The sequence below is a fragment of the Streptomyces sedi genome, assembly GCF_006335015.1.
Classification (GTDB): domain Bacteria; phylum Actinomycetota; class Actinomycetes; order Streptomycetales; family Streptomycetaceae; genus Streptomyces; species Streptomyces sedi.
On the sequence record NZ_VDGT01000019.1, the window covers coordinates 1 to 115,343 of the forward strand.

Genomic DNA, 115,343 nt, shown 5'->3' on the forward strand with positions numbered 1-115,343 from the left:
GCTCCGGGCTCCGGGCTCCGGGCTCCGGGCTCCGGGCTCCGGGCTCCGGGCTCCGGGCTCCGGGCTCCGGGCTCCGGGCTCCGGGCTCCGGGCTCCGGGCTCCGGGCTCCGGGCTCCGGGCTCCGGGGAGCCTCGCTAGCACATCTCAAAGCCGGCTACAACCCTTCGAAACGTTCCACAGGCGCGCGGGGCCAGGGCCCCGGTGGACGGCGATCCACCGATCGCAGGGTACTCGCCGATCGGGAGCCACCTCGACCGGTCGACGGATCCCGCTCAGGGAAGGCGCGCGATGCTCTGGCCGATGCCGACGACCTTCCCGCGTCGAAGCGGCCATGGTGGGGGAGGATGGCCACCACGCCGGAACGGGGCGTTGTCGGGAAACTCAGGGGCTTCCGGGGAAGGGGACTCATGCTTGACCCGCACTGGGTTTTCGTCGGCGCGGCGCTGGGGTTGATCGGTAGTCTGCGGTACGCGTTCGCGACGGCGCGAGGGGCCGCCCGCCCCAATCTCGTGACATGGTCCCTGTGGGCCGCCGCGCCGCTGATCGGGTTCTTCGCCCAGCTCAGTTCGGGGGTGGGACCGCAATCCGCCCTCACCCTCGCCGCCGGGTTGGGGCCACTCATCGTCGTTCTGTCGGCGCTCCTGACCGCGCACAGCCGGGTGCGTGTGGGGCTCTTCGACCTCGGGTGTGCGGCTGTGGCGCTGATCGCCCTTGTCATCTGGTTCGGTCTGGGACAAGCGTCCCTGGCGGTGGTCGCCGCCGCCTCGGCCGACGCGGTGGCTGCTCTGCCGACGATCAGGAAGGCGTGGAGCGACCCCGAGTCCGAGAATCTGCTCTTCTATGTCCTGGTGTGCCTCGGTGCCGTCATCACGCTGCTGACGATCGACAGCTGGGAGCCGGAGTCCTGGGTCTTCGCGGTCTACATCGTGGCGCTCACCACCCTCCTCACCGCCATCATCAGCGGCCGACGCGGGTTGTCGCGGCGCGCGTAGCGGGGAAGGGCCAGTGACGCCCGGCGTGATCCGCGCCCCACCCCCGGTCGCCCGCCGTGCCGTCCACCCGCCCGGGACCTGATGACATGCTCGCGGCGTGGCCGGTGTGTGGTCCCCCAGCGGTCCCCGGGAGACCATCGTCGATTCGCACGAGTGGGCGAACAGACGTGGCGGTGGAGACTCAGACGTTCCCAGAGACACGTCATCTTTGAGGTCGGGGGAGGGCTCTTGCGAGGGCTGGCGACTCGTGTGCCTCGGCACCCGGTTGGCCACGAGGCCCCTGTCGGTACGTCAGTTGGCCGTTCACGGGCTCTGTTCCTGCGGGAGTTGTTCCAACCAGTCCCAGAGGGAGCGTTCGCGCTCGGGGTTGTACGACTCCTTGGAAGACGGCACGGCTTTGGTCCGGTGAATGTAGGCGCCTGTCGCGGCGGGGGTGGTGCCGAGGACAGCGTCGGCGAGTTTCCTGCCCGCGGGGACGGTGGTGTCCACCAGGGGAGTGGCAGCCAGTGCCGGGACGACCCACCGCATCAGGAAGGGGAACGCACCGCCGGCTTCCCGCGCGAGTCCTGTTCCGACGACCAGGCTGGGGTTGTACGCGACGATGTCCACACCTTCGGGCAGCTGGCGGGACCACTCGTGGACCAGGTAGATGCCGCCGAGCTTGCTGGTGACGTACGCACGGCGGCCGGCCCGGACGTTTCCGGAGCGGTCGTACGCGCCAGGTCGGGAGATGTCCGGGACGGCCCACCGGGGCGAGGGCATGGTCCCTCCGGTGTGCCGGAGGTCGCCGAAGTGCGCGTCGCTGACCGTGACGACGATGCGGGCCGGTGGGCGCAGGTGGGGGTGGAGTTGTCGCAGGAGCTGGTGGGTGGACATGACGTTCACGGCGAACGTCCGCTCGTAGCCGTCGACCGTCGTCTCCAGCGCATTGGCCAGGTGCACCCCCGCGTTGAGGACCAGGCCCCACAGCGGCGGCAGGGCGCCGGAGTCCAGGAGGTCTTCGAGCCGCGCGCCGGCGGCGGCGACATCGGCCCTGCTCGCCAGATCGATGTCGACGTGTGAGACGTGCGGCGAGATCGCGCGCAGTAGCGGCAGTGTCTCGCCGGCGGAGGAGGCCCGTCCGAGAACGACCAGGTGGGTGTCGGGGCGGCGCCTGAGGATGTCCCGCGCGGCCTCGAAGCCGATCCCTCGGGTGGCGCCGGTCATGATCAGGGATCGTTCCGCTGTGGTCATGGGGGAGTCTCCTGAGCTGAGGGCGGTGGCGCCGACCTGCGCCGACGTCCGCGTTCCGCGTTCCACGTTCTGCGACACCACCGACCCTGACGCGGTCTCCGACCGTCAGGGAGACCGCCTTGAGGCTGGTATCCACAGGGCCACTGTCCGACCGGGAACTCGCCCCACGGGGAGGGACAATGAACCCATGCGAGGAGACGAGCGGTCAGACCTGGGCGAGTACCTACGTCACCACCGCTCCCGGACGGCGCCCCCGGACCGGCCCGGAGCCTCCCCGCTGTCCCGCCGCCGCGTCCCGGGTCTGCGACGTCAGGAACTCGCCGACATGGCGGGCCTCTCGGTCGAGTACTACACCCGCCTCGAACAGGGCCGCGCCGTCCACCCGTCGCGGGAGATCCTCACCGCACTGGCCCGGGCGTTCCGGCTCTCCAGCCCCGAACGCGACCACCTCTTCCGCCTCGCCGGCGAGCGCACCCCGCCCTCTCGGGCACCCACCACCAAGATCCGCTCCGGGCTCCGGCAGCTGCTCGACGGACTGAACAACGTCATGCCCGTCACCGTCCACGACGGCCGCCTCGACATACTCGCCTTCAACACCGCCGCCGCAGACCTGTTCGGCCCCCTCTTCGGCGACGGACGCTTCGGCCGCAACATCGCCCACCAGGCATTCACCGCAACGGGACTCGACAAAGTGCTCGGCACCAAGGGAGCCGAACAACTGGCCCGGGTAGCCACCGCCGAACTCCGCAAAGCACTCAGCCACTACCCCGAAGACCCCTACCTCCGCTCCCTGTTCCGCGAACTCACGACAAAGTGCCCCGAGTTCGACCGCCACTGGCAGAAGGGCGAGATCGGCACCTGGAGTTCCGTGATGAAGCACGTGAACCACCCGACCAAGGGCCCGCTCATCTACGACAGCGAAATGCTCCACGACCCCGAGAACGACCACTGGGTCCTGCTCTTCACTCCCCACCAGCCCTGAGAGGTGTTCCCCCGCCGCAGTGCGGTACCCACATGCGGAACGGTCACTCCCTGTCCCGATGCGCCGCCTCACGGCGCGGGCGATCAGTGAGCTCTTTCAGCGTGGCCGCTGATCGGGTGACGGGTTCGATGCCCGCAACGCACGAGGCTCCTGCGCCGTTGGGGGAGGTGTTCGAAGTCTCAACCCACAGGCACGGGAGCCGCGTTGGTTCGGTATTCTGCCGCACTCGACCTTCCCCACGCCCTGGTCGAGTGGGTCACGATACTCATCGTCACCCGCGAGGGTGACCGCCGCTGCAAGCTCCCACCGCACCAGCGTGCCCTGGTCGGCCTTGTGTACCTGCGCCGGCACGACACCCTCGCCCAGCTTGCTGACGGGTTCGGCATCCACGTCGGCACCGCCCACGCCTACACGTCAGCCGTCGTCGCCCTGCTCGTCGACCGCGCACCTGGCCTGCTGCGCGCCCTGCGCGAGGCAAACCCGGACTACGTCCTGCTCGACGGCACCCTCGCGGAGTGCGGCCGGGTTGGCGACAGCCGGGCCGACTTCTCCCACAAGCACCGCCGACATGGGGTGAACGTACAGGTGGTGACTAACCCCGTCGGGAAGCCGCTGTGGATCTCGCCGACGCTGCCCGGCCGCGCGCACGATCTCACCGCGGCCCGCACGCACCGGATCTTCCGGATCCGCGAATGCCAGGGCGTTCCAGTCTTCGCCGACCGCGCCTACATGGGAGCCGGACAACGGTGACGACACCCCTCAGGCGCCCACCAGGCCGTGACCTGACACCGACCCAGCACACCGTCAACCGCGCGCCGTCCACAACGCGTCGCCCACGATCCACGGCCTGTCGCTCACACCCCCACGAACGGCTCAATCCTCACACCGGGCACGGCCACCAGCACCACATCAAAAGATCGTGTTACGAGCTCTTGGCTGCCCGGATTGTTCCTTGATGAAGGGCGGATCGCCGCGGTTGCGTGGCTGTCGGGCGTGGCTTGCTGTGGAGGGGTCCCAGTAACTGGTAGTTGTGAACTTTGACGTTCCGTACGCGTGCGATCTAGGGTGATCTGAGGTCTAGTCCTGGGGGTGGGGCATGGTGCGTGCGTCCGACTGGAGTCCAGTGGACATGGAACGGGACCCCACGCCCGGCGATCCGGATGAGGTTCGGGAACTGGCCGATGATCTTCAGGAGTTCGCTGACGATGTCGGCGAGGCGCTTGGCAAGATCCGTGGCTTGGCCTCGGAGCGTGCGGTGATGGACTGGGCGGGGCTGTCAGCGGAAGCCTTTCGTGCCGAGTTCGATGGTGTGCCGGGCAACCTGACCAAGTTGGAGGAGAGCTACTCCCTCTGCGCGCAGGCGCTCCAAGCTTATTGGCCGAAGCTCCAGACCGCGCAGGGCATGGCGGACCGGGCATTGGACCGGGCGATCTCCGCGCAGTCCGATCTCACCTCCGCACAGTCGGCGTTAGGCGACGCCGAGGACTGGGTCGGCCGCGCCGGAGACGAGGCCGAACGGCTGCAACGTGAGGGCGAACGGGAGAACGTCGAGCCGCCGAGCGAGGACGATGTTCGCGCTGCGGCCCGTGACCACCAGGCTGCGCAAGCGGCAGCCGGGGCAGCCAGGTCCCAGGCGAGTGACGCGGAGGAGCGCCTCACTGCTGCGCGCCAACTTGCCCGGGAAGCCGAGGAGATGCGCGAGGAGGCGGCACATGAGTGCGCCCGCGACATCGACGAGGCCTCCGACGCCGGTATCCAGAACCGGCGTTGGTGGGAGAAGGCCATCAAGTGGGCGACCGACAACTGGGACACCCTGGTCGAGATCTGCAAGGTCATCGTCGCCGTTCTCGGCGTCGTCGTTATGATCATCGGCGGCCCGCTGGCCTGGGTGGTCCTGGCCGCCGCTCTCGTCGTTCTCGCCGACACCCTCATCAAGTTCGCACGTGGAGAAGCCGGACTCCTCGACGTGGCGTTTGCGGCATTCGACTGTATCCCGGGGCTGAAAGGGTTGACGACTCTTGGCGGGCTCGCGCGGGGCCTTCGTGGAGTTGCGTCAGCGGGGCGCACTGGCCTGCGTGGGCTCGCACAGGGGGCACGCGGTCTCGGCCGGAACGTGCGGGAACGAGCGGTGGATTGGGGGCGCCGCAACTTTTCCCCCGACCCGGTGGACTTCGCCACCGGCGAGGTGGGGTGGCCGTCGACTGACCTTGACCTGCCCGGCGTCCTCCCCCTGGTCCTGCGGCGTCATCACCTTTCCTCCTATCGGGACGGCCGACTCTTCGGGCGCACCTGGGCCTCCACGCTCGACCAGCGACTCATCCTGGAGGAACACGGCGTCCGGTTCCTCGCCGAGGACGGGAAAGAGCTGCACTACCCCGTTCCGCTCGCCGACGTGGATAGCCCGGTACTGCCTGTTGAAGGTTCTCGATGGCCGCTGAGTTGGGATGGACAGCCAGGCTCTGAGTTTCGAGTCCATCAGCAGGACAGTGGTCTGACGTTCCGGTTCGCGCCGGTTACCGGGCACAGCCCTTCCGAGTGCCTCCTACTGGCGATCGAGGATCGCAATGGCAATGTAATCACACTGAGTTACGACGAACATGGTGTGCCCACGGAGGTGCGGCATTCCGGCGGTTATCGTGTCGGTGTCGCGGTCTTGGAGGGCCGCGTCACCTCGTTGCGACTCCTGAGCCATCCCGGCCAGCCCCTGTTGCGAGCGTACGAGTACGACGAGTCGAGAAACCTCGCGAAGGTCTATAATTCGTCAGGTCTGCCCCTTGAATACTCGTATGACGAGGCCCAGCGGCTCACACGTTGGGAGGACCGGAATGGCGTGTGGTACCGCTACGAGTATGACGAAGCCGGGCGATGTGTCTTCGGTACGGGCACCTATGGCGTGCTTGAGTATCGGTACCGCTATGAACCCGAGGAGCACCGCACCACGGCGATCGACTCTCTGGGCAACGCCAAGGTTTACCAGTTCAACGACTGCTTTCAACTTGTTGCCGAAACGGACGCCTTGGGCCGCAAGACGCTGCGCACCTGGGACCGCTATGACCGCGCCATGACGGTCACCGACCCCCTGGGACACATGACCCGCTTCGAGTACGACGAGAGCGGACACCTCGCGGCCTTGACGCGCCCCAATGGAGGGACCGTGCGGGTTGAGTACAACGAACTTGGCCTGGTCACCAGTCTCACTGAGGCGGATGGCTCGCTCTGGCGGCAGTCCTTCGACGCACTGGGTAACCGGACCGCGGTCCTCGATCCGGCAGGACATCGCACCCGCTATACCCACGACGAACACGGCGGTCTGTCCTCGTTCACCGAGGCCACGGGAGAGACCACGCGCTTCGAGTGTGACGCCGCGGGGTTGCCACTCTCCGCCACGGACCCGCTGGGTGAGAGGACCAGCTACCGCCGGGATGCCTTCGGCCGGGTCATTGAACAGGTCAGCCCACTGGGTGCCCGCCAGCGTGTGGAGTACGCCCCCGATGGCAGACCGCTGCGAAAAGTTGACCCCCTGGGGGGTGTGCAGACCTGGGAGTGGGATGCCGAGGGTAACCTTCTGCGTCACGTCGATGAGCATGGTGGTGTCACCCGCTTCGAGTACGGTCCGTTCGACCTGCTGACTGCCCGCAGCGAACCGGACGGCGCCCGCTACGAGTTCCTGCGTGACGCGGAGACCCGCGTCACCCGGGTGATCGCCCCTCTGGGGCACACCTGGGAGTACGTCTACGACGCGGCGGGTCACCTGGTTGAGGAAACGGACTACGACGGTCGCACCAGCACCTACACCGTCGACCCCCTGGGCCGGGTCCTCTCCCGTACCAATGCCACCGCCCAAACCGTCACCTATCGTCGTGACTCGCTGGGCAACATCATTGAGAAGCGTGCCGGTGATCAGGTCACCACCTACGACTACGACCTTCTGGGACGTCTGACGGCCGCCGAGGAGCCCGCGTGTCATCTCGGGATCCAACGCGATCAGTTGGGGAGGATCCTGTCCGAGACCGTCGACGGCCTTACGCTCATCCACACCTATGACGGGACGGGGCGCCCACTCTCCCGGACCACTCCTGGCGGAGTCGTCAGCATCTGGGCCTACGACGACGCGGGACGCGCCGCGACCCTGACCACCGCCGGTCGCACGCTCAGCCTTCGGCGGGACGCCGAGGGACGGCTGACCGAACGGAGCCTGGGTAGCGACATCGTGCTCGGGCAGGGGTGGGACGGCATGGGGCGGCTGACGAACCAGTCACTCACCCTTGTCGGGCAGCAGGTTCGAGACCGCGGGTACGCCTATCGGTCCGATCACCACCTCAGGCGCATCACCGACAACTCGGTGGGAACCGTGGACGAACTGACGCTGGACCAGATTGGCCGCGTCACCGCTGTCGCCCGGCCCTGGGGCGCTGAGTCGTATGCCTATGATCTCGCAGGGAACCAGCTTGCCGCCCATCTCACGGGGAGCGGAGGCAGCTTCCCGGGTGCTGCGGAGCATGACGGCGAGCGTACCTTCACCGGCAGCCGGGTCACGCGCGCCGGCCGCTTCCGCTACACGTACGACCAGGCCGGGCGCACGGTAACGCGTCAGAAGACGATGTTGTCCAGAAAGCCCGAGACCTGGCGATACGAATGGGATGCCGAAGACCGTCTGGTGCTCGCCATCACTCCCGACGGCGAGCGCTGGCACTACCGTTACGACCCCCTGGGGCGCCGAGTGGCCAAGGAGCGGCTGGCCGAGGACGGACGGGTTGTCGAACGGACCCGGTTCACATGGGACGATTTCACACTCGTCGAGGAGACCGGCACCGGTCGGCCTGGCGGCGAGTCGGTCGCACGCACCTGGGAGTACGAGGGGCCGCGCCCCGTCGTCCAGGTGGACAGCGCCGGGGGACCGCGATCAGACGACATCGATCGCCGTTTTTTCGCGATCATCACCGACTTGGTGGGAACGCCCACTGAACTGGTCGATGAGGCCGGGGCTATCGCCTGGCGATCGCACACCACGCTGTGGGGCCTTGTCACCCACGAATTGCCCGGTGGCACCGAGACGCCACTGCGCTTCCCAGGGCAATACCACGATAGGGAGACGGGTTGGCACCACAACGTCTTCCGGCACTACGACCCGGCTACCGCACGGTTCACCACCCCTGACCCGTTGGGGCTCGCGGCGGCGCCGAATCACTATGGTTACGTCCACAACCCGTGCACGCTGGCCGACCCGCTGGGACTGACCGGGGAGGAGATCCTTCCGCCCGGCTACACTTCCTCCCCTGCGCTGGAAGGCGACCCCTACCATCCCGACATGGTCGCGGAACGCAGCCAGCAGAACCGGGATGTGTACGGGCCGTCCGTGACCGAGCGTGCACGGGAATTGGGCTACGACCGGCGCATCCCACCCAATCGGGCACCGTTCGACTCCCATCGCCAGCCGGTCTTCTCCAACGGTAGGAACTACATCACCCCTGATGTGGACGGTCACAATGTCGCTGATGGCTGGAAGATGTTCGACAGGCGCGGCAGGCGCACCGGCACCTACGATTCGGCGCTGAACTATGTCAAGAAGTGACGTATTCGCTATCACCCTCGACCCGGGACAGCTGTCTCCGGACGCGATAGGGCAGGTCGAGGCGCTGGGCGTTATCCGTATCGGAGACTTTCAGGAAGAATTCCACGCGAGTCTCAGCTTCTGGAGCGCTGATGACTACCGTCGCAGTTGGCGAGTTGCGTTCTCCGCTCTTGCCGATGATCCGGCCGCGACATCGTGTCTGGTGACATCCATCACCGACCCGGCGACCAGCAATTTCATCTTCTGCTGGCCGCTATACCGCTCGGACGAGACCGTGTTCGTCCAGAATTCCCTCATCTTTCTGGAAGAACTTACCTGCCCCTTCGACCCGGCGGTGCCGTGGCGCTCGGTCCTGCCGCGAGAGACGGTCGGTGAGGAGGGTCAGCCGATCTCTGAATGGACGACCAACATGACGGCGCTGCGAGACTTCTTCTCCGACTGAAGGAGCGACCTCCGGCCGTGATATCGCAGCGTAGGGCCCGCTAGAGGCTGTCCCGTAAATGCTGGTCAGAGGTGCGATGATCTTGCCGTGGCTGGTGTGATCACGGCGTCGGAGCCCTCTTGGATAGGTCCGTTCACCGGGCTGAGCCCTCGGCAGTTCAACAAGCTCATCACCGCGCTGCGGCGTGAGGGATCCGGTCCGCGAGGGCCGTCCATGGTCGCTGCTGTTGGCAGACCGGGTGTTGCTGGTGGCCGCGTACTGGCGCAACAGCCTCATTCTGCGTCAACTTGCCTCGCTGTTCGGAGCACAACGTCTCCCACCGCAAGGTCCGGGCCCGCGTCGAGCACGCCTTCGCCCGCACGAAGAACTGGAAGATCCTCCGCGACTGCCGATTCAAGGGCGACGGCGTCCACGGCGAAGCGGCATCGACGCGTCTTGAACGTCCTCATGGGACACGCTGTGCGGTGTGGGGTGGTGAAGGAGAACCCATTGCCCAGGGGCACGGCACCAGCCTCAAGGCCGCCACCACGGTCGACAAGCGGTACCTGCTCAACCCAAGGCAGACCGCCGACCTCCTGGCCTGGGTACAGCGCCGGCCGCGGGGCGGCGAACGTCTCCACGCCTACTTCGCCACCCTCTACTACGCCGGTCTCCGACCGGAAGAGGCCGTCGCGCTACGCGTCGCGGATATCCGCTCTCCCGATGACGAAGACGACGCCCGGTTGGGTGAGTTGGTCGTCCACACTGCCACACCGGAAATAGGCAGGCACGGGACGAACTCTGGCAAGGTCCACGACGAGCGACGCCTCAAGGGGCGCGCTGAGGGGGAGGTTCGGGTTGTTCCCTGCCTCCCGGCGCTGGTGAAGATTCTGCGTGGCCACATGGACCGCGAGGGGCTCCGAGACGAGGCGCCTGTGTTCCGGGGGAAGAGGGGCGACCGACTGGCGGGCTCGGTGATCCGGCACGCGAGGAGACTCTCACCCCGGCCGAGTACACCTCACCGCTCGGGCGCAGGGTCTACGACTTGCGGCACACCTGTCTGACCACGTGGCTGAACAACGGCGCCCCACCCGCCGACGTGGCCGAGTGGGCCGGGAACAGCGCCCCCGTCCTCCTCAGTACCTACGCCCGCTGTCTGCATGGACAGAAGAGGGACCTGCAACGATGGATCGAGGCCGCCCAGGACCTCACCGGAAGGGCCGTCGTCCCGGCCCCGCCGACGGAAAACTTGGACACGCGTTTGACGCGCGGGGTCTGGTGGGCGCGGCTCGGCTCGTTGGAGAGCCGTGGGCTCGGGCCCCGCCCGCCCCGAACGAGCTCCGCGCCACCGTGTGAGGCGCTTCTGCGCCCAACCCGGTGGTACGAGAGGGCCGTTGACAATGCGTCAACATGCGCTATGCCGTGAGGACACCGCGGTGGTAACGGAGAGCCCACACGACGACGCCGACGAGGCCGGCGGTGAGGACGGCGGTCCCCGTGACCGAGCCGGTGGCGGCGAAGACGCCGCCGAAGCCCGCCACGCCCAGAGCCGCGCCCACGGCGAGGCTGGTCTCCTGGAGCGCCGCGGCGCGTGCCACGTCCCTGGGGGGAAGGCTACCGAGCAGGTACGCGTCTCCGGACGCCATGGAGACCCCCACTCCCAGGCCGATCAGGAAGCTGGCCGGCCACAGGCCGACAAAGGCGGCCACCACCAGTCCGACCGCACAGGTGACCAGGCTGACCTGGAGGACGTGGACGGGAGAGAACCGGGACTGCACCTTGTGGAACGCGTAGCTGCCGAGCGAGACCCACAACGCCAACACCGAGACGGGCAGTACGGAGAGAATCGAATCCGCCGTCGTGCTGAAGAGGAAGACCGACCCGGTGTAGCACGCGGAACCGACGACGAGTGCGAGCGAACAGGCGCCCAGTCGCGAGAAGGGGAGCATCCGCACGTCGATGAGCGGGTCCCTGGAGCGGAGCTGGCGCATGCAGAAGGCCGCCAGGACAACACAGCCGAGGGTGGTCGCCAGCACCCGCCCGAGTGCGGCGCCGTGGCTCTGCAGGCCCGCCACGAAAAGCCCGAAGCCGACGAACGCGAGAGCCGAGGAGGCGACATCGATCTTGGCCGATGCCGCCTGTCCCAGATGCATGTCGCGCAACTTCAGCGTCGCGAGGGCACAGCACACCAGAGCGACCGCCGCCGGAGACCAGAACAGCAGCGCGTGCGCGTCGATGTCCACGAGCACCCGGCCGAGCAACGGCCCCACACCGGCTCCCACGCTGTATGTGGTGATCCACAGGGTGTAACCCAGCGTGCGCTCGGCGGTGTTGGGTAGCCCACCGATGACGGAGGCGACGCTGGAGACGATCAGCGCGTAGCCGAAGCCCTGCACGAAGCGGGTCGCCGTCCATGCCGCCGGTGAGTCGAGCAGCGCGGGACCCGCGCTCGCTATAGCGAACACGAGAAGGCCGATCGACAACGTCACGCCGGGCCCCATCCGCGCGCCCAGGCGCGACCCGAGAACGACGCACGAGGCCAGCGCGATCGTGTAGCCGTCGATGAACCACAGTCGCCACGAATCAGTCAGGACCGGCAGGTCGTAGGCGATGGAGTTGAACAGCGTGGAATCCACACCGCCGAGAAACATCGGCACCAGGAGCAGCGGAAAGAGAACTTTTCTGGAGACGGATCGAGTCCGGGCGCCGCGCGGCACCGCGCCTTCCGCTTCTGCTTGCGCCCCCAGGTTGAACCTGCCAAGATGGTTCCATGTCCACGATGCGAGTTCCCGAGTTCCGCCTCGGCGCGGTGCTGGCGACCAGCTTCACGGCGACCCTCACAGAGCGGCAGGGCGAGCCGGTGGAGCGCATCCCCACGCCATCCCGCCTGGTGGACTGGCTGGCAGTCAACGGACTCGTGGTCGACTCCTGCTCCCCGTCCCAACTCGACCGTGCCCGAGAGCTCAGGGAAGCCATCCACGCGGCGGCCACAGCCGTCGCGCGACAGGAACCGCTTCCCTCTCCGGCTGTCCACGTCATCAACGACCGCAGCGTTCACGGTCACGCCTCACCCGTCCTGACCTTCGAGGGAAACTGGGAGTGGCGGCTCGCCTCCCGTTCCGTCGAGGACGCCCTCAGCGTGATCGCGGCCGACGCGGTCAGCATCATCTCGGGAGAGCGTCCCGGAAAGATCTCCCTGTGCGCCTCACCGACGTGCCGCGCCGCGTTCTTCGACGTGAGTCGAGGCCGCACGCGGAGATGGTGCGAGATGAACACGTGTGGGAACCGCAAGAAGAAGCAGCGCTTCCTCGCCAGCAAGCACCAAAGGTCCGCCTTCACCAGCTGACCCGCCCCTGCGGCGCGCCTTCCTCCTCGTAGAAAACCCCGCCTTCGGCCCCGTTCACATCCGGAGGGGCCCACTGCGCACGATCGCACACGACGCGCGAAGTGGCTTATTGAGCGCAAGTGGCACGGCGTGACCATGCGACTGACTGCGGCCTTCCGAGTCCCGGCCATCTGTACTTCGAGGCCGTGGTGGGCGGCGGCGCGAGCGTCAGCGGCTCGGGCCGCCGCCCGTTGGCGTTGACGCGGGGCCGGGCTCGGGGTGGCGGAGGAAGGCCGGTCGTCTGCGGCTGGTGCGTATCGGGGGCACGGGCGCGGGTTCGAGGGTCGGATCGGTGAGTGTGGTGGTGAAGGTGGCGAGCAGCGGGGTCGGCGTGGCCTGGGTGAGGGGGCCCACCAGGCTGGCTGGCCGCGGCCCGCGCCGATCTGCCACGCCGTCGAGGGGCGGGTGAACGCGTCGGCGTTCGGTCGGTGGGGCGATGAGGTGTGGATGAGGACGGCTTGGACACCGGGAACGACGAAAGGCCCGCTGAGCCGGGAGGAAACCTCCCCGCTCAGCGGGCCTTCGACACCGTCGGGACGGCGGGATTTGAACCCACGACCCCTTGCCCCCCCAGTACATCGCGGTTGGGCGTCTCGTCAGGTCAACGGTGTTCGGGTGCACGATTACACGTGCTGTCGAGCCGGGGTGGTTCGGCAGCGTGCATGACGTGCGGTCCCAGAGCGGTCCCAAGGTCGGTCGCCACGTGTGGCAGGTGAAGCGCTCGTGATCGCAAGTGGCCAACTTGCTAAAAGGATTAGACACGACGGCTGGAGCCGATGGAATGGGGCCAGAACTCGTCCGGTGGGGGCAGGATGACTGCCCAGTACATCCAGGAGACCGGACCGGGGTACTCGTGCGGCTGATCAAGGAGATCTCATGAACTTCCGGGAGACGGTCGCCGGATTCCGCGACGCGGCGGAACTCGACGGCCTCGACAACGCTTGGCGCTGGTCGCCAGCGCCCGGTATTGACTTCGCCGGCGCGCTCTCCGACGACGGACGCAGACTCATCCAGACCAGCAGCCGCGACTCCTACCGGGATGACCTCGCGGTAGCGACCCTGCGGTTCGCCCGCGAACGGGAGGAAGAGCTCTTCGCCAGGAACCCGCACCTGGGGTCGGCCGCGGGGTTCGCCGCACCGGACGGGGCACATTTTGACGCGGTGGCCGGCGCCGCACCGGCCGTGCACCGCTTCTACCATGTGGAGTTGCCCGAGCTGACACCGCTGGTCCGGGTCGTCTTCCCGGCCTACGTGTGCGAGTTCTCCGGTGACGAGACCCTGGAAGAGTCGATCACGCGCTACCGCATGCTCCAGGTCACGCGATGGGAGCGCGGCCCGGTCCCCTTCCTGAAGATGCGGTTCGCGAACACCAGGACACTGGGGCGCAGCACGAACGAGGGACGGGGCCTCACCGACCTTGCCGTCCTCGAACGCGAACTACAGCTGATGGACGACGCCCCGGGCAGCTTCGTCGAGTTCGAGAACCGGCACGCCCACGTGTGGCGCGTGGAATGGCACGGAGCCTGGTACATCGCGGAATGGGACACCCAGGAGGGCACACCACGCCAAATCTCCCTCGACGCCCTTCTCGCCTTCGCTCCTTCCTGCCTGACCGAATGAATCACGGCAACGGGGCAGTGGTCCACGTTCCCGTTCCCTCAGTCAGTAGGGCCGGTGGTCGGTGCCGAGGCCGGCGGTGACGGTCAGGAGGGAGGACGGGCCCGTCATGTCGACGGCGTGCCACGTTCCGGCCGGGTTGACGGTGGCCTGGCCCGGTGCGAGCACGACGCGCTCGGGCGTCCCGCCCGGGTCGCGGATGACCGTGACCGATCCGCTGAGGCAGACGATCAGTTCGTCGCCGGCGAAGTCCTCGACGGGGCGTGCCCTCGATCCCAGTCCTCATAGGTGGACGGGGGTGGTGCGCAGGTCGATGGCGTGGGGTGTGTGGTCGACGAGTCCCATGCCGGTGATCGTCGCCGCGCGGGGGTCGGCCGGTCTTGAAGGAAAGGGAACGGAAGCCCTCGCGCGCGGGGCCTGGTCCGCCGGGAAGCGGCCGACGGATGAGGCCGTTCCGGTCGCTACTCGGCCCGCAGGACGAAGAACAGGAAGGACAGGAAGCGTGGCATGGCCGCGATGGTCTCGGGAAACCGTTCGCGGGCGGCGGGATCAGGGTCCGGCTCGCTGATGACCGTGATCCGGAAACCGGCCCCGAGGAACGCCTCGGTCGTCGCGTGCAGCGGCCTGTGCCAGCGACTCACCAGGGCGGACTGGCTGCCGATGGTCCACTCCGAGGTCCACCTCGTGGTGTCGAAGTAGTCGCAGTCGGCCTCGCGGCCGGCCTCGCGGTGGATGAGGGCGACGGCGAAGGGATGGTCGACGGAAGCGATCAGCCGGCCGCCGGGCTTGAGCACGCGTCGCAGCTCGGCCAGGGCTGGCCCCCAGTCCTCCGGGTAGTGCAGCACCAGGGACGCGACGACATCGTCGAACGTGTCATCCGGGTAGGGAAGCGGGCCGCCCAGGTCCGTCACCCGCAGGTCCGCGTCGTCGCCGAGCCGCCGCCGGGCCAGCTCCAGCATCCCGGCGCTGGAGTCGAAGCCGCTCACCACGGCGCCACGGTCGCGCAGTTCGGCGGAGAGGAGCCCCGATCCGCAGCCGGCGTCGAGGACGCGCCGGCCGGCCACGTTTCCGGCGAGAGCCAGCATCGCGGGACGCTCGTAGTAGGCGTTGACCAGGTTGGTCTCGTTCACGGCCGCGTACGCCCTGGCGAAGCCGTCGTAGTCGTTGACCTTCGGCGGATCGACACCTTCCGCGGATGGCGAGGCCAGCCTGACGGACATCACGTGTTCTTGCTGCTGACTGGAGGTCATGGTGCGGGGGACGTGTGCCGAGGCGTTCCGGTTCCGCGCCCCCGGGGGCCCGTTGATACACGACTGAGCGGTGGCCGTGCGGCGTTCGATACGCGGGTGAGGCCCGGCGGCGGATCGCCGCGTTCAGGATCGGAGGCCGGACGGGGCGGCCGGACGCCGTTCCCTCCGTTACGGATCCGTCGGCGCGCTTGCTCGGCGGGGTTGAAGGGAGCCGGGTGCAGATGCGCGAGTGGATAAGTTCCAAGGCGGTCGCCGTTCTGACGGCGGTGGTCGCCGCGGGCGCGACGGTGGTGACCGCCCTGCCGGCGCAGGGCGTCGTGGGCGGTGACGAGTCGACCGAGGCCTACTCGTTCATGGGGTCGTTCCAATTGGACTATCCCGCGCCGCCGCGCGACGACCAGCACGGCTGCGGGGTGTCGGTCCTCGCGCCGCAGTGGGTTCTGACCGCCAGCCACTGTGCCGGCCGGAACCCGACCGGGGCGAAGGTGGGTGTCCCCCAGGGCTGGAAGGTCCGGGTCGGGTCACTGGACACCGACTCCGGCGGCGAGGTCGCCGAGGTCGACCACTACTACCGGCTGGCGACCAACCACGACGAGGGCGGGTTCTGGGGCCGCGACGTGGCGCTGCTGCACCTGCGGAACCCGGTCGAGGCCGAACCCGTGCCGATCGCCTCGTCCACGCCCGCGGACAACTCGCCGGTCCGCATCATGGGCTGGGGCATGACCTGCGACGACAGTACCGATCCCGCGTGTTACCCCACGCGGCTGCGGGAGGCCGACACCGTCGTGCAGCCGAGCTCGACGTGTCTTTCGCACGACGAGGGTGAGTTGTGCGTCGGCAGCGAGGACGGCGCTGTCGCCGCGTCGAACATGGACTCCGGGGGGCCCGCGCTGGTCCGCGAGAGCGGCCAGTGGGCGGTGGCCGGTGTGGTCAGCGGCCCCGACGCGAGCGGCAAGACGCTGTACACCGATGTCACCCGGCACGCCGACTGGATCAACGGCATCATCACCGGCACCGACGTGCCCGCCGACGACCACATACCGAACGTGGAGGGCGCGGCGGACCTCGGCACCTGCGCGGGCTCGGTGGTCAGCACCCCGGCCTCCCGGCCGGAGGACCCGGCCCTGTTGCTGACCAACGGTCACTGCGTGGAGGGAGAGCGGCCCGCGCCCGGAGCGGCGCTGGTGGACCAGCCGGCCGACCGCGAGGTGCCGATCGCCGACCGTCAGGGCTACCCGCGGACCACCGCCCGGGCCGAGCGGTTGGTGTACGCGACGATGACCGGCACCGACATCGCGCTCTACCGCCTGGACAAGACCTACGCGCAGTTGGAGGCCGAGGGCGCGAAAGTCTTCCGACTCGCCTCTGATCCCGTACGCGCGGGTGACCCGCTGACCCTGGCGTACACCAGCGCCCGACTCTCCTGCGAGGCCGATGCCGTGGTGCCCCACCTGCGGGAAGGCGGCTACCAGCAGGACAACTCGATACGTTACGCGACCAGCGGTGACTGCGCGCCCTGGCCCGGCACCTCCGGTTCGCCGCTGCTGGCCCCCGACGGCGACACGGTCGTGGGCATCCACAACACGCACAACAGGGACGGCGAGGAGTGCACCGACAACAACCCCTGCGAAGTGGCCTCTGACGGAACCGTCACCTCCGTGCGGGGCCGCGGCTACGGCCAGCAGGTCCACCTGATCGCGGACTGCCTCACCGAGGGGTCGGTGCTGGACCTGTCCCGCGAGGGTTGCGTCCTCACCGGTGCCCCGTCCGGTGCCGGCCAGGAAACGGGACAGTAGCCCCTGCCCCGGTGAGCCTGACCCGTTCGACAATTCGGCGGTGAAGGCCCCGCCGTCGCATCATGGACCTTCCACACCTACGTCCGATGGGGAGAGATGTCGGTTCCAGCGGCCGGGGGAAACGCCCCGGCGCCCGTGACGGTCCTGCTCGTCGAGGACGACGAGGTGATCCGGAAGTCGGTCACGATGGCGCTGGAACGCTACGGCTACCGGGTCGCCTCCGCCGGTGACGGGCTGAGCGGGCTCGAAGCGTTCGAGGAGGGCGGGCACGACCTGCTGTTGCTGGACGTCATGCTGCCGGAGCTGGACGGCATCGGGCTGTGCCGCCGGATCCGGGAGAGCAGCACGGCCCCCATCCTGATGATGTCGGCCCGCGGGGACAACCTGGACGTCGTGTCAGGACTGGAGGCCGGCGCCGACGACTACGTCGTCAAGCCGGTCGACACCGCGGTGCTGGTGGCCAGGATCCGCTCGCTGCTGCGCCGCGCGAGGTTCACGCCGACCGCCGCGCCCGTGGACCCGCCCGCCGCCGCGACGGCGGGCGGATCCACGGCCCGGCTCGTCTTCGGGGACCTGGTCATCGACACGGCGGGCCTGGAGGTGTTCCTCGCCGGCGAGCAGCTCTCGCTGGCCCCCACCGAACTGCGGCTGCTGCTGGAGTTCGCCGCGCACCCCGGCATCGTCCTGGACCGGCAGACCCTGCTGCACAACGTCTGGGACCACGACTGGGACGGCGACAGCCGCGTGGTCGACCTGTGCGTGCAGCGGCTGCGAAAGAAGATCGACGCCGAGCGCATCGAGACGGTTCGGGGCTTCGGCTACAAACTGAGGCGCTGACATGCGGACCCCGAGGCCCCTGCCCGACGCGGGAACCGGGCGGACCCTGTTCCACTGGCGCTCGCTGCGCTGGAAGATCGCCCTGCTGGTGGCCACGGCGTGCTGCGGCATCGCGCTGACGGTCGGGCTGCTGGTGCACGACACCACGTACGAACGGTCGATGAACGACGGCGTGGCCCGTGCGTACACCGCTCTCGACACCGCCCTCTCCACGGAGACCGGCGGCGGGGCCGAGACCGGGGCCGACGACCTGGTGCATATCCCCGAGGCGATGCCGGCGGACCTGGTCCGGATGGTGCGCGAGCACGGGAGCGGCGCCCTGTACGACGAGAACAACGAGTACGCACCGCGGATGTGGGCCGGCAGACGGATGCCGGACGGGCAACTGGCGGCGCTCTCGGTCGACATGACCCCCGACCAGCTCAGCCGCCGCGCCCTCGACCGGCACATGTGGACGTACTCCCTGGCCGCGCTGGCCGTCATCGTGCCCCTGTCCGCCCTCGCCGCCGAACTCCCCAACCGGCGCCTGCGGCGGGTGGCGCGCACCGCACGGCGTATCGCCTCCGGCGACCTGGCCGCCAGGACCGCGGTGGGCGGCCGGCCGGGCGACGAGATCACCGAGATCTCGGCCACCGTCGACTCCATGGCCGACAGCCTGCAGGACCGGCTGCGCAACGAGCAGCGCTTCACCGCCGACGTCGCCCACGAACTGCGCACCCCGCTGATGGGGCTGGTCACCTCCGCCGAACTGCTCCCGGAGAGCGAGGCGACCGACCTCGTCAGGAACCGGGTCCGGGTGCTGCGCGGCCTCGTCGAGGACCTGTTGGAGATCGCCCGCCTCGACGCCGGCGTGGAACGAGCCGACCTGCGGCTCGTCGCCCTCCCCGACGTGGTCCGGGAGTCGCTGGCCCGCACCGGCCTCGACGCACGGCTCACGGTCGGCGCCGCGCCCGCCGTGGTGGAGACGGACCCCCGCCGACTCGACCGGATCCTCGCCAACCTGGTCGTCAACGCCCACCGCCACGGCGCCGGGCCGGTCGAGGTCGGGGTCGAGGGCGCGACCGTCGTCGTCCGCGACCACGGCGCCGGCTATCCCGACAGCCTCCTCGCCGAAGGTCCGCAGCGTTTTCGCACCGGGGCGGCCGAGCGCGGCCGCGGACACGGCCTCGGACTGACCCTCGCCTCGGGCCAGGCCCAGGTCATCGGCGCCTCGCTGCTCTTCTCGAACGCCGCCGCCGACGACGGGGGCGGCGGAGCCGTCGCCACGCTCCGGCTGCCCCGGGCGGGCGACTGACGCACCTCACCGCCACCCGGCGGACGACCGGTTGACCGCCCGCACGGGGGCGTCCCCGCGCGGTGCGGTGGTCCTTGCACCGGAAGGCGCGAAAGGCCCGCTGAACTGGGAGAATTCCTTCCTCTCAACGAGCCTCGCACCGTGCCGGGACGGCGGGATTCGAAACCACGGCCCCTTGACATCCGAGTCGAGTACTCCGCCTTGAGCGGCACGACACAGTTCGCCGCCATCGCCCGCCTTCGTCCCACCGGCGACGGACCGCAGCACTCAAGACTCTCGCCCGCCGGGTCCAGGCTCTGACCGCAGAACACGAGGCCCTCACCCCCGCCCTGGACACTGCCGCCACCGGGCATAACCCTGGCCTGCGCGCCGCGTTCGGTGTCGGCCCCGACCCGCGACCCAGCTCCTGGTCACCGCCGGCGGCAACGCTGACCGTCTACGCACGGAGGCGTCTCCGCGGCGCTCTGCGGCGTCGCACCTGTCCCCGCACCCAGCGGCAGGACCAACCGTCACCGTTTCTCCCGGGGCGACGACCGTGGACCGGACTCCGACCTTTACCGCATCTCTCTCGTCCGTATGTCCAGCGACGCCCGCATCCGCGGGTATGCCGCCCGGCAGATCGCCGCCGGACGCACGAAGAAGGAGATCATCCGCCTGCTCAAGCGGGCGATCGCCCGGGAGATCCACGGATCGAAGTGGCGGCCCGGCTGGCGTTGCACTGCGCTTAGCCGGGCGGCGCCCGCCGTCGTTGCAGGGTTCGGGTACCGGGCCGGGCGCGGACTGCGACAGGGCAGTGGGGTGGTGCCGCACGTGGCGGCCTGGGCGGTGGTCTTCGACCGGCGCACTCACGCCGTGTTCCCCTGGTTGAGTCGTGCTTGGCCATCGGGTCGGTCGAGGTCAGGGAGTGGGGCGGGCTGAGGAACTGTTCGTCCATGCCACGTCGAACTGCTGGAGGGCTATCGAGTTGGCGACTGTGCGTCGTCGGCTTTGACGCTCCGTCCCGGCCATTTCTATGATGATCTTAGTTCTTTGTCTGGAGGTAGGTCATGGTACGTGCGTCCGACTGGAGCCCGGTGGACATGGACCGGGACCCCACCCCTGGTGATCCGGACGAGGTACGGGAACTGGCCGATGATCTGCAGGAGTTCGCTGACGACGTCGGCGAGGCGCTCGGCAAGATCCGTGGCCTGGCCTCTGAGCGTGCGGTGTTGGACTGGGCGGGGCTGTCGGCGGACGCCTTCCGCGCCGAGTTCGATGGCGTGCCGGACAACCTGACGAAGCTGGAGGAGAGTTATTCCCTCTGCGCGCGGGCCCTCCAGACCTACTGGCCGAAGCTCCAGACCGCGCAGGGCATGGCGGACCGGGCGTTGGATCGGGCGATCTCCGCGCAGGCGGATCTCGCCTCGGCGCAGTCGGCGTTGGGGGACGCCACCGACTGGGTGGGACGGGCCGGCGACGAGGCCGAACGGCTCCAGCGCGAGGGGGAGCGGGAGAACGTCGAGCCGCCGGACGAGGACGACGTCCGTGCCGCGGCCCGCGACCGACAGGCCGCCGAGGCCGCGGCGGGCGCCGCCCGGTCCCGGGTCGACGACGCCGAGGAACGTCTCTCCGCTGCCCGCCAACTCGCCCAGGACGCACAGGAGATGCGCGAGGAGGCGGCACGGGAGTGCGCCCGCGACATCGACGAGGCGTCCGACGCCGGTATCCAGAACAAGAAGTGGTGGGAGAAGGCCATCGAGTGGGTGACGGACGCCTGGGAGACGCTCGTCGCCGTCTGCAAGGTGGTCGTCGCCGTCCTCGGTATCGTCGTCCTGATCATCGGTGGACCGCTGGCCTGGGTGGTGCTGGCCGCCGCCGTGGTCGTCCTCGCGGACACGTTGATCAAGTTCGCACAGGGGAAAGCGGGGCTGCTCGATGTCGCGTTCGCCGCGCTCGACTGCATTCCCGGGATGAAGGGTCTGACGACGCTGGGCGGTCTGGCGCGTGGTCTGCGGGGCGGGCTGTCGGCCGCGCGCAACGGTCTGCGAACCATCGGCAACGGCATCCGTCGGCTGGGCCCGACGCTGCGGCAAGGCGCCTCCGACCTCTACGCCTCCGCTGTCGACTTCGTGAAGCGGCTCAAGTGCCGCGACCCGGTCGACCCCTGCACCGGGGACATGATCCTCCAGGAGACCGACCTGAACCTGCCGGCCGTGTTGCCGCTGGTTCTCGACCGGACCCACGTCTCCTCCTACCGGCACGGCGGCTGGTTCGGACACGCGTGGGCCTCCACGCTGGACCAGCGGCTGGAGATCGACGACCAGGGTGTGTGCTACGCCGCGCCCGACGGCGCGATCCTGGTGTACCCGGTGCCCGGCCCCGACGAGGATGTTCCGCCGTTGGCCGGTGCCCGGCGCACACTGCGCTGGGACGGTCGGGCCGGAGGCGCGTTCCAGCTGAGCGATCCGGTCGAGGGCCACACGCTGCACTTCGCGCCGGTCCCCGGGATGTGGCAGCGGGCCGAGGTCACCACCCTCCCTCTGACCGCCATCACCAGCCGCAACGGCCAACGCATCGACATCGACCGCGCGCCCGACGGGACCCCGCTGGCGCTGCGCCACTCCGCCGGCTACCACATCGAGGTGGAGACCCGGGACACCCGCATAGCCGCGCTCAGACTCCAGGCGACGGGCGAGGAGTTGGTGCGCTACGGGTACGACGAGGCCGGTCGGCTTACGGAGGTACGCGACCCGGCGGGCGATCCGGTGCGCTTCCACTACGACCGTGACGGCCGCGTCACCGGGTGGGTGGACCGACTGGGCACCGCCTACGACTACGAGTTCGACGCCGAGGGCCGGGTGGTGCGGGTCGCCGGCTCCGAGGGCCTGCTCGCCGGCACCTTCTCCTACGACCGCGCCCAACGGGTCACCGAGGTGACCGACTCCCAGGGCCAGACCATCCGCTACCAGTTCAACGAGTTCTCCCAACTCGTCAGCGAGACCGACCCGCTGGGCCACGAGACGGTCAGCGAGCAGGACCCCGTGCACGGGATCATCGCCCGCACCGACCCCTTGGGCCGCACCACGCGCTTCACCTACGACGAACGCGGCAACCTCACCAGCACCACGCTTCCGGACGGTGCCACCAGCACGCTCACCTTCAACGACCTGGGCCTGCCGACCGCGTTGACGGAGCCGGGCGGCCTCCGGTGGGAACAGACCTACGACGCGGCCGGCAACCGCCTGTCCTCCACCGACCCGGTGGGCGCTACCACCCGCTACGAGTATGACGAGAACGGCGGCCTGAGCGCCGTCACCGATGCCCTGGGAGCGGTCACCCGGATCGAGACGGACGCCGCCGGCCTACCCCGGACGGTGACCGACCCGTTGGGCGCCACGACCAGCTACCGGCGCGACGCCCTGGGCCGGGTCACCTCCGTCACCGACCCGGCCGGTACGACCCACCACACGTGGACCATCGACGGAAAGCCCACGTCACGCACCCGTCCGGACGGGACCACGGAGCACTGGAGCTGGGACAGCCAGGGCAACCTGGTCGCCCACACCGACCCCGCCGGCCAGGTCACCCACTTCGAGGTCGGCCACTTCGGCCTGGTCCGCGCCCAGATCGAACCGGACGGCAGCCGGCTGGAGTTCACCCACGACACCGAACTGCGCCTGGTCGGTGTGACCAACCAACTCGGCCTGACCTGGACCTACACCTACGACGCGGCGGGTCGACTGGTCCGGGAGCAGGACTTCGACGGCCGCGTCCTGCGCTATGCCCATGACCCGGCGGGCCAGTTGGTCGCACGCACCAACGGCGCCGGTCAGACCCTCCGCTTCGAGCACGACATCCGTGGCCAGGTCACCGCCGTGCACGCCGAGGAGCACACCACCACCTACGCCCGCGACGAGGCCGGCCACCTCGTCCAGGCCGTCGCGCCCGGAGTCGAACTCCTCCTGGACCGTGACCCGTTGGGACAGGTCCTCTCGGAGACATGCAACGGGCGCACCCTGACCAACACCTACGACGTCCTCGGCCGTCGCACCGAGCGCCGCACACCGCACGGCGCGGTCAGTCACTGGACCCACGACGACGCCTCCCGCCCCACCGCACTGCGCACGGCCGACGGCGGCAGCCTCACCTTCACTCACGATGCCAGCGGCCGGGAGACGGCCCGGCAGGTCGGCCGGGGAACCACGCTCACCCAGAACTGGGACAGCGCCCAACGCCTCACCGGCCAGACTCTCTCCGTCGGCGGCGAAACGATCCACCAACGCACCTTCCGCTACGCCCCCACCGGCGCCCTCGCCTCACTCACCGACCCGGACGGCACCCGCGACGTGACCACCGACGCCGTCGGGCGCGTCACCGCCATCCGGGCACGTGGCTGGTCCGAGGGCTACGCCTACGACGCCGCGGGCAACCTGACCAACGCCGCGCTCCCCGAGACCGGGGGAGCGAGCACGGTGTCCGGCGACGACGGGGGCCGTTCCTACCAGGGCACCCGCCTGCGACGCGCCGGCCGGACCTTCTACGCACACGACGCACAGGGACGCGTCGTCCGCCAAACCCGCAAACTGCTCTCCGGCGGCACCCGAGCCTGGACCTACAGCTGGGACGCGGCCGACCGGCTCACCGACCTCACCACCCCCGACGGACACCACTGGCACTACCTCTACGACCCGCTGGGCCGGCGCATCGCCAAACAGCACCTCGGCGACGACGGAAGCGTCATCCGCCAGGTCGACTTCGTCTGGGACGGCAACCGACTCGCCGAACAGGTCGACTCGGCCGATCAGACGTGCCACACCTGGGACTGGAGCCCCGGCAGTCACCGCGTCGTCGCCCAGCGCGAACGCGCCCTGGGCCCCGACTCACCCCAGGAGGAATACGACCGGCGCTTCTACGCCATCGTCAGCGATCTGGCCGGCACCCCCACCGAACTGGTGGACGAGGACGGGCAACTCGCCTGGCGCGACCGCCGCACCCTCTGGGGAAGGTCCGCTTCCAGGGACCCCGACGGTGCCCACTGCCCACTCCGGTTCCCCGGCCAGTACCTGGACGACGAGTCCGGTCTGCACTACAACCTCTTCCGCTACTACGACCCGGACAACGCCCGCTACCTCACTCCCGACCCCCTCGGCTTGGCCGCGGCACCCAACGCCTACGCCTACGTCCCCGACCCCTGGCGCTGGATCGACCCCCTCGGCCTGGTCTGCGCCGACGCCAACACCGTCCACGGCCACATCGCGGACGTCCGCATCGTCAGCCCCAACGGCACCACGCGGCTGGAATACGGCCTGTGGAGCGGACGCACCACCCCGGCCGAGACAGCGGCGACCAAGCCCGGCTTCGACCGCATGGCGGTCACCCACACCGAGCACCGGATCTCGCGCATGTCCGGAGCCTCCACCGGGCCACGCATCAACATCCCCAACGACCCCTACTTCAACGAGATCCCGGTCCAGCGAGGCGAGAGCGTCTACATCGACGCCGTGCTACCACCCTGTAGCCGATGCAGGGGAGCGATGAACCGGATGGTCAACGAGCTCGGAGTGAACGTCACCTACTCTTGGGACGGACCTGAGGGAGCGGGCCAGTGGGCACGACAAGCATAGGAAGCCGCACATGAGCATCACCGCGCGCATCGTCGGAGCGGACGAGGACGAGTACGACGACGTCCTGGAGGCGGCCTTCGCGGAAGGCACCGATCCTGGCCTCGCTGTCGCCTTCCAACGGGTCTGGTCCGCGCCAGACCCCTGGGAGGGCGTGCTGCGCGACGAGAACGACCTCTTCGACAACACCTACTGCATCGTCGTCGGAGGAGCCACCGTGTACGGCGGGCTGCTCTCCGTCGAGTTCACCGCGCCCACCGCGCGCTTCCGCTTCGCCCCCGCCAAGAGCGAGACGCTGCGGCTGGAGGACTCGACGCTTGACGTCACCTTCGAGGTGAGCCCCGAGGAGCTCGCCGAGTTCACCACCATGCTCCGCCGCGTCGTCACCTGGGGCGTCCCCAGCCAGATCCCGCGACTCACGGGGCTGTAGACACCCACGTACCACGGCACGCGCACGGAGACCTCTTCCACCATCCTGTAGGTGGGGATCACCTCGATGCCGGCGGCGATCTCCTCAGGGCTGCGGACCCTCCAGCGTTGCCGGGGCCGACCTCGACGGTACTCCGGTCCGCCTCCTGTGGGCCGAGGTAGCACTGACCGTGACCGCCGAGGACCTCGCAGCGGCCACTGCCCTCGAACGGCGGCTGCATGAGGAGACGCTGAACGAACAGCGGCGCCGACGGCGCCAGCAAGAAGCCGAAGAACTCCACCAAGCCCTGGCCGCCACCCGTACCCTGACACTGGCCTACTGGCGCACACACCACCCCGAGGCCGCCGACAGCGACACCATCAACGCCATCAACCAACTGGCCCAGCAGACCACCAACCACGCGCCCGACAATGCCTGGGTCGGGACCGCCCGCCTGCTCCGGACCTTCGCTGAAGGGCTCAACGCGGGACAGCGCGCCAACCTGGTGGAGAGCCCGGCACAGATCGTGACCCGCTACGACCAGCCCGGCCTTGGGTGGCAGACGGTCACGGTATGGCGACCATCAAGAACACCCTCGCCGTCATGGCCAGGGTCTTCGAGCAGGCCGTTCGGGTCGGACTGATCGACGCCAACCCGGCCCGGGTGACCGGCTGGCAGCGCGAGTTCCACCAGGCTGAGGAGGAACTCGACGATCCTCGCGCGCCGGCGTTGGATGACTGGGACGCCCTGGACGAATTGGCGAACGCCTTGGTCGCCCGCTCCGCCGACCGCTACGAGGGTTGGGGTGACGTCGTGCGCTTCGCCGCCTGCACGGCCACGCGCATCGGCGAGGTCTCCGGGCTGCGGGCTCCGAGGCCAGGAGATCGACCGTTCACGGTGGATCTGGACGGTCTGCCGGCAGACGACCCCCGGACCAGGCGGTCCGCTCGACAAGGGAACCAAGGGGAAACGGCGGCGCCCGGTACTCATCATTCCCGCGATCCGGCCGATGGTCGCGCGGCGTCTGGACGTGCTGGAGGGCAAGCCGATGGCTCCGCCTGTTCACCGGGCCGAGGGGCGGGCGCATCACAACGGCCATCCTGCGGGACGCCACGCACTGGGACGAGGTGGTCGTCGCGCTCGGGTACGAGCACCTGCGTCGCCACGACCTACGGCACACCGGGCTGACGTGGATGGCCGACGCCGGCGTTGCGGTGCACGTTGCGCGGCAGATCGCCGGGCACCGGTCGCTGGCCACCACGCAGCGCTACCCGCGCCCGAGCAACGACTCGATTCTCCAGGTAGGAGAGGCGCTCAACAGTCACCTGATGGGGAATCGTCCGGGCGCGCTCCCCCCTGGTCCCCAAGACGGGGACGGGTGGCCATCTCCGAGTGGTGCGGTAGTCCTTGACCGGGAACGACGAAAGGCCCGCTGAGTCGGGAGGAAACCTCCCCGCTCAGCGGACCTTCGACACCGTCGGGACGGCGGGATTTGAACCCACGACCCCTTGACCCCCAGTCAAGTGCGCTACCAAACTGCGCCACGTCCCGGTGCCCGCCTGATCTGGGGCTTTGCCCTCGATCAGCGCGCGGTAGAACCATACCGCATGGGCGGGGGTGCTCGCTCAACCCGTGGAGGGGGCCGGCGGGAGGCGCGCTCAGCGCGGTGCCGTCACGGGAAAACCCGGGGCTCCGGCCCCCGCCAGCGGCGCGTGGTGGCGCCCTCCCGACACGGCACCCGGGCCCGCCCCGTCCGCCCGGCCGGGGCGGGCCCCGGCGCGGGGGCGGACCGAACCCCGGACAGGTCGTTGACGTGCGGGGAAGCGGGCCGTAGCTTTCCGCCGTCGATCATTGGCCGGCCCGAGGCGGGCGCGGTCGGGAAGGGAGGTCGGCCGTGGCGCTGACCGATCTGTCGTTGGAGGAACTGCGGCGTTACGACTCGGGGCTCCAATCGCCCCCGGACTTCGCCGAGTTCTGGTCCGGGACGTTGGACGCCGCGAGAGCGGCGGGGGAGGGGGTGGAGGCGGAGTACCGGCCGGTGGCCGACTCGCCGCTGGCCTCGGTCGACGTCTTCGACGTCCGCTTTCCCGGCTGGGCCGGCGAGCCCGTCGCCGCCTGGCTGCTGCTGCCGAGGAACGCCCCGGGCCCGCTGCCGGCCGTCGTCACCTACCAGGGGTACAGCGGTGGGCGCGGGTCGCACCTGGACCGCCTGCTGTGGAGCGCCGCCGGCTACGCCCACCTGGTGGTCGACAGCCGGGGCCAGGGCCACGAGACCCCCGACGCGGACACGTCGTCCGCCCCGCAGTGGGTGCGCGGCTTCATGACGCGCGGCATAGCCGACCGCGAGGACTACTACTACCGCCGGCTGATGACCGACTGCGTGCGCGCCGTGGAGGCGCTGCGCGCGCACCCGGCCGTCGACCCGGAGCGGGTGGTCGTCTCGGGCGGCAGCCAGGGCGGCGGGCTGACCCTGGCCGTGGCCGGGCTGCTGGGGGAGGGGGTGGCGGGCGCGCTGGTGGACGTGCCGTTCCTGTGCCACTACCGGCGCGGGGCCGACACCGCGAGCGCGGGGCCCTACCCCGAGCTGGTGACCTATCTGGGCGCGCACCAACGGGGCGAGCCCGCGCGGGTGTTCGACGTGCTGGCGTACTTCGACGGCCAGCACTTCGCCGCGCGCGCGACGGCGCCCGCCCTGTTCAGCGTGGCGCTGATGGACCCGGTCTGCCCGCCGTCGACGGTCTACGCGGCGTACAACCGTTACCGGGGCGAGAAGGACATCACGGTCTGGGAGTTCTCCGACCACGCGGGCGGTGGTTCGGACCAGCAGGCGCGGCAGCTGGCGTGGTTGGCCGGGCGCGGGCTGGCGCCGACCGGCTGAACGGCAACGGAACCGGGGCTCCCGCGCCGGGGCGGCGGCGGAAACACCGGTGTGGCGGCGGAAACGCCGGGGCGGCGGCGGAAACGGCGGCGGAACGGTTCCCCGTTCCGCCGCGGGTCCCCCGGGAAGCGGCCGGGCACCTCTGGACAGGGCCACCCGATCACCTGTTTTAATTGCGAGTGTTTCGCAATAACAACTGATGTGACGCTCGGCAGGGGTGTGGGTGATGACGGTCCGCAGGCGGGTCCGTGACGGTGCCGTGGCGGGGACGGTGGCCGCGCTGGCCGCCGTCGCCGGCTGCTCGGCCCCCGGCGACGACGGCGGCGGGGACACCGCCGACGGCGGCCGGGACAGCGTGGTGGTGGGCATCGCCAACGAGCCCGAGACGCTGAGCCCGCTGCTCGGCTACGGCAAGGACGGAAACTCCAAGATCTTCGACGGGCTGCTCCGCCGCGACGAGGCCCTGGAGCTCCAGCCGGCCCTCGCCGCCGAGCTGCCCGAGGTCGGCGAGGACGGGCTGACCTACCGCTTCCCGCTCAGGGACGACGTCACCTTCAGCGACGGCGAGCCGTTCACCTCGGCCGACGTCGTCTTCACCTACGAGACGGTCCTCGACGAGGGCACCAACAACGCGGCCAGGGGCGAGCTGGACGCCATCGAGAGCGTCGAGGCCGAGGGCGACCACGAGGTGGTCTTCACCCTCAAGTACCCGTACGCCGCGTTCGCCGAGCGCACCGTGCTGCCCATCGCCGCCCGGCACATCGCCGGCGAGCAGGACGTCAACACCGGCCCCTACAACACCGAGCCCGTGGGCACCGGCCCCTACACGCTCACCGACTGGTCGCCGGGTGAGCGCATCTCGCTGACCGCCAACCCCGACTACTGGGGCGGGGCGCCCGAGGTCGAACGGGTCACCATGGCCGTCATCCCCGACGACGACGTGCGCGCGACCCGGCTGCGCTCCGGCGACCTGGACGCCGCCGTCCTCCCGCCCAACCTCGCCGAGGGCTTCGCCGACGAGGACGGGATGACCACCGTCACCGCCGAGAGCGCCGACTTCCGCGCCGTGACCCTGCCGACGGACAACCCGGTCACCGGCGACACCGCCATCCGGCGCGCCCTGGACCTCGCCGTCGACCGGGAGTTGATGGTCGACAGCATCCTGCTGGGCGCCGGCCACCCCGCGTACAGCGCGATTCCCACGGCCAGCCCCTGGTTCGCCGAGGGCACCGAGCGCGACCACGACCCGGAGGAGGCCGGCCGCCTGCTGGACGAGGCCGGCTGGACCCTCGACGGCGAGGTGCGCGAACGGGAAGGGCAGCGCGCCGCGTTCACCCTCTGGTACCCGGCGGGCGACCGGCTGCGGCAGGAGCACGCCCTGGCCTACGCCTCGGACGCCAAGGAGATCGGCGTCGACATCACCGTGGAGTCCGGCTCCTGGGAGGTCATCGACGGCCGCCTCGCCGAGGACGCGGTCCTCGCCGGCGGCGGCGAGCCCACCGACCCCGACTTCGAGCTGTACAACCTGCTCTACTCCGAGCTGGCGGGGAACGGCTACAACAACATGGCCCACTACCGCAACGACGCCGTCGACGAGGCGCTGGACGCCGGCCGGCGCGGCGCCGAGCGGGCGGAGCGCGAGGCCGCCTACGAGACGGTGCAGCACGAGCTGCGGGAGGACCCCGGCTACACCTTCCTCACGCACGTCGACCACGTCTATGTGATGGCCGACGCCTGGGACGGGGTCACCACCCAGGTCGAGCCGCACGACCACGGCCTCGGGCACGGCCCCTGGTGGAACGTGGAGGACTGGCGCGTGCGTCCGTGACCGTGCCCTGGCCCGCGGTGGCGCGGCTGGTGGGGCGGCGGGCGCTGGCCGCCGTCCCGGTGCTGGCCGTGGTGACGCTCGGGATGTTCGCCGTCGCGGCGGCCTCGCCGTTCGACCCGGTGCGGCGCTATGTCGGGGAGAGCTCGGGCGTCTCCCAGGAGACGCTGGACGCGCTGCGCGAGAACCTCTCGCCCGACGGGACCTTCGTCGAGCAGTGGTGGAGCTGGCTCACCTCGGCGCTCGGCGGTGACCTCGGGCAGTCCCTGGCGCTGCGGCAGCCGGTCTCCCAGGTGATCGCCGAACGGATCGGCTGGTCGCTGCTGCTGTGCGCGGTGGCGTTCGTCGGCTCCGTGCTGCTGGGCACCGCGCTCGGCGTGCTCGCCGCCCGGCGGGAGGGCGGCTGGCTGGACCGGGTCGTCACCTCCCTCGGCTACACCCTCCAGGCGGCCCCGCCGTTCTGGCTGGCGCTGCTGGCGATCTGGCTCTTCGCGCTCCAACTCGACGTGCTGCCCGCGGGAGGGCTCACCGAGGCGGGCAGCGACACCGTGACGGCCGGCGGGCTGCTGAGTCATCTGGCGTTGCCGGCCGCCGTGTTGACCATCTCGCAGCTGCCGTGGTTCGTGCTCTACGTCCGCCAGGGCGTCACCGACGCGCTGCACGAGGACCCGGTGCGCGGGGCGCGGGCGCGGGGGGTGAGCGAACGGACGGTGCTGCTCGGCCACGGGCTGCGCTCCGGGCTGCTGCCCGTCCTGACCCTGGTCGGCACCCGCATCCCCGAGCTGATCACCGGGGCGCTGCTGGTGGAGACCGTCTTCAGCTGGCCGGGCATCGCCTCGGCCACCGTGCGCGCGGCCACGGCGACGGACTTTCCGCTGCTGGCCGCGCTCACCGCACTCTCGGCGCTCGCGGTGCTGGCCGGCAACCTGCTGGCCGACCTGCTCTACGGGCTCGCCGATCCGCGCGTTGATCTGAACGAGATGTGACCGCCATGGCACAGGAAACCGCTCCGACCACCGGCCCGGGGCCCGCCGGGGCCCGCTGGCGCCGCGTGGGCGGCGCGCGGCGCGGCACCCGCCGGGTGCGGGCCGTCGCCTCCTGCGCGCTGGTGGGGCTCGCGGCGCTGGCGGTGCTGCTGGTGCCGGTGTTCTTCCCGCTGGACCAGCAGGCCGTCGACCTCACGGCCAAGCTGCTGCCGCCCTCCGCCGAGCACCCGTTCGGCACCGACGACATGGGCCGGGACCTGCTGCTGCGCAGCGTCTACGGGCTGCGGGTCTCGCTGCTGGTGGGGCTCGTCGCCGCGCTGGTGGCCAGCCTCATCGGGCTGGCGCTCGGCTGTCTGGCCGGGGCGGTCGGCGGCTGGTTCGACCGGGTGCTGATGCGGGTCGTCGACACGTTCACCGCCGTGCCGCACCTGCTGATGGGCGTCTTCATCGTGGCGATGTTCCGGCCGGGCGTCTGGCCGGTGGTCGCCTCCGTCGGGCTGACGCACTGGGTCTCCACCGCGCGCATCGTGCGCGCCGAGGTCCACTCGCTGCGCTCCCGGCCGTTCGTGGACGCCGCGATCTCCGGGGGCGCCTCCCGGCTGCGGGTGGCCGGGCGCCACCTGCTGCCCGCCGTGCTGCCGCAGGCGGGCCTCGCGGCGGTGCTGATGGTGCCGCACGCGGTGTGGCACGAGTCGGCGCTGTCGTTCCTCGGGCTCGGCATCCCCGCGCACCAGGCGAGCCTGGGCACCATGATCAACGGCGCGCGCGGCTCGCTGGCGGCCGGCGACTGGTGGCCGACGCTCTTCCCCGGGCTGTTCATCGTGGTCACCACCCTGGCCGTCGCCGGAGCCGCGGGGCTGTGGCGCGAACGGATCAACCCACGCCGCCGATCGGAGCTGGTCCTGTGACCGAGGCACCCCCCACCGCCCGTCCCGCGCCGCCCGCCCCCCGGTCCCCGGCGGGCGAGCCGCTGCTGAGCGTGGCGGGGCTCTCGGTGCGGTTCCTGATGCCCGGCGGGCGCGACGTGGCGGCCGTCGACGGCGTCTCCTTCGACCTGGCCGCCGGCGAGTGCCTGGCGCTGGTGGGGGAGAGCGGCTGCGGCAAGTCCGTGCTCGCCTCGGCCCTGCTGGGGCTGCTTCCGGCCAACGCCATGGTCCGCGGCGGCGCCCGGCTGGCGCCCGACGGGCCCGACCTGCTCACCGCCGACCAGGCGACGCTCTCGCGCACCGTGCGCGGTCGCCGCCTCGGCCTGATCCCGCAGAGCCCTTCCGCCCACCTCACCCCGGTGCGGACCGTCCGCTCCCAACTGGAGGAGACCGTCAGGGAGATCACCGGCGTGCGGCGCTCCGGGCTGCGGGCCGCCGGCGAACGGGCGGCGGAGCGCGCGGCGTTCCCCCTCGACCACCTGGACCGCCATCCGCACCAGCTCTCCGGCGGGCTCGCCCAACGCGCCGCGACCGCGCTGGCGTTGGTCGGGGACGCCCCGCTGCTGATCGCCGACGAGCCGACCACCGGGCTCGACCGCGACCTGGTCGACCGCACCGTGGACGAGCTGCGCCGCCATGTCGACGACGGCCGGGCGCTGCTGGTGATCACCCACGACCTGGCCGCCGCCGAGCGGATCGCGGACCGGGTCGCCGTGATGTACGCCGGGCGGATCGTCGAACTCACCGGCGCCGACGCCTTCTTCGGCGATCCGGGTCCCCGGCACCCCTACGCGGCCGGCCTGTTGGACGCGCTGCCGGAGCGCGCGTTCACGCCGATCCCCGGGATGCCGCCCGAGCTGGACGCGCTGCCCGCGGGATGCGCCTTCGCCCCCCGCTGCCCGGCGGCCACCGAAGCGTGCGGCGCCCCTCCCACCCCGACCGGCGGCGTCGCCTGCCACCACCCGCGAGAGGCCGCCCGTGCTTGAGCTGGAACGGATCACCGCCGGCTACGACCGCCGCGCCCCCGTGGTGCGGGAGCTGTCGTTGGCGGTCGCCGACGGCGAGGCCGTCGGGCTGCTCGGCCCGAGCGGCTGCGGCAAGTCCACGCTCGCCCGGGTCGCCGCGCTGCTGCACCGCCCCTACGCCGGCACCGTCCGACTCGCCGGCCGTCCGGCCGGCGGCTTCCGCTTCCGCGCGCCCCGGGAGCAACGCACCTCCGTCGGCCTGGTCTTCCAGCAGCCTCGGCTGGCCGCCGATCCGAGGATGACGCTCCGCCAGCTGATCGCGGCACCCGCGCACGCCACCGGTCGGGGTGAGGAACTCTCCGCCCGCGTCGACGAGTTGGCGACGGACGTGGGACTCACCCCCGAGCTGCTGACCCGCCATCCCCACCAGGTCAGCGACGGGCAGCTGCAACGCGCCTGTGTCGCCAGGGCGTTGCTGCTCCGCCCGGCGCTGCTGGTCTGCGACGAGATGACCGCCATGCTGGACGCCTCCACCACGGCCGCGCTGGTCGCCGTCGTCGAGGAGTACCGCGCCGCCTCCGGCGCCGCGCTGCTGGCCGTGGGGCACGACCGGGTGCTGCTGCGCCGCTGGTGCGACCGGGTCGTGGACTTCCCCGCCGTTCACCCGAAGCGGTCGGAGACCGCGCCCACCAGCAGCCCCAGCACCAGCAGCACCACCGAGGCGAAGACCTCGTAGCCGTCGAGGAAGCCGACCCGGTGCACCACGGTCCACAGGTCGAACCAGTCGAGGAAGTAGTGGACCAGGCTGCCCGCGCCCTGGGTCAGCAGTACGAAGCTGAGGAGACCGAGAATCTTCCGCATGGCCGAAACGCTAGGGAGGCCGGCCGCCGCGCCGCGTCGGCCGAAGGTCGCCGGCGGTCGCGACCATCGTCGCCCGCCGTTGACGAAGGTATCGAAGCCGCCGGGGAAGGGCGCGGCGCCGAAGCCCCGCCGGTACGTTCGGGACCTGTGGGAGTGAGGGAGTGGGCCGCGCGCGGCGGCCACGAGGAGGACCGCCGGCAGCTGGCGGTCGACCTGGCCATGATCGGCCTCGCCGCCGTCACCACCGTCCTCACCTCCGGGGTGCTGGCCGGCGAGACCCACGAGGACCCCGACATCGTCGTCCTGGACCAGGTCGTCGCCGCCCTCGCCTGCGGCCTGCTGTGGTGGCGCCGCCGCCACCCGCTGGCGGTGGCCCTGGTCATCCAGGCGCTGGCGCTCCCGTCCCACGCCATGGCGGGCCCCATGCTGGCGTCGCTGTTCACCGTCGCCGTGCACTGCCGCACCCGCACCCTGGTGTGGCTGGTGGTCGTCAAGCTGCTGCTGATGCCGTTCAACGTCGCCCAGCGCCCCGAGTCCTCGCTCTCGGACACCGCGTCCGTCGCGATGATGCTGGTCGTGATGACCGCGGTGGTCTCCTGGGGGCTGTCGGTGCGCTACCGCAGGCGGCTGCGGGAGACCCTCTACGAGCAGGCGCAGCGCCGCACCAGGGAGGCCATCGCCCGCGAGATGCACGACGTGCTGGCGCACCGGCTGTCGCTGCTGAGCGTCCACGCGGGGGCGCTTGAGTTCCATCCGGACGCCCCCGCCGAGCAGGTCCGCGAGGCGGCGGCCGTCATCCGTTCCTCCGCGCACCAGGCGCTGGAGGAGCTGCGGGACGTCATCGGCGTGCTGCGCGGCGCCCCCGGGGATCCCGGCGACGCCGGCGCCCCCAGGCCGCAGCCGACGTGGGAGGACCTGCCGCGCCTGGCCGAGGAGTCGCGGAGCGCCGGCACCCCGGTCCGGCTGGAGCGGCGCACCGCGCCGGGCCAGGTCCCGCCGCCGGCCGTCGGCCGCACCGCCTACCGGGTGGTCCAGGAGGCGCTGACCAACGTCCGCAAGCACGCCCCGGGGGCCGAGGCCCAGGTCACCGTCGAGGGCGGCCCGGGCGCCGGGCTGACCGTGCGGGTCGACAACCGGCTCACCGCCGCCCCGGCGGTCCGGGTGCCGGGCGCCGGCGCGGGGCTGACCGGGCTGGGGGAGCGAGTCGCCCTGGCCGGCGGCCGGTTGGAGCACACCGGCGACCGGGATGGCTTCCACCTCGTGGCGTGGCTACCGTGGCCCCCATGACGATCGGTGTGCTGCTGGTGGACGACGATCCGCTGGTGCGCTCGGGGCTGCGGCTGATGCTGGGCGCTGCGGAGGACATCACGGTGGTCGGCGAGGCGGCCGACGGCTCCGAGGTGCCTGCCCTGGTGGCCGAGCACCGGCCCGACGTGGTGCTGATGGACGTCAGGATGCCGGGCCTGGACGGGCTGGCCGCCACCGAGCGGCTGCGCCGTTCGGGCGCGGCGCCCGAGGTGATGATGCTGACCACGTTCCAGGCCGACGAGCAGGTGCTGCGCGCCCTGCGCGCCGGCGCGGCCGGCTATGTGCTGAAGGACACCCCGCCGCGCGAGATCGTCGACGCCGTCCGCCGGGTCGCCGAGGGCGAGCCGGTGCTCTCACCCGCCGTCACCCGCCGCCTGATCGCCCAGGTCGCCGGCTCGGGCCGGGAACGCCGCGGTGCGCGGCGCCGGGTCGAGTCCCTCGCCGAGCGGGAGCGCGCGGTGGCGCTGTTGGTCGGCCAGGGCAAGTCCAACGCGGAGATCGCCGCGTCGCTCTACCTGTCGGTGCCTACCGTCAAGACCCATGTCTCGCGCCTGCTCACCAAGCTCGACCTCGCCAACCGCACCCAGATCGCGCTGCTGGTCCACGACGCGGGCCTGCTGGAGGAGGGATGCGGCGGAACGCCCGCGCGCCCGGCCGGAGATGAGGGCCCGGCTGGCGGCTCGTGACCGTTCCGCCCCCTCCGTTTCGCAGTTGTGACAGTGGCGATATGCAAATTGCAAGTTACCTATTGCGGACTGAACTTGGCAGTGCGACAGTGAGTAGGAAGGCGTTTACCCCGGCGTGACCCGTGGCCGAACGCGGAGGAACCACCCCTCTTCGCTCGGGTGTTGGCGGGTTCAGTGTGCGCATCCGCAGAGAAAGGCAGCGCTGATGTCTCCCCTCACCGCCGCGGCCCCCCAGCGTTTCCCGCGATCCGCCGCCGGTGAGGTCGGCTTCCGACTCCCGGCCGAGCTGAGAGCCGCCGGCGAGGCGCGCCGCCGGGTGCGGGGCGCGCTGGCCTCCTGGGGCGTGCCGGAGGAGACCGCGCGGACCGTGGAGCTGGTCGTCTCCGAACTGGTCGCCAACGCCGTGCGCCACACCGCCAGCGCCACTGTCGGCGCGCGCCTGTGGGACCGGGGGGACGTGCTGGGCGTCGAGATCACCGACGAGCACGCCGGCGCCGAGGGCCCCAGCCGCCGCGCCGCGGCCGAGGAGGACGAGTGCGGACGGGGTCTGGCCCTCGTCGACGCCCTCACCCTGCGCTGGGGCGTGGTCGCCGAAGGACCCGGTACCGGCCAGCGCGTCTGGGCCGAAGTGCCGCGGGCAGACTGGGAGATGGACGCGGCGACCGGCCGCGCCCCCCGGCGCCCCACCCCATCCGTCGCCCCCGCCGCCCCCACCGAGCAGAGGTCCTGACGCCACCCCATGGTTTCCCTCACCCACCCCGCCTCCCGCCCGCGCCATCTGCGGGCCCTGCACAGCCGCCGCCCCGGCTGGCTGGAGAGTGACGTCGTCGAGATGCCCAGGGAGGACGGCCTGCGCGTACTGGGCGCCCTGCCCCGCCCCGGCGCCATCTTCTCCGTGGGCACCAGCTGGTGGTGGCCGGTGCCGACCGGCTCCCAGACCGGTATGCGCTGGCCGGCTCCCTCCCGTTACCTCACCGACGTGCGGCTCGCCGTCGCCGCGCCGCCCGAGTGGGCCGGGGAGGGCCTGTGGGCGCCCCGGCTGATCCACTGGCCGCACCACGGCATCCCCTACAGCCAACCGCTGATCCTCTTCGTCTCCATGTGCCGTCTCGCCGGCGTTGACCCCGTCGAGACCACCAGCCCGGCCGGCGACCTCACGGCGAACTGAGCACCGTTCGCCCCACGCCGGCCCCTCCTGCGGGGCGGGAATCGTGAGGGCGCGCCAGGCGTTCCCACGGAACATGAGCACCCCGCCCGACCCCGTTCCGCCGCCGCCCCGGGCCCTGGCCGCGACCCGCTGGTCCGTGCTGGACCGCGCGCTGGTGCGCGCCGGGCGCCCGCCGGCCGAGGCGCTGCGCGGCACGGTCGACTTCGCGCGGGAGGTCGAACGGCTCGGCTACCACCGCTTCTGGGTCGCGGAGCACCACGCCGTGCCCGGCGTCGCGGGCGCCGCTCCCACCGTGCTGGCCGCCGCCGTGGCCTCCGCCACCTCCCGCATCCGGGTCGGCACGGGGGGAGTGATGCTGCCGAACCACCCGCCGCTGGTCGTCGCCGAGCAGTTCGGGGTCCTCGCCTCCCTCTTCCCCGACCGGATCGACATGGGGCTCGGCCGTTCCGTCGGCTTCACCGGCGCGGTGCGGCGCGCGCTGGGCACCGAACGCGAGGCCATGGAGGACTTCGCCGCCCAACTCGCCGAGCTGCTGCGCTACTTCGACGGCACCGGCCCGGTGCGCGCCGTGCCGGCGCAGGGCGTCGCCGTGCCGGCGTTCGTGCTGGCCGGCCGCGCCGGCGCCGACACCGCGGCCGACCTCGGCCTCCCGCTGGTGCTGGCCGCCTCGGCCGACCGGGAACGCACCCGTCAGACCGCCGACCGCTACCGGGCGCGCTTCACCCCGCGCACCGCCGGGGACCGGCCCCGGCTGCTGCTCGCCGTCAACGTGGCCGTCGCCGCGACCGAGGAGGAGGCCCGCCGCCGCCAGCTCCCCGAGGCGTGGGCCGTGGTCCACTCCCGCACCCGGGGCGACTTCCCCCCGCTCCCGCCGCCGGAGGAGGTCGCGGGGCGCCGGTTGACCGAACGCGAGGACCGCTATCTGGGCGACGCCCTGGCCGGGCAGGTCAGCGGCACCGAGGCCACCGTCGCCGCGCGCCTGGCCGAGCTGGTCGCCGCGACCGGGGCGGAGGAGGTCATGGTCACCTTCGCCACCCACGACCCGGCCCAACAGCTGGACTCCTACCGCCGGTTGGCCCGCGCCGTCGGCATCGCCGGCGCCGGGGCGTAGACCCCCGCCACGCGGAGCACGGTCACCCCACGACGCCCCTGGCCAGCCCCATCGCGACCAGGTCGCCCGGGCGCAGCCGCAGCAGGTCGGCGACCTCCGCCACCACGGCCGGGTCGGAGGCGTCGCGCTTGAGTACGGCCGCCGCCGGCTCAGGCGCCAGCACCGAGTAGTAGCTCTCCGGCGCCACCCAGGTCCGGTCCGGCGCGGTCAGCGCCACCGCGCCCCCCGAGCCGCCCTCGCCGACCAGCAGCGTCGTGACGGGCACCCGGCACCCCGCCAGCGCGGTGATCGTCTCGGCGATCGCCGCGCCCACCCCGTCCCGTTCCGCTGCCTCGTCGTTGGCGGCGCCCGGGGTGTCGACCAGGGTGAGCACCGGAACGGACAGCCGGTCGGCGAGGCGGATCAGCCGCGTCGCCGACCGGAAACCAGCGGGCGTGGTGCGCGTGCCGAGCTGGGCGACATAGCCGGCGGCCCGCCCGCCGCTCTCCCCGAAGCCGACCAGCAGCCCCGGATCGACGCAGGCCAGCGGCGCCAGCCGGTCGAAGGCGACCGCCAGATAGGCGCGCACGCCCGGCCGGTCCGCCGCCCTGGCCCTGGTCACCGCCTCCCAGCCGGTGCGCGGCGGCTCGGCCCCGCGCGGCGGCCGTGGCGGCTCGACGGGCCCCCTGGCCGGCCGGGTCAGCAGCGCCAGCCACCCGGCGACCGCCCCCGGCAGCTCCTCGGCCGGCACCAGCGCGTCCACCTGGCCGACGGCGGCCTGCGCCCGCGCGGTGTAGGCCGCCGGGTCGGCGTCGGGCGGCCTGACCCGGGCGCCCGAGAAGCCCACCTGCACCTCCGGCAGCGCCAGTCGCACGTCGGCACCCGCGCCCAACGTCGCCCAGGCGCCGCCGGTCACCGGACCGGCCAGCACCGCCAGATGCGGCAGCCCGGCGTCCCGGAGCCGCACCATCTCCCGTGCGATCACCTGGAGTTGGGTCAGGGCGTGCATCCCCTCCTGGACCCGGGTCCCGCCCGAGGCCAGCAGCGAGACGACCGGCAGCCCCAGGTCGCGCGCGGTGCGCAGCGCGGCCCCGATCCGCTCCCCGGCCGCGCGGCCGATGGACCCCCCCAGAAAGCCGAACTCGAAGGCCAGCACCACGGCCTCGCACCCGCCGACCCGCCCGACCCGCGCCAGCACCGACTCCGAGGCGCCGGAACGCTCAGCCGCCCGCCGCCTGCTCGCGTCGTAACCGGGCCAGCCGAGCGGCCCGTCCACCGGCCCGGCGCCGTCCCTGACCGGCAGCGGCGCCGCGCCCGGCGCCAGCAGCTCCAGCAACTCCCGCGCGGGGCGGGCGGTCCGGCTCACACCAGCTCCCGCTTGAGCACCTTGCCCAGCTCGTTGCGCGGCAGCGCCGCCAGGAACCGCACCTCGCGCGGACGCTTGTGCGCCGCCAGCTGACCGACCACGTGCTCGCTCAACTCCTCCAGCGTGGGCGGGGCTTCGGGATCCCTCGGCACCACCCAGGCCACCACCCGCTCCCCCAGGTCGGGGTCGGGCGCGGCCGTCACAGCGGCCTCGGCCACGCCCGGGTGCGCCAGCAGCACGTTCTCGATCTCGCCCGCGCCGATCTTGTAGCCGCCGCTCTTGATCAGGTCGGTCGAACGGCGCCCCACGATCCGGTAGCCGCCCGTGGAGTCCCGCGTCGCGACGTCCCCGGTGCGGAACCAGCCCTCCGCGTCGAACGCGCCGGCCGTCGCCTCCGGCTGGTTGAGATAGCCGCTGAAGAGGTTCGGGCCGCGCACCTGGATCTCGCCGACCGTCTCGCCGTCCCCCGCCTCCAACGGGCGCCCCGCGTCGTCCGCCAGCCGCACCTCGACGCCCGGCAGCGCCACCCCGACCGTGCCGGTCGCCGGCGGGCCGTCCGCGCGGACGCTGGTGTTCATCAGCGTCTCCGTCATCCCGTAACGCTCCACGACCCGGCGGCCGGTCGCCCGCCAGATCCGCTCGTGGTCGGTCAGTGGCAGCGGCGCCGAGCCGGAGACCAGCAGCCGCGCCCCGGCCAGCGCCCCGGCCAGCGCGCCGTCCCGCTCCGCCGCCTCGGCCAGCCGGTGGTACATCGTCGGCACCCCGAAGAGCATCGTGCCGCCCGAGGCCAGCGCGGAACGCACCCCGTCCGCCGAGAAGCGGCCCAGATGGCGCACCGTCCCACCGCGCCGCAACGGGCCCAGCACGCCCAGCACCAACCCGTGCACGTGGAAGAGCGGCAGCCCGTGCACCACCACGTCGTCACCGGTCCAGTCCCAGGCGTCGGCGAGCGCGTCGAGCGTGGCCGCCACGGCCCGCCGGGAGAGCGACACGCCCTTGGGCGGCCCCGTGGTGCCCGAGGTGTAGACGACCAGCGCCGGCTGCTCGGGGTCGACGGCGGGCGCGGCGGGCGGCTCCCGGCCGTCGCCCGCCGCCTCGACGGCCACCGCGACCACCGGCAACTCCGCGAGCGCCGGCGGGAGTTCGGCGCCGGGCTCGGCCAGCACCAGCGAGGGCTCGCTGTCGCCGACCACATGGGCCAGCTCCCGCGCCCCGCTGCGCGGGTTGAGCGGGACCACCGGCACGCCGGCCGACAGGGCGGCGACCACCGCGACGGCGGTGCCGGGCGTCGGGGTCGCCCACACCGCGACCCGGGACTGGTCGCGCAGCGTCTCGGCGAGCGTGAGGGCCGCCGAGCGCAGCGCCGGGTAGTCGAGTATCTGGTCACCGAAGTGCAGCGCGGGCTTGGCCGGAGCGACGTCCAAGGCCGGGAACAGGCAACTCATCCGCTCATGCTAAGCGCGGCACGGCCCCCTCAGGGGGCCGACCGGCCTTCGTGGCGGGGGCTACCCGCCGGTCACCTCGGGGAAGAAGTTCTGGAACGCCTCCGTGGAGTCGCCGAGCGCGCGGGCGTAGGGCGCGTCGAAGTACCAGATGAGGAAGAGCAGAAAGGTGATCAGCGCGCTGAAGAGCCCGGCCAGCAGCAACTCCCTGCCGGAGCGCTGGATCTGGAGGGTGAAGACCATGCCGACGGTCACCGCCGCGCCCGCCAGCAGCCCGACCCACACCACGGCCGGCATGGTGGACTCCGCGCTCTGGCCGCGCCCGGCCCGCGCCTCGTCGACGTCCGCCGCCTCGTCGAGCAGCGCCTGGTAGGCGGTGACCTCGGCGAGGGTGGTCGGCTCGCGCTCGGCGACGGTCTCGCGCAGCGACGCGAGCAACTCCTCGCCCTCGTCCGTGAGTTCGTTGGCGTCCAGCATGTGGTCCCACTCCGGGCCGACGGTCTGCGCGACATAGGAGTCGACCGCCGCGCGGATCTCCGTCGCGTGCTCGTCGGGGAAGACGGCGGCGCGCTCGGTCATCTCGTGCAGTCCCTGGGCCTCCTGCCGCACCCACTCGTCGGCGGCGGACCGTTCCTCCCAGACCCCGGCGATGGCCAGGCCCAGCACGATCGCGTAGACCACGCCGATCATCATCGTCATGTACTCGATGACGTCGGGTGTCTCGCTCGGGTCGTCCTGCCGTGTGCTCTGCCGCCGCTGCCGCAGTACGGCGACGATCAGCACCACCGAGCAGGTGGCGAGGACGGCGAGGGTGAGGACCAGCCATTCGGACATCGAACGGTCTCCCTGGGGCTACGAGACGCGGGAACGGGCACGGGAACGGGGGCGGAGCGCGGCGGCTGCCAGGACCGCGGGGGTGACGACCAGCAGCATCCGGCTGACCACCGACTGCTTCGGGGCGGGCGGCGGAGCGGCGGACACGGTGCGGACGGCCGCCGACAGCGGCAGGGTCGCCGCAGGCGGCGGGGGAGCGGGCTCTCCCGGCTCCTCCGGCTCCCCGGGCGGCGCCGGATCGTCCGGTGTCCCGGGAGTCCCGGGGGGCGGCTCCGGGCCGGCCGGGGGCGGTGGGTCCTCGGGCTCCGGGGCGGCCGGCGGCGCTGGCGCTTCGCCCGGGGGCGCGGACGGGGGCTCGGGACCCGGTTCCGGCGGCGGGGGCTGGGGCTCCTCGGCCGGCGGCGACGGCGACGGGCTCGGCTCGGGCGGCGGGGGAGTCGGCTCGGGCTCCGGGGTGCGGCAGTCCCAGAAGACCGGCTCACCCGCGATCGCGCACGAGTCGCCCGGCCGCCCGGCCGCCGACGCCTGCCCCCCGAACCCGGCCACCAGCGACACGGCGGCGCCGAAGGCGCCGAGGGTGTTCCGCCACGTTCGCCACGCGCTCGTCGTTCGCTGCCCACTCGTCACGGGTCGATCCTGACGCCCCACCCGTCACGGAGCGGCCGTTGCGCTAGCTTTTCGCCTTATCCGGTGAACCGATCAACCCCTGCGGGGGGTCACTCGTTCTTCCGTGCGTGCAAGTCCACGCCGTCGAGCGGCAGTTGAGGCGCGGGCGCCCTCGCTCTCCGGGGCGGCTCAGCCCGTTCGACCGGCCCGTCCGGCCGCCAGCAGGCGTGCCGGGTCGTCGAGCGCCGTGCGCACGGCGAGGCCGGCGGCGCCGCGCAGCGGTCCGTCGGGGCCCAACGGCGAGGCGGTCACCGGCAGCGGGGTCTCCCGGCCGCCGGCCGCCACCGCCGTGCGCCGGCCCAACTCCCGCCGCAGCGGCGGGAGCAGCCACGGCGCCAGCCGGGTGAGGGTGCCGCCGATCACCACCCGGCGCGGGTCCAGCAGGTTGACCGCGCCGGAGAGCGCGATGCCCAGCGCGGTGCCGGCGCGGCGCACCGCCCGCAGCGCGGTCGGCTCGCCCGCCTCGCAGCGCGCGGTGAGCGCGCCCAGCCGCACCCCGGGGCCCGGCTCGATGCCGGCGGCGCGCAGCACCGCCTCCTCGCCGGCGTAGGTCTCCAGGCAGCCGCGCCCGCCGCAGCCGCAGGCCGGCCCCTCGGGCCGCACCGGCACATGCCCCAACTCGCCCGCGAACCCGTGGGCGCCGCTGAGGAGTTGGCCGTCCAGCACCACGCAGGCGCCGATGCCGATCTGCGCCGACACGTAGACGAAGCCGTCGGCCGCCGACTCGGCGCGCGACCACAGCTCGGCGAGCCCGCCCAGGCTGGCCTCGTTGTGGACGGTGACCTCGCCGAGGTCGTCGGGGAGCAGCCCGCCCAGCTCGACGTTCCGCCACCCCAGGTTGGGCGCCCGCAGCACGGTGGTGCCGTCCCGCGGCACCAGGCCCGGCACGGCCACCGCCAGCCCGGCCGGGCGGAGCCCGACACCGTCGGCCTCCGCCCGGGCCCGGCGGGCCAGCGCCCGCAACTCGGCGAGCACCGCCTCCGGCGGGCGGTGCTGGGCGCGGAACTCCTTCTCCACCCGGACCCTGATCTCGCCGCGCAGGTCGGCGGCGCAGACCGCGAGGTGGTCCACCCCGATCTCGGCGCCGAAGCCGCACGGTCCCCGGTCCGTCAGCCGCAGCTGGCTGCCCGGCCGGCCGACCGACCCCGAGCGTCCCGGCCCCTCCTCCACCAGCAGTCGCCCGCGCAGCAGTTCGTCCACCAGGGTGGAGACCGCCGCCCTGGTCAGCCCGATGCGGGCGGCCACCGAGGCGCGCGAGAGCGGCCCCTCGGAGGCGAGCGTGTGCAGGACCCGCGAGAGGTTGAGCTGACGCATCGCCGACTGCGACGTGGGCGCCGGTTGGACCACCTGGACTCCCGTGCTGTTGAGCGGGCGTTGACCCCGCGTTGCCCCGCGGCTCAGTGGCGCCGCAGCAGCGCGTCCGCGTCCGCGAGGGTCGCCCCCAGCCTCTCCAGCGCCGCCTCGTCCCTGGCGACGGCCGGCAGCGAGGGCCCGCTTGCGGTGTCCCAGTCGCGCGCCACGGCAGCCGCCTCCCGGCCCAGCAGCAGCCCGGCGGCCTGCGCGGCGGCGCCGAGCGCCACCAGCTCCTCGGCCACCGGCACCCGCACCGGGCGCCCCGAGAGCCGGCGGACCGTCTCCCGCCACGCGGTGCCCCTGGCGCCGCCGCCGATCAGCAGGATCGGGGCCTCGGGGTCGGCCCCCTCGTCGAGGACCAGGTCGAGCGCCTTCAACAGCGCGAAGACCGCCCCGTCGTAGGCGGCCTGGAGCAGCTGGCCCGCGCTCGTGTCGTGCCGCAGCCCGTGGAGCAGGCCGGAGGCGTAGGGCAGGTCGGGGGTCCGCTCCCCGTCGAGGAACGGCAGCACCACGGCCTCCCCGCCGGCCTCCACCGCCTCCCGGTCGCGGCCCAGCAGCGCGGCGAACCGGTCGACGGCGAGCGTGCAGTTGAGGGTGCAGGCCAGCGGGAGGAACGCGGAGCCGGCGTCGGCGAAGCCGGCGACCGTGCCGGTCGGGTCGGACGGGCGGCGCTCGGAGACCGCGTAGACCGTCCCCGAGGTGCCCAGGCTGAGCACCGGGGTACCGGAGACGAGGCCGAGGCCGAGCGCCCCCGCCATGTTGTCGCCCGTGCCGGCGGCCACCGGGATGCCGGCGGGCAGCGGCAGCCCCTCGGCGACCGTGCCCGCGGCCTCGCCCTGGCCGACGACCCGGGGCAGCAGCGCCGGGTCGAGGCCGACATGGGAGAGGACGCCCTCGTCGTAGCTCTCGGTCGCCGTCGACCACCAGCCGCTGCCCGAGACGTCACCCCGGTCCGTGGTGCCGGCGGTCACCGGATGCCCGGCGAGCCGCCCGGTGAGGTAGTCGTGCGGCAGCCGCACCGCCCGGGTCGCGGCGGCGGCGTCCGGCTCGTGCTCGGTCAGCCACGCCCACTTGGTCACCGTGAACGAGGCGGCCGGCACGCTGCCGACCCGCTCGGCCCACGCCTCGGGGCCACCCAAGTCGGCCAGCAGCCTGTCGCGTTGGGGCGCCGAGCGGGTGTCGTTCCACAGCAGCGCGTTGCGCACCGGGCGGCCGTCGGCGCCCAGCGTCACCAGCCCGTGCTGCTGGCCCGCGACCGCGACGGCCGCGGCGCGCCGCGCCGGCTCCCCGCACTGGGCGAGCGCCGCGGTCAGCGCCTCCCACCACACCTCGGGGTCGCTGTCGTGCGCGGCGGTCACCTGGTGCGGGGCCTGGCCCCTGGCGACCACGGCGCCGCTGGCGGAGTCCACCACCAGCACCTTGGTGGACTGGGTCGAGCTGTCCACGCCGACCACCAGGGGGCCTTCTGCTGCGGTCATCGCGCTCGGTCCTTCCGTAAGCCACGGGCGAGGGGGGTTCCTAAGGTGGGCCCTCGCATACTAATTTGTTAACAGCCATGACGAAATACTGGGGAGCCGAGGAGCCGCCAATGTCATTCCAGCCCACCCCCGAGGACAAGTTCAGCTTCGGTCTGTGGACCGTGGGCTGGCGGGGGAACGACCCGTTCGGCGACGCCACCAGGCCCGCGCTCGACCCCGTCGAGTCGGTCAACCGGCTGGCCGAGCTGGGCGCCTGGGGCGTCACCTTCCACGACGACGACCTGATCCCGTTCGGCGTCTCGGCCGACGAGCGCCAGCGCCACGTCAGCCGCTTCCGGAAGGCCCTGGACGCCACCGGCGTCGTGGTGCCCATGGTCACCACCAACCTCTTCACCCACCCCGTCTTCAAGGACGGCGGCTTCACCTCCAACGACCGCGACGTCCGCCGCTACGCCCTCCGCAAGGTGCTGCGCAACATCGACCTCGCCGCCGAGCTGGGCGCCCAGACCTTCGTCGCCTGGGGCGGGCGCGAGGGCTCGGAGAGCGGCGGGGCCAAGGACGTGCGCGCCGCGCTCGACCGCTTCAAGGAGGCCTTCGACCTGCTCGCCGACTACGTGGTGAGCAAGGGCTACGACCTGCGGTTCGCGATCGAGCCCAAGCCCAACGAGCCGCGCGGCGACATCCTGCTGCCGACCGTCGGCCACGCGCTGGCGTTCATCGAACGACTGGAGCGCCCCGAGCTGTTCGGCGTCAACCCCGAGGTCGGCCACGAGCAGATGGCGGGACTGAACTTCCCGCACGGCATCGCCCAGGCGCTGTGGTCCAACAAGCTCTTCCACATCGACCTCAACGGCCAGACCGGCATCAAGTACGACCAGGACCTGCGCTTCGGCGGCGGCGACCTGCGCGCCGCGTTCTGGCTGGTCGACCTCCTGGAGGCGGCCGGCTACGAGGGGCCCCGGCACTTCGACTTCAAGCCGCCGCGCACGGAGGACATCGACGGCGTCTGGGCCTCGGCCGCCGGCTGCATGCGCAACTACCTGATCCTCAAGGAGCGCGCCGCCGGCTTCCGCGCCGACCCCGAGGTCCAGGAGGCGCTGCGCGCCGCCCGCGTCGACGAGCTGGCCAGGCCGACCCTGGACGAGGGGGAGGGCTTCGAGGAGCTGCTGGCCGACCGTTCCACCTTCGAGGAGTTCGACCCGGACGCCGCCGCCGAGCGCGGCATGGCCTTCGAGGCGCTCGACCAGCTGGCCACGGACCACCTGCTGGGCGTGCGGAGCTGACGCGACGGCCGCCGCTCCCACCGCGCCGGGAGCGGCGGCCCCGTGTGCCCCGGGGCCTCCTCCCCGGGGCCTCGCGGGCTCGCGACGCCGGCGCCTCCCGGGCCCCGGGGGCCGGGGGAGCACCGCGTCGCGGGGGCGCCTCCCAGCCGCGAGGCCGGGGGGAGCCGTTCACCGACCCGCGAAGACCCGAAAGAGACGGCCTAGCCCTGCCCGTCCCGTTCGGGGTAGAGGCAGAACTCGTTGTCCTCCGGATCGGCCAGCACCAGATGGTCCTCGTGGCGGGTCAGCACCCGGGCACCCAGCCCCGTCAACCGCTCGGCCTCCGCCTCGACATCGGCGGCCAGCACGTCCGGGTGGACGCGGTTCTTGCCGACCGCCGGCTCCTCCACCCGCTGGAACCACAGGCGCGGCCCGCCGCCGCCCTCCGGCTCCACCAGCACCGTGGGGTCGTCCTCCGGCCCCTCGAAGCCCAGCGCCCGCAGCCGGGCCAACTCGGCCTCGTCGTAGGGTGCCACCGCGTACCCGTCGAGCGCCGCCGCCCAGAACCGGGCGACGGCCGAGGGGCGCGCCGCGTCGAAGACGAAGTCGTGAAGTCGTGCCATCCGGCCCATACTTCAGGCCCGCCCGCCGCGGCGCCAGCGGATACCGCCCGGGTATCACAGCCGGGTGGCGGTGCGGACCAGCGCGGCGAGCGCGCGGGAGCGGCTGTGCGCCGGCCAGGCGAGGTGGCCGGCCACCTCCGGCGCGTCCACCAGCGGCACGGCCGCGTGCGCGGACCACAGCCAGGAGGTGGCGGACTCCGGGAAGACCGCGGCGGCGCGGCCGAGGGCGATCAGCTGGGCCAGCTGCGTCTGGTCGTGGATCTCGGGCCCCGGCCCCGGCGGAAAGCCGTCCCTGCCGGGCCAGCGGGCCAGCGGCAGGTCGGGAACGGCGCCGACCTCCGCCATCGACAGGCTCGCGCGCGCCGCGAGCGGATGCCCGGCGGGCAGGACCGCCACCTGCCCCTCGGTCGACAGCCGTTCGCTGTCGAACCCGGCGAGCGAGCGGGGCGGCACGTGCAGCAGCGCCACGTCGGCGCGCCCGTCGCGCAGCATCTCCTCCTGCTCGCACACGCCGCTGGGCACCACCTCCACCTCGGCCGAGCCGGGCTCCGCCGCGTGGGCGGCGAGCAGCTTCCGCAGCAACTCGTGGAAGGCGCCGGCCTTCACCGCCAGCACCAGCCGCTCGCCCGCGCCCCCCTCCGCGCCGGCGCGGCGCGCCCGCCGCCCGGCCGCCAGGGTCGCCTCCAGGGCAGCGCGCCCCTCGTGCAGCAGCGTCCGGCCGGCGTCGGTCAGCGCGACGCCCCGCCGGTCGCGCGCCAACAGCCGCACGCCCAGGCGCCGTTCCAGCCGCTGGATCGCCCGGGACAGCGGCGGCTGCGCCATGCCCAGCCGCTCGGCTGCCCGGCCGAAGTGCAGCTCCTCGGCCACGGCCACGAAGTACCGCAGCTCGCGCGTCTCCAGGGGGACCTCGTCCATGGCCCCACGGTACCCGCTGATACCGGCCGGGTATCACGACGCCTCGCATCGGTATTGGCGGCGCCGCCCGCCGCCGGGCCACGATCGGTCCATGCACACCTCCTCCACGCCACCCGGCGGCACCTGGACCCTCGGCGACCTCACCGTCACCCGGGTCGGCTACGGCGCGATGCGGCTCGCGGGCCCCGGGGTCATGGGCCCGCCCGCCGACCACGAGGGCGCCCTCGCCGTCCTGCGCGAGGCCGCCGACCTCGGGATCACCCACATCGACACCGCCGGCGCCTACGGCCCCCGCGTCACCAACCGGCTGATCCGCGAGGCGCTGCGCCCCGCGGCCGGGAAGCCGCCGCACATCGTCACCAAGGTCGGCGCCGTCCGCGACGCGGACGGCGGCTGGCCCCCCGCCCGCCGCCCCGAGGAGCTGCGCCGCGCCGTCGAGGAGAACCTGGAGGACCTCGGCCTCGACGCCCTCGACGTCGTCAACCTCCGCCTCGGCGACGCCACCGGCCCCCGCGAGGGCTCGCTCGCCGAGCCCTTCGAGGCCCTGGCCGCGCTCCGCGACGAGGGTCTGGTGCGTCACCTGGGCGTGAGCAACGCGACCCCCGCGCAGGTCGCGGAGGCCCGTTCGCTCGCGCCCCTGGTCTGCGTGCAGAACCTCTACAACCTCGCCCACCGCGGGGACGACGCGCTCGTCGACGAACTCGCGGCGGCCGGCATCGCCTACGTGCCGTTCTTCCCGCTCGGCGGCTTCACCCCGCTCCAGTCCACGACGCTCTCCGCCGTCGCCGGCCGGCTCGGCGCCACCCCGATGTCCGTCGCCCTCGCCTGGCTGCTGCGCCGCTCCCCGAACATCCTGCTGATCCCCGGCACCTCCTCCGTGGCCCATCTGCGGGAGAACGTCGCCGGCGCCGGACTGGAGCTGCCCGAGGCGGAACGCGCCGCGCTGGACGGCATCGCCGGCTGACCGGCGCCGCGCCCCGTCAGCCGCGCCGTCGGCGGACGGTCAGCGCGGCCAGGCCGCCGACGACCAGCGCCACCCCGAACCAGCCGAACGCGTCCAGCCGTTCGCCCACCACCGTCACCGCCAGCACGGCGGCCACCAACGGCTCGAAGAGGCTGAGCGTGACCGCCGTGCTGGCCCGCACCCGGGCCAGCCCCGCCCCGAAGAGCAGATAGGCCAGGCACATCGGCACCACCGCCAGATAGCCCGTCACCGCCAGTCCGCGCGCCGACCCCAGCAGCGGCCCGCCGGTGACCGCCAGGACCGGCAGCAGCACCAGCGCCCCGAGCCCGAAGAGCGCGCCCATCGTCGCCCGCGCCCCGTGCCCGCCCCGTATCAGCCGGGACGCGCAGTAGGAGTAGCCCGCGTAGCCGGCGCCGGCGAGCACGCCCAACGCCACGCCGGCGGTGGGCCGTTCGCCGCTCGTCGCGTCGCCGCCCCCGGCCAGGGTCAGCACCGCGCAGCCCAGTCCGGCGGCCACCGTCGCCGCCCACCAGCGGCGGCTCAGGGACAGCCCCTCGCAGCCGCGCTCCAGCAGCGCGGCGAAGACCGGCGCCGAGCCGATGCTCACCACCGTGCCGACGGCGACCCCCGCCCAGGCCATCGAGGTGTAGAAGGCGAGCGGGTAGACAACGATGCCCGCCGCCCCGCACAGCGACCACAGGAGGGGGCCCCGCCGCACCACGGCCCAGGCAGACCGCCAGGCCAGCGCGACGGTGAGCAGCCCGCCGAGGCCCATGGTGGCGGCGCCGAGCGCCAGCCCCGAGGCGCCGTCGGGCGCCAGCGTCGCCGCCGTGCCGGTGGTGCCCCACAGCCCCGAGGCGGCCAGCACCAGCCAGGCGCCGCCGACCAGTCGGGGGGCGGGGGAGGGAACGGATGGGGGAGCGGGGGCGTCGCCCGCGCCCGTGGAACCGGGAAGCCCGGAGGAAGACGTCATGGGATCAGGTGTCCTGTTCCGTTGGATTCCGACGAGGGACCAGCGGAGGGCACACTCGATGAGCCGGCCGCGCGGCGGCGGTCGGCGGAGACGAAGCGGTGAGCCGTGCCCTCAGCGGGCGAACGGCGGCGGGGTGACCCGGTTCCAGTAGGTCGGCATGGCAGCAGGCTAACCCGAAAGGGGGACCCGGCGACACCAGTCGGCGATCAGCGCGGCCACCTGGGCCGGCCGCTCCTCGTGCGGGTAGTGGCCGACGTCCGGCCACACCACCCGCGACGAGAGCGGGTGGGCCGGCAGCGAGGCCTCCCATGCGGCGGCCTCGGCGTCCGTGTGCAGCGCGAACGCCGGGCAGCGCCGCCCGGCCAGGAAGGCCGCGGCCTCCGCCCGCAGCCCGAAGGCGCCGGGCGCCAGATACATCCCCTCGCGGTATTCGGCCAGCACCCGCGGATCGGCCGCCCCCAGCAGCCGACGGTGCCGCTCGGTCAGCTCCGGCGGAGTGGCGGGGCCGCGGGCGCGGTCCGCGAAGCGCGCCGCCCACGCCGCGCCCTCGCGCTCCAACGCGGCCTGCTCGGCTTCGAGTCGCTCCCGTGTCGCCCTCCCGCCGAAGCCGGTGGCGAGGGTGCCGGTGGCCCGCGTCAGCCGGGGCCGGTCGACGGCGAGCGCGGTCACCACATGGCCGCCCATCGAGTGCCCGACCGCGACCAGCGGGCCGGTCCCGAGCGCGGTGAGCCAGGCGGCGAGGTCGGCGGCGACGAGGCGGGGCGTGTGCCGCCCGGGGCTGGCCGGCGTCGCGCCGTGCCCGGGAAGGTCCGGCACCAGCACCCGGTGCCGGACCGCGAGCCGGTCGACCACCCCGGCCCACTCGTGACGGTCCCCGCCCCACCCGTGCACCAGAAGCACCACGGAACCCGCGGCCCGGGCCTTTGGCGGCCCTGTGTCGAGCGCGGCGAAGAAGGGCGAACGGGCGGCGGTCACCGGCGACTCCCGGGGGGACGGCGGGGGCGCGCCCGATGCTACGCCGCGCGGGCGCGCCGGGGCCGGTCAGCCGTCCCCGTCGCCGTCCTTGCCCTTGCGGCGGAACCAGCGCCGTTTGCGCGGCTTGTCGCCGCTCTTCTTACGCGAGCCCTTCTTGCGGCCCGAGCCGTGGACCCAGCCCGCCGGGGGCTCGTCGGAACGCCAGGGCTGCGGGGCGGGACCGCCGTCCTTCCAGCGCTCGCGGAGCATCCGCGTCCTGGCGGTCGGCTCGCGCACCTCGGCGCCGCGTATGAAGCTCTCGTCGAGGACCAGGTTGTCCCAGTCCTCCTCGCGCGGAGCGTCGTCGCCTCCGCGCGGCTCCTCCTGATCCGAGGGCCCCGTCCCCATGAGCTGCCTCCTCATAGCCGTATAGCCGTTGGTGCGCGGAGTCCAACGCCAGGTGAACGACCGAGGCCGCCGCCGGGTTCCGGCGACGGCGTTCGGGCCACGGTACAGCAGCGGACGGCGAGGGCGACCCCGGGCGCGGTGTCCGCGAGTGAGCTTCAGGAGCGACGCTCGGCCGACTCCGTCTCGTCCTCCCCGGACGCCTTGCCCTCCGCCGCCTCCGCCTTGAGCCGCTCGGAGCGGGTGGCGAGGAGGCTGGTGACCGTCGTGACGATCAGCACGCCGCAGATCACACTGAGCGAGAACATGGTGGAGATCTCCGGGGTGTGCACCCCGGACTCGTGCAGCGCGTGCAGGATCAGCTTGACGCCGATGAAGCCGAGGATCACCGACAGGCCGTAGGAGAGGTGGACCAGCTTCTCCAGCAGCCCGCCGATCAGGAAGTAGAGCTGGCGCAGACCCATCAGCGCGAACGCGTTGGCGGTGAAGACGATGTAGGCGTCCTCGGTGAGGCCGAAGATCGCGGGGATCGAGTCCAGCGCGAAGAGGATGTCCGTGCTGCCGATGGCGAGCATGACGACCAGCATCGGCGTGATGAGCCGACGGCCGTTCTCCTGGATGAAGAGCTTGGTGCCGTGGTACTGGTCGGTGGCCGGGAAGCGCCGCTCCACCATCTTGAGGAAGCGGTTCTCCTCGTACTCCTCGTCCTCGGCGTTGGCCTCCTTGATCAGCTTCCAGGCGGTCCAGATCAGGAACGCGCCGAAGATGTAGAAGATCCAGGAGAAGCTCGCGATCAGCGCGGCGCCCATCGCGATGAATCCGGCGCGCAGTACCAGCGCGATCAGCACGCCCACCATCAGCACCCGCGACTGGTACTCCGGGGGGACGGCGAACTTGGTCATGATCAGCACGAAGACGAAGAGGTTGTCCACGCTCAGCGACTTCTCGGTGACATAGCCGGCGAAGAACTCGCTCGACGGTGTGCCGCCCTCGAAGACCGCCAGACCGATCCCGAAGAGGACCGCCAGCACCACCCAGAAGATGGTCCAGATGCCGGCCTCCTTGAGGGAGACCTCGTGGGGTTTGCGTCCAAAGAAGAAGTCCACGGCGATGAAGGCGCACAACACCACCACGGTGAGCACCCACATGGTCAACGAGACGTCCACTCTTCCTCCGGTCCTCTGCGCGCGGCATGACGTGTTTCCGCGCGGCGTGCCGTCGCGGCTCGGCCAATAGTAATGGAACGGTAAAGTGGCGTGTCCGGGTATGCCTCGCTTGCGGGCGGAAGTGCCTTTGCCCGCCCATGACTCGGCGTCCACGGAGGGGGCGCGAGGGGCGCTCCCCGCCCACTGGGAGCGTGCCACGGGCCGGCCCCGGCCGGCCGCTCCGCCCGCGTTGTCGGCGGGTCGTCGGCGGGGCGCGGCTCCGGTCGCCGGCGGGTCACCGGGTGGCCGATGTCGCCCGAGAGGCGGTCAACGCGCGTAAACGCGGCGGATCGTGTGGGGGCGCGATCAGGAGGCGGTCAGCGGCAGTTCGGCCCACACCTCGTGCCCGGCGCCGGCCTCCCCCGGCCGGACCCCCCACACCTGCGCCAGGGAGCAGACCAGCATCAGCCCCCGGCCGCCCTCGTCGTCCTCGTGCGCCCGCCCGGGCGCGGGGCGCGGCCCCGCGCCGCCGCTGGCGACCGCGACCCGCAGCAGCGAGCCGGCGAGCCGCACCTCGCAGCCGACGCTCTCGCTGTCGGTGTGGCGGAGCGCGTTGGTCACCAGTTCGGAGATGACCAGTTGGGCGCTGTCGCAGGCGTCGCTCGGGGTGCGCCACTCGGCGAGCTGCTGGCGGGTGAGGCGGCGCGCCTCCGCCGCCGAGGTGGGGGCGGCGGGCAGCCGGAACCGCAGGCAGCCGCCGGGCAGCGCGGAGCCGTGGCGTCGTGCCTGGAGTGGGACATGCGGGGAGGAAGCCACGTCACCACTGTGCGGGGCGCCCCTCGCATCCGGCAAGAGGCATCCTGCAAATTACAGATTCATCCGTTGCACTCTGTTGCTCCCGGTGACCGCGTGGCAGACTTTTTCCCTCACAGACGGAAGTTGGCGGGGACGGAAGGTAACGGGGGAGGTGCGGTGGCCGGTGGCCAGGGCGGTGGGGCCGCCACCGTGTTGCGGGTGGTGCTGGGCCGTCGGCTCCACGACCTCAGGGAGGCCGCCGGGCTCTCCTTCGAGGACGCGGGGCGGGCCCTGGACGTCACGCACGCCACCGTTCGACGCATGGAGAAGGCCCAGGTCGGGCTGAAGGTCCTCTACGTCGAGAAGCTGCTGCGGATCTACGGGGTCACCGCGCGGGACGAGGTCGAGGCCTTTCTCGCCCTGGTCCGTGAGGCCAACCGGCCCGGCTGGTGGCACGGCTACCGCGACGTGCTGCCCGAGTGGTTCAGCGCGTTCGTCAGCCTGGAGGCCGAGGCCGACCTGATCCGCGCCTACGAGCCGCACTACGTCCCCGGGCTGCTGCAGACGGAGGCGTACGCCACCACCGTGCTCCGTTCCGGGCTCCCGCACGCGCCCGCCGCCGAGATCGAACGGCTGGTGGCGGTGCGGACGGCCCGTCAGCGGGTCCTGCTGAGGGAACGGCCGCCGCTGCTGTGGATCGTGCTGGACGAGACGGTGCTGCGCCGTCCCGTCGGCCCGCCGGGGCTGATGCGGGGCCAGGTCGGCCGGCTCATCGAGGCGGTGGCCTCGCCCCACGTCAGGCTCCAGATCATGCCGTTCGCGGCCGGGCACCACCCGGCCATGTACGGTCCGTTCCATCTCTTCCGGTTCCCCGTCGCCGAGCTGTCCGACGTCGCCTGCGCGGAGAACCTGGTGGGCGCCGCGTACTACGACCAGCCCGAGGACGTCTCCACCTTCCGCGAGGCGCTGGACCGGATGTGCGCCCAGGCCGCGCCGGTGGCCCGCACCGAGGCCATCCTCAGCGGAATACGCAAGGAGCTCTGAAGCCATGGAACGCGTGTACAACGGGATGCCGGCGACTCTCCTGGGCACCGAGGGCTGGCAGAAGCCCTGGAGCGGGGGGAACGGCGGCAGCTGCGTGGAGGCGCTGCGGCTGACGGACGGCCGGGTGGCGCTGCGGCAGTCGACCGACCCCGAGGGGCCGGCGTTGATCTGCTCGTTCCACGAGATGGCGGCCTTCATCCGGGGAGTGAAATCGGGGGAGGCCGACTACCTCCTGGCCTGATCTCACCGGATGGGGGAGTGACGTCGTTGTGCCCGCGTACGAGGGGTGCGGGCACCGCGACGCGCACGGCGGACGCGTGCCGCCGACCGGTCGGTCCCCGGGCGTCCAGCCCGGGGACCCCCGCCGGTGATCAGCGCGCGGCGAGCCGCACCGCGAAGCGGAACTCCCGCGGCAGCAGGTGGTACTCCGGCAACGGGCCCGGGCCGCAGGACTGGCTGCCCATCCCGTGGTGCGCGTGGTCGAGATGGACCCACACCGTCTCCGAGGGCACCAGGTCGCTGGTGTGGCGCGCCGCGTCCAGATGCTCGGGCGTCCAGCGCCGCGCGGTCAGCGTGAACGGCTCGTCCACGGCGGTCACCCGCAGCGTCGGCGCCCCGTCGGCCGCCAGCTCGGCCCACCTGACGTCCGCCCGTGCGCCGTTCTCCTGGGGGCGCACATACGGGGTCTGTAGCGCGTCCACCGTGGAGCGGTGGCGCCCCAGCGCCGCCGCCTGCCGGGTGTCGGGGTACGCCTCGCCGGGGCCGCCGCCGAACCAGGTGACCGTTCCGTAGGAGGCCGGCAGCCCCAGCCGCAGCCCGACCTTCGGCAGGGTCGCCCGCCAGGGGCCGTCCGGGACCACGGTGACGGTGAGCAGCAGCTCGTCGCCGACGGCCCGCCAGTGGTAGGTGGTGGCCAGGCCGACCTCGGCGGCGGCCGGGGCCACCCGGGAGCGCACCGTCAGCCCCTCCTCGGTCAGTTCGACGCCGTCCAGCCGGTGGCGCATCCGGTCCAGGCCGAGCGCGCGCCAGACCTCCGCGTGGCGCTCGTCGTCCTGCCAGGAGGCGCCCAGGTCGTTGTCGGTCGGCGCCCGCCAGATGTCGAGCCGCGGTGCGTGCGGCACCGCGAGCCCGCCCAGCCGCAGCAGGGCTCCGTCACGCGCGTCGAAGAGCGCCTGCCCCAGCTCGACGCCCTCCCCGGTGCGGCGCGGCGCCGGCCCCGAGACCTCGGGCGCCGGCTCCACCGCCCGTTCGCCGACGGCGCGTTGGGCCCAGGCGACCCGGTGCCCCCGCTCGGCCCAGGCGGTGTCGGCCGCCAGCGCGGCGCGCACGGTCCACACGCCGGTCCCCGGCCGGTCGGTGCCGGGCCGGCTGGGCAGCTCGACCCGGGCGGAGGCGCCGGGAGCGAGCGGCGGCACGGCCAGCGGGCCGCCGGCGACGGACTCGCCCTCGACCTCGTAGACCCACTCGAAGGCGAACGCGTCCAGGTCGGCGAAGTCCTGGTCGTTGGTCACCTCCACCACGCCGGTGACCGGGTCGATCTCCATCAGCACCGGCTCGATGACCTTGCGGAACTCCAGCAGCCCGGGCGAGGGCGTGCGGTCGGGGAAGAGCAGCCCGTCGCAGACGAAGTTGCCGTCGTGCAGCTCCTCGCCGAAGTCGCCGCCGTACCCGAAGTAGGCGACGCCGTCCGCGGTGGTCTTCGGGAAGCCGTGGTCGATCCACTCCCACACGAAGCCGCCCTGGCAGCGCTCGTGCTCCCGGAAGAGCCGCTGGTACTCGGCGAGCCCGCCGGGCCCGTTGCCCATCGCGTGCGCGTACTCGCACAGCAGGAACGGGGAGGAGCGGCGGTGCGCGTCCAGCTCCGGGTCCTCCAGCGGCTCCTCCTCGCGGCGGCCGATCAGCTCGACCTCGGCGTGCGGGGCGTACATCCGGGAGTAGAAGTCGCTGTCCCTGGAGGTCGGGTCGTTCTCGTAGTGGACGGCGCGCTCCGGGTCGCGTTCCCGGATCCAGCGGGACATCGCGCCCAGGCCCTCGCCGGCCCCGCACTCGTTGCCCAGCGACCAGATCACCACCGAGGGGCGGTTCTTGTCGCGCTCCACCATCCGGCGGGCGCGGTCCACCAGGGCGGGGGTGAACCGCTCGTCGGCCACGGGGTTGCCGCGCCAGTCCTCGAAGTCGCAGAAGCCGTGGGTCTCCAGGTCGCACTCGTCGATGACCCACAACCCCAGCTCGTCGCAGAGCTGGAGGAAGGCCGGGTGCGGCGGGTAGTGGCTGGTGCGGACGGCGTTGATGTTGTTCCGCTTCATCAGCAGCACGTCCTCGCGCATGGTGGCGAGATCGAGCGCGCGCCCGCGCTCGGGGTGGAACTCGTGCCGGTTGACGCCGCGGAAGAGCACCCGGCGGCCGTTGACCTTGAACAGCCCGTCCTCGATCGCCACGGTGCGGAAGCCGATCCGCAGCTCGACGCGTTCGCCCTCGGTGACCAGCTCGCCCGTGTAGAGCCGGGGCGTCTCCGCCGTCCAGGGCTCGACCGGCACCCGCGCCTCCTCGCCGGTGGCCAGGTCCAGGCCCAGCTCCGGCACGCGCACCCGGCCGGCGGGGGAGGACTCCACGCGCAGCACGCCCTCGCCCGTGGTGTGGTCGAAGCCGGCGTGCACGAAGTGGTCCTCGACCGCGCCCGCCGGGCGGTGCAGCAGGTTGACCTCGCGGAAGATGCCGGGCAGCCACCACATGTCCTGGTCCTCCAGGTAGCTGCCGGCGGACCACTGGTGCACCCGGACGGCCAGCACGTTCCCGGCGCGGCGCAGCAGCCCGCCGACGGCGAACTCGTGCGGCAGCCGGCTGCCCTGGAAGACGCCCAGCTCCTGCCCGTTGAGCCAGACCCGGGCGCAGGACTCGACGCCGTCGAAGCGCAGCACGCTCTCGCCGTCCTCGGGCCACCCCTCCGGCAGGTCGAAGACGCGGCGGTGGTCGCCGGTTGGGTTCTCCGTCGGCACCCGGGGCGGGTCGACGGGGAAGGGGTAGCGCACGTTGGTGTAGGCGGGCGCGCCGTGGCCCTGGAGCACCCAGTGGCCGGGGACGGTCAACGGGTGCCAGCCGGCCGCCGCCTCGGCGTGGAAGCCCTCGGCGGTGGCGAAGTCGGTGTCCGCGCCTTCGGCGGTGTCGGAGAGCCGGAAGTCCCAGGTGCCGTCGAGGGAGAGCCGGGCCGCGTCGGAGGTCGGCTGCCAGGCGCGCGGCGGAAGGTCGCCGTGGCCGGGGGAGAAGTCCTCGTAGTAGGGGAGCGGTGCGTCCTCGGGCCGATTCCGCATGTGTCTCCTCGCGTCCGCGACGACCCAGCCCGTCGCATGTTGATATGTGTGCCGTGCTGTTGGATGACGCTAGAACGCGGAGAGTCGTCTCGACAACCCCCGTCGGGTAAGCGCTTCCTGCGCCCGCCGTCTGCGCTCTTGCCTCCCACCCCCGCGCGGGTCCGCCACCCGGACGGCCACCGACGGCGCCCCCGGGGCGCGTTGCCCGGCGCCGTCACCGCTCGTTGGGCAGGGCGCTCGGCCAATCCACTTGGCATGGACAGGATTTGGGTGGGGTAAGCCCTGGGGCACCACCCGTCCCCCCACGGAACATTCGGGAGGTTCCATGAACGTACGCCGCTGTCTGGCCACGGTCGCCACCGCGGTCGCCGTGCTCGGCGTCACCGCACTCACCCCCACCTCGGCCCAGGCGGACGCGTCCCCCACCGCGGCCGTCGAGTACGTGGCCGTGGGCGACTCCTACTCCTCCGGCGTCGGCGCCGGCTCCTACGACGACGCCAGCGGCGACTGCCGCCGCAGCACCGTCGCCTACCCGGAGCTGTGGGCGGACGCCAACGGCCCGTCCTCGTTCGCGTTCACCGCCTGCTCGGGGGCGGTGACCACGGACGTCATCAACGACCAGCTCGGGCCGTTGAGCGCCTCCACCACCCTGGTCAGCGTCAGCGTCGGCGGCAACGACGCGGGCTTCGCCGACACCATGCAGGTCTGCGTGCTCCAGGGCACCGACGCCTGCGTGGCCGCCGTCGCCGAGGCCAACGGCTACATCAGCGACACCCTGCCCGGACGCCTGGACGCCGCCTACGGGGCGATCAGCGCCGCGGCGCCCAACGCGCAGGTCGTGGTGCTCGGTTACCCGCGGATGTACGAGCTGGACGGCGGCTGCGCCCTCGGCATCAGCGAGGAGGCCCGGGCCGCCATCAACAGCGCGTCCGACAACCTCAGCGCCGTGACCGGCGACCGCGCCGCCGCCCACGGCTTCACCTACGGCGACGTCAGGTCGGCGTTCACCGGCCACGAGATCTGCTCGGACGACGAGTGGCTGCACAGCGTCACCGTGCCGGTGGGCGACTCCTACCACCCGACGGCGGCCGGCCAGTCCGGCGGCTACTACGCCGTCTTCGAGTCGCTGGCCTGAGCCTCGACTCCCGGCGCCTCGGCCGCCGTTCGGGACAGCTCCCGGGCGGCGGCCAGCGCCGTCACCGGGTCCTTCTCCCCGGGCCCCGCCGGCCACCAGCGGCCCCGCTCCTTGCGGTAGGGCCACCACCGCCCCGCGCCGTGCCGCAGCTGCACCTCGCCGCCCTCGACCGTCCACCGGCCGCCGCCCGCGCGCGGCGCCGCCCGTTCACCCGCCTCCGCGAGGGCGCGCGCCAACTCCTCCTCGGCGCGCGGATCGGGCTCGGCGCCCGGCGCCTCCAGCACGGCGAGCGCCGGCGCGCCACCGGCCCGCCAGGCGCGCACCGCCATGGCCAGCTCCACCCCGCGCCGCCCGCAGCCGGCCGCCAACCGGCGGCTCACCGCGGCCGGCGGCTCGCCGCCCGCCGCCAGCCGCACCGCGTCCTCCCACAGCCCGGGCTCGGGCTCCGGCGCGCGCGGGGCGTGCCCCGGCGCCAGCGCCAGTGCCAGCAGCCGGTGCGCGCGCCGCGCGGCGTCGGCGGCCAGGAACTCCAGCGCGCCCGCGTCCAGTTCGCCCCGGTCGTCGGGGAGCAGCCCCGGCACAGGACCCGGCCGGTCCACCGCCGGCGGCGGCCCCGGCAGCGCGGAGACCTCCCGCGCGTACGCCTCGGCGGCCGGCACCCCGGCCGGGCCCGTCGGGGCCGCGGCCGGGCGGGTCGAGCGCCGGCGCAGCCGCGCCAGCAGCTCCTCCCGCCCCACCCCGCGCAGCAGCAGCAACAGGAACGGGTCCTCGTCCAACAGCCGCGCCGTCTGGTAGCACAGGGCCGCCGTGTGCACGCAGTGGTCCCACTCGTCGCACTCGCACGTCGGCTCCAACTCCCCTATCCCCGGCAGCAGATCGACCCCGGCGGCCGAAGCGTCCGCGACCAGCGCCGGCGGCAGCTCCGCGTCCAGCAGCGCCGCCAGATGCCCGGCCTCCCGCGCGGCCGTCTCCAGCAGCCGCTCCCACTCCGCCTCGTCCAGCCGCCGCAGCAGCACGTCCGCCCGGCGCGCCTCGCCGCGTCCCGTCCGCACCACCGACGTCAACCGCCCCGGCCGCACCGACACCGCGCCGACCGCGCCGGCCCGCGCGTGCCGCCGGCCCTGCCGCAGCCGTTCGCCGTCCAGCGCGCCGTCCTCCAGCGCGCTCAGCCAGGCACGCCCCCACCAGGTCTCCGCGAACCCACGGCCCCGCGCCGGCGGCAGCGGCGCCAGCACCCTCTCCTCGCTCATCGCTCGCCCCTCTGCTCCCGCGTCCCCTGCTCCGTCCCGCCGGCCGGCTCCCGGCGCAGCGTCACCAACTCCGTCAGCGCCGCGTCGTCCAGCTCGGTCAACGCGGCCTCGCCGCCGCCCAGCACCGCGTCCGCCAGCGCCTGCTTGCGCCGCAGCAGCGCGGCGATCCGGTCCTCGACGGTGCCCTCGGCGATCAGCCGGTGGACCTGCACCGGCTTGTCCTGCCCGATCCGATAGGCCCGGTCGGTCGCCTGCGCCTCCACGGCCGGGTTCCACCAGCGGTCGAAGTGGATCACGTGCTCCGCCCTGGTCAGGTTGAGCCCGGTGCCGGCGGCCCGCAGCGACAGCAGGAAGACCGGGGCCTCACCCGCCGAGAACCGCCGGACGAGCTCCTCCCGGCGCGCCACCGGAGTCCCGCCGTGCAGCAGCAGGCTGGCCACGCCGCGTTCGGCCAGCCGCGCCTCCAGCAGCCGCGCCATCCGCACGTACTGGGTGAAGACCAGCGCGCTGGAGCCGGCCGCCACCACGTTCTCCACCAACTCCTCGAACGCCTCCAACTTGCCGGACCTGCCGACGAGTCGCGGCTCCTCCTCCTTGAGGTACTGCGCCGGGTGGTCGCAGATCTGCTTGAGCGAGGTCAGCAGCCGCAGCACCAGCCCCCGCCGCGCGACGCCCGCGCTGCCGCGCACCTCGGCCAGCCCCTCGCGCACCACCGCCTCGTACAGCCCCGCCTGTTCCGCGGTGAGGGTGACGGCCCGGTCGGTCTCGGTCTTCGGCGGCAGCTCGGGGGCGATCCCCGGGTCGGACTTCCGCCGCCGCAGCAGAAACGGCCGCACCAGCCGCGCCAGCCGCTCGGCCGCGGCCGGGTCCCCGCCGTCCTCCGCCGCGTCGGCGTACCGCCGGCGGAAGGCCGTCAACGGGCCCAGCAGCCCCGGAGTCGTCCAGTCGAGGATGGCCCACAGCTCGGAGAGGTTGTTCTCCACCGGGGTGCCGGTCAGCGCGACCCTGGCGGCGGCCGGAACGGTGCGCAGCTGCCGGGCCGTGGCGGAGAACGCGTTCTTCACGTGCTGCGCCTCGTCCGCGACCAGCAGCGACCACTCCACCTCGGCCAGCCGCCCGGCGTCCCGCCGCATGGTGCCGTAGGTGGTCAGCACGAACGCGCCGGGCGCCAGCTCCGACAGCTCACGTTCGCTGCCGTGGAAGCGCCGCACCGGGGTGGAGGGCGCGAACTTCTCGACTTCCCGCTGCCAGTTGCCCAGTAGCGAGGCGGGCGCCACCACCAGCGTCGGCCCCGCGGTCGCGGGCGTGCGCTGCCGGTGCAGATGGAGGGCGATCAGCGTGACCGTCTTGCCGAGCCCCATGTCGTCCGCGAGGCAGGCGCCCAGCCCGAGCGAGGTCATCCGGTCCAGCCAGTCGAGGCCGCGCCGCTGGTAGTCGCGGAGTGTGGCGCGCAGCTCGGGTGGCGGCGGAACGGGCTCGCCCGCCGCGTGCTCCGGGTCGGCGAGCCGGTCCCGCAGCGTCGCGAGCCAGCCGGTGGCCTCGGTGGCGACCGCTTCCCCCGCCGCCTCCGTCCGCCCGGTCAGCACGGCGCCCAGCGCCTGGCCGACCGTCATCTTGCCGTCCTGCCGTCCCCGCGCCCGGCGCAGCTCCTCGGGGGCGAGCAGTACCCACTGGTCGCGCAGCCGCACCAGCGGGCGTCCCGCCTCGGCCAGCCGTTCCAACTCGGCGCGCGTCAGGGGTGTCTCACCCACCGCGAACCGCCACTCGAAGGACAGCAACGCGTCCGGGTTCAACAGCCCCGGCACCCGACCGCCCCCCTCACCGTCCGCGCCGGGGTCGGGCCCCACCACCGCCCTGGCGGTGAGGGAACGCGCCAACTCCCGTGGCCAGTGCACCCGCAGCCCCGCCGCCCGCAGCGCGTCGGAGGTGGCCTCGCCCAGCAGCTGGCCGATCTCCTCGTCCGCCAGCTCCACCGCGTCCGGCACGCGCGCGGTCAGCAGCGGCGAGAGCGCCTCCCAGGCGGCAGCCGCACGCCGCAGGGTCAGCAACGCGTCCCGCCGCGCGCCGGGACCGAAGTGCTCAGCGCCGGGGCCGCTCTCGGCCCACAGCGCGGACGCGTCCACGACCACCGAGGGGTCGGACAGACTGTGCGCCTGGAGCACCGCGCGAAACCGCGCCTCGCCGGGGCCGGCGTCCGCGGCAGGGGCCTGGAGCTCCACCCGCAGCGAGAGCCCGACCCCGGCGTCGTGGCCGGCCGCCACCTCGCCGGCCCACGCGCGCCGTTCGGGCACCCGGACCGGCTCCCGCGCGGCGAACGCGGGGGAGCCGGCGGCCAGCGCCGCCGCGGGGGTGCGCGGCAGGCCGTCGGCGACGGCGTCGAGGAACGCCCGCAGCACCGTCGCCGGCGGCGGCAGCAACGGCCCACCGTCCGCGTCCGGTTCGGGCAGCGGAACGGCGTGCGCCTGCGGCGGCATCGCCTCGGCCAGCGCGCGCAGCCGCTCGGCGTCGGCCGCCTCCAGCGGCCCGAGCCGCCACGCGTCGTGGTCACCGGCGGTCACACCGGGCAGCAGCCGTCCGCGCGCGGCGAGTTGGAGCGCGAGCACGGCGGCGGCACCCCAGAAGCGGGCCGCCGGCGTGGCGGTTCGCGCGGCCCGTGCCCTGGTCAGCGCCGGGAGCGCGGCGCCGACGGGCAGCACGACCGCGGGAACGGAGCCCACCCCGACCGCTCCGTCGGAGGTGGGGAGCGCCACCGTCACCTCCTCTACGGGCAGCCCCGGCACCTCGGGCGCCGAGCCGTCGGGAGACCAGAAGGCGACCCGGGAGAGTCGAGGGGGATCGGCCGGCAGCACCGTGGCGGCCAGCTCCAGCAGGGCGACGACCTGCGACGGGGTCGGCGGGCTCGCTGACACACGGCTCCTCAAATTTGACTAGTCGGCGGGCGACGGCCGAGGGTACCTCAACGAGAGGGGCGACCGGAAACGCGAAAGAAGGCGCAAAACGGGCCCGATCCGCTCCGAGGGGTGTCACTGGGTACACCCCCACTCGGGGGGTTGCGGCCATAGTGACCCACCGTGAGCAACTCCTAGGCTGAGCGCATCATCCCTCACTCGTACCGGAGTCCCCATGCCTCAGCCCACCGCCGTCGTGCCACCGTCGCGTTCGGCGCCGCCCTCGGCCACGCCCGACGCCGGCGAGTTCACCCCGTTGTCGCGGCAGGTCAAGGCAGAGCGGCTCCTGGAGCGTCGACTCGGCTGGTACGCCGTTCACCTCGGCGTCAACGCCCTGGCGCTCGCGCTGGTGATCACCGCCGTGCTGCTCTCCGGCGACTCGTGGTGGACCGTCCTGCTGGCCGTGCCCCTGGCCCTCTTCTCCACCCGCACGGCCTTCATCGGGCATGACGCCGGGCACTCGCAGATCGCCACCAGCCGCAAGGTGAACCGGCGGCTGGGGCTGTTCCACGGCAACCTCCTGCTGGGCATGAGCTCCGCCTGGTGGAACGACAAGCACAACCGCCACCACGCCAACCCCAACCACATCGACAAGGACCCCGACGTCGGCGAGGGCGTCCTCGTGTGGACCGAGGGGCAGGCGGAGAAGCGCACCGGCTTCGCCCAGTGGCTCACCCGCAACCAGGCCAGGCTCTTCTTCCCGCTGCTGCTGCTCGAAGGCATCGCGCTGAAGGTCTCCAGCGTCCAGATGGTCGCCTCCCGCGAGGGCTGGGAGGGCCGGGGCCGCGCCCGCGCCGTGGAGGCCTCGCTGCTGGTCGTCCACTTCGTCGCCTACGTCGCCCTGCTGGTCACCGCCATGGGCCCCGGCAAGGCGGTGGTCTTCGCCCTGATCCACCACATGCTCTTCGGCCTGCACCTGGGCGCGGTCTTCGCGCCCAACCACAAGGGCATGGAGATGCCCGACCCCGACGTCCGCTGGGGCCACCTGCGCAAGCAGGTCCTGACCTCGCGGAACGTGCGCGGCGGCCCGTTCACCGACTGGATGATGGGCGGGCTCAACTACCAGATCGAGCACCACCTCTTCCCGAACATGCCGCGCTCCAACCTGCGCAAGGCCCAGCCGCTGGTCCGCGACTACTGCCGCTCCATCGGTGTCTCCTACGCCGAGACCAGCCTGATGGACTCCTACCGACAGGCGCTCACCCACATGCACGGCGTCGGCGCCGACCTGCGGGCCGAGCGTCGCGCCGCGCGGCGGGGCCAGAGCGAGAAGGGCTGACCGCCGCCGGGCGGTGAGGGACGCACGCGAAGGTGCCCCGGCGCGGCCGGGGCACCTTCGCGTGGAACGGTGGACACTGGAGAGACGTTGACACAGTGCCGCGGCGACCCTCGCCGTGGCGAGGAGGTGCTGACCATGAGTCGAGGTGCGAAGGTCGCGATCGGCGCGCTGGGCGCCGGGGTGGTTCTCTGGTGGCTGACCAGTTTCTGGATCGCGCTGCTGGTGATGGTGGGTGTACCGGTCGGCGCGTACTTCCTGCTGGACTCCTCGCAGCGCACCCGCCTGCGCCGGGCCGGCCGCAAGGAACTGGGCCGCTGAGCCCCTCCGGGGGCGATTCGGCACGCTTCCGCGCTCGACCGTTCGATGTTCGGTCGGTGGTCGTTCCCGCTGCCGGCCCGGGCCCGTGCCGGGGGCGCGGGGAACGGCGCGGGCAACTACCCGCCACACTCCCGCGCTCGACCGCCCACCGCTCCACGTCCACACGGCGTCCACACGGCGGTCATCCCGAGCCAGGCCGGCAGGCCAACATCGCTTTGTCGACCTTCCCCGCCCATTTTTCGCGGCGATTTCCCGACGTTTTCCCGCCGCCTTTCCGTCACGCTCACCCGGGGCCCCGACCGCGCGGCCGGGGCCGGCCGCCGCGTTCACAGGCCTCTTCGAGTCGGTGGGTGCCCCGCCCCTGCCCTCCGGGGCGTGAAAGCGGTACGGTCCCTTCCGGATGGCGGTGGGGGGTAGACGGTTGCTCACAACCGCTTGCTGGGGAAGGCTGACTTCGCAGTCGCCTTACGAGAAGGGGGAGCTGGGGATGGCACTGAGCACCACGCTCGACTGGCTGCTGGACGACCTGGCGCAGCGGCTACCGCGTGTGCGGCATGTGCTGCTGCTGTCGAGCGATGGGCTGGTGACCTCGGTGAGTCGAGGGCTCCGGCGCAGCAGCGCGGAGCATCTCGCCGCCGTCGCCTCCGGGTTGCACAGTCTGGCCAAGGGGGTCGGGGATCACTTCAGCTGCGGCGATGTCCGGCAGACGATGATCGAGTTCGACGACGGGGTGCTCTTTGTGACCTCCGCCGGCGACGGCAGCTGTCTGTGCGTTCTGACCGGGCCCGACGCCGATGTCGGGCAGGTCGGCTACGAGATGACGCTGCTGGTCAACAAGGTGGGCGAGCACATGGGGCTGGCCGCGCGAGAGGCACTGTAGCCGGAAGACGCCGACGCGGTGCCGCACCGCGAGGTCTCGGTTACTCAGAGTTGCGTCGACGGGGCGGCCGGGGGTAGAGTCACTACCGACAGTGAGTAGTTGCCTGCTGGAGGTAGTCATGCGTCTCTGGAACCCCGCCCCCTTCGCTCTCACACCCTCGCGGCTCTCGCCGAGCTCCCCGGTGCTGTCCTCCGTCGAGACACGCGGCCCGGCCCGCGCGGCGGCGATCACCACCCGTGGCGTCGGCCGCGCCCATCTGACCCGGCGTGCCCCCGGTGCGGCGCCGCCGACCGGCGAGGGCGGTGCCCCGCCGGGGAGGACGGTGGCGGGCCGCGCGACCCTCGCGACCGCCTCGGCGCGGGGCGCCACCGCCGTCAGAAGCCGTCAGCGGCCCGGCGCGGCCCGGCTGTTCGACCATCCTCTGATCACCCGTGTCCCGGCGACGGCCCGTTCCGGCGTCGCCGAGGACCTGGCGCGGCACAGGCGGCTGGTGCGCCACCGGCCGTGGCGCGCCCCGGGCGGCCTGGCGGCGCCCGCCCGCCGTCTCGGGCGGTGGGAGCGTGCCGCGCCCCCGGCGCGCCGGAGGGCCAGGGGAGCGCCACGGCCGCCGATGGGGCGGCGGCTCCCGCGCCACCCGGTGAGCACCGCGGTCGGCGCCGAGCTGCTCGGCATCAGCACCGCTCGCTTCTCCCGTCTGGCCAGGGGCGGTTGCTTCAGCCCCTGTGAGTTCCTGCTCACCGAGCACGGCGTGATCGCCTGGCGCTATCCGCCCGTCGAGCTGCTGCGCCTGGCGCGCCGCCGCCCCGCCCTGCTGACCGGTGCCCTGCCCGAGGGGCTGCGCCACACACTCAGCAGGGGACACGACTGGCGCCCGCGCCGATGGCGGGCCCGACGCACCGGGACGCTCGTCGGGCAGGCGGCGGGCCCCTGGGAGGCGGCGGCGGTCCCCGCGGCGGTGCTGCCGCTCGGCGTCCTGCGTGAGGCGGTGCCCGACCCGGCCGAGCGGGCGGCGCTCAGCCGGCTGCGCCCGCCCCTGGTCGCGGCCCGGCTCGCGGCCGGCCCGTGGCGCACGGTGCGGCGGCTGCTCACCGCGCACGACCCGGAGGAGTCCGGCTGGTACCGGGAGCAGCTGGCGGTCGCGCTCCGCCTCGCCCGTCAGGAGCCGCCGCCCGCCGTCACAGCGCCCCGACGTCGATCACCTTGAGCACGGCGCGCCCCTCGGAGTCCGATGCCGTGAGGTCCACCTCGGCCGAGATGCCCCAGTCGTGGTCGCCCGCCGGGTCGGCGAAGGTCTGCCGCACCCGCCACAGCCCGTCCTCCGGGTGCTCCTCGATCGCCAGCAGCCGCGGCCCCCTGGCGTCCGGGCCGGTGCCCAGCTCGTCGTACTCGTCCCAGTAGCCCTCCAGCGCGGTGCGCCACGCCTCGGCGTTCCAACCGTCGTCCCCGTCCAGCTCCCCGAGCTCCGTGTAGCGGTCCAGCGCCGCCAGCTCCACCCGGCGGAACATCGCGTTCCGCACCAGCACCCGGAAGGCCCGCGCGTTGGCCGTCACCGGCCGCACCTGGTCCGCCCGCTCCCGCGCCTCGTCGGCCTCCTCCGTCTCCGGGTTGGCCAGCTGTTCCCACTCGTCCAACAGACTGGAGTCCACCTGACGCACCAACTCGCCCAGCCACGCCGTGATGTCCTGGAAGTCCTCCGACTTCCGGTCCTCGGGCACGGTGTGCTCCAGCGCCTTGTAGGCGCTCGCCAGATACCGCAGCACGATGCCCTCGGTCCTGGCCAGCTCGTAGAGCGACACGAACTCGGAGAAGGTCATCGCGCGTTCGTACATGTCGCGGACGACCGACTTCGGCGACAGCGGGTGGTCGCCGACCCAGGGGTGGCTCCCGCGGTACAGGTCGAAGGCGTGGAAGAGCAGCTCGTCCAGGGGGCGGGGATAGCTGATGTCCATCAGCCGCTCCATCCGCTCCTCGTACTCGATCCCCTCGGCCTTCATCGCGGCCACGGCCTCGCCCCGAGCCTTGTTCTGCTGGGCGGCCAGGATCTGCCGGGGATCGTCCAGCGTGGCCTCGACCACCGAGACCATGTCCAACGCGTAGGAGGGAGACTCGGGATCAAGCAGTTCGAACGCCGCCAGCGCGAACGTCGACAGCGGTTGGTTGAGCGCGAAGTCCGCCTGGAGGTCCACCGTCAGCCGCACCGTGCGCCCCTGCGCGTCCGGTTCCGGCAGCCGCTCCACGATCCCGCCGTCGAGCAGCGACCGGAAGATCGCGACGGCCCGCCGGATGTGGCGCAGTTGCTGCCTGCGCGGCTCGTGGTTGTCCTCCAGCAGCCGCCGCATCGCCGCGAACGGGTCGCCCGGCCTCGCGATCACCGCCAGCAGCATCGCGTGGGTCACGCGGAAGCGCGACGTCAACGGCTCGGGGTCGGCCGCGATCAGCTTCTCGAAGGTCTGCTCGCTCCAGTTGACGAAGCCCTCGGGAGCCTTCTTGCGCACCACCTTGCGGCGCTTCTTCGGGTCGTCGCCGGCCTTGGCCAACGCCTTCTCGTTCTCCACCACATGCTCGGGCGCCTGCGCCACCACGAAGCCGGACGTGTCGTAGCCGGCGCGTCCGGCGCGCCCCGCGATCTGGTGGAACTCCCGCGCCCGCAGCACCCGCACCCGGCTGCCGTCGTACTTGGTGAGCGCCGTGAACAGCACCGTCCTGATGGGGACGTTGACGCCGACGCCGAGGGTGTCGGTGCCGCAGATCACCTTCAGCAGACCGGCCTGCGCCAGCTTCTCGACCAGCCGCCGGTACTTGGGCAGCATTCCCGCGTGGTGCACCCCGATGCCGTGCCGGACATAGCGCGACAGGTTCCGGCCGAAGCGCGTGGTGAAGCGGAAGTTGCCGATCAGCGAGGCGATCTCGTCCTTCTCGGCCCGGGTGCACATGTTGATGCTCATCAACGCCTGCGCCCGCTCCACCGCCTGGGCCTGTGTGAAGTGCACGATGTAGACGGGCGCCTGACGGGTCTCCAACAGCTCCGTCAGCGTCTCCGTCAGCCCCGTCGTCCGGTACTCGTAGCTCAGCGGCACCGGCCTGGTCGTCGAGCGGACCACGGCCGTCGACCGCCCGGTGCGCCGCCTCAGGTCCTCCTCGAAGCGCGTCATGTCGCCGAGCGTCGCCGACATCAGGACGAACTGCGCCTGCGGCAGCTCCAGCAGCGGAATCTGCCAGGCCCAGCCCCGGTCCGGCTCCGCGTAGAAGTGGAACTCGTCCATCACCACCTGGCCGACGTCCGCCCGCGCCCCGTCCCGCAGCGCGATCGACGCCAGCACCTCCGCGGTGCAGCAGATCACGGGGGCGTCCGCGTTGACGGAGGCGTCGCCGGTGAGCATCCCGACGTTCTCCGTACCGAAGAGCTTGCACAGCTCGAAGAACTTCTCCGACACCAGCGCCTTGATCGGCGCCGTGTAGAAGGTCACCTCGTCCCTTGCCAGCGCCGCGAAGTGGGCCCCCGCCGCCACCAGCGACTTTCCCGATCCCGTGGGCGTGGAGAGGATCACGTTGGCCCCGGAGACCACCTCGATCAGTGCCTCCTCCTGGGCGGGGTAGAGGGTGATCCCCCGCTCGTCCGCCCACGACGAGAACGCGTCGAAGAGGGCATCGGGGTCACTGTTCTGCGGCATCTGATCGATAAGGGTCACCGTCCCATACTGCCCGCACCACCCGCCCCCGGCAGAACCGACCGTTCGTCCGAAGATCACATGGCGCTACGCTGGCGGGCCAGACGACGACTCAACGGGGAAGAAAAGGCGGGGGAGTTCAACCATGATGGGACCTGCGCACTCGCTGTCCGGTGCGATGGCCTGGCTGGGTGTGGGGGCCGCCGCTGCCGCCGCCGACCACGCCATGCCCTGGCCGGTGCTGGTGGCCGGCACCCTGATCTGCGCCGGCGCCGCGCTCGCACCCGACCTGGACCACAAGTCGGCCACGATATCCCGCGCCTTCGGCCCCTTCTCCCGCATCCTCGCCGGCGTGATCGACAAGCTCTCCAGCGCCGTCTACAACTCCACCAGGGGCCCACGCGACCGCCGCCGTACCGGCGGCCACCGCACCCTCACCCACACCTGGATCTGGGCCGTCCTGCTGGGCGCGGGCTTCTCCGGCGCCGCCATCCTCTTCGGCCGCTGGGCGGTGCTCTTCACCCTCTTCGTCCACATGGTGCTGGCCGTCGAGGGCCTGCTGTGGCGGATGGCGCGGGTCTCCAGCGACGTGCTGGTCTGGCTGCTGGGCGGCGCGACGGCCTGGATCGTCGCCGGCGTCCTGAACGAGCCGGGCAACGGCTCCAACTGGCTCTTCACCGACGAGCCCTACGCCTGGCTCGGCCTGCCCATCGTATTGGGCGCCATCGTGCACACCCTCGGGGACTCCATCACGATCTCCGGCTGCCCCATGCTCTGGCCGCTGAAGATCTCCGGCCGCCGCTGGTACCCCCTGGGCACCCCGAGCTTCATGCGCTTCCGCGCCGGCGCCTGGGTGGAGAACAAGGTGCTGATGCCCGCGTTCCTCGTCATCGGCGCGGCGAGCGGCGTCGCCGCCGGCCTGCTGATGCCCTGACCCCTCCCACCCACGCCGCCCGCACCACGGGCGAAGGGCCCGGCCCCCGCCGGGGACCGGGCCCTCCGCCCCACCGGGACGGCTCGCCCACGCGCCCCTCAAGGGCGCGCGGGCGACGCCGCTCAGCCGTGCCAGGACCGCCACAGCGCCGCGTACGCGCCGTCCGCGGCCACCAGCTCGTGATGGCTCCCCAGCTCCGTGATCCTGCCGTCCTCGACCACCGCGATCACGTCCGCGTCGTGCGCCGTGTGCAGCCGGTGCGCGATCGCGACGACCGTCCGCCCGGCCAACACCCGCCCCAACGAACGCTCCAGGTCGCGCGCCGCCCTCGGGTCCAGCAGCGAGGTCGCCTCGTCCAGCACCAGCGTGTGCGGGTCGGCCAGCACCAGCCGCGCCAGCGCGATCTGCTGCGCCCGCGCCGGAGTCACCGTCAGCGCTCCGGAGCCCACCTCCGTCTCCAGACCGTCAGGCAGCTCCCGCACCCAGTCGTCGGCGTCGACCGCTCCCAGCGCCGCCCACAACTCGGCGTCCGTCGCGTCCGTCCTCGCCAGCAGCAGGTTGTCGCGCAACGGGCCCACGAAGACATGGTGCTCCTGGTTGACCAGGGCCACCCGCTCCCGCACCCGTTCCGCCGTCATCTCCGACAGCCGCGTCCCGCCCAGCGTCACCGACCCCGTGCGCGGACCGTAGATCCCGGCCAGCAGCCGCCCCAGCGTCGACTTCCCCGCCCCCGAGGGCCCGACCAGCGCCAGCCGGGTGCCCGGCGCCACGTCCAGGCTCACCTCGTGCAGCACGTCCACGTCCGGCAGATAGCCGAACCGCACCCGCTCCGCCACCAGTTCACGCCCGGCCGGCCGAAGCTCCGCGTCGCCGAGGTCCTCCTCGACCTCCCGCACCCCGACCAGCCGCGCCAGCGACACCCGCGCCACCTGGAGCTCGTCGATCCACCGCAGGATCATCCCCACCGGCTCGATCATCAGCTGCGTCAGCAGCGCGCCAGTCGTCAGCTGCCCGACCGTCAGCCAGTCCTCGATCACGAACCAGCCGCCGATCATCAGCACACCGGCCAGCAGCGAGGCGTGGTACAGGTTGATCCCCGGAATCAGGATCGACCGCAGCCAGAGCGTGTACTCCTCCCAACGAGTCCACTGACGGACTCGAAGATCGGACAGCGCGACGCGCCGGTCCTCCAGCCGGTGTGCCTCGATGGTCCGCCCCGCGTCCACGGTCTCCGCCAGCGCCGCCGCCACGGCCGCGTACCCCGCGGCCTCCGAGCGGTAGCCGGCCGGAGCCCGCCGGAAGTACCAGACGCAGACAGCCAGCAGCATCGGCAACGCCACCAGCAGCGACAACGCCAGCGGCGGCGCCGTCACCACCAGCCCGCCCACCAGCAGTCCCGCCCAGACCACGGCGATCGAGATCTGCGGGAGCGCCTCCCGCATCGCCGTGGAGAGCCGGTCCACGTCCGTGTTGATCCTGGCCAGCAGGTCGCCGGTGCCCGCGCGTTCCAACGCACCCGGCGGCAGCCCCACCGAGCGGACCAGGAAGTCCTCCCGCAGGTCCGCCAGCATCCGCTCGCCCAGCACCGCGCCGCGCAGCCGCACCATCCGCACGAAGACGGCCTGCACCGCCAGCGCCACGGCGAAGAGCGACAGGTTCCGCGCCAGACCCAGCTCCCGCTCCCCGTCCGCGAGGGCCTGCACCACCCCGCCCAGCACGTAAGGCCCCACCATGGAGGCCACCACGGCCGTCGCGTTCACCGCGACCAGGATCGCGAACGCCCCGCGGTGCCGGCGCAGCAGCGCGCGCACATAGGTGCGCACCGTCCGGTCCCCGGCCACCGGCAGCGTCGTCGCGTTCTCCGAGTCGGCCGGGTCGTACTCGGGGGGCGGCACGCCGATCATGCGGACTCCTCGGCAAGTTGGACGGTCTCGGTCTCACGCGTCACGACGGCCCGGTACGCCGGCGCCGCCCGCAGCAGTTCGCGGTGCGGCCCCACGGCCGCCACCGCGCCGTCGCGGACGAAGACCACCTCGTCCGCCTGGTCGAGCATCAGCGGGCTCGACGTGAAGACCACGGTGGTGCGCCCCGCGCGCAGCTCCCGAAGCCCCCGCGCGATGCCCGCCTCGGTGTGCGCGTCGACAGCCGACGTCGGCTCGTCGAGCACCAGCACCTCCGGATCGGTGAGCAGCGAACGCGCCAGCGCCAGCCGCTGCCGCTGGCCGCCCGAGAGCGAACGCGCCCGCTCGGTGAGCACCCCCCGCATCGGCTCCCGGCTGCCGTCCGCCGTCGCCCGGGAGAGCGCCTCCAGCACGTCCTGGCACCGCGCCGCGCGCAGCGCCGCCTCGGCGTCCACCCGCCCCGAGGCCGGCACGTCGAGCAGCTCGGCCAGCGTCCCGGACAGCAGCACCGGGTCCTTGTCCTGCACCAGCACCGCGGCCCGCGCCCGCTCCAACGGGATCTCGTCCAGGGCGACCCCGCCCAGCAGCGCCGAGCCCTCCTCGCCCGGCAACGCCGGGTGCCCACCGATCCGTTCGGCCAGCCGCTCCGCGTAGTCCGGCGCCCCGCACACCACGGCCGTCAGCCGGCCGGCCCTCGCCCGCAGCCCGGTGGCCGGGTCGGTCAGATCGCCGGTCGGCCCTTCCAGGGCCGACCCATCCACACCCTCGCGGTCCCCGGCACCCCCGCGCCCCTCGCGGAGCAGCCCCAGCACCCGCACGGCACGCCGCGCCGAGGGACGGGAGAAGGTGAAGGCCATCGCCGTCTCGGTGAACAGCCTGAGTGGGAAGAGCAGGAAGGTCACCGCGCCGTAGACGGTCACCAGCTCGCCGGCGCCGAGCCGGCCGTCCCTGGCCAGTGTGGCGCCCTGCCAGACCACCGCGATCAGCAGCAGCCCCGGCATCACCACCTGCACCGCGTCGATCAGCGACCACATGCGGGCGTTGCGCACCGAGGCCGCCCGCATCTCCTGCGACGCCCTGCGGTAGCGGTCCAGGAACAGCTCCTCGCCACCGATGCCGCGCAGCACACGGAGCCCGGCGACCGTGTCCGAGGCCAGCTCTGCGGCCCGCCCCGACTTCCCCCGCTCGAACTCGGCCCGCCTGATCGCCGCCGGCAACAGCGGGAAGACGCTCAGCACCACGGCGGCCACGCCCCCGGCCACCAGCAGCCCCAGCCGGGGCTCGTACCAGATCAGCCCCCCGCAAACGGAGACGGTGACCACCACGGCGGCTGCGAAACGGGAGAACGACTCGACAAACCAGCCAATCTTCTCGACATCCCCCGTGGAGACCTTCACCACCTCGCCGGCCGCCACCCGGCGGGTGAGCACCCCGCCCAGCGAGGCCGTCCGGCGCGCCAGCAGCTGCTGTACCCGGGCCGCCGCGGTGATCCAGTTGGTGACGGCCGTGCGGTGCAGCATCGTGTCGGCGAACGCCATCAGCAGTGCCGCCACCAGCAGGAGCGCCCCGGTCAGCGCCAGCCGGCGCCCGGACTCGTCGACCACGGCGTCGATCGCCATGCCCATCAGCACGGGCAGCGAGGCGATCATGCCCATGTGCAGGGTGCCCCAGCCCAGGGCCTTGGCCTGGCCCCCGAGCTGGCAGCGGAACAGCCAGACCAGAAAACGAAATCCCGACCTCACGTCCGGTTGGCCGGGGTCGGTATGCGGAAGATCGCGAATCTGCATGACATCCCAGAGTCAGTGCGCGGCGGAACTGGACAACCTTGCAAGAGTCCCGGCCCGAGACGTCGAAAATCAACGGGTTTTTCCCGGCCGTCCCGGGCCCGACACGGCCCTCAGGGCCCGCCGGCAGGCCCGTTCCCCGCGCCGACGGGCCCGTTCCGCGCGCTGACGGCGAGAGGCGCGCACCCGAAAGCGGAAGACATCGCGCTGGCTGAGAAGCGATCATTCCGCTTGTGTGCAGAGGACTTTCCAGACGCCGGCGTATGCCCCGGCGCGCGAACGCCCTTTCCCGGGTGCGATCATGATGCGATGCGCCCAGCTCCAGGCGAGGTCCTGCACTTCTCGGAGGACCCTGACATCCAGATCTTCCGCCCCCACGTCTCCGCCGGCTCCGGCGCGTTGGAGGAGCTCGTCTGGGCCGTGGACGCCGAGCGCGCCCCCGACTACTGGTTCCCCCGGCAGTGCCCGAGAGCCATGGTCTGGCTGAAGCCCAGCGCCTCACGGGCGGACCGCCAGCGCCTGATAGGCGACGGCGGCGGCCACCGGGTGCACGCCATCGAGTACGGCTGGCTCTCCCGGTTCCTGGACGTCGAGCTGTACGCCTACCGGCTGCCCGCCCGCCCGTTCCACTCCTTCGGCACCGGTCGGCACGCGCTGGTCGCCCGGGAGCCCGTCGAGCCCCTGGGCAAGCCCCTTCCGGTGGGCAACCTGCTGGCGCTGCACCGCCGGGCCGGCATCCAGCTGCGCCTCTACGACAACCTCTGGCCCTTCTGGGACGCGGCCACCGACAGCAGCCTCGGTCACAGCGCCATCCGGATGCGCAACGCGCGCCCCCGCCCCCAGCCCGCACGCCGCTCGGGTCCCCCGCACGCCCCCACCATGATTTCCTGAGCCGGGGGCGCGGCGGCGCCACCGGGGGCGCGTTCACCCCCCGAACACGACGGCGCCTCCGCGCCGCGCCCGCGCCCCCCTTTGTCCGCCCAGGACTTCACAAGACGGACGACGATCGGCCGAACGGGCCTCCGGCGGGCCGACCTTGTTTGAGAAAAGACCGCGCCAACGGTTGACGGGGGCATGCTCTGCTTCCACTATGAGGGACAACCGCAAGGTGGGAGCGCTCCCATTGAACAGGGGTGCTTCTCCCACTTCGGCGGGTCACCGACCAAGGAACGAGAGGGCCGCCTCATGCCATCCCGTAGGGCTTCCCCGGTGCGTGTCACCCTCCCGGACGCCGTGACGAGCGGAGACGTCACCCGTTCCGCGCGTGAGGCGCGAAGTTGACGGCCCGTCGCCGTGCCGACGGGATCATCGACCGCTCCCCGTTCCCCGGGTTCGGGAGTTGAATGCGAGCGGCCGGCGCGCCCGAGGCGGGAGAGCGCCGGAGAGAGCGTAAGGAGCCGGGTCGCCGCCGTCAGCGGCGGTGACCGCGACCCGCTGTCCGTCGTGGTGTTGCCGCTCCGGACCCCCTGCGGGAGGGGGTGTCCGGCGGGCCAGCGGGGAGTCGGTCGTTTCGCCCCTGTCGGGGACGGGCGGGGGCGAAACGACCGCAGTGTCGGACGGGTTCCGTTTTTCGGGGTCCGGACAGGAAGTGAAGCCGGCGGAGGTCCTCACGCCGTGGAGTGTGTCCCCTCGCTCCAACTCGTCAAGCCGCGAGGTCTTGACGGGGGCATGATGCCTACGCACCATTGAGCTGCCGCCGCCGGGTGGGAGCGCTCCCAGTTCGACCGTCGATCGCCCGTCGGGTGAACGCCGGTCACCACCCGGCGGCGGTCCCCCCTCGGTACTGGAACGAGCCGTCGATGCCTCCTCACCCCGACCGCGCGGCCACCCGCGCGCGGCGCCGCCCGCCACGCCCCCACGGGCGCGCGAGCGCCGATTCGTGGTGTGAGGGGCGCTTCCCGGCGGCGCACACCCCTCGATCGTTGCGTGTTCAACCAGCTGTTACTGTGCCTGAAGTCGCCCCGAACGTGCTCCCGCGGCGTCGCCCGGAACAGCCGTCGGGCGGTCCTCACCCGCCCTCCGCCGGCCGCGACGCGCGGCACACCCGGGAGCGGGCCCCCCACCTGACGGCCCGTGAGAACGACGCTCCGGCAGGGATCGTCGCCCCCACGGCGGTGGTGAGGTCGTGAACGGCGTCGAACCACGGTCAGCCATACAAGGAGAAGTCCATGGCAGTACAACAGCCTTCGCGTCCCGTCAGCCTCGCCACCCCGGAGGCCGAGGACGCAGCGGTGCCCTCCACGGCGCTCAGAGTGCTGGCGGTCGTCAGGATCGCGACCGGAATGGTGTTCCTGTGGCCGTTCCTCGACAAGGCCCTGGGCCTGGGGTACTCGACGGCGTCGGAGAACGCCTGGGTGCGTGGCGGATCGCCCGCCGAGGGGTACCTGTCGAGCGTCACGGTGGGGCCGCTGGAGTCCGTCTTCCAGTCCTGGGCCGGGGTGGCCCTCGTGGACTGGCTCTACATGGCCGGCATGGGCGGTCTGGGGATATCGCTGGTGCTCGGAATCGGCCTGCGGGTCACGGCGATCGCCGGGCCGCTGCTGATGCTGACGCTCTGGCTCAGCATGTACCCGCCGGCGCGGCACGCCTCCGACGGAACGCCCACGATGTCGACGAACCCGCTCATCGACCAGCACGTGGTCTTCGCCGGGGTCATGGTCGCCGTCGCGCTCTGCTCAGCGGGCCGGGTCTACGGCCTGGGCGGGTGGTGGGAGCGCACCCAGCTGGTGCGCTCCTTCCCCTGGCTGCGCTAGCGCGGCGGCCACGGAAGCGACCGGGCCCCCGTGGCCCGGTCGTCCCCGAACTGCGGGCGCGTGGGGAGAGGATCGAGCCTCCCCACGCGCCCGCGTCATGTCACGCGACGTTCCCGCGGGAACGCGTCTCAGAGGTCGACGTCCGAGCACGCGTAGAAGGCGTTCCCGGTGTCGGCGACGTTCCACACGGAGAGGATCAGGTGCCGCCCGGACTTGTCCGGCACGGTGCCCTCGTGGTTCTCGGTCTCGCCCGGCTGCGCGCCGTCGAGCGAGACGCTCAGGAACGGCTCCGGCTCCAGGTCGGCGCGGGTCAGCGGCTGCGAGGGGTCGTAGCCGTCTTTGGTGATGTAGTAGTCGAACGTGGAGGTGCTGTGGCGCACGGTGAACGTCCAGCTGAACGTGGCCGACTGCCCCGGAGTGAGGCTCGTGGCGGGCCAGTCGCCGCCGCGCGGGTCGTCCAGTTCGGCGAACGGCGCGTTGCCGCCCGCGCAGATCGAGCCGTCGGCGGGGCCGGCGCCGGGGAAGCCCTTCGGGCCCTCGACGCTCTGCGGCTCCCACTGGATGGAGCCGCAGTCGCTCACCTCGCCCTGCGCGCAGAGCTGCTGACGGCTCGAAGGGGACGTGGTGTAGCCGTGGGCCGAAGCCGTGGTGCTGGTGGCGAACACCGTCGCCACGGCGAGTCCGGCGCCGGTCGCGGCGGTGAGGATCGTCTTTCGCATACTTCGCTCCCGGATGTCGTGGGGGAGGAGCGCTCCTGGGGGGAGTAGCGCGGTCTAGACCAAGGGGGACGTTACTGCGAGCTTTTCGTCATGTCCAGACCAATGAATCGTGAGGGGTGGCCATGTCCATCGCGTCCGTCAGATCCGTCAGTCCCGTCCCGTCCGTCACGCAGGCGAGCCGCCCGCGCCCCCGGGGCGGCGAGGCGGCGGGCCCCGAACGGTCCGCGCGCGGAGCCGCATCCGGCCCCACGACGCTCCGTCAGGTCGCCCGCGCCGCCGACGTGTCCATGGCCACCGTCTCCCGCGTGCTGGCCGGAAACTACCCCGTCGCCCCCCGCACCCGCCAGCGGGTGCTGCGTGCCGTCCGGGAGCTCGACTACGTCGCCAACAGCCACGCCCGCGCCCTGCGCGGTCACGCGACGCCCACCGTCGCCCTGGTCCTCGCCGACCTCAGGGACGAGGCGGTCGCCCGGATTGCCCAGGGCGTCGAGGAGGAGGCCGCGCGCCACGGCCGCAGTTGCCTCATCGGGACCACGAGGGGCGACCCGGAGCGCGAGCGCTCCGTGCTGCGCGCCATGCGGCAGCACGGCGCCGGCGCCGTCGTCCTCATCGGCGGGGGCGCCCAGGAGCCCGGCCACCAGGAGGAGTTAGCCGCCATCGCGGGCTCCCTGGCGGCTGCCGGCTCCCGCCTGGTGTTCTGCGGGCGCCCCACGCCCGACGCCGCGACCCCCGCCGCCGTCGTCGAGTACGACAACGAGGGCGGTGCCCACGCCGTCGTCAGCCGGCTGCTCGTGGAGGGCCACCGCCGGGTGCTCTTCCTCGGCCCGGCCGCCGGATCGACCACGGCCGCCGGCCGACTCGACGGCTACCGGCGGGCGTTGGCCGACTTCGACGTGCCGTTCCGGCCCGAGCTGGTGGTCGGCGGCGGCCTCGGCCGCGCCGAGGCCCGCGACCGGCTCGCCCGCCGGCTGGCCGGCGGCTCGGACTTCACCGCCGTCTTCGCCGTGACCGACAACGCCGCCTCCGGCGCCCTCGCCGCCCTGCGCGAGGCCGGCCTCGGCGTGCCGGACGACGTCTCGCTCGTCGGCTACGGCGACGCGGACTGCGCCACCGACCTCCAGCCCGGGCTGACCACCGTCCACGTGCCCTACGCCGAACTGGGCCGCGCCGCCGTGCGGTCGGCCCTCGGCGAGGACGGGAACGCGACGCCGCGCGCACCGCTCGGCACCCACGTGGTGCTCCGCGAGTCCACCGCCCCGCCACCGCGCCGCCGCCCCGGCTGAGCGGCGGGCGGCACCGCCCGACCGGCGGTGCCGCCCCGCGCCGCGCGCTACCGCCCCAGCACCGCCATCGCCGCGTTGTGGCCGCCGACGCCGCTGACCCCGCCGCCGCGCACCGCGCCGGCGCCGCAGAGCAGCACGTTGCGGTGCCCGGTCGCCACGCCCCACCGCTCCGCCGGCCCCTCCGGCTCCCCCTCGCCCGCGCGGTGGGGGAAGGCCAGGTCGCCGTGGAAGATGTGGCCGCCCGGCAGCCGCAGCTCCTCCTCCAGGTCGACAGGGGTCCGCACCTCCAGGCACGGCCGCCCCTCGGCGTCGACGGCCAGGCAGTCGGCCAGCGGCTCCGCGAGGTGCGCGTCCAACGCCGCGAGCGCGTCGGCCACCAGCCGCTCCCGCGTCCGCTCCCGTTCCGCCGCGCCGCCGGTGAAGAGCCTGGCCGGGGTGTGCAGCCCGAAGAGCGTCATCGTGTGGTGCCCGTCGGCCGCCAGCTCGGGGGAGAGGATCGTGGGGTCGGTCAACGAGTGGCAGTACACCTCGCTCGGCGGCACCTTCGGCGCCCGCCCGGCCGCCGCCTCCCGGTAGGCCGTCTCCAACTCGGCGTACCCCTCCGCCACATGGAACGTCCCCGCGAACGCCTCGCGCGGGTCGACCGCAGGGTCGCGCAGCGCCGGCAGGCGGCGCAGCAGCATGTTCACCTTCAGCTGGGAGCCCTCGGGCGCCGGCGGACCCGGCTCGCCAAGCAGCCGGGCCAGTTCACTCGGCGAGGCGTTGACCAGCACCGTTCCGGCACCCACCACGCCCTCGCCGGCGTCCGTCCGCCACGCCACCTCGGCCGTCCGCCCGTCCGTGGCGACCCCTGTCACCTCGTGGCCCGTCGCGATCTCGGCGCCCGCGCCGACCGCCGCCTCCCGCAGCGCCCGCGTCACCGCGCCCATGCCGCCCACGGGCACGTCCCAGTCGCCGCTGCCCTGGCCGATCACGTGGTAGAGGAAGCAGCGGTTCTGCGCCAACGACGGGTCGTGGGCGTGCGCGAAGGTGCCGATCAACGCGTCGGTGAGGACCACCCCGCGCACCAGGTCGTCGGCGAAGGTCTCCTCCACGGCCTCCCCCAGCGGGCGTTCGAAGACCGCCGACCAGAGCGCCTCGTCCGCCACCCTGGCCCGCAGTTCCGCCCTGCTGGGCAGCGGCTCGGTCAGCGTCGGGAAGACGCGCCCGGCCAGTCGCCCCGTCCGGGCGTAGAATTCACGCCAGGCGACGTACTCCCGTTCGTCGCCGGTCAGCCGCGTGAACGACGTGCGCACCCGCTCCTCCCCGTCGCCGACGAGCAGCCCCGTCGGGGCGCCGTTCCGCACCGTCGGCGTGTAGGAGGCGAACGGGCGCCGGCGCAGTTCGAGCCGCAGCCCCAGGTCCAGGACCACACGCCGCGGCAGCAGGCTGACCAGGTAGGCGAAGCGCGACAGCCGGGCCGCGACCCCGGGGAACGGTGTGCCGGAGACGGCCGCGCCCCCGGCGGCTTCGAGTCGTTCCAGCACCAGCACCCGCTTGCCGGCACCCGCCAGGTAGGCGGCGGCGACCAGTCCGTTGTGGCCGCCGCCCACGATCACCACGTCATACCGCGAACGACTGGGCATGGCTCTTGGTAACACGGCCCCCGCCGTTCGGCCAGCCACCCGACCGGGCCCGGGAGCGGTCGTACGCTGGTGGATCGCCCTCCCCACCCGGCGCCCGCCCCGGACGCCGGAAGTCCGTCACACCCCCGAAGGAGCCCATTGCCCCACCTCGCACCCCCGGCGCCGACCGCCCCCGCGACGAGCGGCGACGCCGAACCCAAGCCCCCGCCGCAGCTCCGTCGCATCCTCCGTCTCTTCACCCCCTACCGCGGTCGCCTCGCCCTCGTGGGGCTGCTGGTCGGCGCGTCCTCGCTGGTCGCGGTCGCCTCGCCGTTCCTTCTCCGCGAGATCATCGACGTGGCGCTGCCCGAGCGGCGCACCGGGCTGCTCACCGTGCTCGCACTCGGCATGGTCGCCGCGACCCTGGTCAGCAGCGTCTTCGGGGTGCTCCAGACCCTGATCTCCACCACCGTGGGCCAGCGGGTGATGCACGACCTGCGCACCGGCGTCTACGGCAAGCTCCAGCAGATGCCGCTGGCGTTCTTCACCCGGACCCGCACCGGCGAGGTCCAGTCGCGGATCGCCGGCGACATCGGCGGGATGCAGGCGACCGTCACCTCCACGGCGACCTCCCTGGTCTCCAACGTCACCGCCGTGACCGCCACCCTCGTGGCGATGGTGGCGCTGGACTGGCGGCTGACGCTGGTCTCCGTCGCGCTGCTGCCGTTCTTCGTCTGGATCGCCCGCCGGGTCGGCAGGGAACGCAAGCGGATCACCGCCCGCCGCCAGGGGCAGATGGCCGGGATGGCGGCGATGGTCACCGAGTCGCTGTCGGTCAGCGGCATCCTGCTCGGCCGCACGATGGGGCGGGCCGAGGCGCTGACCGAACGCTTCTCCGACGAGTCGGAGAAGCTGGTGGCCCTGGAGGTGCGGGCCAGCATGGCGGGGCGGTGGCGGATGGCCACCATCGGCATGATCATGGGCGCCATCCCGCCGCTTCTCTACTGGTCCGCCGGTGCCCTCTCGCAGCTCGGCGGGAACCCGCCGTCGATCGGCACCCTGGTCGCCTTCGTCGGCCTGCAGCAGGGCCTGCTGCGCCCCGCCACCTCGCTCCTCTCCACCGGCGTCGACATCCAGGCGTCGCTCGCCCTCTTCCAACGCGTCTTCGAATACCTCGACCTGCCGGTGGACATCACCGAACGGCCGGACCCGGTGACGCTGCGGCGCCCACGCGGCGAGGTCGCCTTCGAGCACGTCACCTTCCGCTACGACCCGGCCGCCCCACCCACCCTGGACGACGTCAACCTCACGGTGCCGGCCGGGAGTTCACTCGCCGTGGTCGGTGCGACCGGTGCGGGCAAGTCCACCCTCGGCTCCCTGGTGCCCCGGCTCTACGACGTCACCGGAGGACGGGTCGCCCTCGACGGCGTGGACGTGCGCGACCTGTCCTTCGCCTCGCTGGCCGCCACGGTCGGGGTCGTCTCCCAGGAGACCTATCTGCTCCACGCGTCGATCGCCGAGAACCTGCGGTTCGCCAAGCCCGACGCCACCCCGGAAGAGCTGGAGAACGCGGCCCGTGCCGCCCAGATCCACGACCACATCGCGGCGCTGCCCGACGGGTACGAGACCGTGGTGGGCGAGCGGGGCTACCGCTTCTCCGGCGGGGAGAAGCAGCGCCTGGCACTGGCCCGCACCATTTTGCGCGACCCGCCGGTGCTGGTGCTGGACGAGGCGACCAGCGCCCTGGACACCCGCACCGAGCACGCCGTGCAGCGCGCGATCGACACGCTCGCCGCCGGCCGCACGGTGATCACCATCGCGCACCGGCTCTCCACGGTCAGGGACGCCGACCAGATCGTGCTGCTGGACGGTGGCCGCATCCTCGAACGCGGCACCCACGCGCAACTGCTGGCGCTCGACGGCCGCTACGCCGCGCTGGTCGCCCGCGAGACGGCGAACGTCGCGTCCGCGCACGTCGAAACGGAGAACGGCGGGTCCGTGGCGGCGTGGAGCTGACCCTCCGACCCCTGACCCCCGACCCCTGACGCGGGCGCCCCCGCCGGGGGCGCGGTCAGCGCAGCCGGCCGGCCGCGGCGAGGTCGTCGAGGACCGCGTGGTCGACGGGCGCGGTCCGTTCGCGGTCGGCGAGGGTCAGCCAGGCGATCTCCTCGATCTCGCTGCTGGCCGTGAGCGTGCCGGCGTAGTCGGCGGTGTAGCAGGCCATGGTGACCAGCGTTCCCTCCGGATGCCCGTGCGCCTGCGCGGTGTAGGTCCCGACATGGCGCGCGGTGGCCGGATCGATGGTGACCGTCAGCTCCTCCCGGACCTCCCGGCTCAGCGTCTCCAGATCGCTCTCACCCGGAGCACGCTTGCCACCGGGGATGTAGAACACGTCCTTCCCCTTCGAACGCGCTCCCAGGAGTTTCCCGCCCTCCAGGTGCACCCATGCCACGGTGTCGATCGTCGTGCTCACCGTCTGCCGCCCTCCGGCACTCGTCCTCGCGCCCGTCGGACCACGGGCGGCGCGGGACGATGGTGCCATGTCGCGCACGCCGTCGAACGCGGCGGGGCGGCTCAGCGAACGGTGGGGCGCACCGAGGCCCGCCGTTCGGGCGGGAAGACGCAGAACTCGTTGCCCTCGGGGTCGCACAGGATGTCCCAGCCGTCGCCGGGGCCCGCGCCGCGCCGGAGCAGGGTGGCGCCCATGGCCAGCAGTTCCTCGGTGTCGCCCCGGACGTCGAAGTGCATCCGGTTCTTGCCGGGTGTCGGCTCGGCCACCGGGTTCAGCCAGAGGGAGGGGCCCTCGCCCAGCGGGTCGTGGATGTGCACCGGCCACCGCGGCGGCCAGGTCCCGTCCTCGCGTGCGGACTGGCGCCGCTCGTAGCCCAGTGCCCGGCACCACCAGTCGGCGAGCGCCTGGTGGTCGACGGCGTCGAGCGCCAACTCCTTGAACCGCGCCGGCGGCACGGGGCGCTCAGTCCGTCAGGTCGCCCATGGCGACCACGTGTTCGGGCCGGATCCGCACCAGCATCTCCCCGGGCGTCGCGTTGCGCTCCCCGAACTCCGCGGCGCGTTCCTCGCCCATGTAGCGGGCGGCGATCCTGGTCGCCCACTCGCGCAGCGGTCCCGCGTCCTCGCTCCACTCGGCCCGCCCGCGCAGCAGGACGAACGCGAAGGGCTCGCTCTCCTCGTCCACGCAGAAGGCGACCCGTCCATCACGGACAAGGTTGCCCCCTTTGATCGTGTTCCGGCCGGTGGTCAGCACCACCTCGTCGCCGTCCACCACGAACCAGACCGGCGCGACATGGGGACTGCCGTCCTCGCGCACGGTCGACAGCTTGCCGGTCCTGGTGCCCGCGGCGAGAAAGGCCCGCCACTCACTCCGCTCCATCGTGTGCGCCATACGTCCATCGTGGGGGATTGTCCGCGACGTGGCCACTGGCGGGCAGGCCGTGCGGGTGAGCCGAGGCCAGCAGCCGCTCGGGGCCGGTGCCCACCCGCGCCGACAGCCAGAAGCGCTCGCCGCCGTCGTGCCGCCCCGGCTCGAAGGCGAGGTGCGCGAAGCCGGCGTCCGGCGACGCCGAGGCCGCCAGCCGGGCCAGCTCGCTCTCCACCCGCGCCCACTCGTCCGGCGCGACGTACTGCCGCATCACCGAGTGCCACACCACCGTCCACGTGCCGGGCTCGACGTCGAGGGTGGAGAGGAACTCGGCCGCGCCCGAGCCCTGGACCGTCGCCGGCACCTTGGCCGCTATCCGCAGGGCGCCCTCCAGCCGCGCCATCCGCGCGCGCTGGTCAGGCCAGACATAGGCGCGCAGCGTCAGGGAGCCCTCGGCCGACAGCGGGTCGATCGGCGAGGGGTCGCAGCCGCGCCGCTCCACGATCCGCAGCGCGTGGTGGCGCTCCGCGCCCGCGCGCAGCCACGCCGGCACCTCCGGCGTCCACACGTCGGTCAGCCGCACCGCCGAGTCCGGCGGCCCCCAGGCGAACCCGTCCGCCTCGTAGCGGAACTGCTCGGCGCGCAGGTTCAGCCCGCCGCTGGACCCCAGTTCGAAGAGGCGCACCGGAGTCTGCGGCGTGGGAACGGTGTGCAGCAGCGCGGCGAGCAGCAGGTGGGAGCGGCCGACCTCGTTGGTCTGCGGGGGCCTGGCCAGCCAGTCACGCAGCCAGTAGCGCTCCTCGGAGAGCACGGCGCGCAGCGCCGGCCAGGCCGCGTCCGGCCGGGCGGGGTCGAACACGCCGCCGGTGCTGGGGAGATGGGCGGCCAGCTCCGGGGCCCGGTCCGTCAGCGCCAGCGCGTGGGCGCCCCCCAGCAGCCGCAGCGGCAGGACGTCGTCCACCGCCGCGTCCTCGTGGCCCGCGAGCGCGTCGACGCTCGGCCCGTCCTGCTCGATGTCCCGCGCGATCCGCCCCAGCAACGCGGCGTAGAGCGGCGAGCCTTGGCGACCACAGGACTCCGCCTGCTGGTGAAAGACCCGAGCAAGGTGTTCACGGGGCATCGGTACTCCTTTTTTGGGGGTCGCCCAAGATCATGGGGTCCGTCGGGGTCCGAAGGGAAGGGGCATCGGGACAGGAGACCCGCAGGAAGGGTCCGCTCGTACTCCTGTGCCCCAATTGCCGGTGATCATGGCAACCCCGGTGGGGTCCCCTCACGGGGGCACGGGGCCGGATGGTAAGCGCCTTCTACGATGGCCGCATGAGTGTTGAGCGCATCCTCGTCTACAGCCGCACCACCGGTTTCCGGCACGACTCGATCCCGGCCGGCGTCGCCGCGTTCCACGAGCTGGGCGCCGAGGCCGGCCTCGCCGTCACCGCGACCGAGGACCCCGACGAGCTGGCCGCCGCGCTGCCCGGCGCCCGCGCCGTCGTGTTCCTCTCCACCAGCGGCGAGGTCCTCACCGACGAGGGGCGGCGGACGCTGCGCGCGTTCCTCGCCGACGGCGGCGGGTTCCTCGGCGTGCACGGCGCCTCCACCACCGAGTACGACTGGCCCTGGTTCGGCACCCACGTGGTGGGCGCCGTCTTCGACGGCCACCCCGCCCTCCAGCCCGGCGTGGTCGTCGTCGAGGACCACGACCACCCGGCCACCGCCCATCTGCCGGCGCGCTGGGAGTTCGTCGACGAGTGGTACAACTTCACCGGCAACCCCCGCCCCCACGTCCGGGTGCTGGCCACCGCCGACGAGAGCAGCTACGAGGGGGGCGGCATGGGCGCCGACCACCCGCTGGTCTGGTGCCACGAACGGGCCGGCGGCCGGTCGTTCTACACCGCGCTCGGCCACACCTCCGAGTCGTTCACCGACCCCGCCTTCCGCGCCCATCTGCGGGGCGGACTGCGCTGGGTGCTCAATCCCTCGGCCGAAAAGTCGAGTTGACCGCACCCCCGGGACCGCTGCCACGATGGGCGCCATGTCCGTGCTCACGCGTGTCCGGGGCGACATCACCGCCCAGCGAGTCGACGCCGTCGTCAACGCCGCCAACTCCTCCCTGCTCGGCGGCGGGGGAGTGGACGGCGCGATCCACCGCGCCGGCGGCCCCGAGATCCTCGCGGCCTGCCGCGACCTGCGCGCCGCCCACCTCGGCGGCGGCCTGCCCACCGGCGAGGCCGTGGCCACCACCGCCGGCCGGCTGCCGGCCCGCTGGGTCATCCACACGGTCGGCCCCGTCCATTCCGCGACCCAGGACCGCTCCGCGCTGCTGACCTCCTGCTACCGCGCCTCGTTGCGGATCGCCGAGGAACTCGGCGCCCGCACGGTCGCCATGCCGGCGGTCTCCACCGGGGTCTACGGCTGGCCCCTGGAGGACGCGGCCCGCCTCGCGGTGGCGGCGGCCCGCGAGGCGGCGGAGGGCGGCGCCTTCGACGAGCTGCGGTTCGTGCTCTTCGACGAACGGGCCTACCGGGCGTTCGACGCGGTCGACGCGGACGACGCGGGCCCGTCGGACGCCTGAGCGGAACCCCTCGACGCGGCGAGAGGCGCGGCGAGAGGCCCGAGGGACGTCGGCGCGGCGGGAGGCGTGACCGGACGCGTGACGGCCGTTCAGTCGGGTGGCACCAGCGCGGCGGCGCGCCGGGCGGCCACCGCGGGCAGCGGGTCCCCGGGGACCTCGGCCAGCAGATCGAGGACGGTGTCGGCCAGCTTGATGACATGCTCGTCGCCGTGCTCGGCGGCCCGCGCGAACACCTCGTCCCGCCCGGCCGGTCCGGCCGGCCCCACCGGCTCCGGGCCGCCGTCCGGCGCGTAGGCGGCGACCACCGCCGCGCTCGCCGACCAGGCCGCCGCCGCGCTCGGCCGCCACAGCGCGGGCGGCAGCGCGGGCAGCACCCGCAGCACCGCGTTGGGCGCGGTCACCGCGTGCACCAGCATCACCGGCTCGCCCCGCGCGTGCCCCGCGTAGTACCCGGCCGCCGCACGCACCAGCTCGGCCAACGCCGCCCGCGCCGCCTCCGGCCCGTCCGCCCCCGGCGCGGACCCCGCCCCGGGCCACCCGGGAAGCCGCGTCAGCTGCCCCAGCCGGTGCCCGATCCCGCCCGAACGGTCGGCGACCGGCTCCACCGAGGCCAGAGCGCCCGCCGCGCCCTCCGCCACCGGCGTCCCCACGACACCGGCAGGCAACGGCTGGTGCCGCGCCGCCCAGTACCCCAGCCCCTCGGCCAGCTCGGCGATCCCCGCCGGCGAGGCGCCGTCGGCCAGCAGCGCCCGCACGGCGTGCCCGACGCGGATCACCGGATGCGTCGCCCCGCCCGCGATCCCCGGCAGCAGCCTCGGCCACCACTCGGTCAGCACCTCGGGCCAGGGCCGCTCCGCCAGCCGCTCGGCGAAGAACCGCGCCCAGTCCGTCAGATACCGGGCGTCGCCCAGCCGTTCACGCCAGTCGTCCTCCGTGATCCGGCCGCTGCCGGTCGGCCGGTCCTCCAACTTCCCCCGGTAGGAGTCGATCCACCCGTGCACCCTGGCGCCCTGCCCGTTCCGTACCAGCGCCTCGACCGCCATCGGCGCGTGGTTGCTCAGCCAGCCGCGGTACTCGGGCCCCGCCCGGTGCAGCCGCCCCCACGCCTCGTCCAGCACCCCGTCCCGCGCCGGTCGCGCCCCGCCCGTGCCGTGCCCACCCGTGTCGTCCATGCCGGGCACGCTACGGGCCCGGCCGGCGCCCGGGCATCGGCCGCGCGACCGGTCGGCGCGCGGCCCCGGGGCCTACGCCCCGAGGAGGACCACGTCCAGCCGGCGCGGCCCGTGCACGCCCTCCACCCGGTCCAGCTCGATGTCGCTGGTCGCCGACGGGCCCGATATCCACGTCAGCGGGCGCGACGGGTCCAGCCGCCGCAACGCCAGCGGCACCGAGTCCACCACCCGCTCGGGGACGGCCACCACACACACGTGATGGTCCGGCACCAGCGTGATCCGGCGCCGCCCCTGGTCGGGGCCGGCGTCCAGCACCACCGTTCCGGTCTCGGCGATCGCCACCGCGCAGCCCGTCACCACGCTGTCCACGCCGTCCAGCAGGCGCGCGGTGGCCGCCTCCTCGTCCGCGACCCGGCGCACCTCGTCCGGCACCTCGGCCAGCCACCCGGGCGGCAGCCCCGCAGGGACCACCACGCTGGACGCGCCGCGCTCCGCCAGCAGCCGCGCGACCAGACCCGGCAGCTCCCCGGCCGTCGCACGGTGCACCAGCGCACGGTAGTCGGCCAGGTTCTCCGCCAGCAGCTCCACGGGGTCCGCCGGCTGGTGGCTTTCCAGATAGCCGCGCTCCAACGGCTCCCGTTCCGGTTCCTCCCCGCGCGGCACGTCGGCCAACGCCCGCCGCACCCGGCCCAGCACCACCTCGCGCGCGTTCACCGGCCCGCCTCCCCGCTCTCGCCCCTGGTCCTGCGCCACCACGAACGGAACGACTCCGGCGGCAGCGGCGGCACGTCCCGGGTCCGCGACCACGCCGCGCCGGGCCCCGGCAGCCGGCGCGGCTGGAGGCGGCGCATCCGCCCCGCGACCCGCTGCCCGGCGCGCAGCGCGCCCGGGTGGTCCAGCGCCCAGCGCGCCGCCCGCATCGCGGCCCGCTCGGCGGCGTGCCCGCGCGCCGGCCTGATCCGCACCCGGGTGCCGCCGACCGTCGCCTCGCCGCCCTCCACGACCCGCTCCCGCAGCCGCACCAGCACCTCGGGGATGTCGATCGCGACCGGGCAGACCTCGTAGCACGCCCCGCACAGCGACGAGGCGTACGGCAGCGAGGCGTCCAACGCCGTGTCGACGCCCCGCAGTTGGGGCGTGAGGATGGCGCCGATCGGCCCCGGGTAGGCCGAACCGTAGGCGTGCCCGCCGGCCCGCTCGTAGACCGGGCACACGTTCAGACACGCCGAACACCGGATGCAGCGCAGCGCCTGCCGCCCCACCTCGTCGGCGAGCGTGTCCGTGCGCCCGTTGTCCACCAGCACCAGATGGAACGTCGAGGGGCCGTCGCCGTCCGAGGTGCCCGTCCACATCGAGGTGTACGGGTTCATCCGCTCCGCCGTCGACGAGCGCGGCAGCAGCTGGAGGAAGACCTCCAGATCCCGCCAGGTCGGCACCACCTTCTCGATGCCCACCACCGAGATCAGCGTCTCCGGCAGCGTCAGGCACATCCGCCCGTTGCCCTCGGACTCGACCACCACCATCGTGCCGGTCTCCGCCACCATGAAGTTCGCGCCCGAGATCCCGACCTTCGCGTCCAGGAACTTCTGCCGCAGATGCAGCCGCGCCGCCTCCGCCAGGTCGGCCGGCTCGTCCGTCAGGCCCTCCGGCGCCGGCCGGCCCCAGTCGCCCATCCGTTCCGCGAAGATGTCCCGGATCTCCCGACGGTTGCGGTGGATCGCCGGCACCAGGATGTGGCTGGGCAGGTCGTCGCCCAACTGCACGATCAGCTCCGCCAGGTCCGTCTCGTACGCCCGCACCCCGGCCCGCTCCAGCGCCGCGTTCAGCCCCAGCTCCTGGGTCGCCATCGACTTGACCTTGACGACCTCCCGCTCCCCGGTCCGAAGGACCAGGCGCGTCACGATCTCGTTGGCCTGGGCGGCGTCCGCGGCCCAGTGCACCTGGCCGCCGGCGGCCGTCACCGCCTCCTCCAGGCGCTCCAGATAGCCGTCCAGATGACGCAGCGTCCGGTCCTTGATCGCGGCGCCCGCGGCCCGCAGCTCCGCCCAGTCCGGCAGCTCGGCCACCGCGCGCGCCCGCTTGTCGCGGATGGTGTGCGTGGCGTGCCTCAGGTTCCCCCGCAGCCGCTCGTCCCGCGTGGCCGCCCTGGCCGCCTCGGGGAACGCCGGCATCCCCAGATAGGTCCCACCGCTCATGCCGCCGCCTCCCGGGTGCCGTGCCTCACCACTGCGTCTCCTCCGTGCTGGCCAGGATCTCCGCCAGGTGCACCGGCCGCACCCCGGCGCCCAGCCGGGAGAGCGTGCCACCGATGTGCGTCTGACACGAGTTGTCCACCGTGCACACCGCCTCGGCGCCCGTCCCTACGATGTGCCGGGCCTTGTCCGCGCCCATCGCCGCCGAGACCGCCTCGTTCTTCACCGCGAACGTGCCACCGAACCCGCAGCACTCCTCCGCGCCCGGCAGGTCGAGCAGCGTCAGCCCCCGCACCGCCTCCAGCAGCCGCCGCGGCCGGTCGCCCAGGCCCAGCATCCGCAGGCCGTGGCACGTCGGGTGGTACGTCACCGAGTGCGGGTAGTAGGCGCCCACGTCCGTCACGCCCAACACGTCCACCAGGAACTCCGTCAGCTCCAGCGTCCTGGGCACCACCGACTCCGCCACCGAGGCGAGCCCCCGGTCCCGGCCCTCGGACATCGCCCGCGCCCCGATCCGCGGGTAGTTGTCCCGCACCATCGCCGCGCAGGAACCGGAGGGCGTCACGATGTAGTCGTAGCCGTGGAACGCCCGCGCGTAGCGCCGCACCAGCGGCTCCGTCTCCCGCCGGTAGCCCGTGTTGAACTGCGGCTGGCCGCAGCACGACTGCTCCTCGGGGAAGTCGACGGCCACCCCCAGCCGCTCCAGCAGCGCCACCACCGCCTGCCCGGTCCGTGGGAAGAGCGTGTCGTTGACACAGGTGACAAAGAGCGCGACCCGCACCTCAGCCCCTTCCGTCCTCGGAGATCCGCCGCGCCGCCGCCTCCCACACCGCGGCGTCGCCACGGGGAGTGAAGCGGCCCAGCGTCTGCGACGCGGCCACGGACGAGCGTAGCCGCGAAAGCCCGCCACGCACCCGTCCCGCCGCGCGCGCCTGCACCAGCACGTTGCCCAGCGAGGCCGCCTCCTTCGGCCCGGCGACCACCGGCAACCCGCAGGCGTCCGCCGTCAGTTGGCACAGCAGCGCGTTCCGCGCGCCGCCGCCCACCACGTGCACCACCCGCACCTCCGCGCCCGCCAGCCGCGCCGCCTCGGCCACCGCCTCGCGGTGCGCCAGCGCCAACGAGTCCAGCACGCAGCGCACCATCCCCGCCCGGCCCTCCGGCTCCGGCTGGCCCGAACGCCGGCAGGCCGCCGCGATGCGCGCCGGCATCCCGCCCGGCGCCAGGAACTCCCCGTCGCCCGCGTCCACCACAGGACCGGGCCCCGGAAGCGCCGCCGCCTCCTCCAGCAGCGGCCCGAGCGCCGGCTCCTCGCCGCCCTCGGCCCACTCCCGCAGACACTCCTGGAGCAGCCACAGACCCATGATGTTCCGCAGATAGCGGACCGTGCCGTCCACGCCCAGCTCGTTGGTGAAGCCGGCCAGCCGGCCCGCCTCGCTCACCACGGGACCCGGCAGCTCAAGCCCCGCCAGCGACCAGGTGCCCGTCGCGACATAGGCGAAGCCGTCCCCCGTCGCCGGCACCCCCACCACGGCCGAGGCCGTGTCGTGCGAGCCCACCGCCGTCACCGGCACCGGACCGGTCAGCCCGCAGTCGCTGAGCACCTCGGGCAGCAGCTCTCCCGCGGGATCGCCCGGCCGCCGCAACGGCGGGAAGAGCCCCAGGTCGACGCCGACCGCCTCCGCCACCTCCCGCGCCCAGTCGCCCGTGCGCGGATCGACCAGCCCGGTCGTGGACGCGTTGGTCAACTCCGTGCCCTCCACCCCGGTCAGCCAGTAGGAGACCAGATCCGGCAGCAGCAACAGCCTCCGGGCGGCCGTCAGTTGCGGCGAGCCCTCCATCGCGGCCAGCTGGTAGACCGTGTTGAACGGCAACGCGCGCAGCCCCGTCGCCCGGTACATCTCCTCCGGCGCCAGCCGCCGCCCCACCCGCTCGGCCACACCGACCGTGCGCCCGTCGCGGTAGTGCACCGGGTTGCCCAGCAGCGCCCCGGAGGCGTCCAGCAGTCCGAAGTCCACCGCCCAGGAGTCGATCCCGACCCCCGCCAGCCGGCCCCCGGCCCGCCGCCCCGCCTCCCGCAGCCCGTCCAGCACCCCCCGGTACAGCGCCAGCACGTCCCAGTACAGCGTGCCGGCCACCCGCACCGGCCGGTTGGGGAACCGGTGCACCTCCACCAGCTCCACACCGCCCCCACCCGCCGCCACCCGGCCGAGCATCACCCGGCCACTGGAGGCGCCGAGGTCGACGGCGGCGAACGGCGCGCCTCCCGCCTCGAAGGACCCGGACTGATCAGCGGACACCACGACACCTCACCACGACTCGCGGACGACTTCGAAGGAACGGACGGCGACCGCCGCCCTCAGCGCAGGAACGCCGCGGCCACCCCCGCGTCCACCGGGATGTGCAGCCCCGTGGTGTGGCCGAGGTCCCCGCCGGTCAACGCGAAGACCGCCGCCGCCACATGCTCCGGCAGCACCTCCCGCTTCAACAGCGTCCGCTGCGCGTAGAACTCGCCGAGACGCTCCTCCTCCACCCCGTACACCGCGGCGCGCTTCGCGCCCCAGCCGCCGGCGAAGATCCCCGAGCCACGCACCACGCCGTCCGGGTTGACCCCGTTGACACGGATGCCGTGCCCGCCCAACTCGGCCGCCAGCAGCCGCACCTGGTGCGCCTGGTCGGCCTTGGTCGCCCCGTAGGCGATGTTGTTGGGCCCGGCGAACACCCCGTTCTTCGACGCGATGTACACGATGTCCCCGCCCAGACCCTGGTCGATCATGACCCGCGCCGCCTCGCGCGAGACCAGGAACGAACCGCGCGCCATGATGTCGTGCTGGAGGTCCCAGTCCGCGACCGTCGTCTCCAGCAGCGGCTTGGAGATCGAGATCCCCGCGTTGTTCACCACCAGGTCCAGCCCGCCGAACGCCAGCACGGCCTCCCGCACCGCCGCCGCCACCTGCTCCTCCTCGGTGACGTCCACCGTCACCGCCACCGCGCGGTCGGGACCGCCCAGCTCCTCGGCGACCGCCAGCGCCGCCGCCGCGTCCCGGTCGGCCACCGCCACGCAGGCGCCCTCCGCCGCCAGCCGCAGCGCCGTGGCCCGCCCGATGCCCGAGCCGCCGCCCGTCACCAGCGCGACCCGCGCCGCCAGCGGCTTCGGCGCCGGCATCCGCCGCAGCTTGGCCTCCTCCAACTCCCAGTACTCGATGCGGAACTTCTCCGACTCCTCGATCGGCGCGTAGGACGAGACCGCCTCCGCGCCCCGCATCACGTTGATCGCGTTCACATAGAACTCGCCCGCCACCCGCGCGGTCTGCTTGTCCTTGCCGAACGAGAACATGCCCACGCCCGGCACCAGCACGATCGCCGGGTCCGCGCCGCGCATCGCCGGCGAGTCCGGCGTCGCGTGCCGCTCGTAGTACGCCCGGTACTCCTCCCGGTACGCCTCGTGCAGCTCGCCCAGCCGCTCCACCACCCGCTCCAGCGGTGCGTCGGCAGGCAGGTCGACGACCAGCGGCCGGACCTTGGTGCGCAGGAAGTGGTCGGGGCAGGAGGTGCCGAGCGCCGCCAGCCGCGGATGCTCCGCGCGCGCCAGGAAGTCCAACACCTCCGGCGCGTCCGTGAAGTGCCCCACCTGCGGCCGGTCCCGCGCCGCCACCCGCCGCACATGCGGCGCCAACTCCGCGGCCCGAGCCCGCCGTTCCGCCTCCGGCAGCGCGCCGAACCCGGGCAGCGGCGCCCCGAACGGCTCCGCCGCGCCGCGCTCCGCCAGGAACGCCTCGGCGGTGCGGATGAGGTGCAGCGAGTTGCGCTCGCACTCCTCGCTGGTCTCGCCCCACGCGGTGATCCCGTGGCCGCCCAGCACACAGCCGATCGCCTCCGGGTGGGCCCGCTTCACCTCGGCGATGTCCAGCCCCAGCTGGAAGCCGGGACGCCGCCACGGCACCCACACCACGCTCCCGCCGAAGCACTCGGCGGTCAGCGCCTCGCCGTCCGCCGCGCAGGCCAGCGCGATCCCCGAGTCCGGGTGCAGATGGTCGACGTGCGCCGCCTCGACCAGCCCGTGCATCGCCGTGTCGATCGACGGCGCCGCACCGCCCTTGCCGTGCAGGCAGAAGTCGAACGCGGCGACCATCTCGTCCTCGCGCTCCACCCCCGGATACACCCCGGCCATCGCCCGCAGCCGCTCCAGCCGCAGCGCCGCCAGCCCCTCCTCGCGGAGCGTCCCCAGATCGCCGCCGGAGCCCTTGACCCACATCAGCTCCACCGGCTCGCCGGTGACCGGGTCCGTCGCCGAGCCCTTCGCCGAGGCGTTGCCACCGGCGTAGTTGGTGTTCCTCGGGTCGGCCCCCAGCCGGTGGGAACGCGCCAGCAGCGCCGCCACCTCCGGGTGCGCCGCGCCCCGCGTCTCGTCGGCACCCATGCTCACGCCCCCCAACCGGCCTGCTGGCCGCCCTGTCGCTCCGCCACGATCCGCTCCGCCCAGCCCGAACGCCGGTAGGCCGCCATCGGCTCCGGGTCAAGACCCCACTCCGCGCGCAACTCCCGCAGCAGCGGCCGGACATCGGTGTGGTACGCGTCCATCAGCACCTCGTTGGCGCCCAGCACGTCACCCTCGGCCTGCGCCGCCGCCAGCGCCTCGGCGTCCACCGACAGCGCCTTGGCCGTGGCCTCCTGCACGTTCATCACCGAGCGGATGATCGCCGGGATCTTCGGCTCGATGTTGTGGCACTGGTCCAGCATGAACGCCACGTCCGGCGTCAACCCGCCGCCGCGCACCACCTCGTACATGATGCGGAAGAGCTGGAACGGGTCGGCGGCGCCCACCATCAGGTCGTCGTCCGCGTAGAAGCGGGAGTTGAAGTCGAAGCCGCCGAGCTTCCCCTCCCGCAGCAGCGTCGCCACGATGAACTCGATGTTGGTGCCCGGCGCGTGGTGCCCGGTGTCCACCACCACCTGCGCCTTCGGCCCGAGCTTGAGGCAGTGCGCGTAGGCGGTGCCCCAGTCCGGGACGTCCGTCATGTAGAACGCGGGCTCGAAGAACTTGTATTCCAGCAGCATCCGCTGCCCCTCGCCCAGCCGCTCGTAGACCGCCGCCAGCGCCTCGGCCAGCCGGTCCTGCCGGGTGCGGATGTCGTCCTGCCCCGGGTAGTTGGTGCCGTCGGAGAACCACAGCTTGAGGTCGGCCGAGCCGGTGGCGTCCATGATGTCCACGCACTCCAGCAGGTGCGCCAGCGCCTTGCGCCGCACGGCCGGGTCGGGGTGGGTGACGCTGCCCAGCTTGTAGTCGTCCTCCTGGAAGACGTTGGAGTTGATGGCGCCCAGCCGCAGGCCCCGCTCGCGCGCGTGGTCGGAGAGCGCGGCGTAGTCGTCGACCCGGTCCCAGGGGATGTGCAGCGCGACCGTGGGGGCGACCCCGGTGTGCGCGTGCACCCGCGCGGCGTCGTCCAGCTTCTCGAACGGGGTACGCGGTACGCCCTCCTGCGCGAAGACCTTGAAACGGGTGCCGGAGTTGCCGTACGCCCACGAGGGCGTCTCGATGGCCTGGGAGGACAGGGCCGCCTTGACGGCGGGGGAGGGGGTCATGCGATCAGGGCTCCCGTAGCGCTGAGGGGGACGGTTCGGGGGAACGTTCAGGAGACAGCTATGAATCGTTTCACAGTCACCGTCGACGCTAAGAGCCCGCGCCGAGCGCTGTCAAGGGAACGGCCCGATCCCGCAACCGCTCACCTCGCACTTCTTCGCGGCGCCTGGCGTGCGCCCGCCCGCGCCGGCGGCCCTTGACGCCGCGCGCGCCCCGTCCCATGCTGGCCCCCACTCGCATGAAACCTTTCACAAGGAGTGCACCGTGCAGCGCGTCTGCTTCCTGCTCAAGGTCCGCCCCGACCGCGTCGAGGAGTACCGGCGCCGCCACGCCGACGTCTGGCCCGAGATGTGCGAGGCGCTCAGCGCCACCGGCTGGCACAACTACTCCCTCTTCCTGCGCGAGGACGGGCTCCTCGTCGGCTACCTGGAGACCGAGGACTTCGAGGCCGCCCAGCGTGCCATGGCGGCCACCGACGTCAACGACCGCTGGCAGGCCGAGATGGGCGCGCTCTTCGAGCCGCTGGACGGCCAGCGCCCCGACGAGGCGATGAAGCCGCTGACCGAGGTCTTCCACCTGGCCTGAGCGGCACGCCCCCGCTGGTGCATACCATGGCCCGGCTACGCGGGACACGAGACGAACGGAAGACGGACATGGCGCACACGGTCGGCATCAAGGAAGTGGCCAGGGCCGCCGGGGTCTCCGTCGGGACCGTCTCCAACGTCATCAACCGGCCCCACATGGTCGCCGAGGAGACCAGGGAACGCGTCCAGTCCACCATCGCGCGCCTGGGCTACGTCCGCAGCGAGTCGGCCCGTCAACTCCGCGCCGGGCAGAGCCGGATCATCGCGCTGCTGGTGCTCGACATGGGCAACCCGTTCTTCGTCGACGTCGCCACCGGCGCCGAGCGCGTCGCCCGCGCCGAGAAACTCGGCGTGATGCTCTGCAACAGCGCCGAGAGCTCGGCCGAGGAGGCCGACTACCTCTCGCTCTTCGCCGAACAGCGCGTGCGCGGCGTGCTGTTGACCCCGGCCGACATGTCAGGGCGCAATCTCACCGAGTTCCGCAGGCACGGCATCCCGTTCGTCTTCGTCGACCGTGTGCTGCCCAGCGCCGAGGGCTGCTCGGTCTCCGTCGACGACGTGAGGGGAGGCGCGCTGGCCGTCCGGCACCTGCTGGACCAGGGCCATCCCGAGGTCGCCTACGTCAGCGGGCCGATGTCGCTCAAGCAGTGCCGCGACCGCGAGCAGGGCGCCGGGGAGGCCCTCGCCGACGCCGGGTTGCCGCCCGGCGCGCTGCGCCACATCGAGGCCGACCGGCTCGACGTCGCCTCGGGACGCGACGCCGGCGCCCGGCTGCTCGGCCTCGCGCCCCGGCCGACCGCCGTCTTCTGCGCCAACGACCTGCTGGCGCTCGGCGTCCTCCAGGCGCTGTTCGCGGCAGGGGTGCGGGTGCCGGAGGAGATGGCGATCGTCGGGTACGACGACATCGAGTTCGCCGCCGCCGCGGCCGTGCCGCTCACCTCGGTGCGGCAGCCGGCCGTCCGGATGGGGCAGCAGGCGGCCGAACTGCTGCTGGAGGAGACCGGCGAGGACGCGGCCCGGCACCGACACCAACGCATCGTCTTCGAACCCGAGTTGATCGTCCGCGAGTCCAGCCTGGCCGCCCGCCGCTGAGAACCCGCCCCGACGGGCGCGGCGCATCTCGTTCCGCCGGCTCCACCCGGCGAACATGGATGCCATGAACCACACCGGCAACGGCTTCGACAGCCGCGTCCTCGACCTCACCACCGGCTCCCGTGAGACCGTGCACGACCTGACCTCCGAGTGCGCCGCCTACCTGCGGGAGGTGGCCGACGGCCGCGACGGGCTCCTCAACGTCTTCACCCCGCACGCCACCTGCGGCATCGCCCTCATCGAGACCGGCGCCGGCAGCGACGACGACCTCCTCGCCGCGCTGCGCGACCTGCTCCCCGCCGACGACCGCTGGCGCCACCGCCACGGCACCCCCGGCCACGGCCGCGACCACGTCCTCCCCGCCCTCGTCCCGCCCCACGCCACCCTCCCCGTCCTCTCGGGCCGGCTGGCCCTGGGCACCTGGCAGTCCGTCTGCGTCGTCGACACCAACATCTCTAATACCAACAGGCAGGTACGGCTCAGCTTCCTCGGCTGAGCCCGCCGCTCCTGGGTGCGACCGCCGATTCTCCCTACCCTGCTGGCGGAACGGAGAACGCTGTGCGTGGTGTGGACCTGGAGACGGTGGAGCGGCCCTTCGACGGCTGCGGGAAGTGCTTGCTGGGAGTTCGGCGGCTGTCGCGGATGAAGGCGGCGACGACGTCGCCGGAGCGGCAGCGGGAGAACGTGCTGTCGGCCGCCGCGGCGGTGGGCGGCCACATCATCGCCTGGGCGGACGACTGGGAGGTCTCGGGGGCGACCGACCCGGTGACCCGCCCGAGGCTGGGGCCGTGGCTCCGGGGCGAGCGCGCTCCGTTCGACGGCCTGGTGGCGGCGGCCGTGGACCGGCTGGGCCGCAACGTGGTCGACTGCCTGAACACCGGCTACCGCATGCGCGACGAGGGCCGTCTGCTCGTGACCTATGGCCACGAGGGGCCGTGGGACCTGGACGACGCGGTCGACGAGAACCGCTTCACGATGGAGGCGTGGGGCGCGCAGATGGAGCTGCGGGCGATCCAGCGCCGCAACCGTGACGCGACGGAGAAGATGCGGCGGGCCGGCAGGCCGAAGGGGAAGCCTTCTTACGGGTTCCGTTTCCTCCGCGCCTCGGTGGGCGGCAGGATCGAGCGCGTCGAGTTGCACCCGCACGCCGCCGGGGTGCTGCGGGACGTCGCGCGGCGGATCCTGGCCGACGCGGAGCTGGTCACGCCCAGCGGCGAGGCCGCACGGCTGAACCGCCTGGGGGAACTTGCACCGATCGATCACCTGGCCGTGATGTATGGGCGGCAGGCACAGGGGCGCCCGTGGTACCCGACAAGCCTGCGCAACATCCTGCTCTCCGAAGCGACACTGGGCTACCTGATGCACCGCGGCCGGCCGGTCCTGGACCGCTCGGGACAGCCGGTGCGCCTGTGCGAGGGGGTGTGGGACCGTGCGATGCACGAGGAGCTCAAGCGGGTGCTGACCCCCCGGGAGACCCCCTTTGTGGGGCGGCGTTCCAACCGCGACTACATGCTCACCGAGGTGGCGCTGTGCGGGAACTGCCACAACCGGCTCTTCACACAGACCTCCGCGCTTCAGCCCCGGCGCTACGTTTGCACGGTGCGGAACAAGGGCTGGCGCAGCGCCAGGGACTGCCGTCCCGCACCGTTGGTCATGACTCATCGCCTGGACGCGTGGGTGGAGGAGTGGTTCCTGCGGACCTACGGTGACGGAATGATCTTCGAGACCGTCTACGACCCGGGCAACGGGGTGCGTGAACGGATCGCCGAGATACGGGCGAACCGGGAACGCCTGCGGGCGGACCGGCAATCCGGCCTGTACGACGCCCCCGACGACGCCGAGTGGTTCCGCCAGCGGTATGCGGAGATGGGGCGGGAACTGGCACTGCTGGAGGCGGAACCCGAGCGTGCGCCGGGGCTTGTCCAAAGGCCGACGGGGGAGACCGTTGCCGACCGCTGGGCCAAGGCGGCGGACGATCAGGCGCGCAAGGAGATCCTTCTCGATTTCGGCGTCCGGGTCACGCTCTTTCCCGCCTCCGCTCCCGTGCGCTGGGTACCGGGCGTTGTCCACGGCCCACACCGCCCTCAGACGGAGCGCGGTTAACAGTGCGCCCGCCGCGCTGGCCGTGCATGACCGGCTTCCTACCGGAATAGTCCTGCAGGGCCAAGCCGGGTAACGGCACGTCTCCTGTGTGGGATGAGTCCCATACAGGAGACGTGCTACTCGATGAGGGAAGCCAAGTCCGCCCGTGTCGCTGGGCGATTCCGCATAGCGAGTTCCGTCCCCGGCTACTCGCCGCTCTGCGCCACATGGCTGCTGGATGGTGTGGATCGGGAGGAGAGCAGGATGCTTGCCGACGTCTTGGAAGCCCGTTTTCAGCGGGGCACCGACCGCACGCGTCCAGGCGAATATCTCCTGCATGGTAGTAGCCTTGACATCCTCATCGAGAGGGTGGAAACGGATGCGAAGTCGCCTGTAACCGGCGCCGGCCAAGACGAGTCGCGTATGTGCGGCAAGGGCCACCTGCTCAAGGCGGCAGCGGAGGCGCACTCCGCCGGTGGTATCTGTTCACAGCAAGAATGGTGGATGAAGCCCGTTGCGCGGCTATGGTTCCGGCTGGGGGAAATCCCGGAGTCGGGAATCTTCCATCTCGCCTCGCCCTCCGCGGAGTTCGCTGAATCCCTTCGCACCGTCGTCGCTGGCGCCGACCTGGAACGAGACCACGCGCGCTGTGTGCTGCTCCTGAAGAGGGAAACACTCACCACGCGATCCGGAGTGCACGTCGCCTTCGCGCACCCGGAGCTCCGTACCGGCTGAGCAGTCGGCCAATCCGGCTACGCGGCCCGGAGCTGGGCGGCTTCTTCTCGTATCTGTCGGTTACTGAGGTTGCATTCGTGATGTCGCAAGGGCTGCAGTATGTGGCCAAGGAGAGCGTGATCCGCACTTTTGAGGTCGTGGGTGTACGTGGCCCGTTGTCGGGTGGCGTCCCGTGTGATGTCCGTGAACGGGTTCGAGTACAGGCAGTTCATCGCCCATTCCATCCCCCCTCTCCCTGCGTGCAGGTGAGGAAGCCCTCTGAGCCGTGGTCGCCGTCGCCGCAGCTCATGACTGTTCTTCGGCTTCCAGGGCGAATCGGCCGACCCGATCTTGGTCATCCACTCGCGGGCGCGCTGTGCGTATCCGAGGGGGGACTTGAACTGCCACCCCGAACACCACGCTACCAGGGCCCTGACCTGCGGTTTTCTCTGTTTGATGGGGCTGGGGCACGGCTCGCGCTTCGTGCCCGCTACCTGGGGTTTTCCGAGTCTTCCTGACTGCTGTTGTCCACGCGTTGTCCACGTGACGGGGCCGACGAGGCGCCTTCCATGCCCCGCGCCAGATGCGGCGATGTCACGGAGGTGCGGGAGCGCGGAGCCGAGGACGGGATGGCCGCGAGGGTTGTCGACCGGGTGTGGGACGCAGATGGCTCCCGGCTCCCTGAGAACCATGCGACGGAGTCGCGTTGCGGCCGGAGCAAGCATGGGGCTGCCGGAAGCAATTGGGAAGGTGCTTAGAAGGCACCTGGGCTGATGCATCGAACGTGGGCTTCTACCTGCGTGTTTGCGGCAGGGGGTGCCGTGCGAACAGGCACTTGGACACGTATTTGACATGAGTCACCGTTGGCGTGACTCATGCCGGAGAAGCACGGCAGATGCTGACGGCGAGTCTCCCCAAACGCAGCTCGCATTCGCGCGGGCAGGGCGGACACATGCTTGACGACGGCATTGCTCGTCTCGGCCAGTCGATCCCCGCGTGGGGGGCGGACCGGGTGGCAAGGTCCTCGGTCTGGCCCTGGTGCGGTCGATCCCCGCGTGGGCGGGGCGGACCCGGTCTCCAGGCAGAAGGAGCAGCCCTCCAGCGGTCGACCCCCGTGGGCGGGGCGGACGCGAGGTGCTTCTCGCTCTCCGCGATCTCGTCCGGTCGATCCCCGCGTGGGCGGGGCGGACTGCCGGCCGACAAACGGCCACCGGTCTACGACCGGTCGATCCCCGCGTGGGCGGGGCGGACGCGTCCCCGCCATGCGCGGTCCGGGGGCGCCCCGGTCGATCCCCGCGTGGGCGGGGCGGACCCTTTTTCACCTGCGATGTTAGAGACGCTTTGCCATTCCTTTGCTGAAGGTGTCGCCTGTGCTGACGAGGCCGTTGAGGGGGTCGAGGTGGTGGGTTGCAGTACAGGTGTTGGTGGTGGGTTGGGGGAGGAGGTGGATGTCGCGGAGGGCGCCGGTTGTGGTCCAGCCGGGTGGGGTGTGGGTTGGGGTGCCGGTTCGTTGGAGGGTGTCCAGGTTGATGGGGATGGTTTTGTGCATGAGGCGGCGGATGGTGGGTTTGTCGGTGGGGTGGACGGTGTGCGGGAGTGGTTGGTGGCGGGTGGTGCGGTCGAGCCAGTGGTTGCCGTCGGGGTCGGTGTAGACGGGGAGGACGCGGATGCTGTCGGCGCCGAGGCGGGTGGTGAGGGCGTCCTCGTCGTCGGTGGTGGTGAGGGGGTGGAGGTCGCGGAGGGCGTCGGTGGGGGGCGGGATGGTGTTGGTTTCGGCGATGGATTCCATGGCGTGTTCGGTGGCGGCGCGTTCGAGGCCGGCGGGGGTGGTCCAGTCGTGGGTGTAGACGTTGTCGACGAGTTGCTGGACGTCGTGGGGGATGCGGCAGGTGGCGTTGGGGAGTTGGCGTAGGGCGGTCAGGGTGCGGTCGAGGAGGTTGCCGGAGTAGACGGAGCCCCAGCGGCGTGGGGGGAGTTGCCCGGTGGGGACGAGGACGGTGAGGGCGGGGGTGGGTGCCCAGTCGGGGCGGCGGTCGCGGTCGTGGCGTTGGCAGCGGCCGGCGCGTTGGAGGAGGAGGGCGATGGGCGCGAGGTCGGTGATGACGTGGTCGAAGTCGACGTCGAGGGATTGTTCGATGACTTGGGTGGCGATGACGATGACGGGGCGGGCTGGTCGTCGTGCGGCGGGGTCCTTGTCGTCTGGGGGGCTGGCCCAACGCAGGACGCGGCGGGTGATGCCTTCGCGTTGGCGCTGGGGGAAGCGGGCGTGGAGGAGTTGGATGAGCGGCGGGTGGGCGCCGTTGAGGTGGTTGCGTAGGAGGTTGGCGGTTTGTTGGGCGTCGGCGACGGTGTTGCAGACGATGAGGGCGGTGCCCTCGCCGCTGTTGGTGAGGGGTTGGAGGGCGGCGAGGAGGGTGTGGGCTCGGCCTCCTGGGGTGGTGGGGTTGTGGGTGTGGGTGACGTGGGTGAGGTGGATGCGGAGGTCGCGGGCTCTGGTGCTGGGGAGGGTGGGGCTGGTGGTGACGGTTCCGGTGGTGGCGTCGATGTGGGTCCAGCCGGGGTAGGTGGGCTGGATGGTGGTGGGGGCGGTGTGGCCGGCGCCGGTGCGGTAGGCGTGGGCGAGTTGGGTGGCGATGCGGCCGGTGAGGGTGGCGGAGAGGAGAACGACGGGGACGCGGCAGTGCCCGAGCCATTGGAGGAGGCGGGCGGTGAGGTGGTGGCCGTAGGCGTCGTAGGCGTGGGCTTCGTCGATGATGATGGTTTTGCCGGTCAGGCCCAGCCAGCGCATCGCGTTGAAGCGCAGGGGAAGTGCGGCCAGGGCGGCGGTGTCCCAGGTGCCGGTGGCGATGCCGGCGAGCAGGCCGCGGTGTCGGCCTCGTAGCCATTCTCCGACGATGAGGGCGATCTCCCGTTTGGTGAGACTGGTGTCGTCATCCGTGTGGTCGTCGAGCCAGGCCAGGGAGTGGAGTCTGGCGACGGGAGTGGGGTCTTTGAGCGTGCGGTCGGCGAAGCGGCGTTTGCGGCGGTGCATGGCGTCTGTGGTGGCCATGGTGGGCAGGAAGGTGCCCAGCCCCGGGGTGCCGGAGGCGTGGCCGAGAAGGCGGGCGGCGAGGAGTCCGCTTTCGGTCTTCCCGTCGCCGGTGGGCGCGGTCACGATGACCAGTCCGGGGCCGTGGACCAGTGCGGGCAGGTGAGCGTCGATATCGGCCTGCAGTGGGTAGGGCTGGGTGATCTGCGGGAAGAGTCCGGCGAAGGTTGTCTCCGGCTTCCAGGTCGGTTGCCGCAGTTGTGCCTTGTCGAGGAGCCCGGGGAGGGCTTGCCGGGCGCGGGCGGCGTGGCGTGACCAGTCGTCGCGTTCCGCGTCCGGGGTGGAGAGACGTTGGCGCAGTCGCGCTCGGACCCAGGAGCGTTGGGAGACGAGCCAGTCGGCGAGGATGACCACGCCGGTGGTGAGCACGGCGGCGGCCGGGGTGCCGAAGCGTGCCGGTGGGGACGGCTGGCCGCACAGCTGGTGGAGCAACTCGACTGTGGCTTCGCGTTGTTCGGCCCAGCTGCGGTTGCCGACACGCTGCTCGTGGCGGTGTGGGTCCGCGAGTTGCTCGGATGTCAGCGCGGTGCCGTAGCGCCCGTGGTGGCCGCCGAGTATCTGGGCGATCTGGTGGGCGAGCGAGCGTTTCGGTCGGTTACCGGCACCGGGGTACCCCCGGGTGTGGAGTAGCGCGGGCAGCGTCAGGTGGGTGACTCGTTCGTGGCGGAGGGGCTCCTGCTGGTGCCAGCCAGCGGGTGTGGGGTAGGCGGAGTCGTGCGGGAGGCTGCCGGCGGCGTCCGGTTGGCTGTGCTGGAAGCTGGGGCAGAGCTTTCCGAGGTCGTGGAGTCCTGCCCAGAAGCCGGTGAGCGCGCGGGCGTGCTGGTCGGTAACGCCCCAGCCCTGCGCGATGGCGCGGCGTTGCCCGGGGGCGAGGTAGTGCTCCCACAGTTCCATCGCGGCCATGGCTGTGTCGATGAGGTGGCAGGGCACCGGGTAGGGGCCGAGGTCTTCGACGCCCGACCACTTGGCCCAGAGGCGGTGGTCGACGGGCGGGGGCATCATCGCGAGGCCTCCAGAGCGGTGGGGACGACGTGGTGCAGAGGGTGCCCCGCGTGGGCAGGGCGGCCGTGATGACAGTCGCAGAACGACAATCCGAGACGGTCGAACTCCGCGGTGGCGGAGCGATGCCGGACTCTACCGCATGTGACTGACCGAGTGCTCTGCGTTTGGCAAGTCTCGGATTGTTGTTTAGAGTGACGACTCCCTGACCCTCCGGTGTCGTCAACTCGGCGCTGGCGTGCTCTGGTTGGGGTGTTTTTCCGTCATTGCGTGGATTGGGGTCGGTGTGTCTGAGGTGTCGCCGGGGTTTTGCGTGGCCACCGACCCGTGTGTGCGGATGCGCTGGCACCGGGACGCGCCGCCGGGGGAGTTGGCTGACCTGGTGGGGGCCGCGCCGGGCGCGACGAGCTGGGTGGGCGTGCGCGGGGCGTTGGCCGCAGCCCACCTGGGCACGCTCGACATCCCGAACCCGGCGGTGGATTCCGCGATGCGACGGCTGTTGACGGCGTTCGTGATCCGCATGGTCGGCTTCGGCATCCCGGATACCGACGCCTGGGAGGATGCCTGGGACGAACTGTTGGCGATCCGGCGTTTCGACCCAGGTGTCATCGACACCTATCTGGAGCGGTGGCGGCACCGCCTGTATCTACGGGATGCGGAGCGCCCTCTGCTCCAGGACCCGCGCCTGGCGCGGGAGGTCTCCACGCTGGCGCCGCCCGGCCGGTTGGTGATGACGCGGGCCTCCGGCAGTGGCCAGCCGTGGATCGACCACACCCCGCAGGACGAGCCGGTGGACGCCCGGGAGGCGCTGGGGTGGATCGTGGCCTGGCGCGCCTACGGTCCCTCGGGCATGGGCGGGGAGCGCAACCACGGAGGGGTGAAACACAAGTCGATGACGGCGGGGCGGCTGCGCGCGGCGATCTCGTTCCACCCCGAGACCAACAGCCTGTTCCACGATTTGCTGTTGTCCGCTCCTCCTCCGGACCAGGTCCCGCTCACCGGCGAGGACATCCCGGAATGGGAGGCCGAACAGCTGCCGGACCCGCTCCGCCCCCGCGTCCCGTGCGGCCCCGTCGGGCGGCTCACCGGTCGAGCGTTCCACGCCGTCCTGCTGGAGATGCCCGACGATCTGCGGGTGACCGGGTGCCGCATCGCCTGGGCCATCCCCGTCCCCACGACCGCCAGGACCGCCGAGGCCAAAAAGGCAGCCGAGATGACGATGGAGGCGATCACCGCGGCCACCGACCCGTTCGTGATCAACCGCGCCAAGGGCGGGCCTCTCCGAGCGGCCCACGCCCGCGCGCTCCTGCGTGATTTCGACACCCTGATCGCGGCCCGGCGAACGGACCCACCCCAGGGAGTCGTTCCTCCGGCCTGGTTGGGCCTGCTTGCCTCACTGCCGTCTGCCGCCCGGGAGCGGATCGGCCCGGTGCGGGTCCGAGTCCTCGCCTGCGACCAGGACAAACAACCCCGCGAGACCCACTGGTGGTCAGCCATCACCCCGGTGTCCATCGCCGCCTACCTCAACGACCCCGACCGAGCCGCGCTGATCGCCGCCGTCCGAGAACGCGCGGAGAAAACGGAAACGGCCCTGTCGAGGGCGCTCTCGTCGGCATGGCGCGGCATGAGCCCCGACCCACGGTCCACCTGCCCGTGGACGACCAGCGGCCGGGCCGCCTACTGGGACCGAGCCGACCCACTGTTTTGGCCCGCGCTCCAACCCGGGGCGCCCGCACCCCAGTTCGGTGCCCTCGCCCGACAGATTTTCGACACCGAGACCCACCACGCCGCGGCCACCCCGGTCGGGATGCTGCCGGTCGCCCAGGCCCGCGCCGGCCTCGTCCGCGCCACCACGCCGTCACGGAGGAACCGTTGACCAGCCCGAACAACGCGCGCAACCACCTGGAGCGGTACGAGGAGTTCATGGCGACCGTCCGCGCCGCCTGTGCCACCCCGGAGGGGCGAGTCGCCATCCGCCAAGGGCTGACGGACAACTTCGCCGACCCCTGGCGGATGCACATGCACCTCCTCGCCCACGGGGCCATCCCCACGGCGCAACACCGCGACGCCGAGTATCCGTTCCTCCTCGTCGCCGCCCTCTGGGCGACCCACGACGCCCCCAACCCCCGCATGAACAGCCGCTGGCCGGCCCCCGAACCACCGCCAGCCAACCCGGGCCACAACCTCGGCTGGTCCCTCGCCCGCGCCGAGCGGGCCGGCGTTTTCACCCGGCAGTCCGCCACCGGCCAGCTGACCTCCCTGAGTATGCGCGACGCCCCCGGCCTCTACCAGGCCATCCCCGGACTCGTCGCCCTGCTCCGCGACAACAACATCCCGATCTCCTGGCCGGTGTTGCTGTCCGACCTCACCCGCTGGGAGCGCTGGGGCGATGAAGTCCGCGTCCGCTGGGCCCGCCAGTACCACCACACCCTCAACGAGAAGAAGGCAAGCCGGTGACCACCAACCTGTTCGTGGACGTGCACATCGTCCAGTCCATGCCCTACAACAGCGTCAACCGCGACCGCAACGGGATGCCCAAGGTCGCCGTTTTCGGCGGCGTCACTCGCGGCCGGACCTCCGGACAACACGACCGGCGCCACGCCCGCGACGCCCTGGAGAAGGCCCTGGGCGAGAAGGCCTACCGCACCCGCCGCACCCCCCAAGAGGTCGCCAAGCGGCTCGCCGAACGCGGCTGGGACCAGGGCGACGCGTTGCTCGCCACCCAGATCCTCATCGCCGCCCTCGGCATCAAGGGACTGGGCATCACCGACGAAGGGTCGACCAACACCCTGCTGTTCCTGCCCGCCACCGCCTTCGACGACCTCGCCGACCTCGCCGACGCCGACCGTGACACTCTCACCCAAGCCGCCAACGCCGCGCGCACGGCTATGGAGAAGGCGAAGAAGAAGACCGCCCCGAAGAGCGGAACCGGCGAGGACAACGCCGAGGACGACGACACCCCGACCAACGACTCCGACGAGGACAGCGGCGCCACCGCCATCCTCGCCAAGGCCGCCAAAACCGCCAAGCTGGAGAAGACCACCATCGACGCGGTACGGCAGATCCTGCACACCAAGAACGCCTCCATCGCCGCCTACGGCCGGATGCTCGCCAACGACCCCGGCTCCACCACCACCGGAGCCGTCCAGACCGCGCACTCCATCTCCACCCACGCAGTCGCCCCACAGATCGACTTCTTCTCCGCCGTCGACGACATCGTCAAGAACGACGGAGAAGAGACCGGCGCCGGCCACATGGGCGACCAGAACTACAGCTCCGCCACCTACTACCGCTACAGCACCGTCAACATGGGCGCGCTGACCACCAACCTCGGCGGCGACCACACCACCGCCAACGACGTCCTCACCGCCCTCCTCCACGCCCTGGCCACCGTCGTCTTCCCCGGCAAGGCCACCACCACCGCCCCCCACGCCCCACCCCACCTCGTCTACATCGCCATCCGCACCGACCGACCCGTCAACCTCGTCGGCGCCTTCGAAACCCCCGTCCCCGCCGGCCCCCAGGGCTACCTCCGCGCCAGCACGGCCGCCCTCGACACCCACAACCAGGCCGTCACCGACTTCTTCGGCCCAGACAACCACCTCACCCACGCCCACACCACCCTCATCTCCGACCAGCAACACCCCTCACTCGGCGAGCGCCTCACCAGCCTCGAACAACTCATCCAGCACACCATCACCGCCATCGCCACCCACACCAAGTAGCCCACGCCGATGCCCGGATACCTCATCCACCTCTCCGCCCCCCTGCAATCCGCGGGCACCGACGCCGACTTCGAACACCGCCCCACCCAACTCCACCCCACCCGCGGCCTCCTCACCGGCCTCCACGCCTCCGCCCTCGGCCGCCCCCGCACCCACCTCAACCCCGACCTCGCCCACCTCACCTACACCATCCGCATCGACCGCCCCGGCCAACGCCTCATGGACTTCCACACCATCGGCGGCGGACGCCCACGCCACCAGACCGTCGCCAAAGCCGACGGCACCCGCCGCGCCGAAGGCGCAGGCACCATCCTCACCGAACGCTGGTACCTCGCCGACGCCGCCTTCACCATCGCTGTCACCGGTCCCACCCCTCTCATCAACCAACTCACCCACGCCCTCGACCACCCCGTCTACGCCCCCTACCTCGGCCGCCGCAGCTGCCCACCCGACGCACCCCTCCGCGTCACCGACATCACCGACGACCCCGTCGCCGAACTCGACCACCTCCCCCTCCACACCGAGCACCCACCTCCCACCGTCACGTTCATCCACGAAACCGCACCCACCCCCGACGCGGCCCCCACCGCCACCCTCCGCGACGACCCCGACCCCACCCAACACCGCGCGTTCAACAACCGCGACATCTGGCACACCCACCGCACCATCCCCGCCCCCACCGGCGGCATCGGGACCGACTGGATCGAGACCCTCATCGCCTACCGCAACCGGAAGGCCACCCCATGACCAACACCACCACCACCGCCCACCTCGCCCGTATCACCCTCAACACCCGCTCCCGCGAAGCCCTCAAAGACCTCCGCGACGCCAACAACGCCCACCGCCGCGTCCTCACCCTCTTCCCCGACAGCCCCACCAACCACCCCCGCGCAGACGGCAACGTCCTCTACCGCATCGAACACACCCCCGGCACACCCCCCACCCTCCTCATCCAATCCACCACCAGCCCCATCAACCGCAACGCCCTCCCACCCCGCTACGCCACCAACATCGAACACCGCGACCTCACCCCCCTCCTGAACTGGATCACCACCGACCACACCGTCCACTACCGCATCCACGCCGACCCCACCGCCACCATCCGCGACCCCCAACGCCTCCACACCGAAGGCCTCCGCCGAGCCACAGCCCGCGGCCTCAAAGACCAGGAAGCCGAGGACTACGCACAGCAACTCGTCACCCGACACGCCCAACGCCGACGCGGCCTACGCCTCCCCCTCACCACCCAGGAAGACATCCTCACCTGGTGGCACCGACAAGCCGAACGCGCCGGACTCCACCCCCTCCTCACCCTCGACGCCCCCACCCCCACCACCCCCGCCACCCGACCCGACGGCGAAGCCAGATTCACCCTCACCCGCTTCGACGGCATCGCCCGCATCACCAACCCCACCGCCCTCCACACAGCCCTCACCACCGGCATCGGCCCAGCCCGCTCCTTCGGGGCAGGCCTCCTCACCATCGCCCCCCACAACGGGTAAAGAAATGGCAAACCCACTACAACGCCGCAGGTCAAAAAGGGTCCGCCCCGCCCGCGCGGGGATCGACCGTAGCGGGTGAGGCGCGCGAGCTGTGGCACTCCGTCCGCCCCGCCCGCGCGGGGATCGACCGATCGCGGGCATTTTCGTGGTCTCCGCTGAGCTGTCCGCCCCGCCCGCGCGGGGATCGACCGGTAGCGGGCGACCTCCTCGGCGATCACCACAGGTCCGCCCCGCCCGCGCGGGGATCGACCGTGCCACCTCCGTCGGGCCGCTGATCGTGTCAAGTCCGCCCCGCCCGCGCGGGGATCGACCGATTCGCGCCGCCGGAATTGCCGGTGAGGTGATGTCCGCCCCGCCCGCGCGGGGATCGACCGCGTGGCGTGGTCGTGGACTACGGCGGGGATGAGTCCGCCCCGCCCGCGCGGGGATCGAACCGGCGATACTGCGCGGCGCTACCGGGCTGGATGGGTCCGCCCCGCCCGCGCGGGGATCGACCGACCCACCAGCCCTCCAGGCCCACCCGAACCCCGACCGCCCCGCCCGCGCGGGGATCGACCAGCACGGCGGCGAGCGCGACGCCGGGGAAGGCCGTCCGCCCCGCCCGCGCGGGGATCGACCGGAACTCTCCAACATGGTCAACGCGTGCCCGGCGACCGCCCCGCCCGCGCGGGGATCGACCGCGGCGGCCACCGCAGCTTGCATCGCCGCCGAGGTCCGCCCCGCCCGAGCGGGGATCGACCGGCTGATGGCCGGCCGCTGGGCACAGTTCGGCCGTCCGCCCCGCCCGTGCGGGGATTGGCTACTGTCTCCACCGCCGACGGTCTTCGCGGTGCGGGGGATGACATGCCGGTGGGTTGCCGCGGTCGGCGAGCAGGTTGCAGGCTGCGGCGGGCCAGGTCCAGGGGCGGGGGCCTTGTTGGCCTTGGATGCAGGCGAGGCGGTGGTGGGCGTGGGGGAGGAGTGCCGGGTGGTGGGTGGCTTGTTGGAAGGCGAAGGTGACTTTGCGGAGTTCGCGGATGTCGCGGAGGGTGGGGTAGCCGGGCCAGGTGGTGACATCGTGGCCGTAGGTGGTGCAGAAGTCTCGGTACTGCTCGGAGGAAAGCGTGCCGAGGGTGTTGTGGTCGACGGCGGTGGCGGTGAGGTCCCATTCGGGTGGGCCGATTGCGGTGCGTTCGAAGTCCAGGAGGTGGGCGGTGCCGTTGTCGGTGACGGCGACGTTGCCGTGCCAGGCGTCGCCGTGGAGGACGCTTTCGTCCATGCCGGCGGGCAGGTCGGCCCACTGTTCGCGCAGTGAGCCGAGGTGGTCGAGCAGCCACTGTCGTTCGTTGTCGGTGAGCGCGCCGGCGGCGCTGAGGCGTTCTTCGAGGCGGACGAACGGGTCCAGTGGTGGGAGGCCGAGGTCGTGGGTGGGGCGGGGAAGTTGGTGGAGGGCTTTGAGGAGTGCGGCCAGCTCTGCCCCGGTGCCGGTGCGGTGGGGTGGGAGTTCTTCCCAGAGGGTCGCGCATCGTCCGCCTGCCCGCAGCGGTTGGTCGATCGGTAGTGGTCGGACGGCGGGGATGTGGTGGTCGGCGAGCCAGCGGGCGACGGCCACCTCGCGGGTGGCGGCGGTCTCCTGGCCGGCGCGGGCGATTCGGACGACGACGCGGTTCGGCAGTCGCCACAGGTCGTTCTCGCCGAGGCGGATGGGCTCGGCGCCTTCCGCCGAGAGGCCAGCGGTGGCAACGATCTGACGCAGCAGGCCGAATGAGGCGTCGAGGCGGGAGTCGGTCATGACGCGAGGGTGGTCCGGATGCGTGCGCGCAGCTCGGCGACGTCAGCCCGTCGGGCGAAACGGGAGGATGCCGTCGCCAGCGACTCCAGGTCGGTGACCGCGCGCTGTGAACGGAGTTGACCGATCTCGTCCAGTGCCCGATCGGCGAGGAACACTGCCTGCTGCGGGTCGCCCCGGTGCATGAGCAGGGTCGCCAACTTCGTTCCGGACAGCGAACGGGAACGCACATAGGCGTCGGTGTGGTGCTCGATCGCGGTCGCCAGACGCGACTGCGCCAGGTCGGTGGACTGGCCGGGCAGGAGAGCGATGTCGAAGGCGGCGTGCCCGGTGTCCCCGTGGTGCTGCGCGTGGTCGTAGTAGGCCATCCACTCCGGGTCCTCGCCGGACCGCGCGTGGGCGAAGGCGTCGTCGGCCCGGCCGATCGCAGCCAGCGTCGCCTGGCGTTGCCCCATCTTCGCCAGCGCCCTCGCGCGGGCTCCGTGCAGCATGGCCCGCTCGCGTGGAGTGAGGCGGTCCGCACGCACCAGACCTGTCTCGGCGTAGGTCAACCCCCGGTCGGGGGCACCCCGCCAGGTGGCCTGCCGAGAGCGCCAGCTGAGCGCACTGGCCCGCAGATGCCAGTTCCCGGAACGCTCGGCGCACTGGGCCGAGAAGTCGAGAAGCCGCGCCGCCTGCTCGTGTTCGTAGGCGTCGAAGGCCGAGGCCCCCGTCGTCACCGCCAGGACGCCGACGGCCGTGAACAGCTCCCCTTCCAGCTTCGGCGGGCAGGTGACGTGGAGAAGTTGGGAGGCCCAGTGCAACTGCCCGATCGCCGTGGCGCGCGCCAGGCCGCCACCGCCGTACCGGTTGTCCCAACTGGCGTGGTCGCGAGCCGCCGACCGGAGCTGCGCGATGTCCTCTGGCCGCACGCTCCTGGGCACGGCGCGGGCGAGATGGGGAGCCAGATCGGTGACGGATACGGCGGCCACGCTGCCCGCGGCCAGGAAGGTGCGGCGTTCCACGGGCGACTCCAGCGGAGACGGGCTGTCAGGAACCATTCTGCCCGGGAGAGTCGCACCGATGCGGCGCGAACGCCCCGCCCCGAGACCGGCGTCCGCATCACGTTCCCTGTCCGCATCCTCCTCAACTCGCCGCCACAAACGCCGCAGCGCTCCACCGGCCCGGAGCGCGTCGTCGAACGCCGCCGCCAGTTTCAGTGTGCAGGACCGCTCGGCCTTCTCGATCCGCTCGACGGAGGTCTTGCTGAGCTGGACCTTTCGGCCAAGAGCCTGCGTGCTCAGTCCTCTGTCCTTGCGCCAGTTCCTCAGCTCGACGCCGAACCAGGCGCGCATCGACGCGGTGTCGTCCAGGGGGCGTTCTGGCTGTGGCATTCCATCCTCGCCTGCGCTGATGCGGACAACGAGAGGGGCGCCGGGCTGTCCGGGGTGTGATGCGGGCGAGGCCCGCGAGTTGACTGGAGTGGCAGGAGTTCACCGACGTCATCGATGAGGTGCCCGGGCGCGAGTTCGAAGTGCGAAGGACCTCGACGTCTCACCGTGTCGGCCCTTTCAACGACTGAAGCCCTGCCATCGCGGTGGCAGGGCTTCAGAAAGCTTGGTTAGAAAGAGTCAATCTCGTCGACGAAGGCCGTCCAGCTTTCGACGCGGAAAACAAGTATGGGTCCCGTGGGGGACTTGCTGTCTCTCACCGGAGCGCACTTCGCCTCCGTTGCCAATTCCACACATTCGCCGTTTCCGCTACTGTACGAGCTTGCTCTCCAGCGCATTTCGCTGAAATTCTCCATCATCACCGTTCACCTCCTTTCTTGGCTGCGGACCTTCGTATTATACAAGGCTGCTAATCAGTTTCAGTGTGTCGGCCGGACTCAGGGCTTGGGCGCCAACCTGGTCGAACATGCCGCGGAAGCGTCTGATGTCGATCTCGGATTCACGGAAAAGGTCCCCGGCCATGGTGTCCAGATACACGATCTCAGGTTCCTCGCGGTCAGCGAACGAGAGGAGACAGAAGCTCCCGGTCATTCCAGGGTGGGCGCCGCCGGTGAAGGGGACCACTTGAAGCCTGACGTATGGCCGTTGGGCCATGTCGGTGAGGTGTCTGAGCTGCCCCTTCATGACTCCTTCGCTGCCCACGGTTCGGCGAACCGCGGCTTCGTCAACAATGGCCCAGAGGCGTAGCGGCTCTGACTTCTCGAATACTACGCCGGGGCGTTCGACGCGAGCCTGAACCCTGGACTCAACCTCGCTCTCGCTCACCATGGGGAGCGTGCCGCGGATCACGGCGCGAGCATAATCTTCGGTCTGCAGGAGTCCAGGAATGAACAGGCTTTGATAGTTCCGGATCTCCCAGGCTTCGGACTCGAAGGAGATGTAGGTGGTGTACTCCTCGGGCAGTTCGCTGTGGAACGGTCGTAGCCAGCCAGGCTCCTTGGCGCCCTGAGAAAGAGCCGTGATCTCGGCTCGTTGAACCTCTCCCACGCAGTAGAGATCCAGTAGCGCTTTGAGAGTCCGCTTCTGCGGTCGCCCCTTCGCGGTCTCGATTCGCCAGAGCGTGGATTCATTCATGCTCGTGGCGTCGGCGACTTCTTCGCGCGTGAGCTGAGCGTCCGCGCGTAGCTTCCTCAGCTCAGCAGCGAGCCTTCTGTGCCGCACGGTCGGAATCTGGTGCCCCATGGCCGAAGTTTGACCGGCACCGTCTGAGGCGCGCAAGCGGATCGAACACGATGCGAACGCAATGTCTCGGAACGCAAGGCTTGCAAAAGCGTTCCGTGCGCGTGCATGATGGCTGTCCGCACGGACCCGCTACGGAGCGTGATGCCTTCGGTGTTCCCCGGAGAGCGGTTCACGCCTGCCGATTCGCCGCGTCGCGGAGGCACAGCCCGTTGGAGGAACCATGACCACTTCCGTTTGTCCCGTCGAGGCTCAGCACGATGTGCGTTGGTTCTTAACGGTCAGTCCTGGCGAGATCGAGCGGTGGCGTCGGGCGATCGCGGGGGCGTTGGCCGAGTGGCGGGTGTCGCGGGAGGCCGTGGAGTTGGCGCGGCTGGGCGTCTCGGAGCTGCTGGCCAACGTCGCGAAGCACACGGTGAGTCGGCGGTGCAGCCTGCGGGCGGTGCGGGTGGGCGCGGATCTGCTGGTGCAGGTCTTCGACGAGTCGCGGCAGTTGCCGGTGTTGCGCACGCCGGACTGGTGCTCGGAGGACGGGCGTGGGTTGTGGCTGCTGCGGGAGATGGCCGACGGGTTCGGCTATATGCCGATGCCGTTCGGGGACGGAACGTCGTGCCGGCTGGGGAAGGTCGTCTGGTTCTCGTGCTGGGGCGCGGTTCCCGAGACGGAGGCGGCGTGAACGGCGCGGGTCTCCCCGTGGAGTGGGAGTTCCAGATACCGGTGCCGGGGATCGTCGGCGCGGAGCAACGGGCCATGGGCCCTTGCTGGTTCTGGTGCGGGCATCGCGTCGCGCCGGTGGTGTGGATCGGTTGCCTGACCTCGGAGGGCGCGACGGCTCCGCTCTATGCCTGCGACGCGTGCCTACGCCAACTCAACGCGATGGCCTGGGACTTCACCGACACCGAACGCGCCGCGCCGCGCGACGACGAGGGGCGGGCGCGGGAGCCCTACCGGCCGACCGGCGACGCCTGGGTGCCCTGGCCCACGCGAGGGCGCTGGCGTCCCCGAGCCCGGACGACCTTCGGCACCCGCTTCTGGAAGGGAGGCTCGCGGTGAACCACCACGACCCGCAAAACCCGCACGCCCCGCACGTCGCGTCGATCGTTCGAGCCGCGGACCGGGTGTTGATCCAGGAGCGGGGTCCCGGGGTGCCGGATGGCATCTACGGGGCGGAGTGCATGAGTTGCGAGGCTCTCTCCCCGCTCTTCGACGACGACTCGCTGCCGGTCGCGGTCTGGGCCGTCCAACATTCCCAGGACCACCCCGAGCACACGCTCTTCCTGGCCCGGACGGAACGCCACTGGCGCGTCGTTCCGCGCCTGGACGACCCGCCGCCTTCTTCGCCGTCCGGCCCCGGGCTCGTGGGGCCGGCGTTTGTCGGCCTGATGTGTCTGCTGACGGCCCTCTCCGGCCTCCTGCCGGCCCTCACCTCCTGAACCGTTCCCTGACCGTTCCCTGTTCGACCGATCCAAGGAGAGACTGATGCTGACGACGATCAACCGTTCCCCGATCCCGATCACCTTCCACGTGCTGGCCACCACCCAGACCAACCACATGCTGATGGTGCGCGGTACCCGGGAGGACGGTCAGGAGGGGTGGGTCCTGCCCCACGGGCAGGTGCCGGAGGGGCGGGACATCATCCTGGCCGCCCGCGAGGCGTTCCTTGAGGCGACCGGCTGCGAGCGCACCCTCTCCGAGGTCCTCGCGGTGACCCCGACCACGGACGACGAAGGCACGCTCAACGGCCTGACCTATGTCCTGGACGGCGGGGTGCTGCCCCAACTGCCGTCCAGGGACCCCAGGGACGGCGCGGGCTGGGTCCCGATGCGCGAACTCTACGAGCCGCCGGCGCTCTACCAGTACGCGATCATCGCCGCCGGCCAACGCCGCCGCCTGCCCCTCCTCGTCAATGCCGACCGGCCCGAGTCCGCGTTCGTCTGAGAAGTGCGTCACTGTCAGGTCAACGCGGGGGTTCGCGGTCCTGGGATCTCGGCGGAGGGCCTCGGGCTCCCCGAAGGGTCGGGGAGCCCGAGGCGCGGTCAGCTGGCCCGGGCCTCTGCGAGGGGGAGGCGGTGATGGCTGGGGGGTGGGGTGCTGGGGATGAAGGTGACCTCGTTCCATGCCTTCGGGTCGGGGCGCCCCTTGGGGAGGAGGGCTTCCTGGGC

General features: G+C 72.5%; 97 protein-coding genes, 1 tRNA gene, 4 pseudogenes and 1 CRISPR repeat array (1 of these 103 running past the window's edge). Of the genes and pseudogenes, 58 read left to right on the forward strand and 44 right to left on the reverse strand.

Annotation, left to right across the window (positions count from 1 at the left end; all coding sequences use genetic code 11):
• The first annotated feature begins 408 nt into the window (after positions 1–408).
• A complete protein-coding gene (locus FH715_RS21740) occupies positions 409–993 on the forward strand; it encodes a hypothetical protein (RefSeq protein WP_139647942.1) in 585 nt (194 codons plus the stop codon).
• Positions 994–1,296: 303 nt separating this feature from the next.
• On the opposite strand, the gene FH715_RS21745 is transcribed toward FH715_RS21740, so the two are convergent.
• Positions 1,297–2,226 carry an SDR family NAD(P)-dependent oxidoreductase gene (locus tag FH715_RS21745; RefSeq protein WP_139647944.1) on the reverse strand — a complete coding sequence of 310 codons (930 nt, stop codon included), beginning with the start codon at positions 2,224–2,226 and terminating at the stop codon, positions 1,297–1,299.
• Between the two features lie 187 nt (positions 2,227–2,413).
• On the opposite strand from FH715_RS21745, the gene FH715_RS21750 reads away from it, so the two are divergent.
• The 6 genes and pseudogenes from FH715_RS21750 to FH715_RS29590 all read left to right on the forward strand — a co-directional run bounded on the left by FH715_RS21750 (position 2,414) and on the right by FH715_RS29590 (position 10,265).
• Positions 2,414–3,208 carry a helix-turn-helix transcriptional regulator gene (locus FH715_RS21750; RefSeq protein WP_139647947.1) on the forward strand — a complete coding sequence of 265 codons (795 nt, stop codon included), beginning with the start codon at positions 2,414–2,416 and terminating at the stop codon, positions 3,206–3,208.
• A 204-nt stretch (positions 3,209–3,412) separates the two neighbouring features.
• A pseudogene (locus FH715_RS21755) lies at positions 3,413–4,044 on the forward strand (transposase); the annotation flags it as partial.
• Between the two features lie 293 nt (positions 4,045–4,337).
• Positions 4,338–8,780, forward strand: a complete 4,443-nt coding sequence (locus FH715_RS21760; protein WP_170184788.1) for an RHS repeat-associated core domain-containing protein — start codon at positions 4,338–4,340, stop codon at positions 8,778–8,780.
• Positions 8,767–9,222 (forward strand): hypothetical protein, encoded by a 456-nt coding sequence (locus FH715_RS21765; RefSeq protein ID WP_170184789.1) that lies wholly within the window; start codon positions 8,767–8,769, stop codon positions 9,220–9,222. Before FH715_RS21760 ends, FH715_RS21765 begins: the two co-directional genes overlap by 14 nt.
• Before the next feature lie 87 nt (positions 9,223–9,309).
• Positions 9,310–9,535 (forward strand): annotated as a pseudogene (locus tag FH715_RS21770) (IS5/IS1182 family transposase); the annotation flags it as partial.
• Positions 9,510–10,265: a hypothetical protein gene (locus tag FH715_RS29590; protein WP_425472762.1), complete on the forward strand. Its 756-nt coding sequence runs from the start codon at positions 9,510–9,512 to the stop codon at positions 10,263–10,265. The pseudogene FH715_RS21770 and the gene FH715_RS29590, both read left to right, overlap by 26 nt.
• Positions 10,266–10,616: 351 nt before the next feature.
• On the opposite strand, the gene FH715_RS21775 is transcribed toward FH715_RS29590, so the two are convergent.
• The gene (locus FH715_RS21775; RefSeq protein WP_246108889.1) at positions 10,617–11,852 is read right to left on the reverse strand and encodes an MFS transporter; all 1,236 of its coding nucleotides are present in this window, start codon (positions 11,850–11,852) and stop codon (positions 10,617–10,619) included.
• Between the two features lie 119 nt (positions 11,853–11,971).
• Between FH715_RS21775 and FH715_RS21780 the strand changes: the two genes are divergently transcribed.
• The gene (locus FH715_RS21780) at positions 11,972–12,547 is read left to right on the forward strand and encodes a CGNR zinc finger domain-containing protein (protein WP_139647953.1); all 576 of its coding nucleotides are present in this window, start codon (positions 11,972–11,974) and stop codon (positions 12,545–12,547) included.
• A 915-nt stretch (positions 12,548–13,462) separates the two neighbouring features.
• Positions 13,463–14,206, forward strand: a complete 744-nt coding sequence (locus FH715_RS21785) for a hypothetical protein (RefSeq protein WP_139647955.1) — start codon at positions 13,463–13,465, stop codon at positions 14,204–14,206.
• A 42-nt stretch (positions 14,207–14,248) separates the two neighbouring features.
• Here the strand turns inward: FH715_RS21785 and FH715_RS21790 are convergent.
• Positions 14,249–14,548, reverse strand: a pseudogene (locus FH715_RS21790) (cupin domain-containing protein).
• Positions 14,549–14,664: 116 nt separating this feature from the next.
• Positions 14,665–15,453: a class I SAM-dependent methyltransferase gene (locus tag FH715_RS21795; RefSeq protein ID WP_139647957.1), complete on the reverse strand. Its 789-nt coding sequence runs from the start codon at positions 15,451–15,453 to the stop codon at positions 14,665–14,667.
• Between the two features lie 221 nt (positions 15,454–15,674).
• On the opposite strand from FH715_RS21795, the gene FH715_RS21800 reads away from it, so the two are divergent.
• The 7 genes from FH715_RS21800 (at position 15,675) to FH715_RS28625 (ending at position 26,825) form a co-directional block, all read left to right on the forward strand.
• A complete protein-coding gene (locus tag FH715_RS21800; RefSeq protein WP_139647959.1) occupies positions 15,675–17,249 on the forward strand; it encodes a trypsin-like serine protease in 1,575 nt (524 codons plus the stop codon).
• Between the two features lie 96 nt (positions 17,250–17,345).
• Entirely contained in the window at positions 17,346–18,086 is a 741-nt protein-coding gene (gene cseB, locus FH715_RS21805) for a two-component system response regulator CseB (protein ID WP_139647961.1), read from the forward strand.
• Position 18,087: 1 nt separating this feature from the next.
• Complete coding sequence (locus tag FH715_RS21810) at positions 18,088–19,380, forward strand: sensor histidine kinase (RefSeq protein ID WP_139647963.1); 1,293 nt, start codon at positions 18,088–18,090, stop codon at positions 19,378–19,380.
• A gap of 1,046 nt (positions 19,381–20,426) precedes the next feature.
• Positions 20,427–24,983 (forward strand): DUF6531 domain-containing protein, encoded by a 4,557-nt coding sequence (locus FH715_RS21815; protein WP_139647965.1) that lies wholly within the window; start codon positions 20,427–20,429, stop codon positions 24,981–24,983.
• A gap of 10 nt (positions 24,984–24,993) precedes the next feature.
• Positions 24,994–25,410 carry an Imm10 family immunity protein gene (locus FH715_RS21820; RefSeq protein ID WP_139647967.1) on the forward strand — a complete coding sequence of 139 codons (417 nt, stop codon included), beginning with the start codon at positions 24,994–24,996 and terminating at the stop codon, positions 25,408–25,410.
• 169 nt (positions 25,411–25,579) lie between these two features.
• A complete protein-coding gene (locus FH715_RS21825) occupies positions 25,580–26,032 on the forward strand; it encodes a hypothetical protein (RefSeq protein ID WP_139647969.1) in 453 nt (150 codons plus the stop codon).
• A 484-nt stretch (positions 26,033–26,516) separates the two neighbouring features.
• Entirely contained in the window at positions 26,517–26,825 is a 309-nt protein-coding gene (locus FH715_RS28625; RefSeq protein ID WP_246108884.1) for a site-specific integrase, read from the forward strand.
• A 41-nt stretch (positions 26,826–26,866) separates the two neighbouring features.
• Here the strand turns inward: FH715_RS28625 and FH715_RS21835 are convergent.
• A tRNA-Pro gene (locus FH715_RS21835) sits at positions 26,867–26,940 on the reverse strand.
• Positions 26,941–27,283: 343 nt separating this feature from the next.
• On the opposite strand from FH715_RS21835, the gene FH715_RS21840 reads away from it, so the two are divergent.
• From FH715_RS21840 to FH715_RS21865, 6 genes are all read left to right on the forward strand, one after another.
• Positions 27,284–28,267 carry an acetylxylan esterase gene (locus tag FH715_RS21840; protein WP_139647971.1) on the forward strand — a complete coding sequence of 328 codons (984 nt, stop codon included), beginning with the start codon at positions 27,284–27,286 and terminating at the stop codon, positions 28,265–28,267.
• Between the two features lie 226 nt (positions 28,268–28,493).
• Positions 28,494–30,095, forward strand: coding sequence for an ABC transporter substrate-binding protein (locus FH715_RS21845; RefSeq protein WP_139647973.1), 1,602 nt, complete (start codon positions 28,494–28,496; stop codon positions 30,093–30,095).
• On the forward strand, positions 30,092–31,078 hold the full coding sequence (locus FH715_RS21850) for an ABC transporter permease (protein ID WP_246108885.1): 987 nt from the start codon (positions 30,092–30,094) through the stop codon (positions 31,076–31,078). Before FH715_RS21845 ends, FH715_RS21850 begins: the two co-directional genes overlap by 4 nt.
• Before the next feature lie 5 nt (positions 31,079–31,083).
• Complete coding sequence (locus FH715_RS21855; protein WP_139647975.1) at positions 31,084–31,986, forward strand: ABC transporter permease; 903 nt, start codon at positions 31,084–31,086, stop codon at positions 31,984–31,986.
• Positions 31,987–32,084: 98 nt separating this feature from the next.
• Positions 32,085–32,990, forward strand: a complete 906-nt coding sequence (locus FH715_RS21860) for an ABC transporter ATP-binding protein (RefSeq protein ID WP_139648145.1) — start codon at positions 32,085–32,087, stop codon at positions 32,988–32,990.
• Complete coding sequence (locus FH715_RS21865) at positions 32,983–33,705, forward strand: ABC transporter ATP-binding protein (RefSeq protein ID WP_139647978.1); 723 nt, start codon at positions 32,983–32,985, stop codon at positions 33,703–33,705. The genes FH715_RS21860 and FH715_RS21865 overlap by 8 nt, the downstream gene beginning before the upstream one ends.
• Here the strand turns inward: FH715_RS21865 and FH715_RS21870 are convergent.
• A complete protein-coding gene (locus tag FH715_RS21870) occupies positions 33,630–33,830 on the reverse strand; it encodes a hypothetical protein (protein ID WP_139647980.1) in 201 nt (66 codons plus the stop codon). The genes FH715_RS21865 and FH715_RS21870 overlap by 76 nt on opposite strands.
• Before the next feature lie 147 nt (positions 33,831–33,977).
• On the opposite strand from FH715_RS21870, the gene FH715_RS21875 reads away from it, so the two are divergent.
• The 5 genes from FH715_RS21875 (at position 33,978) to FH715_RS21895 (ending at position 38,103) form a co-directional block, all read left to right on the forward strand.
• Positions 33,978–35,117 carry a sensor histidine kinase gene (locus FH715_RS21875; protein WP_139647982.1) on the forward strand — a complete coding sequence of 380 codons (1,140 nt, stop codon included), beginning with the start codon at positions 33,978–33,980 and terminating at the stop codon, positions 35,115–35,117.
• A complete protein-coding gene (locus FH715_RS21880) occupies positions 35,114–35,824 on the forward strand; it encodes a response regulator (RefSeq protein ID WP_139647984.1) in 711 nt (236 codons plus the stop codon). The genes FH715_RS21875 and FH715_RS21880 overlap by 4 nt, the downstream gene beginning before the upstream one ends.
• Positions 35,825–36,029: 205 nt before the next feature.
• Positions 36,030–36,554, forward strand: a complete 525-nt coding sequence (locus FH715_RS21885; protein WP_139647986.1) for an ATP-binding protein — start codon at positions 36,030–36,032, stop codon at positions 36,552–36,554.
• A gap of 9 nt (positions 36,555–36,563) precedes the next feature.
• Positions 36,564–36,992: a hypothetical protein gene (locus tag FH715_RS21890; RefSeq protein WP_139647988.1), complete on the forward strand. Its 429-nt coding sequence runs from the start codon at positions 36,564–36,566 to the stop codon at positions 36,990–36,992.
• A 73-nt stretch (positions 36,993–37,065) separates the two neighbouring features.
• Positions 37,066–38,103, forward strand: a complete 1,038-nt coding sequence (locus FH715_RS21895; protein ID WP_139647990.1) for an LLM class flavin-dependent oxidoreductase — start codon at positions 37,066–37,068, stop codon at positions 38,101–38,103.
• Positions 38,104–38,125: 22 nt separating this feature from the next.
• Here the strand turns inward: FH715_RS21895 and FH715_RS21900 are convergent, their stop codons facing one another.
• The 6 genes from FH715_RS21900 to xylB form a co-directional block, all read right to left on the reverse strand.
• Positions 38,126–39,448 carry a carboxyl transferase domain-containing protein gene (locus FH715_RS21900; protein WP_211367734.1) on the reverse strand — a complete coding sequence of 441 codons (1,323 nt, stop codon included), beginning with the start codon at positions 39,446–39,448 and terminating at the stop codon, positions 38,126–38,128.
• Positions 39,445–40,893 carry an AMP-binding protein gene (locus FH715_RS21905; RefSeq protein ID WP_139647992.1) on the reverse strand — a complete coding sequence of 483 codons (1,449 nt, stop codon included), beginning with the start codon at positions 40,891–40,893 and terminating at the stop codon, positions 39,445–39,447. The genes FH715_RS21900 and FH715_RS21905 overlap by 4 nt, the downstream gene beginning before the upstream one ends.
• 60 nt (positions 40,894–40,953) lie before the next feature.
• Entirely contained in the window at positions 40,954–41,724 is a 771-nt protein-coding gene (locus tag FH715_RS21910; protein WP_139647994.1) for a bestrophin-like domain, read from the reverse strand.
• 18 nt (positions 41,725–41,742) lie between these two features.
• Positions 41,743–42,351 (reverse strand): hypothetical protein, encoded by a 609-nt coding sequence (locus tag FH715_RS21915; protein ID WP_139647996.1) that lies wholly within the window; start codon positions 42,349–42,351, stop codon positions 41,743–41,745.
• Between the two features lie 168 nt (positions 42,352–42,519).
• Positions 42,520–43,704: an ROK family transcriptional regulator gene (locus FH715_RS21920; protein WP_139647998.1), complete on the reverse strand. Its 1,185-nt coding sequence runs from the start codon at positions 43,702–43,704 to the stop codon at positions 42,520–42,522.
• An 83-nt stretch (positions 43,705–43,787) separates the two neighbouring features.
• Positions 43,788–45,221: a xylulokinase gene (gene xylB / locus FH715_RS21925; protein ID WP_139648000.1), complete on the reverse strand. Its 1,434-nt coding sequence runs from the start codon at positions 45,219–45,221 to the stop codon at positions 43,788–43,790.
• Between the two features lie 110 nt (positions 45,222–45,331).
• Here xylB and xylA point away from each other — a divergent pair, with 110 nt between their 5' ends.
• Positions 45,332–46,504, forward strand: coding sequence for a xylose isomerase (gene xylA, locus FH715_RS21930; protein ID WP_139648002.1), 1,173 nt, complete (start codon positions 45,332–45,334; stop codon positions 46,502–46,504).
• Between the two features lie 200 nt (positions 46,505–46,704).
• Here the strand turns inward: xylA and FH715_RS21935 are convergent, their stop codons facing one another.
• Both FH715_RS21935 and FH715_RS21940 read right to left on the reverse strand, forming a co-directional pair.
• Complete coding sequence (locus FH715_RS21935) at positions 46,705–47,106, reverse strand: VOC family protein (RefSeq protein WP_139648004.1); 402 nt, start codon at positions 47,104–47,106, stop codon at positions 46,705–46,707.
• 54 nt (positions 47,107–47,160) lie between these two features.
• A complete protein-coding gene (locus tag FH715_RS21940; RefSeq protein ID WP_139648006.1) occupies positions 47,161–48,021 on the reverse strand; it encodes a LysR family transcriptional regulator in 861 nt (286 codons plus the stop codon).
• A gap of 91 nt (positions 48,022–48,112) precedes the next feature.
• Between FH715_RS21940 and FH715_RS21945 the strand changes: the two genes are divergently transcribed.
• Positions 48,113–48,985, forward strand: a complete 873-nt coding sequence (locus tag FH715_RS21945; protein WP_139648008.1) for an oxidoreductase — start codon at positions 48,113–48,115, stop codon at positions 48,983–48,985.
• Between the two features lie 16 nt (positions 48,986–49,001).
• Here FH715_RS21945 and FH715_RS21950 read toward each other — a convergent pair whose 3' ends face one another.
• The 5 genes from FH715_RS21950 to FH715_RS21970 form a co-directional block, all read right to left on the reverse strand.
• A complete protein-coding gene (locus tag FH715_RS21950) occupies positions 49,002–49,958 on the reverse strand; it encodes a DMT family transporter (protein ID WP_139648010.1) in 957 nt (318 codons plus the stop codon).
• Positions 49,959–50,126: 168 nt separating this feature from the next.
• Positions 50,127–50,933, reverse strand: a complete 807-nt coding sequence (locus FH715_RS21955; RefSeq protein WP_139648012.1) for an alpha/beta fold hydrolase — start codon at positions 50,931–50,933, stop codon at positions 50,127–50,129.
• 66 nt (positions 50,934–50,999) lie between these two features.
• Positions 51,000–51,320 carry an SGM_3592 family protein gene (locus FH715_RS29100; RefSeq protein ID WP_342782184.1) on the reverse strand — a complete coding sequence of 107 codons (321 nt, stop codon included), beginning with the start codon at positions 51,318–51,320 and terminating at the stop codon, positions 51,000–51,002.
• Positions 51,321–51,475: 155 nt separating this feature from the next.
• Positions 51,476–52,483 carry a TerC family protein gene (locus tag FH715_RS21965; RefSeq protein WP_139648014.1) on the reverse strand — a complete coding sequence of 336 codons (1,008 nt, stop codon included), beginning with the start codon at positions 52,481–52,483 and terminating at the stop codon, positions 51,476–51,478.
• A 345-nt stretch (positions 52,484–52,828) separates the two neighbouring features.
• The gene (locus tag FH715_RS21970; protein WP_246108886.1) at positions 52,829–53,278 is read right to left on the reverse strand and encodes an ATP-binding protein; all 450 of its coding nucleotides are present in this window, start codon (positions 53,276–53,278) and stop codon (positions 52,829–52,831) included.
• A 198-nt stretch (positions 53,279–53,476) separates the two neighbouring features.
• Between FH715_RS21970 and FH715_RS21975 the strand changes: the two genes are divergently transcribed.
• Both FH715_RS21975 and FH715_RS21980 read left to right on the forward strand, forming a co-directional pair.
• Positions 53,477–54,301: a helix-turn-helix domain-containing protein gene (locus FH715_RS21975; RefSeq protein WP_425472761.1), complete on the forward strand. Its 825-nt coding sequence runs from the start codon at positions 53,477–53,479 to the stop codon at positions 54,299–54,301.
• A 4-nt stretch (positions 54,302–54,305) separates the two neighbouring features.
• Positions 54,306–54,542 carry a DUF397 domain-containing protein gene (locus tag FH715_RS21980; protein ID WP_139648017.1) on the forward strand — a complete coding sequence of 79 codons (237 nt, stop codon included), beginning with the start codon at positions 54,306–54,308 and terminating at the stop codon, positions 54,540–54,542.
• A gap of 130 nt (positions 54,543–54,672) precedes the next feature.
• Here FH715_RS21980 and FH715_RS21985 read toward each other — a convergent pair whose 3' ends face one another.
• On the reverse strand, positions 54,673–57,609 hold the full coding sequence (locus FH715_RS21985; protein WP_139648019.1) for a glycoside hydrolase family 2 TIM barrel-domain containing protein: 2,937 nt from the start codon (positions 57,607–57,609) through the stop codon (positions 54,673–54,675).
• A 325-nt stretch (positions 57,610–57,934) separates the two neighbouring features.
• On the opposite strand from FH715_RS21985, the gene FH715_RS21990 reads away from it, so the two are divergent.
• On the forward strand, positions 57,935–58,744 hold the full coding sequence (locus tag FH715_RS21990) for an SGNH/GDSL hydrolase family protein (RefSeq protein ID WP_139648022.1): 810 nt from the start codon (positions 57,935–57,937) through the stop codon (positions 58,742–58,744).
• Here FH715_RS21990 and FH715_RS21995 read toward each other — a convergent pair.
• Complete coding sequence (locus tag FH715_RS21995; RefSeq protein WP_139648023.1) at positions 58,717–59,994, reverse strand: SWF or SNF family helicase; 1,278 nt, start codon at positions 59,992–59,994, stop codon at positions 58,717–58,719. The two genes, FH715_RS21990 and FH715_RS21995, sit on opposite strands and share 28 nt — an antisense overlap.
• Positions 59,991–62,903, reverse strand: a complete 2,913-nt coding sequence (locus tag FH715_RS22000; protein ID WP_139648024.1) for a DEAD/DEAH box helicase — start codon at positions 62,901–62,903, stop codon at positions 59,991–59,993. Before FH715_RS22000 ends, FH715_RS21995 begins: the two co-directional genes overlap by 4 nt.
• Positions 62,904–63,117: 214 nt before the next feature.
• Here FH715_RS22000 and FH715_RS22005 point away from each other — a divergent pair, with 214 nt between their 5' ends.
• From FH715_RS22005 to FH715_RS28350, 4 genes are all read left to right on the forward strand, one after another.
• Complete coding sequence (locus tag FH715_RS22005; RefSeq protein WP_139648026.1) at positions 63,118–64,221, forward strand: fatty acid desaturase family protein; 1,104 nt, start codon at positions 63,118–63,120, stop codon at positions 64,219–64,221.
• A 135-nt stretch (positions 64,222–64,356) separates the two neighbouring features.
• The gene (locus FH715_RS22010; RefSeq protein ID WP_139648029.1) at positions 64,357–64,539 is read left to right on the forward strand and encodes a hypothetical protein; all 183 of its coding nucleotides are present in this window, start codon (positions 64,357–64,359) and stop codon (positions 64,537–64,539) included.
• Positions 64,540–65,026: 487 nt separating this feature from the next.
• Positions 65,027–65,419: a roadblock/LC7 domain-containing protein gene (locus FH715_RS22015; protein ID WP_139648030.1), complete on the forward strand. Its 393-nt coding sequence runs from the start codon at positions 65,027–65,029 to the stop codon at positions 65,417–65,419.
• A 118-nt stretch (positions 65,420–65,537) separates the two neighbouring features.
• Positions 65,538–66,623: a DUF6397 family protein gene (locus FH715_RS28350; protein ID WP_170184791.1), complete on the forward strand. Its 1,086-nt coding sequence runs from the start codon at positions 65,538–65,540 to the stop codon at positions 66,621–66,623.
• On the opposite strand, the gene FH715_RS22025 is transcribed toward FH715_RS28350, so the two are convergent.
• Positions 66,595–69,108, reverse strand: a complete 2,514-nt coding sequence (locus FH715_RS22025; protein WP_139648032.1) for a DEAD/DEAH box helicase — start codon at positions 69,106–69,108, stop codon at positions 66,595–66,597. The genes FH715_RS28350 and FH715_RS22025 overlap by 29 nt on opposite strands.
• 124 nt (positions 69,109–69,232) lie before the next feature.
• Between FH715_RS22025 and FH715_RS22030 the strand changes: the two genes are divergently transcribed.
• Complete coding sequence (locus tag FH715_RS22030; protein WP_139648033.1) at positions 69,233–70,021, forward strand: metal-dependent hydrolase; 789 nt, start codon at positions 69,233–69,235, stop codon at positions 70,019–70,021.
• Positions 70,022–70,143: 122 nt separating this feature from the next.
• On the opposite strand, the gene FH715_RS22035 is transcribed toward FH715_RS22030, so the two are convergent.
• Positions 70,144–71,925 carry an ABC transporter ATP-binding protein gene (locus tag FH715_RS22035; protein WP_139648035.1) on the reverse strand — a complete coding sequence of 594 codons (1,782 nt, stop codon included), beginning with the start codon at positions 71,923–71,925 and terminating at the stop codon, positions 70,144–70,146.
• The gene (locus FH715_RS22040) at positions 71,922–73,709 is read right to left on the reverse strand and encodes an ABC transporter transmembrane domain-containing protein (RefSeq protein ID WP_139648037.1); all 1,788 of its coding nucleotides are present in this window, start codon (positions 73,707–73,709) and stop codon (positions 71,922–71,924) included. The genes FH715_RS22035 and FH715_RS22040 overlap by 4 nt, the downstream gene beginning before the upstream one ends.
• A 306-nt stretch (positions 73,710–74,015) precedes the next feature.
• Here FH715_RS22040 and FH715_RS22045 point away from each other — a divergent pair, with 306 nt between their 5' ends.
• The gene (locus FH715_RS22045; RefSeq protein ID WP_139648039.1) at positions 74,016–74,597 is read left to right on the forward strand and encodes a DUF6886 family protein; all 582 of its coding nucleotides are present in this window, start codon (positions 74,016–74,018) and stop codon (positions 74,595–74,597) included.
• 1,277 nt (positions 74,598–75,874) lie between these two features.
• On the forward strand, positions 75,875–76,459 hold the full coding sequence (locus FH715_RS22050) for a hypothetical protein (protein ID WP_246108887.1): 585 nt from the start codon (positions 75,875–75,877) through the stop codon (positions 76,457–76,459).
• 128 nt (positions 76,460–76,587) lie between these two features.
• On the opposite strand, the gene FH715_RS22055 is transcribed toward FH715_RS22050, so the two are convergent.
• Positions 76,588–77,178, reverse strand: a complete 591-nt coding sequence (locus FH715_RS22055) for a lytic polysaccharide monooxygenase auxiliary activity family 9 protein (protein WP_139648040.1) — start codon at positions 77,176–77,178, stop codon at positions 76,588–76,590.
• A gap of 122 nt (positions 77,179–77,300) precedes the next feature.
• Between FH715_RS22055 and FH715_RS22060 the strand changes: the two genes are divergently transcribed.
• On the forward strand, positions 77,301–78,461 hold the full coding sequence (locus FH715_RS22060; protein WP_139648042.1) for a LacI family DNA-binding transcriptional regulator: 1,161 nt from the start codon (positions 77,301–77,303) through the stop codon (positions 78,459–78,461).
• A gap of 47 nt (positions 78,462–78,508) precedes the next feature.
• Here the strand turns inward: FH715_RS22060 and FH715_RS22065 are convergent, their stop codons facing one another.
• On the reverse strand, positions 78,509–80,086 hold the full coding sequence (locus FH715_RS22065) for a phytoene desaturase family protein (protein WP_139648044.1): 1,578 nt from the start codon (positions 80,084–80,086) through the stop codon (positions 78,509–78,511).
• Positions 80,087–80,224: 138 nt separating this feature from the next.
• On the opposite strand from FH715_RS22065, the gene FH715_RS22070 reads away from it, so the two are divergent.
• Positions 80,225–82,081, forward strand: coding sequence for an ABC transporter ATP-binding protein (locus FH715_RS22070; RefSeq protein ID WP_139648046.1), 1,857 nt, complete (start codon positions 80,225–80,227; stop codon positions 82,079–82,081).
• A gap of 55 nt (positions 82,082–82,136) precedes the next feature.
• On the opposite strand, the gene FH715_RS22075 is transcribed toward FH715_RS22070, so the two are convergent.
• The 4 genes from FH715_RS22075 to FH715_RS22090 form a co-directional block, all read right to left on the reverse strand.
• Entirely contained in the window at positions 82,137–82,538 is a 402-nt protein-coding gene (locus FH715_RS22075) for an NUDIX hydrolase (RefSeq protein ID WP_211367736.1), read from the reverse strand.
• 101 nt (positions 82,539–82,639) lie between these two features.
• Positions 82,640–83,032 carry a VOC family protein gene (locus FH715_RS22080; RefSeq protein ID WP_139648050.1) on the reverse strand — a complete coding sequence of 131 codons (393 nt, stop codon included), beginning with the start codon at positions 83,030–83,032 and terminating at the stop codon, positions 82,640–82,642.
• Between the two features lie 7 nt (positions 83,033–83,039).
• Entirely contained in the window at positions 83,040–83,468 is a 429-nt protein-coding gene (locus FH715_RS22085) for a PPOX class F420-dependent oxidoreductase (protein ID WP_139648052.1), read from the reverse strand.
• The gene (locus FH715_RS22090; protein WP_139648054.1) at positions 83,443–84,564 is read right to left on the reverse strand and encodes a DUF2332 domain-containing protein; all 1,122 of its coding nucleotides are present in this window, start codon (positions 84,562–84,564) and stop codon (positions 83,443–83,445) included. The genes FH715_RS22085 and FH715_RS22090 overlap by 26 nt, the downstream gene beginning before the upstream one ends.
• A gap of 197 nt (positions 84,565–84,761) precedes the next feature.
• On the opposite strand from FH715_RS22090, the gene FH715_RS22095 reads away from it, so the two are divergent.
• Positions 84,762–85,439, forward strand: coding sequence for a ThuA domain-containing protein (locus tag FH715_RS22095; protein ID WP_139648056.1), 678 nt, complete (start codon positions 84,762–84,764; stop codon positions 85,437–85,439).
• 34 nt (positions 85,440–85,473) lie between these two features.
• Positions 85,474–86,013 carry an O-acetyl-ADP-ribose deacetylase gene (locus tag FH715_RS22100; RefSeq protein ID WP_139648058.1) on the forward strand — a complete coding sequence of 180 codons (540 nt, stop codon included), beginning with the start codon at positions 85,474–85,476 and terminating at the stop codon, positions 86,011–86,013.
• An 89-nt stretch (positions 86,014–86,102) separates the two neighbouring features.
• On the opposite strand, the gene FH715_RS22105 is transcribed toward FH715_RS22100, so the two are convergent.
• From FH715_RS22105 to rhaI, 7 genes are all read right to left on the reverse strand, one after another.
• Complete coding sequence (locus FH715_RS22105; protein WP_139648061.1) at positions 86,103–87,185, reverse strand: questin oxidase family protein; 1,083 nt, start codon at positions 87,183–87,185, stop codon at positions 86,103–86,105.
• Positions 87,186–87,257: 72 nt separating this feature from the next.
• Positions 87,258–87,899 carry a LutC/YkgG family protein gene (locus FH715_RS22110; RefSeq protein WP_139648063.1) on the reverse strand — a complete coding sequence of 214 codons (642 nt, stop codon included), beginning with the start codon at positions 87,897–87,899 and terminating at the stop codon, positions 87,258–87,260.
• Positions 87,896–89,380, reverse strand: a complete 1,485-nt coding sequence (locus tag FH715_RS22115; RefSeq protein WP_139648065.1) for a lactate utilization protein B — start codon at positions 89,378–89,380, stop codon at positions 87,896–87,898. The genes FH715_RS22110 and FH715_RS22115 overlap by 4 nt, the downstream gene beginning before the upstream one ends.
• Before the next feature lie 25 nt (positions 89,381–89,405).
• Complete coding sequence (locus FH715_RS22120) at positions 89,406–90,158, reverse strand: (Fe-S)-binding protein (protein ID WP_139648067.1); 753 nt, start codon at positions 90,156–90,158, stop codon at positions 89,406–89,408.
• 1 nt (position 90,159) lies between these two features.
• A complete protein-coding gene (locus FH715_RS22125) occupies positions 90,160–91,677 on the reverse strand; it encodes a rhamnulokinase (RefSeq protein ID WP_281290770.1) in 1,518 nt (505 codons plus the stop codon).
• A gap of 59 nt (positions 91,678–91,736) precedes the next feature.
• Positions 91,737–93,797 carry a bifunctional aldolase/short-chain dehydrogenase gene (locus FH715_RS22130; RefSeq protein WP_139648070.1) on the reverse strand — a complete coding sequence of 687 codons (2,061 nt, stop codon included), beginning with the start codon at positions 93,795–93,797 and terminating at the stop codon, positions 91,737–91,739.
• A 2-nt stretch (positions 93,798–93,799) separates the two neighbouring features.
• A complete protein-coding gene (gene rhaI, locus FH715_RS22135; RefSeq protein ID WP_139648072.1) occupies positions 93,800–94,960 on the reverse strand; it encodes an L-rhamnose isomerase in 1,161 nt (386 codons plus the stop codon).
• A 262-nt stretch (positions 94,961–95,222) separates the two neighbouring features.
• On the opposite strand from rhaI, the gene FH715_RS22140 reads away from it, so the two are divergent.
• The 5 genes from FH715_RS22140 to FH715_RS22160 all read left to right on the forward strand — a co-directional run bounded on the left by FH715_RS22140 (position 95,223) and on the right by FH715_RS22160 (position 99,451).
• Positions 95,223–95,543, forward strand: coding sequence for an L-rhamnose mutarotase (locus tag FH715_RS22140; RefSeq protein ID WP_139648074.1), 321 nt, complete (start codon positions 95,223–95,225; stop codon positions 95,541–95,543).
• A 68-nt stretch (positions 95,544–95,611) separates the two neighbouring features.
• On the forward strand, positions 95,612–96,634 hold the full coding sequence (locus FH715_RS22145) for a LacI family DNA-binding transcriptional regulator (protein ID WP_139648076.1): 1,023 nt from the start codon (positions 95,612–95,614) through the stop codon (positions 96,632–96,634).
• A gap of 64 nt (positions 96,635–96,698) precedes the next feature.
• Positions 96,699–97,130 (forward strand): secondary thiamine-phosphate synthase enzyme YjbQ, encoded by a 432-nt coding sequence (locus tag FH715_RS22150; RefSeq protein ID WP_139648078.1) that lies wholly within the window; start codon positions 96,699–96,701, stop codon positions 97,128–97,130.
• Positions 97,131–97,192: 62 nt separating this feature from the next.
• On the forward strand, positions 97,193–98,737 hold the full coding sequence (locus FH715_RS22155) for a recombinase family protein (RefSeq protein WP_139648081.1): 1,545 nt from the start codon (positions 97,193–97,195) through the stop codon (positions 98,735–98,737).
• A 243-nt stretch (positions 98,738–98,980) separates the two neighbouring features.
• Positions 98,981–99,451 carry a hypothetical protein gene (locus FH715_RS22160; protein ID WP_139648082.1) on the forward strand — a complete coding sequence of 157 codons (471 nt, stop codon included), beginning with the start codon at positions 98,981–98,983 and terminating at the stop codon, positions 99,449–99,451.
• A gap of 1,309 nt (positions 99,452–100,760) precedes the next feature.
• Here the strand turns inward: FH715_RS22160 and cas3 are convergent.
• Positions 100,761–103,520, reverse strand: a complete 2,760-nt coding sequence (gene cas3 / locus FH715_RS22165; protein WP_139648084.1) for a CRISPR-associated helicase Cas3' — start codon at positions 103,518–103,520, stop codon at positions 100,761–100,763.
• Between the two features lie 310 nt (positions 103,521–103,830).
• On the opposite strand from cas3, the gene casA reads away from it, so the two are divergent.
• From casA to cas6e, 5 genes are read left to right on the forward strand one after another with little or no spacing between them, the layout of a single operon-like run.
• Positions 103,831–105,393 carry a type I-E CRISPR-associated protein Cse1/CasA gene (casA, locus tag FH715_RS22170; protein WP_139648086.1) on the forward strand — a complete coding sequence of 521 codons (1,563 nt, stop codon included), beginning with the start codon at positions 103,831–103,833 and terminating at the stop codon, positions 105,391–105,393.
• A complete protein-coding gene (gene casB / locus FH715_RS22175; protein WP_139648088.1) occupies positions 105,390–105,974 on the forward strand; it encodes a type I-E CRISPR-associated protein Cse2/CasB in 585 nt (194 codons plus the stop codon). The genes casA and casB overlap by 4 nt, the downstream gene beginning before the upstream one ends.
• The gene (locus FH715_RS22180; RefSeq protein WP_139648090.1) at positions 105,971–107,242 is read left to right on the forward strand and encodes a type I-E CRISPR-associated protein Cas7/Cse4/CasC; all 1,272 of its coding nucleotides are present in this window, start codon (positions 105,971–105,973) and stop codon (positions 107,240–107,242) included. Before casB ends, FH715_RS22180 begins: the two co-directional genes overlap by 4 nt.
• 9 nt (positions 107,243–107,251) lie before the next feature.
• Positions 107,252–107,989, forward strand: a complete 738-nt coding sequence (gene cas5e, locus FH715_RS22185; RefSeq protein ID WP_139648092.1) for a type I-E CRISPR-associated protein Cas5/CasD — start codon at positions 107,252–107,254, stop codon at positions 107,987–107,989.
• Positions 107,986–108,744, forward strand: coding sequence for a type I-E CRISPR-associated protein Cas6/Cse3/CasE (cas6e, locus tag FH715_RS22190; RefSeq protein ID WP_139648094.1), 759 nt, complete (start codon positions 107,986–107,988; stop codon positions 108,742–108,744). The genes cas5e and cas6e overlap by 4 nt, the downstream gene beginning before the upstream one ends.
• Positions 108,745–108,784: 40 nt before the next feature.
• Positions 108,785–109,546: a CRISPR direct-repeat array (repeat unit 29 nt; unit sequence GTCCGCCCCGCCCGCGCGGGGATCGACCG).
• A 291-nt stretch (positions 109,547–109,837) separates the two neighbouring features.
• Here the strand turns inward: cas6e and FH715_RS29105 are convergent.
• A pseudogene (locus FH715_RS29105) lies at positions 109,838–110,335 on the reverse strand (phosphotransferase family protein); the annotation flags it as partial.
• Here FH715_RS29105 and FH715_RS29110 point away from each other — a divergent pair.
• Positions 110,303–110,491 carry a hypothetical protein gene (locus FH715_RS29110; RefSeq protein ID WP_246108888.1) on the forward strand — a complete coding sequence of 63 codons (189 nt, stop codon included), beginning with the start codon at positions 110,303–110,305 and terminating at the stop codon, positions 110,489–110,491. The pseudogene FH715_RS29105 and the gene FH715_RS29110 sit on opposite strands and share 33 nt — an antisense overlap.
• A 20-nt stretch (positions 110,492–110,511) precedes the next feature.
• Here FH715_RS29110 and FH715_RS22200 read toward each other — a convergent pair whose 3' ends face one another.
• The 3 genes from FH715_RS22200 to FH715_RS22210 form a co-directional block, all read right to left on the reverse strand.
• Positions 110,512–111,885 carry an NsdA family TPR-like regulatory protein gene (locus tag FH715_RS22200; RefSeq protein ID WP_139648096.1) on the reverse strand — a complete coding sequence of 458 codons (1,374 nt, stop codon included), beginning with the start codon at positions 111,883–111,885 and terminating at the stop codon, positions 110,512–110,514.
• Between the two features lie 227 nt (positions 111,886–112,112).
• Complete coding sequence (locus tag FH715_RS22205) at positions 112,113–112,301, reverse strand: DUF397 domain-containing protein (RefSeq protein ID WP_139648156.1); 189 nt, start codon at positions 112,299–112,301, stop codon at positions 112,113–112,115.
• 37 nt (positions 112,302–112,338) lie between these two features.
• Positions 112,339–113,184: a helix-turn-helix domain-containing protein gene (locus FH715_RS22210; RefSeq protein ID WP_139648098.1), complete on the reverse strand. Its 846-nt coding sequence runs from the start codon at positions 113,182–113,184 to the stop codon at positions 112,339–112,341.
• 220 nt (positions 113,185–113,404) lie between these two features.
• Here FH715_RS22210 and FH715_RS22215 point away from each other — a divergent pair, with 220 nt between their 5' ends.
• From FH715_RS22215 to FH715_RS22230, 4 genes are read left to right on the forward strand one after another with little or no spacing between them, the layout of a single operon-like run.
• On the forward strand, positions 113,405–113,857 hold the full coding sequence (locus tag FH715_RS22215; protein ID WP_139648100.1) for an ATP-binding protein: 453 nt from the start codon (positions 113,405–113,407) through the stop codon (positions 113,855–113,857).
• Positions 113,854–114,234, forward strand: a complete 381-nt coding sequence (locus FH715_RS22220) for a hypothetical protein (protein ID WP_139648102.1) — start codon at positions 113,854–113,856, stop codon at positions 114,232–114,234. The genes FH715_RS22215 and FH715_RS22220 overlap by 4 nt, the downstream gene beginning before the upstream one ends.
• Complete coding sequence (locus tag FH715_RS22225) at positions 114,231–114,614, forward strand: DUF7848 domain-containing protein (protein WP_139648105.1); 384 nt, start codon at positions 114,231–114,233, stop codon at positions 114,612–114,614. Before FH715_RS22220 ends, FH715_RS22225 begins: the two co-directional genes overlap by 4 nt.
• A gap of 46 nt (positions 114,615–114,660) precedes the next feature.
• Positions 114,661–115,119, forward strand: a complete 459-nt coding sequence (locus FH715_RS22230) for an NUDIX hydrolase (protein ID WP_139648106.1) — start codon at positions 114,661–114,663, stop codon at positions 115,117–115,119.
• 98 nt (positions 115,120–115,217) lie between these two features.
• Here the strand turns inward: FH715_RS22230 and FH715_RS22235 are convergent, their stop codons facing one another.
• Positions 115,218–115,343, reverse strand: partial view of a helix-turn-helix domain-containing protein gene (locus tag FH715_RS22235; RefSeq protein WP_139648108.1) — the 3' portion only. It continues 546 nt past the right edge of the window; the window shows 126 of its 672 coding nt (coding positions 547–672); its start codon lies off the right edge, out of view; it ends in the stop codon at positions 115,218–115,220.

Coding starts and splice junctions, on each gene's coding strand:
- FH715_RS21740 (WP_139647942.1), top strand. CDS start 409: ATGCTTGACCCGCACTGGGTTTTCGTCGGCGCGGCGCTGGGGTTGATC.
- FH715_RS21745 (WP_139647944.1), bottom strand. CDS start 2,226: ATGACCACAGCGGAACGATCCCTGATCATGACCGGCGCCACCCGAGGG.
- FH715_RS21750 (WP_139647947.1), top strand. CDS start 2,414: ATGCGAGGAGACGAGCGGTCAGACCTGGGCGAGTACCTACGTCACCAC.
- FH715_RS21760 (WP_170184788.1), top strand. CDS start 4,338: ATGGAACGGGACCCCACGCCCGGCGATCCGGATGAGGTTCGGGAACTG.
- FH715_RS21765 (WP_170184789.1), top strand. CDS start 8,767: ATGTCAAGAAGTGACGTATTCGCTATCACCCTCGACCCGGGACAGCTG.
- FH715_RS21775 (WP_246108889.1), bottom strand. CDS start 11,852: ATGTTTCTCGGCGGTGTGGATTCCACGCTGTTCAACTCCATCGCCTAC.
- FH715_RS21780 (WP_139647953.1), top strand. CDS start 11,972: ATGTCCACGATGCGAGTTCCCGAGTTCCGCCTCGGCGCGGTGCTGGCG.
- FH715_RS21785 (WP_139647955.1), top strand. CDS start 13,463: ATGAACTTCCGGGAGACGGTCGCCGGATTCCGCGACGCGGCGGAACTC.
- FH715_RS21795 (WP_139647957.1), bottom strand. CDS start 15,453: ATGACCTCCAGTCAGCAGCAAGAACACGTGATGTCCGTCAGGCTGGCC.
- FH715_RS21800 (WP_139647959.1), top strand. CDS start 15,675: ATGCGCGAGTGGATAAGTTCCAAGGCGGTCGCCGTTCTGACGGCGGTG.
- cseB (WP_139647961.1), top strand. CDS start 17,346: ATGTCGGTTCCAGCGGCCGGGGGAAACGCCCCGGCGCCCGTGACGGTC.
- FH715_RS21810 (WP_139647963.1), top strand. CDS start 18,088: ATGCGGACCCCGAGGCCCCTGCCCGACGCGGGAACCGGGCGGACCCTG.
- FH715_RS21815 (WP_139647965.1), top strand. CDS start 20,427: ATGGTACGTGCGTCCGACTGGAGCCCGGTGGACATGGACCGGGACCCC.
- FH715_RS21820 (WP_139647967.1), top strand. CDS start 24,994: ATGAGCATCACCGCGCGCATCGTCGGAGCGGACGAGGACGAGTACGAC.
- FH715_RS21845 (WP_139647973.1), top strand. CDS start 28,494: ATGACGGTCCGCAGGCGGGTCCGTGACGGTGCCGTGGCGGGGACGGTG.
- FH715_RS21855 (WP_139647975.1), top strand. CDS start 31,084: ATGGCACAGGAAACCGCTCCGACCACCGGCCCGGGGCCCGCCGGGGCC.
- FH715_RS21860 (WP_139648145.1), top strand. CDS start 32,085: ATGCCCGGCGGGCGCGACGTGGCGGCCGTCGACGGCGTCTCCTTCGAC.
- FH715_RS21870 (WP_139647980.1), bottom strand. CDS start 33,830: ATGCGGAAGATTCTCGGTCTCCTCAGCTTCGTACTGCTGACCCAGGGC.
- FH715_RS21880 (WP_139647984.1), top strand. CDS start 35,114: ATGACGATCGGTGTGCTGCTGGTGGACGACGATCCGCTGGTGCGCTCG.
- FH715_RS21885 (WP_139647986.1), top strand. CDS start 36,030: ATGTCTCCCCTCACCGCCGCGGCCCCCCAGCGTTTCCCGCGATCCGCC.
- FH715_RS21890 (WP_139647988.1), top strand. CDS start 36,564: ATGGTTTCCCTCACCCACCCCGCCTCCCGCCCGCGCCATCTGCGGGCC.
- FH715_RS21895 (WP_139647990.1), top strand. CDS start 37,066: ATGAGCACCCCGCCCGACCCCGTTCCGCCGCCGCCCCGGGCCCTGGCC.
- FH715_RS21905 (WP_139647992.1), bottom strand. CDS start 40,893: ATGAGTTGCCTGTTCCCGGCCTTGGACGTCGCTCCGGCCAAGCCCGCG.
- FH715_RS21910 (WP_139647994.1), bottom strand. CDS start 41,724: ATGTCCGAATGGCTGGTCCTCACCCTCGCCGTCCTCGCCACCTGCTCG.
- FH715_RS21920 (WP_139647998.1), bottom strand. CDS start 43,704: ATGCGTCAGCTCAACCTCTCGCGGGTCCTGCACACGCTCGCCTCCGAG.
- xylB (WP_139648000.1), bottom strand. CDS start 45,221: ATGACCGCAGCAGAAGGCCCCCTGGTGGTCGGCGTGGACAGCTCGACC.
- xylA (WP_139648002.1), top strand. CDS start 45,332: ATGTCATTCCAGCCCACCCCCGAGGACAAGTTCAGCTTCGGTCTGTGG.
- FH715_RS21935 (WP_139648004.1), bottom strand. CDS start 47,106: ATGGCACGACTTCACGACTTCGTCTTCGACGCGGCGCGCCCCTCGGCC.
- FH715_RS21940 (WP_139648006.1), bottom strand. CDS start 48,021: ATGGACGAGGTCCCCCTGGAGACGCGCGAGCTGCGGTACTTCGTGGCC.
- FH715_RS21945 (WP_139648008.1), top strand. CDS start 48,113: ATGCACACCTCCTCCACGCCACCCGGCGGCACCTGGACCCTCGGCGAC.
- FH715_RS21950 (WP_139648010.1), bottom strand. CDS start 49,958: ATGACGTCTTCCTCCGGGCTTCCCGGTTCCACGGGCGCGGGCGACGCC.
- FH715_RS29100 (WP_342782184.1), bottom strand. CDS start 51,320: ATGGGGACGGGGCCCTCGGATCAGGAGGAGCCGCGCGGAGGCGACGAC.
- FH715_RS21980 (WP_139648017.1), top strand. CDS start 54,306: ATGGAACGCGTGTACAACGGGATGCCGGCGACTCTCCTGGGCACCGAG.
- FH715_RS21985 (WP_139648019.1), bottom strand. CDS start 57,609: ATGCGGAATCGGCCCGAGGACGCACCGCTCCCCTACTACGAGGACTTC.
- FH715_RS21990 (WP_139648022.1), top strand. CDS start 57,935: ATGAACGTACGCCGCTGTCTGGCCACGGTCGCCACCGCGGTCGCCGTG.
- FH715_RS21995 (WP_139648023.1), bottom strand. CDS start 59,994: ATGAGCGAGGAGAGGGTGCTGGCGCCGCTGCCGCCGGCGCGGGGCCGT.
- FH715_RS22005 (WP_139648026.1), top strand. CDS start 63,118: ATGCCTCAGCCCACCGCCGTCGTGCCACCGTCGCGTTCGGCGCCGCCC.
- FH715_RS22010 (WP_139648029.1), top strand. CDS start 64,357: ATGAGTCGAGGTGCGAAGGTCGCGATCGGCGCGCTGGGCGCCGGGGTG.
- FH715_RS22015 (WP_139648030.1), top strand. CDS start 65,027: ATGGCACTGAGCACCACGCTCGACTGGCTGCTGGACGACCTGGCGCAG.
- FH715_RS28350 (WP_170184791.1), top strand. CDS start 65,538: ATGCGTCTCTGGAACCCCGCCCCCTTCGCTCTCACACCCTCGCGGCTC.
- FH715_RS22030 (WP_139648033.1), top strand. CDS start 69,233: ATGATGGGACCTGCGCACTCGCTGTCCGGTGCGATGGCCTGGCTGGGT.
- FH715_RS22035 (WP_139648035.1), bottom strand. CDS start 71,925: ATGATCGGCGTGCCGCCCCCCGAGTACGACCCGGCCGACTCGGAGAAC.
- FH715_RS22040 (WP_139648037.1), bottom strand. CDS start 73,709: ATGCAGATTCGCGATCTTCCGCATACCGACCCCGGCCAACCGGACGTG.
- FH715_RS22045 (WP_139648039.1), top strand. CDS start 74,016: ATGCGCCCAGCTCCAGGCGAGGTCCTGCACTTCTCGGAGGACCCTGAC.
- FH715_RS22050 (WP_246108887.1), top strand. CDS start 75,875: ATGGCAGTACAACAGCCTTCGCGTCCCGTCAGCCTCGCCACCCCGGAG.
- FH715_RS22055 (WP_139648040.1), bottom strand. CDS start 77,178: ATGCGAAAGACGATCCTCACCGCCGCGACCGGCGCCGGACTCGCCGTG.
- FH715_RS22060 (WP_139648042.1), top strand. CDS start 77,301: ATGTCCATCGCGTCCGTCAGATCCGTCAGTCCCGTCCCGTCCGTCACG.
- FH715_RS22065 (WP_139648044.1), bottom strand. CDS start 80,086: ATGCCCAGTCGTTCGCGGTATGACGTGGTGATCGTGGGCGGCGGCCAC.
- FH715_RS22085 (WP_139648052.1), bottom strand. CDS start 83,468: ATGGCGCACACGATGGAGCGGAGTGAGTGGCGGGCCTTTCTCGCCGCG.
- FH715_RS22090 (WP_139648054.1), bottom strand. CDS start 84,564: ATGCCCCGTGAACACCTTGCTCGGGTCTTTCACCAGCAGGCGGAGTCC.
- FH715_RS22095 (WP_139648056.1), top strand. CDS start 84,762: ATGAGTGTTGAGCGCATCCTCGTCTACAGCCGCACCACCGGTTTCCGG.
- FH715_RS22100 (WP_139648058.1), top strand. CDS start 85,474: ATGTCCGTGCTCACGCGTGTCCGGGGCGACATCACCGCCCAGCGAGTC.
- FH715_RS22105 (WP_139648061.1), bottom strand. CDS start 87,185: ATGGACGACACGGGTGGGCACGGCACGGGCGGGGCGCGACCGGCGCGG.
- FH715_RS22115 (WP_139648065.1), bottom strand. CDS start 89,380: ATGAGCGGTGGGACCTATCTGGGGATGCCGGCGTTCCCCGAGGCGGCC.
- FH715_RS22130 (WP_139648070.1), bottom strand. CDS start 93,797: ATGGGTGCCGACGAGACGCGGGGCGCGGCGCACCCGGAGGTGGCGGCG.
- rhaI (WP_139648072.1), bottom strand. CDS start 94,960: ATGACCCCCTCCCCCGCCGTCAAGGCGGCCCTGTCCTCCCAGGCCATC.
- FH715_RS22145 (WP_139648076.1), top strand. CDS start 95,612: ATGGCGCACACGGTCGGCATCAAGGAAGTGGCCAGGGCCGCCGGGGTC.
- FH715_RS22150 (WP_139648078.1), top strand. CDS start 96,699: ATGAACCACACCGGCAACGGCTTCGACAGCCGCGTCCTCGACCTCACC.
- FH715_RS22160 (WP_139648082.1), top strand. CDS start 98,981: ATGCTTGCCGACGTCTTGGAAGCCCGTTTTCAGCGGGGCACCGACCGC.
- cas3 (WP_139648084.1), bottom strand. CDS start 103,520: ATGATGCCCCCGCCCGTCGACCACCGCCTCTGGGCCAAGTGGTCGGGC.
- cas5e (WP_139648092.1), top strand. CDS start 107,252: ATGCCCGGATACCTCATCCACCTCTCCGCCCCCCTGCAATCCGCGGGC.
- cas6e (WP_139648094.1), top strand. CDS start 107,986: ATGACCAACACCACCACCACCGCCCACCTCGCCCGTATCACCCTCAAC.
- FH715_RS22200 (WP_139648096.1), bottom strand. CDS start 111,885: ATGCCACAGCCAGAACGCCCCCTGGACGACACCGCGTCGATGCGCGCC.
- FH715_RS22205 (WP_139648156.1), bottom strand. CDS start 112,301: ATGATGGAGAATTTCAGCGAAATGCGCTGGAGAGCAAGCTCGTACAGT.
- FH715_RS22210 (WP_139648098.1), bottom strand. CDS start 113,184: ATGGGGCACCAGATTCCGACCGTGCGGCACAGAAGGCTCGCTGCTGAG.
- FH715_RS22215 (WP_139648100.1), top strand. CDS start 113,405: ATGACCACTTCCGTTTGTCCCGTCGAGGCTCAGCACGATGTGCGTTGG.
- FH715_RS22230 (WP_139648106.1), top strand. CDS start 114,661: ATGCTGACGACGATCAACCGTTCCCCGATCCCGATCACCTTCCACGTG.